Here is an 89,858-nt window from a genome sequence, read left to right on the forward strand (position 1 = left end):
TCCGACATCAGGTCTCGTGCCAAGCTGGTCTCCATTGCAGATACCAGCTTGAATCACGCCCACGCTGCGGTGTGAATCCCTTTTGTCAACAGAGCCTAGGACTTTTTGTCGCGGATTACCGGTTTATTTACGACTGGACGCTAGGCTGGTCTCGAATCGAGGTGGGCATGAACAGTTTGGTCAATCGCGCGATAGAGGAATTTCTACGTTCGACCTACGGAGAGGCGATGGTCCAGGCCATCACCGACGAGGCGGCGGTGTCGGTCGGACGCCTCGCGCCCGCGGGCGCGGGCTTTGCCACGGCCGGGCTGGACCGTGCGGCCTTCCGTCTGGCCAAGCCGCGCGCCGAGATGTTCGAGGATATGGGCGGATGGATGACGCGGATCGAGCCGATTCGCCGATTGCTCCGGTTCTCCGGGCGCGATTTCAGGGACTTCCTGCTCCGCCTGGATGAGTTGCCGGGCCGCGCCCATCTGGTCCTGCCGGACCTGATCGTCCCTCGTTTGCAGGTCGAGGCGACGGATCAGTCGGTCTGCCTGTCCATGCTGGAGCCGGACGAGGCGTGGCAGCATCTGCTGGTCGGCCTGATCCGGGGCATGGCCGACGATTACGGCGCCCTATGCCTGATCGCCGCGGACGGCTCCGCGATCCGCATCGACATCTGGGATGAGCAATTCGCCGAAGGTCGGATGTTCTGCCTGCAGAGTGATCTGCTATCCGATCAGGTTCTGTCTTGAGCGGCCCGGTTCTTGGCGCCTCTGCGCTGGCGCAACTCTTGCCGATGCATCTGTGGCTGGCCCGGGAAGGCGCGGTGCTGTCCATCGGCCCCACACTGGCCAAGCTGCTGCCCGACATGTCAGAGGGCCTGTCCGCGCGGCTGATGCCCGCACGGGAACAGCCGGGCAGCTGCGTTCTGTCGGCGATCGGCAGCGCGGTCGATCAGCGCACACGCCTGTTCCTGCGGCTGACGGATGCGCCGGACCTGGTTCTGCGTGGCCACGGCGTTCGGGCCGAGGATGGGTCGATGCTGCTGAACCTGGGGTTTGGCATTGGCCTGCACAAGGCGATCCAGTCCGCAGGCCTGACCGATGACGACTTTGCGCCGTCCGAGCTGGCGATGGAGCTGCTGTTCCTCCACGAGGCCAATCGCGGCGTCCTGACCGAGCTGTCGCGCTTCAACGACCAGCTTGCGCAATCGCGGGAGGTTGCCTTACTCCAGGCCCAGACCGATCCGCTGACCGGGCTGCACAATCGCCGCGGCCTGGAGATCGCCCTGTCCCTGTCATTGCGTTCGGTGGATCTGCCCGACGATGCGCCCCAGCCCTTTGCCTTGGTCCATCTGGATCTGGACCATTTCAAGCAGGTCAATGATCAGCTGGGCCATCAGGCGGGGGACGACCTGCTGCGTTCGGTCGGTGGGGTTCTGCGGTCGCATGTCCGCAAGGCCGACACCGCCGCCAGGATCGGAGGTGACGAGTTCGTGCTGATCCTGCGCGGCATGACGTCGCGCCCCGCCCTGCAGACCCTGTCCGAGCGTATCATCGCCGCGATCAACGCGCTGTCCCCGCCGGAGCTGGTGGGACTGTCCGTTTCGGCCAGCATGGGCGTGGTCATCTGGACACCTGGCGGGTCTGCGCGGGCCGATGATGTCCTGGCGCAGGCGGACCGGGCGCTTTACATGTCGAAGGGCTCGGGGCGCGGGCGTGTCACTCTCCTGTAAGGGGTGCGGTCGATGGCCGTGATCGGATCAACCGGCGATCATGGCGCGCAGCAGCGCCTCCTTTTGCGGAAAGACGGTGGCGGCATCGTGGTCCGACAGAATGCCCTGCCGGGCGGCCTGCCGCAGCGCCTGCGCCTGATCGGGGTTGTCCAGCACCCATGACAGGGCCTCGGCGACCTCTTCGGCATCGTCCATCTCCACGATCAGGCCGTTCTCCATATCCTCGACCAGCTCCCGCACCGGCGCGGTGTTGGACCCCACCACCAGACAGCCCATCGCAAGCGCCTCGGACAGGGACCAGGAGGTCACGAAGGGTTCGGTGAAATAGACATGCGCTGTCGAGGCCTGCAGCGTGCGGACATATTCCTCGCGCGGGCGCATGGCGTTCACGTGAATGCGGCGGTGATCAAGATCCAGCGTATCCATCATCCGCATCCACCAGCTGTCGCCGCGCGGCAATCGGGCGCCATATGAGACACTGTCATTGGCCAGGATCACGGTATCGAAATCCTGCCGCTGCTGCTGCAGGACCTGAATGGCGCGGAGGAATTGGGGAAAGCCGCGCAACGGTTCCATCCCGCGCGTCGCATAGGTGATGACAGGCCGGTCGGCGGGCAGCCGAAGCCAGTCGAAATCGATCCCGGCCCCCGCATCTGGCCGATGCAGCGCGCAGTCCACGCCGTCGGAATTCACCGTGATCTGGCGCCGCAGCGCGGGCGGAAAGCGGCTGGCCTGGAACCGGGTCGGGCACCAGTTGGCATCCGCCAGATCGAATTCGCCGGTGATCGGCAGGTTCCGCATCCGGTCCGCGATCAGCGTCTGGACATCCACCGGCTTTTCGGCCCGGCCCTTGTCCCAGTTCCGGTCGGTGTAATACCACTCGTGATAGGCGATATAGCGGCAATCGGGCCAGACCAGCTTGACCCCCAGGCCCACGCCCCAACCCGCATGGGCCATCACGATATCGGGCATGTAGCCCTCGGTGTGGCGCATCTGGAACATCATCTCTGTCGCGCCACGGCAGTTCTGAGCCGCGTGATCAAGGATATGACGAAAATCGCCATCGGGAATCGTCGTGTCGCGCAGACGGAAACGGCGTGTGCGGATCCCCTCGGACGTCGTGGCGGTATCGACCCCGCCATGCAGGAAGGTGACGTCCCAGCCCTGTGCCGCCAGCCATGCTCCCAGAAACTGGAACTGCCCCGCGCCGGACAGGTGGATGAACAGGATGCGCGGCGCGCTGGCCGGGATGCGTGCCGTCATTGGGCGATCCTGTCGCCGGACTTGGTGATCAGCTGCCAGCCCATCGCGCCGACAGGCCACAGCGCAGGGTGATCGGTCTGATTGACGATGTTCAACAGCCGGGCACGGGCGGCGGCCAGGTCCAGCCGCGCCTTTGCGGCGACATAAAGCGCCTGGCCCGCGCCATCATCCAACAGGTACAGCACCGGGAAACTGGCCTGCAGCAGGTCCTCCACCTCCGGCAAGGGGGTGGCGCATCGCACCATCATGACCCCGCCATCCCCCGAAAGGCGGCGCGCCGCATGGCGCATGGCCGTCCGGGCATCGGGCCCTTGCAGCCAGGCGGCGTCGCCGCGCAGGACGATTGCGTCGAAGCGCGGCCCGGCCGCCCCCTCGGCCGGTATCGGGTCGGCCAACCGGGCCGTGGCATGGGCGCGCCCCAGGTCCAGCGCCGCCACGGCGCCAAGCGGCCAGCCCCCGGTCTCGTGGTGCACCGTCAGTCCGGGCACCAGCGCCAGTGCCGCGACCGCCACGCCGAATTGCTCGGGCGCCAGGATCAGCACGTGGCGCATCGCCGACGTGGCGAACATCACCGCCAGAATCTGTCGGTCGGCAGCCTTGATCGGCAGTGACGGGTCCAGGCTGTCCAGCACGCACAGGGCCTGCCCGTCATCGCCATGGACCGCGACCCGGCGGTCGTCCAGCGCGCGAAGCGGACCGGCCCCGCCGTCCGTCGGATGCAGGCCGAGATTGATGCCCTCTGCGCGCGCGCGGGCGATGGCGTTGGTGGTCACGGCCCAGCAGCGGTGAAAGGGCGTGATCCAAGAAAAGGAGTGCTGATTGTCCAGCAGATCGATCGCCTGCTGCGCGCCGATCGCCAGCGGCCCGTCCAGCACCCGGCTGAAGGGCAGGCCGCCCGCCTGCCAGCCAGACAGCGTCACCGTGCGCGCGCGCCAGGTGTTTCGACGCATCGGCCCTGTCTGCGGCGAGGTTTCGCCTCGGTTCAGGACAACCTCCGACAGGCTGCTCAGCGACGGGTTCAGCAGGTGGATGACATCCGCGCCCTGCCGCATCGCCAGCGCGCGGACCGGTATGCCGATGGCGGGGGCGGACAGCACGCGGTCGCCGTCCGCCGCCAGCGCGTCGTCCAGGATGCGCAGCGCAACCCGGGTCAGCAGGTCGTCAGAGCGCGCCTCGTTCGGCCGCAGACCCAGACGCGGGTCGTTGAACATCAGCAGGGGCGTGGTCATGGGCTTTCCTCGGGCGAGGGGGGGGCGGCTGGCCCGGTATCGGCCTGCTCCTCGGACTTGATGCGGTCCACCATGACGGCGGCCAGGCGGGCTGCGGTCATGTCCTCGGTCACCGAAAAGCTGGTGATCATGGCGCCGAACCGGCGCTCGATATCCAGCCGCAGCTCCATCGCCATCAGCGAATCGATGCCATAGCGGTTGAAGGGGCGGTTCGGGTCGAACTGGTCAGGCGGCAGGCGCATGATGCCCGACAGGATGGTGCGCAGCTCTCCCTCGACCAGGGCCAGGGCGGCGGGCCAGTCCAGCCGGCGCAGCGTCTCGGCCAGCTGGCCGTCATCAGTCCCGCCCCCGCTGAGCGGTGGAACCAGCGCCGTGAACACCGACCCGCGCAATCCGGGCAGCAGCGGCGCCAGCCGCGCCCATTGGATCGGGGCCAGCACGTGGTCGCCGATCCGGGGGGCGCGCAGCGCGGTGCCCAATTCGGCCAGCAGATCATGGCTGCTGAGGAAGCCCACGCCGTCCATCTTGGACAGCTGCAGCGCCACGGCGGCATTGCGCGTCAGATAACCCGCATCGCTGACCGCGCCCCAGCCCAGGGTGCGCACCGGGTGCCCCTGGTCGCGCAGCTGCCGCCCCAGTTGCGCGATGGCGCAATTCGCGGCGCTGTAGCTGACCTGCCCCGGATTGCCCAGATAGGCCGCGATCGAGGAGAAGAACAGCACATGATCCGGGGCGATCTGCCCCCGCCGCAGTAGCCCGGCCAGGACCTGGGCTACGGCCAGCTTGGAATCGACCACCTGGCGCGCCTCGACCGGGTCCAGATCGCGGATCAGCCGGTCGCGCAACACCATCGCGGCGTGGATGACGCCGCCGACGCGCTGACCCTGCTGGACCAAGGCCTGCAGGAACGCCTCCATCGCCGCCGGGTCGGTGCCGTCGACCGCATGGACCGACAGCCGCGGCTCCGCCCGCGCCCACCGCCCGATGCGGCCCGCGCCCAGCCTCAGCTCTCCTGACCGCGACAGCAGGTGCACATGCCCCGCCCCCTGCGCCAGCAGCCAGCGCGCCAGCTGCAGGCCCAGCCCGCCGGTGCCGCCCAGAATGACCCAGGCATCGCGGACCTGCCGACCGGCGCGTGGCGCCTGCGGGCGGGGCGGAATGATGGCGATCTTGCCGGTGTGACGCGCGGCCAGCATGTGCCGGAACGCCTGCTCGGTCATCTGCGCGGGGAAGGGCGTCACCGGGATCGGGCGCAGGTGCCTTTGGGCAAAGCCCGCCCCGATCTGCTGCATGATCCGCGCCACGCGGTCGGGGTCGGCGGCCAGGCGCTGGTCCAGGTCCATCCCGAAATAGGTCAGGTTGCGCGCAAAGGGGCGCAGGTCCAGCTGCGTGCCCTCCAGATAGTCGCGCTTGCCCAGCTCGACGAACCGGCCAAAGGGGGCCAGGCATTCAACCGATCGCTGCATCGCCTCGCCCGACAGGCTGTTCAGGACGACATCGACGCCGCGCCCGGCGGTGGCCTGCTGCACGCCCTGGACAAAGGACAGATCGCGGCTGTTGAACACCGCCTCGGCGCCCTGTGCGCGGGCCAGCGCGCGTTTCTCCGGTGTGCCGGCGGTGGCCAGGACGCGGGCGCCCGCCATCCGCGCGATCTGGATCGCGGCCAGGCCCACCCCGCCCGCACCGCCATGGATCAGCACGACCTCTCCGGGTTGCAGGGCGGCCAGGTTGCGCAGCGCCTCCCATGCCGTGACGAAGGCCACGGGCAGGCCCGCCGCCGCGACCGGATCGACCCCCGCAGGCAGGGCCGAGACCGAGGCCGCGGGCACCACCAGATGCGTGGCAAAGGCCGACTGGCCAAAGCCCATCACCGTCGTTCCGGGCGTCAGGTCGCTGCCCGCGCCCGTGCGGCGGATGACCCCGGCATATTCCATGCCCATTCCCGCGCCCGATGCCCCGGCATCCAGGATGCGTTCGGACAGCAATCCGCGTGCCGACATGACGTCACGAAAGTTCAGGCCGGTGGCCAGAACCTCGACCTCGACCTCGCCCTGCCGGGGGGCGGTGCGGCGTGCGGGCTGCCAGGACAAGCTGTCCAGCCGTCCCGGATCACGTTGCGCCAGCTGCAGGGCCGGGGCGGCATCGGGACGCACGGACCCGGGCTCCACCCGATCCGCCCACACCCCGTCCGGCCCCGCATGCGCGGCGGTCTGCCCGGCAGTGGCGGCGATCAGCGCGGCCAGCCCCGAGCGGTCGGGCAGGGCCCCGGACAGGGTCAGCAGCCGGATCATCCCTGCGCCATATTCGTTCTGCGCCGTGACCATGATCGAGCGCAGCCCGGCCGCGAGAATCGCGAAATCTGCGTCCTGCTGTGGGTCGGTGGCGATCAGCAGGACCGGCGCGCCTTCGGCGCCCAGCACCGGCTTCAGTGCCATCATCGTTGCCACCAGCGCGTCGGCAACGCCTGCTCCGGGACGGTGCAGCAGCGTCATCGCCCGCAGGGCGGGCTTGGCAGGCGCGTCGCCCGCAAGACAGGCGGCCAGATCGCTGTCCTCGATCGGGCCGATGGGCAGCAGGGCGGGCAGGGGCGGGGCCTCGACCACGCCTGTGTCGGGCTGTCGCCAGGCGGCCAGGCGCAGCGGGATGCCACCATGATCCAGCATCGCGTGGGGCCAGTCCGCCCCGGCCGGATCAGCCGGATCGGCCAGCGAGGGCAGCACGCCCTCGGCATCCAGCGCCAGGACCAGACCGCCGGGGGCCAGGGCCACCAGCATCGCCTGCGCGGGGCGCGGGCCGACGACCAACATCAGATCGCAGCCTTGCGCAGCCGGTTCAGGGGTAACCAACGGCATCAGGTCAGGCGGCAGGACCTGAGTCAGCAGGCTCAGATCGGCCTCGGTCGCGGCCGTGATGCGCACGCCGTCCAGCCGCGGATCGCAGGCCAAGGCGCGCAGCACCGTTAGATCGGGCAGGCCCACGAGCAGTAGCGCGCGCCGCTGATCCGCGGGCCAGCGCCGCAACAGGTCGGACAGCAGCGCATCCGCCCGGTCCCACAGTGCCCGCCGCACCACACCATACAGCGCGGTGTCCCGCGGCGCGCTGCCCTGTGCCGCAATCATCACCGCGCGCAGATCATCGGCCAGCGCCGGATGCTGCGCCAGCGCATCGGACAGCGCATCGGGATCGCGCGCCACCCGCAGCAGCGCCGCGCCAAGCGGACCCGGACCGGCATCCCCCGCGGGCACCAGCCGCGCGATCAGGCGGGCGGGTTCGCTCCAACCACGCGGCAGGCGCACGGCCTGGCCGGGCAGGCGCAGCCTGACGCGCCGATCGGTCAGCCGCACGGGCGCGATGCGCGTGGCGGCGTCCAGGCTGATCATGGTGAATTCGGCATCATCGACCAGGGCCACGACCTGCCCCTGATCGTCGAACAGCGCGATCTGCGCCAGCAGGGACCGCCGGCGCTGTCGGGTCACGGTGACCTGGGCCTGGACCGGGATGCCTTCGGGGCGCAGCAGGTGCAGATGGCCCATCCGCGTGGGCAGCATGATCGCGCCGTCGCGCATCCGGGCCGCCACGTCGCGCGCGCCAGGGCGATCCCGCTCCAGCAGATCCTGGGCGATGGCGGCCAGGCCGTGAAAGGCCGCGTCCAGCGCCGTCGGGTCCAGCACGAAGCGCCGGGCGGCCATTGGGGCCGACAGGTCAACCGCGACCACGCCCGGACGCAGCGCCCGGACCGAGGACATGCGCCGGAAGGCCGGGCCGTAATCCAGCCCCCGCGCGGTCAGGAAATCGTACAGGTCGTCCGGCTCCAGCGCGGTGCCTCGCCGCGCGGGCGGACGCGGTGGCTGGCAGGCCAGGCCGCGACGCACCACGCCCCGCGCCACCGTCAGCCAGCTGGAGGCCGTCAGCCGTGGCCGCATCGACAGCGTCACCGCACCTGTCGCTCGGTCGATCTCGGTGCGCAGGCGGATGCCGTCCCCCTCGATCAGGGCGGGGGTCAGGATGTCGAAATGAACCAGCTGCAGCGGCTGGTCGGGCCACAGATCGGCGGCGGCACCCAGGGCCATCTCGACCAGGGTGGCACCGGCCAGAACGATATTGCCGCCGACCTTGTGATCGGCCACCCAGGCCGGATGCGTGGGCGTGACATCGGTGGTCCAGCAGGTGCCCTCGGTCTCGGCGCGGCGGCCGGCCAGGCGGCGGGCACCGGTCTCTCCCCAGGCATCCAGCCCGTCGGGGGTCAGCTCGGTCCGGTGATCCTGCTCGTCCCACGGGTAATCGGGCAGGGCGGGGTCGGGGCCGGTGCGGGGGCCACCCAGGGCATCGGCCCGGACCGGCACGCCCGCCACCCAGGCCCGCGCGGCCTGCTGGCGGGGATCGGCGCCATCCTCGGGTTGCTGCGGCATGAAATTATCCAGCGCCGCGCCGCCATAGCGGGCGATGTCGCGGACATTGCCCTGCAGGACCGGCGTGGGCGTCACCTCCACCACGTGGCAGGGGCCATCGGCGGCCAGGGCCTGCAGCGCATCGGCAAAGCGCACCGGGTCGCGGGCATTGCGCCACAGGTAATCCAGCGTGCATTCCGCGCCCCGCATCACCCTTCCCAGGGCCGAGGCGCCGACCCGCATCTGCGGCGGGGATAGCCGCAGGCCCGCCAGATCGGCCATGAACCGGTCCCGAAGCGGCTGGACCAGGGGCGAGTGATAGGGGATCTCGATCTTGAGGCGCACGATGGGCAGGCGCTTGCCCGCGACGGTCACCCGCGCCAGCCGCGCGATCGCCTCGGACGGGCCAGCTACGGTCACCGAGCGCGGGCTGTTCACCGCCGCGATGGCCAGATCGGGCACGTCCAGCCCGGCGATGGCGCGGGCCACATCGGCCTCGGCCGCCGCGACGACGGCCATGGTGCCCTGACCGCGCAGCGATTCGAAGGCCTGCGACCGGGTGACGATGATCCGTGCCGCGGCGTCCAGATCAAAGCAGCCCGCGACATGCAGGGCCGCGATCTCACCGACCGAATGGCCGATGACCGCGTCGCAATCCAGACCGGCGGCCAGCAGGCTGCGCGCCTGCGCGACCTGGAATCCGAACAGCAGGGGTTGGGCGACCAGCGGGCTGGCCAGCCGGTCCTGCAGATCGGGGGCGTGCATCAGCGCGACCAGGTCCGGCACCCCCGCGCCGTCCATGGCCTGTGCGACCGCGTCGAAGGCCGCACGGAACACCGGATCGTCGCGATAGGGCGCGACCCCCATGCCGGGCACCTGTGCGCCATTGCCCGGAAAGGCCAGGACGCCCCGCGCCCCCGCCAACCCGGCCACGTCGCGCAGCACCGCGCCCTTGCCTGGATCGGTCAGCCGGTCGGCGGCGTCATCGTCCAGCGGCAGGGCGAGGCGATGCGGCAGCGCCATCCGCCCGGCGGCGGCCGCCGCCAGCGCCGGACGCGCCTGCGGGTCGGTGTCGCGCAGCAGGACGGACCAAGCCTGCGCCAGCCGGTCCAGCGAGCTTTCCGATGCGGCAGAGATCATCAACCAGGGCTGTTCCGCCGTCCGCGGCAGCGCCACCGGATGGATGCGGGGCGGGGCGGGCCTGTTGTCGCACAGCATCGCCGCGACATTCGTGCCGCCAAAGCCGAACGAGTTCAGGCCCGCCACCAGCCGCCCGCCCTCCAGCGGGCGCAGCTGCGTGTTGACCGACAGGTTCAGCCCGTCAAAGTCGATGTTCGGATTGGGCGTGGTGAAATGCAGCGAGGCGGGCAGCGCGCGGTGTTCAAAGGCCAGCAGCGTCTTGGCCAGGCCCACCAGGCCCGCGGCGGGTTCGGCATGGCCAAAATTGGTCTTGGCCGAGCCGATCAGCAGCGGCTCCCGGCGCAGCTGCCCGATGGCCCCACCGATGGACCGCGCCTCGACCGGGTCGCCGACCTGCGTGCCCGTGCCATGCGCCTCGTAGAAGGACAGGTCGTCCGGGTCGAATCCGCTGCGGACCAGCACGTCGTCCAGCAGCGCCTCCTGGCGTGCGGAGGAGGGCACGGTCAGCTGCGACGACGCGCCGTCGGTGTTCACCCCGGTCGACACCAGGCGCGCGCGGCGCCGGGACATCATCCGGTCGGCCACGTCGGGATGCTGCAGCACAACGGCCACGCAGGCCTCGGACCGGACATAGCCGTCGGCATCGGCGTCAAAGGTGCGGCAGAGGCCCGTGGGCGACATCATCCGCGCCTGCGAAAAGCCGACGAACCCGCCCGGTGTCAGCAGTGCATGCACGCCACCCACGATGGCGGTGTCGATCTGGCCGGTGCGGATCGCCTCGGACGCCTGATGCAGGGCATAGAGAGACGAGGCGCAGGCCGCATCCAGCACATAGCTGGGCCCGCCGAAATCAAAGAAGGACGACACCCGATTCGCGATGATGCACAGCGTGTTGCCAAGCGAAAAGCTGGAGCCAGACCGCGCCGTGTCCGCGTAATACAGCGACAGGTTCTCGACGATGCTGGAGCCGACGAACACCCCGGTGCGCGGCCCGGCCAGGTCGCGGGGCGACAGGCCCGCATCGGCGATGGCCTCCCACACCGCCTGCAGCATCATCCGTTGCTGGGGGTCCATCGCCCCGGCCTCGCGCGGGCTGATGCCAAAGAACCCGGCATCGAAGGCATAGACGTCATCCACCTGACCCGAGGCCAGCGAATAGGTCTTGCCGCGCCGGGTCTGGATCGGGTCCAGATACAGCCCGGGGTCGAAATTCTGCGTGCGCAGCGTCCCTATGGTGCAGCGGCCTTGCGACAGAACCTCCCACATCCGCGCCGGGCCGCGCGCGCCCGGAACGCGGCAGCCCATGCCGCAGATCACGGGGCTTGCGGTGTCAGGCGACGCGGCCTGCGGGGGGAACTGGGTCATGATGCTGGCTCATCCGGGACTGCGCGTGAGGGGATCGGCGCGGGTCGCGTCACAGCCGCATGAAGTAATTGCCGCCCAGATGGGTTGCGCCATTCGCGCGCAGCACCATGTCGGTTTCCTGGATGGCCACGCCCGACACGACGTTGAACATGATGCCCTTGGACCCGCGCGGCGCCGACCAGCCGCGCACGGCCAGCATGATGCGCTGCCAGACATAGCTGCCGATCTCGGTCGAGCGGATGTCGCTGCGGATATAGACCGTGTGCATCACCGTCACCCAGGTCTTCTTGCTGCTCAGCATCGGCGCGAAATAGAAATAGGCAAAGGCCACGGCCTCGCCTTCGTATTCCACATAGACGGCGCCGTGATATCCGGTCTCGTCCTTCAGGTCGTTCACGACCTTTTCCAGCTGCGGCTGGTCGAAGGGCATATCGGAAAAGATGCTCTCCTTGTGCAGCTGGCGGGCCAGCGGCAGGATCTTTTCCAGATCGGCCACGTCCTTTCCGAACTGGATGTCGATCTTTTTCAGAACCGAAGGTGGGAGGGTTGTTTCTATGCTCATGTCCATAAGTTAGCCCACCCTGCTGATTTCAGCAAAGTGGGCTTTCCAAAAGGTTGTAAGGAATTTTACGCGTAAAGCGGGCGGTCGTTCTTGGCGTGACGCGCGGCCAGCGTGCGGCTTTCGCGACCCTTCAGGAAGGGGATCGCAGAGGCGGCGGGCGCGTCGGCCTCGACCAGCGCGTCGAAGTTCGGGAAGATCGCGCGCAGTTCGGTCAGCTGGTCCTGGGTCAGGAAGCTGATCGCCTGCTTGCCCGGATACAGGCTCTCGGCCTCGATGCCCTCGACCGACAGGATCTGGTGGTCTTCGAACATCAGGTGGAAATACTGCACGCTGCGGACGTCACCATCCACGTCGATGCCGTTCACGCCCACCAACTGCTTGACCGTGACCAGAACTTCGCTGCTGCCGAACATGCGCTCCGCGATGGACGAGCGGATCACGACGCGGTGCTGCGGCGAAAAGCTGACATCGCGGGTGGGCAGGCCGTTGCCGAACGCGCCTGCAGGGACGCGCACGGGCAGCAGCTTGGGGTTGCCGGCCAGGTCGATGGCGTCAAGACGGCGTTTGCCAATCCAGGACAGTGCCTTGGGCCCGTTGCGGGTCATCACCAGATCGCCTTCGCGCAGGGTCTCGATTGCGACCTGGCCCTTGGGCGTGTCGATCAGCGTGCCGGCGGTAAAGCAGACGGCGTTGATGGCTTCGAAGTTCGTGAAGTTGACCCGGTTCGCAATCGTGGTTCCGTTGGCCAGCGTTACCGTACCAAAGCTGACAGTGCCGCCCAGAACCTGAGGGTAGCCCAGAATATTGCCGATGTTGGAGCTGTTGAACACGTTCGTGACGCGGTCACCGGCATCGAAAACGCCATTGCCGTTCATGTCGATGGTGACATTGCCGGTGTTGAGCGTGACCGTCCAGTCGCCCTGCAGGTTCAGCGTGTCGATGCCCGCGCCACCGTCCAGGTTCAGGTGTGAGGCGCCGCTTTTCTGTGCCAGTTCGGCGTCGCTGACCGTCGCATCGGGGTTGCCACCCAGACGCACCAAGTCGTTGCCTGCGCCCATGTTTGCCGTCTGGCCGCCGGACAGCTCAAGGACCAACGTGTCGTTTCCGTCGCCCATGTTAAGATTGCTGAACGCGCTGCGATACAGGCTGACCGAGTCGTCGCCGTTTCCCATGTCGATGTTCTGCAGGGCGATTGTCGGGTTCGAGCCCGTGGGACGGATCCAGATCATGTTCTCGGCGACGAGGGTGTCGTTTCCGCCCCGCAGGTTCGCGTCGAACTGACGAGACGAGCTGCCGGAGGAGATAACGGTCGAACTTCCCGTGGACGGAGTAACCGTGACCGCGCCGTTGGTCCTTGGCGTGCCGTTCGCGTCAACAGCGTTCCTGATCGTGACACCGTTGGCGTTGTTGTTGCCGTTAAGTGTGGTCGTCATGGGGCGATCCTCGGGAAAAAATGATGATGTTGACGTTTCTTAATCCAGCGTTATGCCGTCACCGCGAAATTTGTCAACGAAAAGTTAACTGATGGCTCGTCGGGCGCCCGGGTCGCTGCGGCAATTAAATGCACATACAAATGGTGAAATTCTCTAAAATCCGCGCTTTTTCCTCATTTTTCTGTGCGTATTTGTGGAGTTCAGCAACAAAGGACCGCAGGCGGATGTCGTATTCCCGGGCAGAGAGGGGCCGGCGGTCCTTTAAATGCGGCAGAACTTGTAAAGTTCTGTTAACCATCTTGCGTAAAACCTAAACGACCTGCATGCGTGAGACCGCCTCCGCGGCAGGGCCGGAAGGCTGAGTCGACGTCGCAGGCGCCAGAGGTCGGATCAGGCGCGGGTGCGCAGCAGACCCATGATCTCTTTGGTGCGCTCCAGGATGGGCATCGCCACCGCCGCCGCGCGGTCCGAGCCCTGGGCCAGGATGGCGTCGATCTGGGCGGGGTCGGCCATGAATTCGGCCATGCGGCGGGTGATGGGCGACAGCGCCTCGACCGCGACCTCGGCCAGGGCGGGCTTGAAGGCGCCAAAGCCCTGACCCTCGAACCGGGCCAGGACCTGGTCGGGGGTCTCGTCCGTCAGGGCGGCATAGATGTTGACCAGGTTGCGGACCTCGGGGCGGTCCTTGAGGCCGTCCATCTGGCCGGGCAGGGGAACCGCGTCGGTCCGGGCCTTGCGGATCTTTTGCGCGATGGTGTCGGCATCGTCGGTCAGGTTGATCCGGCTGGCATCCGACGGATCGGATTTCGACATCTTGCGCGACCCGTCGCGCAGGGACATGACGCGGGTGGCCACGCCTTCGATCAGCGGTTCGGTGATCGGGAAATGATTGACCCCGTAATCATGATTGAACTTGGCCGCGATGTCGCGGGTCAGCTCCAGATGCTGCTTCTGATCCTCGCCCACAGGCACGGCGGTCGCCTGATAGGTCAGGATGTCGGCCGCCATCAGCGCCGGATAGGCCAGAAGGCCCAGGCTGACGTTTTCCGCATTCTTGCCGGCCTTGTCCTTGAACTGGGTCATCCGGTACATCCAGCCGACGCGGGCGACGGTGTTGAACAGCCAGGCCATTTCGGCATGGGCGCTGACCTGCGACTGGTTGAACAGGATCGACTGCGCCGGGTCCACGCCCGATGCCATGAAGGCCGCCGCCGCCTCGCGCGTGCGGGCGCGCAGCACCTGAGGGTCCTGCCAGACGGTGATCGCGTGCAGGTCGACGATGCAATAGATCGTCTCGGCATCCGGTCCCTGCAGGGCCGCGAACCGCTTGAGCGCGCCCAGATAGTTCCCGAGCGTCAGCCCGCCCGAGGGCTGGATCCCGGAGAAGATGCGCGGGCGGAACGGGGCGTTGATCGGGTCGGACATGTGCGGCCTGCCTTGGAATTTGCTGCCCGCTGGCTTAGCGGTTGGTCGGTGCCTTCGCAACCCAAGCCTTTCCAACCCCAAGGAACATCCATGCGCCCCGGCCTGACCGAATCCCCGCTGAACCCGCTGCCGCCCGTGATCTGGCTGCTGGCGCTGCCCGTGATCGCCTCCGAGGCGATCTTTGCCCTGGGGGGTGCGGGCCTGATCGGCGGTGCCCAGGGCATCGGCCTGCGGCTGTCGGCCATCGGCCTGACCGCCTTTCCGCCGGAACTGGCGCAGCGGGTCTGGACCCTGGGCGCGATCGATTGGGACCAGATGTATCGCGCGCTGTCCTTCAGCCTGGTGCATGTGTCGTTCATGCATGCGCTGTTCGTGGTGATCTTTACCCTGGCCCTGGGCAACATGGTCGCGCAGAATTTCCGGCCCTGGGCGGTGCTGGCGCTGTTCTTCGGGTCGGCCATCGGCGGGGCAGTGGTGTATGCCGCGATCATCCAGGCGATGGGCGCGCGGCCCGCGCCGCTGATCGGCGGCTATCCGGCGGTCTATGGGCTGGTGGGGGCCTTCACCTTCCTGCTGTGGACGCGGTTGGCGGCGATCAACGCGAACCGCATGCGGGCCTTTGTTCTGATCGGGATGCTGCTGTTGTTCCAGCTGGTCTTCGGGTTGCTGTTCGGCGGCGCGGGCCTGGGCTGGATCGCCGAGATCGCGGGCTTTGGCGTGGGCTTTGTGCTGTCCTTCGTGCTGGTCGATGGGGGCATCCCCCGCGCGCTGGCGCAGATCCGGCAGCGTTAACCGCGCCGGACCGCCGATTTCAGCTCGGACAGGCGATAGCCGCCGATGACGAAGGCCAGCGCGAAATAGAGCGCCGCGCCGCCAAAGACCAGGGTGGCAAGCGCCACCCCGCGCCCGGTGCCCGCGGCCTCCAGCCAGCCGCGGGTCAGCCACAGCGCCCCCGCCATCAGCACCGATGCCAGCAGGATGCGCGGGAACGCGCGGCGCAGGCGGGCATCGGCGCGCGCCGCCTGGCCCATCGCGCGGGTGCCCCACCACAGCTGCGCCACCATGATCCAGGCGGCGATGGTGGTGCCCAGGGCCGCCGCCAGAAAGCCCATGAACGGCATCAGCCCAAAGGCCGCGACCGCATTGACCACCATCGAGATGACCGCGAACCGGAACGGCGTTTTCGTATCCTCGCGCGCGAAATACAACGGTTGCAGGATCTTTTGCAGCACGAACGCGGGCAGGCCCAGGGCATAGACGACCAGCGCCGCCGCCGTCTGCTGCGTATCATAGGCGGTAAAGGCGCCGCGTTCGAACAGCGTCGCGACCATCGGCTGCGCGATGACGGCGATGGCGAATGCGGCGGGCAGGGTCAGGAACAGCCCGAATTCGGTCGCGCGGGAATAGGCGGACTGGCCGCCCGCGTGATCCTCGGCGCGGATGCGGCGGGCCAGTTCGGGCAACAGGACGACTGCGACCGCCGCGCCGACCACGCCCAGAGGCAGCTGGTACAGACGGTCGGAATAGGACAGCCAGGCGATCGCACCCTCGAACCGCGACCCGACCTGGCGGCCGACCAGCAGGTTGATCTGCACCACGCCGCCGGCGAAGGCCGCGGGCAGGGCCACCGCGATCAGGCGGCGCATGTCGGGCGTCAGCCGCGGGCGGCGCGGCCAGAACGTATAGCCCGTCCGCCGCGCGTCCCACCAGACCAGCGCCAGCTGCGCGATGCCCGTGACCGGCGTGGCCCAGGCCAGCGTAAGGCCCAGGTCCCAGCCCTGCCAACGTCCCAACATCATCGCCCCGATGAACAGCACGTTCAGCAGCACGGGCGCGGCGGCGGCCACCGTGAAGCGCCCGTTCGCGTTCAGCACGCCCGAGATCATCGAGGCCATCGAGATCAGCAGGATATAGGGGAAGGTGATCCGCCCATAGGTCACCGCCAGGTCGAACCGCTCGTCCCCCGCGAATCCCGACGCCATCAGCCAGACCAGCCCGGGCATGAAGATCATCGCCACCGCCGACAGCGCCAGCACCGTCAGGAACAGCCCCGAGAACGCCTCGCGCGCGAACCGCTGCGCGTCGTCAGGGTCCTGCAGTTTCTTGGAGAACATCGGGATGAAGGCGGTGTTGAACGCGCCCTCGGCAAAGAACCGGCGGAACATGTTGGGCAGCGACAGCGCGATCAGGAACGCCTCGGCCACGGCACCCGTGCCCAGCCACGCGGCCATCAGGATGTCGCGCACGAACCCCGATGCGCGGGAAATCAGCGTCCACAGCCCCACCGAGAGGAAGCCGCGCACCAGTCCGGATTTCTTCATGCCTGCTCGGCCTCGGCCCTTTTCACGCCATCGGCAATCGCCACGCGCAGTTTCTTTTCCAACCCGTCGCGTTTCGCGGGGCTGTGCAGCTTCAGGCCGAACATGTCCTTGACGTAGAAACTGTCGACCACCTGCGCCCCATAGGTCGCAATCACGGCGCTGACAATCTGGATATGGTTCGCGGCCAGCGTCCGCGTCAGGTCATACAGCAGGCCGGGGCGGTCGCGGGTATCGACCTCGATGATGGTATAAATGTCGCTGCCTTCGTTGTCGAAGGTGATGTGGGTCGGAAAGCGGAACTCTCGGTTGCGTTTCTTGGGCTTGTCGCGGCTGGCAAAGGCCTCACGCGCGACGATCTCTCCGGCCAGGGTGCGCAGGATGGTCTGGCGCAGCTTGGGCAGGCGGTCTTCGGCAAAGGGGTGGCCTTCGCTGTCCTGGACCCAGAACACCGCCGTCGCATAGCCGTCGCGCGTGGTATAGGTCCGCGCATCCACGACATTCGCCCCGGTCAGCGTCAGCGCGCCCGCCAGCCGCGAAAAGATCCCCGGATGGTCCGACAGCACAAAGGCTGCCCGCGTCGCGTCACGGTCGGGATCGGCGCGCAGGTCGATGCGGATCTCGTCCGCGCCCAGACCCGCCAGCAGGTCGGCAAACACCGCCTGCGTCTGCGTCTGCAGGCCCGACCAATAGGCGTCGTAATGGCGCCCCAGCTCGGCCCGGGTCTTGCGCGCGTCCCAGCCCTTGGCGATCAGCAGATGGCGCAGCGAGCGTTTTGCCTCGGTCTGGCGACGGTCGCGGTTCAGCTCCTCCAGCCCGTTCTCCAGCGCAGCGGCGGTCTCCTGGTGCAGCTGGCGCAGCAGCATCGCTTTCCAGTTGTTCCAGGTGCCGGGGCCCACGCCGCGGATGTCGCAGACGGTCAGCACCAGCAGCATGTCCAGGCGCTTGCGCGTCTTCACCGCCTTGGCGAAATCGCGCAAGGTGCGCGGGTCGCTGATGTCGCGTTTCTGCGCCACGTCCGACATCAGCAGATGGTGGCGCACCAGCCATTCGACCGTGTCGATGTCGTCCTGGGCAAAGCCCATCCGCGTGGCGATGCGCCGGGCGATGCGCGCGCCCAGGATCGAATGATCTTCGGGGCGGCCCTTGCCGATGTCGTGCAGCAGGGTCGCCAGATACAGCACGCGGCGGTTCACGCCCGCCTGGATGATCTCGGAGGATAGCGGCAGGTCCGCGGGGTGTTCTCCGCGCTCGATCTCGGCCAGGGCGGCGACGCATTGGATGGAGTGTTCGTCGACGGTATAGTGGTGATACAGGTTGAACTGCATCATCGCCACGACCGGTTCGAATTCCGGGATGAAGGCGGCCAGCACGCCCAGCTCGTTCATGCGGCGCAGCGCGCGTTCGGGGTTCCCGTGCCGCAGCAGCAGGTCCATGAAGATGCGGATCGCCTCGGGGTCGGACTGGACCTTGTCGTCGATCAGCGCCAGGTTCGCGGCGACGGTGCGCATGGCATCGGGATGGATCAGCACGCCGGTCCGCAGCGCCTCCTCGAACAGGCGCAGGATGTTCAGCGGGTCGGCCAGGAACGCCACCTCGGATTCATAGGACAGGCGGCCCTGCTGATCGACAAAGCCGGGGCGCATCTTGCGCCGCCTGCGAAAGATGCGGCCCAGAAACGGCGCCGTGCGGACGTGCCGCGTTTCCAGTTCGGTCAGGAACACGCGGGTCAACTCTCCCACGCGGGTGGCGTGGCGGAAATAGTCCTGCATGAAGTATTCGACCGCGCGGCGGGCGGTGGTGTCGTGATACCCCATGCGGCGCGCCACCTCGACCTGCATGTCAAAGGACAGCACGTCGGAGGGCCGCCCCGCGATCAGATGCAGGTGGCTGCGCACCGCCCACAGGAAATCCTCGGCCTGCCAGAAGGCCAGATGCTCGTCGCCGGTAAAGACGCCCAGATCGACCAGCTCGACCGCCCGGTCGACGCGGTGGATGTATTTCGCGATCCAGTAGAGGGTCTGCAGGTCGCGCAGGCCGCCCTTGCCCTCCTTGACGTTGGGCTCCAGGACATAGCGCTGGCCGCCCTGGCGGGTGTGGCGGGCGGCCCGCTCCTCCAGCTTGGCCTCGATGAATTCGGGGATGGTGCCCGCGAACAGCTCCGACCACAGACGGTCGCCCAGCTCCTGCGCCAGGGGCGCGTGGCCCGTGACCAGACGATGTTCCACCAGCGACGTGCGGATGGTTATGTCGGCGCTGCCAAGGCGCAGGCAGTCGTCGATGCTGCGGATCGAATGCCCGATCTTCAGCTTCAGATCCCACATCATGTACAGCATCGATTCCACGACGCTCTCGGTCCAGGCGGTGATCTTCCACGGCACCAGGAACAGCAGGTCCACATCCGAGGCAGGCGCCATCTCGGCCCTGCCATAGCCGCCGACGGCCAGCACCGCCAGCCGCTGCGTGTCGGACGCCGATTGCTGCGGATGCAAGCGCGTGGTGGCGACGTGGTGGACCGCGGTGACCAGCGCGTCGGTCAGCATGGCGATGGCACGCACCGTCTCGCGCGCCGCGCGGGGATGGGTGGCAAAGGCGGTCTCGATCGCGGACATGGTGACCGACCGGGTCAGGGTCAGCATCGCCACCGTCTGTGCGCGGATCTGGCGGGGGTCGGTGGTGTCGGCCAGCTGCCGGTCCAGACGGGCCAGCAGCTGATCGATGTCCAGATCGGTGCGGGCCGGGGCGGGCCCGGTCTGCGTGGCGGTTGTCGCGGCGGGCGTCATCGGATGTGCGATCCGGCCCCGGTCACGACCCCAGGCCGCGCGCATTGCGCGGCGCGGGGTCGACGACGACCAGCTGGCCACCGCGGATGGTGCCCACCGCTAGGCCGCGCTGGATGGTCCCGTCGCGCTGCAGGCGGAACACGCCGCCGACGCCCTGGAACCCGGCCCGCTGCGTCAGGCCCGTGGTGGTCAGCGCGTTGCGTTGGCCGTTGCGCGCAAGCGACGCGATGGCGGCCACCCCGTCATAGGCCAGCGAGGCCAGCTGGTGCGGCGCCTCTCCGTGGGTCTGGGCATAGCGCGCCTCGAACTGGCGCTGCAGGGTCTGATCGGGGATGGCGAACCAGCCCTCGGCCAGCTGCGGCAGCCGCAGGCGGTCGGCAGGTTGATCCCACCGCGTCAGCCCCATCATCTGCACGCCCGGGGACCGGACCCCTGCCGCGGCCAGCTGCTCTGTCATATAGGGCAGCACGGCCTGGTTGTTGGCGGTCATGAACACTGCATCCACGCGACCCGTCTTTGCGGCCTCGGCGATGCGGGGGACGACGCCGTTGATCCCGGAGACCGAGACCGGATGGTCGACCCGCCCCGCCAGACGCGCGCCGTTGCGGGCGACCGCGGTCTCGATCGCGCGGCCACCCAGCTGGCCCGCGATGTCGTTTTCGGCCACGACCATCAGGTTGCGCTTGCCCTGGGTCATGCCATAGCCCACCAGCCGGTCGGCCACGTTCTCAAAGCTGTTGCCCAGGATAAAGACGTTGCCGCCCGCGACCTGAGTGTTGTTGGAAAATGTCAGCACGTTGATGTTGCGCGCCATCATCGCGTTGCCCACGGCATTGGCGCCCTCGGCGAACAGCGGTCCCAGGATGATCTGCGCGCCCGCATCGGCCGCCGCATTGGCCTGGGCCACCGCGCTTTCCGTGGATGCGCCGCTGTCATAGATGCGCAGGTCGATCGCCGCGCCCTGCGCGTCCGTCGCGGCCATGCGGGCGGCGTTCTTGAGGCTGCGCGCCAGCCATTCCAGGTCCTGCGACCCGGTCCCCGCTGGCGCCAGCAGGGCCACGCGCACGGGCTGGGACGGGTCGATCAGCGGTCCGATCTCGGGGCCCGAGGCCTGGCTGGACCCGCCCACAGGCTCACAGGCGGCCAGGAACAGGGCGGACACGACTGTCGCGGTTTTCAGGATGGCACGGCGCAGACCCGAGCCAGGCCGGCTTGTGGCGGAGGCGGACATGTGAAACTTCCCTGCAATATGTTATGACGCGCGCGGATGGCCGCAGCCTAGGCGCTGCGCCCGCGATTGGCAATCAGCGCCGGCCCCCGAAGGCGCGCAACGGAGGCAGGATGAACGACCGCCGCGAGACCCCCAGACCTGCCCCCCAGGACGCCGAACCCGCCCGTCGCCTGACCGCGCATATCGAGGCCGCGCGGCTGGATCCGGGCCTCTATCTGGTGGCGACGCCCATCGGGGCGGCGCGCGACATTACCCTGCGCGCGCTGGACGTGCTGAACAGCGCCGACATGCTGGCGGCCGAAGATACGCGCGTGCTGCGCCACCTGCTGGACATTCACGGCGTGCCGCTGCGCGGACGGCGCATCCTGTCCTATCACGACCACAACGGCGACCGGGCGCGTCCCGCCCTGCTGGCCGCGCTGTCGGACGGCGCCAGCGTGGCCTATTGTTCCGACGCGGGCACGCCGCTGGTGGCCGATCCGGGGTATCGCCTGGCGCTGGACGCGGCAGAGGCCGGGGCCCGTGTCCATGCGCTGCCGGGGCCGTCCTCCGCGCTGGCGGCGCTGTCGCTGGCCGGGCTGCCAAGCGACCGGTTCCTGTTCCTGGGCTTTCCGCCGCCCACGCAATCCGCGCGCCAGGCCTGGCTGCGCCGGTGGATGGCGGTCGATTCGACGCTGATCCTGTTCGAAAGCCCGCGCCGCGTGTCCCGCACGCTGGAGGATCTGGCCCTGATCGACCCCGCCCGCATCACCGTCATCGCGCGCGAGCTGACAAAGAAGTTCGAGGAGGTCATCCGCGGCACCGCCGCCGATTTGTCCGCCGACCCGCGCATGGCCACACTGAAGGGCGAGGTGGTGATGGTTCTTGACCGTCCGTCCGCCGCCCCGATGGACGAGGACCGCGTGCGGGCCGTTCTGACCGCGCATATGCGCACCATGTCCGTCAAGGACGCCGCCCGAGAGGCCGCGCAGGAACTGGGCCTGCCGCGCCGCGACGTCTATCAGCTGGCGCTTGGACTGACGGACCGTGACTGAACCGGGCGGCATGCGCGCGGGCCGCGGCCGCACCGCCGACCTGTCCGGCCGCATGGCCGAGCAGGCCGTCCTGCGCCTGTATCTCCGGCGCGGCGCGCAGATGCTGGCCACGCGCTGGCGCGGGCAGGGGGCCGAGATCGACCTGATCGTGCAGGACGGCCCCGACCTGGTCTTTGTCGAGGTCAAGGCCTCGCGCAGCCATACGGAGGCCGCCCTGAACCTGCTGCCTGCGCAGATGCGCCGGATCACCCAAGCGGCGCTGGAATACTGCGACCGGAACGGCATCGGAGAGGTCCTGATGCGTTTCGACGTGGCGCTGGTCGATGCCACGGGCCGGGTCGAGCTGATCCCCAACGCCTTCGGCGCGGTCTGACGCAGTCTTGCATCCGGCCCTGCGGCGGGCCACAACATCACCGAAATTCAGGAGGGCCCCATGAGCCTCTACGTCGCCTTGCAGATGGACCCGATCGAGGATGTCTCGATCCACGCCGACAGCACCTTCCGCATCGGCTTGGAGGCCGAGGCCCGCGGCCACCGGCTGTTCCAGTACACCGTCGATCAGCTGCGCTATGACGAGGGTCGCATCGTCGTGCGCGGCCGCCCCGTCACCCTGCGCCGCGCCGAGGGCGACCACGTCACCTTCGGCGACTGGACCGAGGTCGAGGCCGGCGATTTCGACGTGATCTGGCTGCGCCAGGACCCGCCCTTCGACATGGGTTACGTCACCTCGACGCATCTGCTGGACCGGGTGCATCCCGAAACGCTGGTGGTCAACGACCCGTTCTGGGTCCGGAACTGCCCCGAAAAGCTGATGGTGCTTGATTTTCCCGACCTGACGCCGCCCACGATGATCGCCCGCGACCCCGCCGCCTTCAAAGCGTTCCGTGCGCGGCACGGAGAGATCATCGTCAAGCCGCTCTATGGCAATGGCGGGGCGGGGGTGTTCCACCTGAAACCCGGCGATCCGAACCTGTCGGCGCTGCTGGAAACCTTCGCGGGCATCAACCGTGAACCGATGATCGCGCAGAAATATCTGCCCGCGGTGGTCAAGGGCGACAAGCGCATCATCCTGGTCGACGGCGAACCCGTCGGCGCCATCAACCGCGTCCCGCAGGAGGGCGAGGCCCGGTCGAACATGCATGTGGGTGGGCGGGCCGAAAAGATCGGCCTGACTGAACGCGAATACGAGATCTGCACCCGCATCGCGCCCGTGCTGCGGGAAAAAGGCCTGATCTTCACCGGCATCGACGTCATCGACGGCTGGCTGACCGAGATCAACGTGACATCCCCCACCGGCATCCAGGAGTTGGAGCGGTTCGACGGCATCAATGCCGCCGAGGCCATCTGGGAGGCGATCGAGCGTCGCGTCGCGGCCCGCGCCTGACGGCAGTGTCGTCTGCACGACACAGCCGCCCCGTGATTCGGTTAAAAGTCAGACTTGCGGATCGGGGGCGCGGTTTGTGTTCCGTGTCACCAGTTGAGGCGCTTTCGGTTCGCGCCCCTCAATCCTTGGGGGCCTTTTGCGTTTTTATTGACTGTTTGTTGACACTCCGCCCGCTATAGTCGGGTGACGGGGTCATTAGGGCGATCAACAGATGCGAGGCCAGATTACCGGAAGCGAGGGACCAAGGCTGCGCGCCGGGCAGTCCGCGCAGGATTGGGCGGCGACCATCCGGCGCTTGGACCCGTTGCTGATCCGCGGCATCTCCGATGACGGTCTGACCGCCATGCTGTCGGAGACGCGCATCCAGCATCTGCGCCGCCCCAAGGATATCCTGCGCCAGGGAGAGCCTGCCGAATGGGGCTATCTGATCCTGGCGGGCCGGATCGAGGTCAGCTATCTGGACATCAACGGAAACCGCGTTCTGGCCCATCTGGCCAGCCCCGGAGAGGTCCTTGGCGAAGTCGAGCAGTTTTCTGGCCGGGCTTGCGCGGCCAGCTGCACCACCCTGGCCGACACCACGGTGATGCTGTTCGACGCGGCGCTGATCCTGCGCCATGTCCCCGCCGACCTGCTGCTGCGCAATTTCGCCGGGATCTTTCACGACCGCCTGACCCGCGACAACCGCCAGCACTCCGTCGCCATGTTCTACGGGGCCGAGGACCGCATCCGCATGCACCTGCTGTCCATGACCAGCCTTGAGGAGCCGTGCATCCGCCTCAGCCAATCCGAACTGGCGGGCTTTGCGGGATGTTCGCGCCAGACGGTGAACAAGACCCTGTCGCAGCTGCGCCATGAGGGCACCGTCGAGATGGGCCGCGGAGAGATCTGCGTGCTGAACCGCGCCCGCCTGCAGGGCACCCGCCCCGGAGGAGAGCAGATCGTGCTGGAGGACGGATTCTCCGCCGGTCCGATCGCCGTCCCGCCCACGGACCTCATGCCGAAAGCGTGACCGTGCCGGGCGCGCAAGGGGCTGAGAAACCGCGCGATCTGCGGTTATCTGTGCCCCAGCCCCACAGCGCCACCGGAGACCGCATGGCCCAAGACCCCCTTTCGCCCCCCGCTCCCGACCGCGCGGGCGACCGCTATGCCCGCGAGCTGGAGCGGCATCTGGACTGGCTGGACAGCTTTACCTCGACCGCGCTTGGCGTGCTGTCGGCGGCGTCGGGCATCTATACCTATCTGGGCGTTCGCACGCTGCTGGACGATCCGGGCCTGTGGACGACCTTTGCGGCGCTGGCCTATTCCATCGCGGTGTCGGTGGGCATCTTTGTCTTCTGGTCCTATCTGCTGCGGCTGCTGCCGGCGGTGCGGGGGGCCGCGTCGCGCATCGGGCTGATGCTGACCATGGCGCTTGGTTCGGTGGCGATCATCGCCATGTCGTCTTGGCTGAACGCGGCGGCGCTGGCCGGGACGGCGGCGGTCGAGACGCACATGGCGGCCACTGTGCAAAGCTATCAGACCTCGCTGGAGCGGGCGCATGCCAATGCGGTGGCGGGTCAGTCGCTGTCGCGCGACGTGGCCCGCGTCCGGCAAAGTTTCTCGGACCTCTCCGAGCAGGAGGCGGGCGGCACGCTGTCGGGGTTCTCGGGGCGCGGCGCGGTGTTCCGCGTGCTGACCCAGAAGGGGGCCGAACTGCAGGCGTTGGAGAATCAGCTGCTGGGCGCCGAGGCCCCGATCGAGCAGACCTTTGCGCAGGGCAATACCATCCTGTCGCGCATGCGCGGCACCTCGGTCGAGCCGGGGCCGCTGGCTGACCGGACGGTGCGTTTCTCGGGCGACGCGGTCGAGCTGGCGGGCCTGATCACCCAGCTGCGCCAGCTGAACCCCGCGCCGCTGGTCGGGCGCGCGGCGCAGGACCTGTCCGACGCGGTGGTCCTGCCCGAACTGGACGGCGCGACCGAGGCCACCCGCGCGGGCCAGTCCAGCACCATCAACGCCGTCCTGACCCTGGTCGAACAGCGCGCCCAGACCCTGGCCCAGGCCGCAGCCGAGGTGATGGCGCTGCCCGATGCGGACGACGCCCTCTATACGCCCATGTCGGCCGCGGATGCGGTCATCGCCTATGCGGGCAATTTCGTGCCGGCTTGGGCGGGGGCCATTTCCATCGACCTGCTGCCGGCGGTGCTGGTCTTCATCATTATGGTGGTCCAGGCCGCCATCCGCACCGGGCGCGGAGAGGGGCACAGCGACGACCGCATGACGGTGGGCGAACTCCGCGCGGCGCTGGCGGCCTCCGACCTACTGCGCCAGGTCGATGCGCTGTCCCATCAGCCGCCCCCACGCCCCGCCGACCCCGATCCTGACCGGCGCGAGGTCTAGCGGTGCGGCTGGTGTCATCCCCGGCCCGGGCGGTGCGGGCGGTGCTGATCTCTCAGGTGCTGCTTGGGGGCGCGATCGTGGGGCTGGATCTGTGGCGCGCGCCGGGGGCGGCTGCACCGGGCCTTTATGCGCCACCGTCGCAGGGGCCGAGCGTGCGGCCCTATCGCCCTGATCTGCGCCCATCCGACCCGGCGCAGCCCGGCGCGCCCGCCATGCGCCCCATGCCCGAGGCGCTGGAATTCGATCAAGCCGATGGCGCGATCACCGTGACCGGCCAGATCGCGCCCGGCGATGCCGACCGCTTTGTCGAATGGCTGGACCGCACCCGACCCGAGGCCACGCGGGTAGCGCTGGACAGTTCCGGCGGGTCGGTGTCCGACGCGCTGGCCATCGGGCGCACGATCCGGGGCGCTGGTTGGGCCACGCGCGTGGGCGACGGGGCGGTCTGCCTTTCGGCCTGCCCCTATATCCTGGCGGGGGGCACCGACCGGCAGGTGGCGCCGGGCGGCGTGGTCGGCGTGCATCAGCATTATTTCGGCCAGAACACCATCCTGCCCGCCTTCATGGCGGTCAGCGACCTGCAGCGCGCGCAGGCCGGGGTGATGGATTATCTGGTGCAGATGGGCGTCGACCTGCGCCTGATGCCGCTGGCCCTGCGCACCCCCCCGGCCGAGATCAACGTGCTGGAGCCCGAGCAGATGGCCGATCTGCGCCTGACCACCCCGGCCGAGGGCTGACCCCTAGCGCCAGTCGCCCCCCGGGCGATAGCGCGCCACCACGCGCGGGCCGTCCAGCGCCGACAGGCTCAGCCAGCCATTGTCGAACAGCGCCCTGAGATCCGGATGCCGCGCCAGGATCGCGCCCATTGCGGCGGGGTCCGCGTCGATCAGCACCGACAGGCGCAGCGCGTCATGGACGGGCCGCGTGCCGTCATGCACCGCCTGCCAGGGCAGGCCCGCGCGCAGGGTGCCGCCGTTCCCCTCGACCACGCCGATGCCGCCGGTGACGTTGTGGATCAGCTTGTCGCCGCCCCCGAACACCCGCGGCGCCAGGGTCGAGCCGTAATATTGCAGGCTGATCCAGCTGGCCACGACCACCGGCGCGGTCAGGATCAGCTCCAGCACGCCGTGATCGGGGTCACGCGCGCGGTCATAGCTGTGCAGGAAGGCGCGCCCCTGCAGGTCCAGCCCCCGCGTGACGGATCGCGGCGCGGCGATGAAGGCCGCGCAGCCCGCCAGCCCCCATTCGGGCCGCGTCTCGGCCCAGTCCCGGGCGCGGGCGGCGACGGTGGCGGGGTGCGCGCCGGGCAGGCGGGGGCTGCGTTCGGCCCGCGCCAGGGCGCCTGCCTGATCCAGCCAGTGCCGCGCCTGATCCAGGTCACCCGCATGGCCTGGCGTCGGGTCATCCGCGAACAGGGTCACCCAGTCGGTGGTGGTGTCATGCAGGCCCGCCACGAAAACGGTGTCGTCGGGAATGGGCAGGCCCCGCTCGGCCAGCCCCGCCCGCGTGTCCGCCATGTTCAGCAGCCCCGCCAGCAGCCGGGCCGAGACCGCGCCGCTGCGCCCCCCGCAGGCCCCGCAGTGATAGGCGCTGGCATGGGGGTTGTTCGTCACCTGTGCGCCATGCCCGACCAGCAGGACCAACCGCGCAAAGCCTTGGGTCAGGCCCATCGCCCGCAGGATGCCCGCCGCCAGATCGGCCTGCGCCTGCGGCCCCGGATCGGGCGACAGGACCGGGCGCGGCGCGGCCTTGGCCGCATGAACCTGGCCCAGGGCGCCCTTCAGCAGCTTGGCACCGTAGAGCGGCCCCGCCGCCTCGATGAAGGCGAAGGACGATACCGCCGCCTGCCGGAACCGGCCCCAGGCCCGGGTGGCGCGCGCGGCGATGCGGGCGGTCTGCTCGGCCTCCGGGGTGCCCTGGCTGGAGGCGGTCAGCCCCGCGTTCAGCAGCACCGGCAGATGCGCCTCGGCCAGGGTCGAGGCCGGGCCGTGATGCGCCACCGGCAGGCCGAAAAAGCCCGCGAACCCGATCGTCTCGATCCCCGGCCCCTGCGATTCCAGTGCGCGGCGCAGCACCTCGGAGCGCACGTCGATGCAGAAGGCCGCCTGCACCGCAGGCCGCGCGGGGGCGGGGGCGGCCGGGGACAGGCCCGCCGTCAGCCGCCGCAGATGCGCCCGTTCGGCCGCATCCTGCAGGATCGCGTCCAGCACGTCGTCGGGGGTGGGCTCGACCGGCTCGGCATGGGCGTGGGCGATGGCCTGCCATTCGGCGGCCAAGTCGGGGTGACGCGCCAGCAGCGCCTGATCCCAGATCAGCCGGATCGCCAGCAGGTCGGTCAGCGTGCGGTCCTGCCCACCCGCCATCTGCGCCTGCCAGGCCAGATAGCGCGCATGCTGCGCCCATCCGCCCAGGTCGATCAGCAGCCGGTGGCAGGCGGTGGTCGCGCCCTCGGGCGTCAGCGACAGATCGTGCAGCGCCGCCAGGATGGCGCGTTCGGCGGTGTCGGGGCTGGCCGCGACATGGGCGCAAAAGCCGCGCAGGCCCGCGATTTCCGGCGTCAGGTCATGGACCGCCCAATCCCGCCATGCGCGAAAGCAGTCCAGCCCCGGCGCGGGCGTCCACAGCGCCTGACCCTGATCGAACCGCCCCGCCGCCCACAGCCCCGTGCAGCGCGCGATCAGCGCGGGCCAGTCGATGCCCGTCCGCGCGGCGGCCAGATCGGCCACCGTGGGCAGGGCGCGGGGCGCAGGCGCGGGGGCGTACATCCGCGCCTTCAGCATCGCCAGATCGACGGGTTTCAGCGGATGCGGGCTGGCGATCAGCGCGCAGGCCAGGTCGTCATCGGTGATCGATCCGTCGGCGACTTGGGCCGCCAGCGCCGCGCGGGGCTGCGTCAGCGCGATGCCCGCGACGCGCGACAGGCGGGCCTGGGCGGTGGGCAGATCCTCGGTGGCCTGGCCCAGGAAGGGGTTCACGGCGACCGTCGCCTCCAGCGGAAAGGCCGGGGGGATGGCGCGGGCGGCGGCCATGGCCGCGTCCAGCAGGGCTGCGTCCAGATCGGGGGTGATGGCGGGATGGTTCAGGAACATGGCAACCTCGGATGTGAAAGGGGGTCAGGACCGGGCGGTGCGGAAACCGCCCGCCAGCCGGTCGAACAGCGCGTTCAGATAGAGGCCGTTGGCCAGGTGCACCCGCAGCGCCGCCGCCGCCGGGTGCCAGGCCCAGAGCGGGAACAGCGCCTGCGCCACCGCCACCAGCCCGAAGGAGGCCAGCGCCAGCACGATCAGCGCCCATTCCAGCGCACCGGGCACCGGCGGCTGCGGCAGCTGCCCGCCCCAGGCCAGCGCCGCGCCCAGGTGAAACCCGAAATAGCCCACCGCGCTGGCCAGCGCCGCCAGACCTGTGCGCCGCGTCAGCGCGACGGGGGCCGCATCGGCCAGCCCCTGCGCGATCAGATAGGCCACGCCCAGGATCAGGATCGCGCCAAGCGCCAGCCCCTGCGCCGATTTCGGCGCGCCCAGCTGCTGGAACACCAGCGCCACCCCCGCATAGATCAGCAGCGCCAGGCCAAAGGCGCGGGCCACGGCCCAGGTCCCCGGCACGGCCACGGGGCCGGGCTTGCGGTTGCGGGCCACATCCTCGACCGCCTGGCCCGAGGACAGGAAGGCATGTGCCTTGTACAGCGAATGGGCCACGATATGCAGCATCGCCAGCGCCCAGAGCCCCAGCCCGCATTGCAGCAGCAGGAACCCCATCTGCGCCACGGTGGACCAGGCCAGCGCCGTCTTGACTGCGCTTTGCGTCAGCATGACCGCCGCGCCGAACAGCGCCGTGAACCCGCCCAGCATGACCAGTGCCGCCATCGCGCCGGGGCTGGCCTGCATCAGATCGGCGGTGCGGATCAGCAGCAGCCCGCCGCCGTTCACGATGCCCGCATGCAGCAGGGCCGAGACCGGGGTCGGCGCCTCCACCACCTCGGTCAGCCAGCCGTGCAGCGGAAAGGCCGCCGTCTTGAGCGCCGCCGCCAGCACCAGCAGGGCCGCCGCCAGCGTCGGCACGCGCTCCGCCGCGGCGGCGATCGCGTCCAGATCGGTCGTACCGATCGCGCGCCAGATCACCGCGCAGGCCACCAGCGCCGCCAGATCGCCCGCCGCCCAGACCCGCGCGAATTTCGACGCGGCCCGCCGCGCGGCAGGCCGGTCCGCGCGAAACAGCAGCAGCTGGCGCAGGATCACGCCCGCCACCGCAAAGCCCGCTGTCATCAGGATCAGGCTGCCCGCCTGCACGATCACCATGACCGCCGCGAGACAGGCCAGAATGCCCGCCAGCGCGGCAGGCTGACCCGGCTCTGCCCGCAGATAGGTGCGGGAGTAACGCAGCACGACCCAGCCCACGAAGCCGACCAGCAGCCCCATGGTCACCCCCACCGCGTCCAGCCGCAGCGACAGCCCGGCGGCCAGATCCAGCCGCGCGGGACCGGTCAGGATCAGCTGCACCAGCCCCCCGGCCATCAAGGCCAGCGCGGCCAGGCCTGCCGCCTCAGCCAGGGCGGGGGGGGATTTGCGGCGAAGGATCAGGCTGGCGGCCAACAGCAGCGGTGGGGCCAGAAACGACAGGGGGAACAGCATCGGCACACCTTGGGGCGAATTTCGGTCACCGGCAGCGATACCCTATGGCGTAACTTTCAAAAATTACATATTTTAGGATCAAACGTTCTGTCTGATGGATGAATCATGAACCTGCACCACCTACGCCTGTTTCGCGCCGTCGCGATGGATGGCACGCTGACCGGGGCGGCGCGCAGCCTGAACCTGTCGCAATCGGCGCTGTCCACCCAGCTGCGCACGCTGGAGGCCGCGTTGGGGCACGACCTGTTCGACCGCCAGGGCCGCGGCCTGGCCCTGACCGAGGCCGGGCGCATCGCGCTGGACCATGCCGAGACGATCTTTCGCACCGCCGACGACCTGGCCGCCACGCTGCGCGAGACGGGCCGCGCACGCCGGGCGCTGCGGGTCGGGGCGCTGGCCACGCTGTCGCGCAACTTTCAGATGCAGTTCCTGCGCCCGCTGATCGGGCGCGCCGATGTCGAGGTGGTGCTTCGGTCCGGCGCGCAGGCCGATCTGCTGCGCGGGTTGGAGGCGATGGCGCTGGACGTGGTGCTGACCAACCACGCGCCCGCCCGCGATGCGGTCAGCCCCTGGCTGGTGCATCGGCTGGCCGAACAGCCGGTGGGCCTGATCGGGCGTAGCGATCTGGTGCCTGCGGGGATGGGGCTGCGCGATCTGCTGGGGGCGGTGCCGCTGGTGCTGCCGGTGCGGGACACGGCGCTGCGGGCGGGGTTCGATGCGCTGCTGGCGCGGCTGTCGGTGGTGCCGGGGATCGCGGCCGAAGCCGACGACATGGCCATGCTGCGCCTGCTGGCGCGCGAGGGGGCGGGGCTGGCGGTGATTCCGCCCATCGTTGTCCAGGACGAGTTGCAATCGGGCCTGCTGACCGAGGCCGCGCGGCTGGACAGCCTGACCGAGACCTTCTTTGCCGTCACCCAGCAGCGGCGGTTCCCAAACGCGCTGCTGGCCGCGCTGCTGGCGCCTGAGGCCTGAGCCTCAGCGCCGCCCCAGCAGCCGCGCGGCCAATGGCGCCAGCAGGATCACCAAGACGATCCGCAGGATGTGGTGGCTGACCACATAGGCCAGATCGGCCCCGGCAATGATGGCGATCACCACCATCTCGGCCTGGCCACCGGGCAGGAAGGCCAGGAAGGCGTCCAGCGCCGGGGCCAGCCCCAGCAGATAGACGATTTCCAGAAAGATCAGGCTGATGACCGCCAGGACCAGCGAATAGAGCAGCCCCGCCGTCACGTCGATGCGCAGCTCTCGTCCGGTGATGCCCACATATTTCACGCCCACCGCGATGCCGATGAAGAATTGCGCGGCCTGGATAATCTCAGCCGGGGGGCGGGTCTGGATGATGCCGGTCAGCGACAGCGCCGCGGTCAGGATCATCGGCCCCAGGATCGAGGCGCCGAACAGGCCCACCCGTTCGGCGATCTTCCAGCCCAAAAAACCCGCGGCCACCATCAGCGCGATCTGGTCCCAGGCCACCGACGAGATCGGCGCGCCCGGCGGCTGCGAGAGGTCCACCGACCAGTAGAGCGTCATGATCAGCGGCGCGACCGTGACGATGACCAGCACGCGGGTCGCGTGGATCAGCGACAGGGCGCGGATGTCGCCCCCGGCCTCCTCTCCAAAGACCAGCATGTCCTGCAGCCCGCCGGGCATGGCGGCATACCAGGCCGTCGGGTGGTCAAAACCGAAGCCTTTGCGAAATAGCGGATACCCCACCAGCGCGATCACCGCGATGAAGACCGGCACGATGGCCAGTGAGCCTGCGATGGCGGGCAGGCCGGTCAGAACCTCGGGCGTGATCGAGGCGCCCACGGCCACGCCCAGAAAGGTCCGCATGAACACGCCGAACTGGCCCGCGCCCTGCATCCGCACGCCGCACAGCGCGACGGCCAGACAGGCCAGCATCGGCCCCAGCAGCCAGGGCAGCGGCAGGCCCAGCATCAGGAACACCAGCGCGCCCACCAGGGCCGCGCCGAAGGCGGTCAGGCGTTTAGTCAATCGTAAGCTCTTCCAGAAGGGCCGCGTATTGGGCGCCGTGCATGTCGCGGTCGCTGGCCGCGCCTTGGATCACCGGGCGGGGCAGACTGAACTTGATCACGCGCAAATCGGGAATGTCGAACCGCTTCAGCGTCTCGGGCGCGGTGCGATACAGCGCGGCCACGCGGTCCGTGGACAGATCGCTGGTCAGGCGGTCATAGACGGCCGGATCGTCGCAGAAGACGTCGATGGTCACCCAGAACGGTCCGGCATTCTTGGACCGCACCTTGAGCACCAGATCGCCAAGCGTCGTCATGGGGTCACCTCGGTCACGGTCAGTCGGAACGCCGACATGGGGTCATCCAGCGCCATCACGTGGTTCAGCGCGAATTCATACAGCGGCCCGCGATCGGTCGTGGCGGGCGAATAGGGGAAGGCGAACGTCGGCAGCTCCTCGTCGTCAGTCAGCGGGTAATGCAGGACGAAGGGGTTGATCAGCTTGCCGATCTCGGCGGCCTCGGCTTGGGTCCGGGCGGTGACGATGCCCAGGACGCCGACCTCGACCGGGCTGCCGGTGCGGTTCTCCAGCGGGCCAAGCGCGCCATTCACGCCGATCAGGCGGAACTCCAGCCCGTAGTCGGCGGGGTCCAGGCCCATGCGCGTGGCGATCTCTGCCTGCAGAAAGCCGGTCAGGCGGTCGACCCAGGCCTGCGCGTTCTGCGCGTAATGGGCGTTGCGCAGGATCGCCAGGATAGTGGTCTGCCAGCCCGCGATGCGTGCGCCCTCCAGCTTGACCGTGTAGGGGCCGGGCACCCAGGACGACCCCTCGACCCGAACGCGGCGGTCGTCCAGCGCGGTGTATCGCGCCCCGGTCACGTCCAGATACCCGCCCGGTTCATAGAGCCGGAATGGGTCGGAATTCTCATAGAGCATATGCGCGGACACCGAATGCGGCGTGCAGCGCGCGCCATCGGCAAGCGGTTCGACCGTAAAGCCGTCGTGGTCGAAATCGACCATGATCACGCCTGAGGTCGGGTTCGTCGAACACAGCGCGCCGCATTCCGCGATCTTGGCGCCGTGCCAGACGCCGCCTGCCGCGTCCCCGCGCGACAGGGGCAGGGCGGCGATGGTGGCGGTGTCGGTCGTGCGGCCCGCGATGACGATATCGGCGCCGGTGGCCAGCGCGGCCTGGATCTGTTCCGCGCCCGCCAGCGCCACGATGTTGGTCAGATCGTCCAGCCGGATGTCGGGGGCGGGGGGCAGGGGGCTGATGCGACCGGCCTCCAGCGCCTCGGCCACGCGGGCGGTGGGCTGCTGGGAATAAAGGCGCGCCACGCGCAGGGTCTGGCCCAGTTCGCGGGCCAGCTCGACCGTGATGTCGAACATCCAGTCCACCGTGCTGTCGGTGCCGCAGGTGCCCGCGGTGCCGATGACCAAGGGCACGCCGGCCTGCGCGCGCGCCTGCATCAGGCTGCGCCATTCCGATTTCGTCGCCGCGCGCGAGTATTTCGACTGGCCCGCGCCAAGGCTGAAGGGCCCACTGTCAGTGGACCCTCCGTCGATGCAGATGATGTCGGGGGACAGGGCCACGCCGCGTTCCAGTGCCGCCCGGTCAAAGCCCAGGCCCAGAACGCCCGAGGGCACCAGAACGCGTGTGGTCATGTCAATCCTCGTTCAGGGTCGGGTCGTGGGGGACCGCAGGCTTCTTCAGGATTCGGCGCAGAAAGATCGGTGCGACAAAACCGACAATTGCCGCGATCAACAAGCCGATAGCGATGGGCGAGGACAGCAGATACCACCAGTCGCCGTTGGACAGCACCATGGCACGGCGCAGGTTGTCCTCCATCGCGTTGCCCAGCAGGATGCCCAGGATCACCGGAACCGTGGGAATGCCCAGCTTGCGCATGACATAACCCAGCACCCCGAAAGCCACCATCAGCAGCATGTCAAAGCTGGACCCGGTCAGCGAATAGATGCCCACAAAGGCGATCATCGTGACGCCCGGCAGCAGCACCCAGGCCGGCACCGACAGGATCTTGACGAAGACCTTGACCATGGGGACGTTCATCAGCAGCAGGACCACGTTGGCGATCAGCAGCGACGCGATCAGCGACCACACCACCTCGGGGCGTTCCGCGAACAGCAGCGGCCCCGGCGTGATGTTCAGCGTCAGCAGCAGCGCCAGCAGGACCGCCGTGGTGCCCGAACCCGGCACGCCAAGCGTCAGCATGGGCACCAGCGCACCGCCGGCGGCGGCGTTGTTGCCCGCCTCGGGGGCGGCGACGCCCTTGGGGTTGCCCTTGCCAAAGCTGGCCTTGTCGGCGCCCTTGGCGACCGATTTCTCGGCCATGTAGGCCAGAAACGATCCCAGGGACGCGCCCGCGCCAGGCAGGACGCCCGCGACAAAGCCGATGCCCGTGCCGCGCAGCATCGCGCCGCTGGTCTGCTTGAGCATCCGCCAGGGGACCAGGATCTTGCCCAGCTTGACGCCGATGGCGCTGTCCTTGCCGTGGCTTTCGATGAAGTGGAACACCTCGGCCACCGCGAACAGGCCGACGATGGCGACCAGGAAATCGACCCCGTCCATCAGGTGCAGTTCACCAAAGGTGAAGCGCGGCATGCCGGTGGTCTTGTCCATGCCGATCATGGCGATGCCAAGACCGATGGCGGCGGCCATCGCGGTCTTGGCCTGGTTCGACGATCCGATCCCGCCCAGGGTGCAGAAGGCCAGCATGTACAGCGCGAAATATTCCGCCGGGCCGAACTGATAGGCGACCCGCGCCAGATAGGGCGCAAAGATCATCAGGCCGATCGTGGCCAGCATGGCGCCCACGAAGGACGCCACGCCCGACACGACCAGCGCCTCGGAGGCTTTGCCCTGTTTCGCCATGGGATAGCCGTCCAGGGTGGTCATCATCGCAGGCTCGTCGCCCGGAATGTTCAGCAGGATCGAGCTGATCCGCCCGCCATACATCGCGCCGTAATAGACCGAGGTCAGCAGCACCAGCGCCGAGATCGCGTCCAGCCCCATCGAGAAGCTGATCGGGATCAGCAGCGCCACGCCGTTCGACGGCCCTAGGCCCGGCAGCGCGCCGATGATCGTGCCGACGAAGCAGCCGATGATCGCCAGCATCAGCGTATAAGGCGTCAGGGCGATGGAGAAACCCATCGCCAGATTGGCCAGTGTTTCCATGATCTTAGAACCCCATTCCGGCGGGAAGGCCACGCAGGCCCAGTCCCAGGATGACGCGGAAAAGCACGAACAGACCCACCGACAGGCCCAGGCCCGTGATCGCCGAACGAACCGGATTGCCGCCGATCTGCCAGCTGAGGATGCCCGCCACGATCGCCGTCGGGATCAGGAACCCAAGCTGAGAGATCGCCTGCGAATAGCCCATCAGCACCACCAGCGCGATGCCCAGCTGCAGGACCATCGGGCCCGCGGGCCAGTCCTCGTCGGGGTCCGGGCGCAGGATCATCACCAGCGAACACAGGATGACGACCGCCGCCACCAGATAGGGGAACACCCGCGGCCCGACGGGATCGGACATGAAGCTGGTCTGGATGCCGCGCGCACTGAGGATATACCCCAGTGCGACGATCAGCATGAACGCTCCGAAGAAACGGTCGCCCCGGGTCATTGCACCAGACCGATCTCGCGCGAGATGTCCTGGACGTCCGCGATGCTCTGGTTGACGAAGGCTTCGAACTCGTCGCCGAAGAGGGCGTAGGATTCCAGGCCGTTCTCGGCCATCACGGCCTGCCACTGCTCGGATTCGCCGACCTGGCGCAGCATGTCGACCCATTTGTCATAGTCTTCGTCGCTGACGTCCTTGGGGACATAGACGCCGCGCCAGTTCATCGACACGCTGTCGATGCCCTGCTCCTTGGCGGTGGGCACGTCGTCGAAACCGGCCACGCGCTCCTCGGACAGGACCGCGATGGGGCGCACGTCGCCCGAGCGGATAAAGCCGGTGATCTCGGACAGATCGCCCGTCATAGCCTGCGCGAAACCGCCGACGGTCTGGGTGATGGCATCCGCGCCGCCGTCCAGGCCGATATACTTGACCGAGCGCATGTCCTCGAACCCGGCCTCGTTCAGCAGCATCAGCACCTTGAGGTGGTCATAGCCGCCGACGGCGGATCCGCCCGCGAACGCCACGCTGGCCGGATCGGCCTTCACCGCCTCGACCAGATCGGTCAGGTTTTGGAACGGGCTGTCCTGCGCCACGACGATTACGCCGGGATCACCGCCGATCGAGCCGACCCACCGCACCTGGTCCGCCGTGGCGCCCGCAAAGGCGTTCTGTGCCAGGCGCGTGGTCGTGGACGACGACGCCGCGACGAAGACCTCGGGGTCGCTGCCGCGCTTGCTGACGACCTGGGTATAGGCCACGCCGCCACCGGCACCGGCCAGGTTGGTGACCTGCACCATGTTGGGCACCAGCCCCAGTTCGGTCATGATCCGGCCGATCTGGCGGCAGGTAAAGTCCCAGCCACCGCCGGGGTTGGCGGGTGCGATGCATTCGGCGGCGCTGGCCGGAATGGCAACGGTCATCAGCAGCGCAGCAGCGGCTGCACGGGTCCAGATTTTCATGGTGTCCTCCCAGACATGTCCCGCATTGGTCGCGGGCTTGCGGGGTCAACCATTTGGTGAAAAGCTGACACGAACCTGTCACCCGATGCCTGAAAGTTCAGCGGATGCGTTTTCTTCTGGTCGAAGACAGCGAGGATCTGGCCCGCGCCGTCGCCTCGCGGCTGGCGATGGAGGGGCATGGGGGTGGACCATGCCGCCACCCTGGCCGATGCGCGGCATTTTCTGGAAAGCGTCCCTTACGATCTGATCCTGCTGGATATTTCACTGCCCGATGGGGACGGGCGCGATTTCCTGGTGCGTGAACGGGCAGCGCGGCGGGACACCCCGGTGATCATGATGACGGCCAGCGCCTCGGTCAGCGACCGGGTCGGCACGCTGGATCAGGGTGCCGACGATTACATCACCAAGCCCTTCGATTTCGGCGAATTGCAGGCCCGGTGCCGGGCTGTGCTGCGCCGCCATGCGGGGGCGGCGGACAGCCGGCGCCATTTCGCGGGCTTTGTCTTCGATGCGTTGGCGGCCACCGTGACCGTAGGCCCCGAGACCCGAGAGCTGCGCGCCCGAGAGCTGCGCCTGCTGGAGATCCTGCTGTCGCGCTCCGGTCAGGCCTATTCCAAGGCGCATCCGATCGACCGGCTGTTCTCGTTCGACGAGGAGGTCAGCGACAACGCGATCGAGGTCTATGTCGGCCGCCTGCGCCGCAAGCTGGAGGGGTCGGGCGCACGGCTGGAGACGCTGCGCGGCGTCGGCTATCGGCTGATTCCCGAATGACGCCGCGCGTTTGGCGCCGCTGGCTGGAACCGGCGCGGCTGCGGTCGCTGCGGCACAGGCTGGTCTGGCAGTTCCTGGTCCTGTCCGCGCTGCTGGTGGCGGGGTTGTTCCTGACGGTGGGCTGGGTGGCCGAACGCGCGTCCCGAGCGTCGCAGGACGCGGTGCTGGGTGCCGCCGTCACCGCCATCGCCGAAGGCATCCGCAGCGTCGACGAGGGGCTGGAGATGGATCTGCCCTATGCGACCTTTTCCATGCTGGGCGCGATGGGGGACGAGCGGATCTTTTACGCCGTCACGGTTGGCGGGCAGGTCGTCACCGGATACGAGGGGCTGCCGCAGCCCCCGGTGGTGCCCGACGGGGTGGCGCCGGTCTTTTGGCGGGCCGACTATCAGGGGGCGGCGCTGCGGCTGGCCTCGGTCGCGCGGCCGATGCTGATCGATCAGCGGCTGTCGCAGGTCACGGTCAGCCTGGGCCAGACCCGCCAGGGCCAGGCCGCGATCGCGCGCGAGACCGCGCTTGGCGCGACCTGGGTGGCGCTGGCCTTTCTGGCGCTTGCGCTGCCGGTCGCGCTGTTGGCGGCGCAGGCGGTGCTGGCGCCGGTCCAGCGGCTGGCCGAGGTGGTGTCAGCGCGCGGGCCCCGCGACCTGTCGCCCGTCCGCCACCCCGCGCCCCGCGAACTGGCGCCGCTGCTGCGCGCGCTGAACGGGCTGATCGCGCGCCTGCGCGCCGCGCTGGAGCTGGCCGAGACCTTCATCTTCCGCGCACCGCATCCGCACGCCCCTGTCGCTGGTCCGCACCGAGGCCGAGCTGGCCCTGTCCGAGACGACCGACCCCGCCACCCGCGCCCGCCTGCGCCGCATGGTCCGCGCCATCAACGAAAGCAGCCGCTCGGCCAGCCAGATCCTGGACCATGCGATGGTGATGTATCGCAGCGACCAATTCGACGCGGGGCCGGTCGATCTGTCGGTGCTGACCGCATCCGTCCTGCGCGCCATCCGCCCCCTGGCCGAGATGCGCGACATCACGATCGTCGCGCGGGGGCTGGACAGCGCCTGCCCGGTGGTCGCAGATGAACGCATGCTGGAGATCGCGCTGCGCAACATCCTGGACAATGCGGTGAAATATTCCGATGCTGATGGCCGCATCACGCTGGATCTGGCGCGCCAGGGCCGCGAGGCCGTGCTGACCCTGGCCGATGAAGGGCGCGGGTTTCAGGGCGACCCAAGCCGCCTGCTGGACCGTTTCCACCGGGGGGCCAATGTGGGCGACGTGGCCGGGTCGGGCCTGGGCCTGACCATCGTGGCCGAGGTCGCCGCCGCCCATCGCGGCCGGTTCCGGCTGACCCCGCGCGACACGGGGGGAACATGCGCCGTCTTGTCCTTGCCGCTGGCCTGATCCTGGCGGGCCTGGCCCCCGCCCGCAGCTTCGAGATCGAGGCCGAGCGTCTGTTCGGCCCGCCCGACGGCGCGGTCATCCAGGTGCTGTCCACCACCGACACCCAGGCCTTTGCCCCGGTCCTGGCCGATTTCGCGGCCCGCCATCCCGGCCATGCGATCCGGTATGTGCAGGCCTCCTCGACCCAGATCCAGCAGGCCATCGCGCAGGAGGGGGCGCGGTTCGACATGGTCATCTCATCGGCGATGGACCTGCAGATGCGGCTGGTCAATGACGGCTATGCCGCGTCGGCCGCGCCCCATGCGCCGGACCTGCCGCCTTGGGCGCGGTGGCGCGACCAGCTGTGGGGGATCGCGCTGGAGCCGGTGGTGACGCTGGCCTCGCGCCAGGCCTTTGTCGATATTCCCGTCCCGCGCACCCGGCGCGACCTGATCGCGGCGCTGCGCGCCAATCCGGGGCGGTTCCAGGGGCGCGTGGCGACCTATGATCCGCGCATCGCGGGTGTGGGGTATTTCCTGCTGGCGCAGGACGACCAGGTGTCCGACGGGTTCTGGCGCCTGGCCGAGGTGATGGGGCGGCTGAACGCGCAGCTCTACTGCTGTTCGGGCGACATGTTCGACGATCTGCGCGCGGGTCGGCTGTCGGTGGTCTATAACGTGGTGGCCAGCTATGCCGCGCGCTATCGCCCCGACGATCCCGACCTGATCCAGATCGCCGATGAGGATTACACCCTGGCCATCGTGCGTTCGGCGTTTCTGCCGGTGGACGCGCCCGACCCAGTAGGGGGGCGGCTGCTGCTGTCCTATCTGCTGTCGCCCCCCGCGCAGGCGCTGATCGAGGCCGCCAGCGGCGTGTCGCTGACCCGCAGCGCCGCGACCGCGCCCAGCCTGCGGCCGATCCGACTGGATGCGGGGCTGCTGGTCTATTCCGACAGGCTGCGGCGCGGCGGATTGCTGGCCGAATGGCAGGCCGCGCTGATCCAGCCCAGCACGCCGCCCGCGCGGTGAAGCAAGGGCCCCGGATCGCGCCGGGGCCCTGTGGTCATGCTATTCCGCGGCCATCCGGTCGGCGGTGGGGTAATCGACATAGCCCTGCGCGCCGCCCGCATAAAAGGTCGACGGGTCCTGTTCGTTCAGGGGCAACCCGCGGCGGAACCGCTCGGGCAGGTCGGGTGTCGCGATGAAGTCGCGCCCGAAGGCCACGGCATCGGCCCGGCCCTCGGCCAGCAGGGCGGCGGCACTTTCGCGGGTCAGACCCTCGTTCGCGATGACCGGGCCGCCAAAGGCGTCGCGGATCGCGTCCAGCAGGCTGTCGGGGCCGATATGCTCGCGCAGGCACAGGAAGGCCACGCCGCGCGCGCGCATGTCGCGGGCCACCTGCGTGAACAGGGCGCGCGGGTCGCTGTCGCCCATGTCATGGCTGTCGCCGCGCGGCGCCAGATGAACGCCCACCCGGTCTGCGCCCCAGACGCCCACCACCGCATCGGTGATCTCGTTCAGGAACCGGACGCGGTTCTCGATGCTGCCGCCATACTGGTCCTGACGGGTGTTGCTGCGCTCCTGCAGGAACTGGTCGATCAGATAGCCGTTCGCGGCGTGGATCTCGACCCCGTCAAAGCCCGCATGGCGCGCGTTCTCGGCCGCCTGGCGATAGGCGTCGACGATGCCGGGGATCTCTTCGGTGGTCAGGGCGCGGGGCGTCACATAGGCGCGCTTGGGGCGCAGCAGGCTGACATGCCCGTCCGGCTGGATCGAGGACGGCGCCACGGGCAGCTGCCCGCCCAGCAGTTCGGGGTCCGAGATGCGGCCCACATGCCACAGCTGCAGATAGATCAGACCGCCACGCTCGTGCACCGCGCGCGTCACTTTGGACCAGCCCGCGATCTGGTCTTCGTTCCAGATGCCGGGCGTCGCCTCATAGCCCACGCCCATGGGCATGATGCTGGTCGCCTCGGACAGGATCAGGCCGGCGCCGGCGCGCTGGCTGTAATACTCGACCATCAGGTCGTTGGGCACGCGCACATCGCCCGCGCGCGACCGCGTCAGGGGCGCCATCACGATCCGGTTGCGCAGCGTCACCGCCCCCAGGGTCAGCGGTTCGAACATCGAGGACATCGCGTCCTCCTTTCCTTGATCTTGCTTGTGGGGCCTTGCGGTCCGGGAATTTCTGCGCGGGACCATCGCCCCGCCCGGCAGCAACTGTGCGCGCCGCGACCCGATTTCAAGACCGCCTGCCGCGTCGTCACAACGCCGTCACCGATGCGAAAAAACCTGTCCCGGCCTGCGGCGGCATCTTCCATGTGAGCGGTTCCGCGACTATCCAGGAACACATGGATATCATGTTGCTTACCACCTTCACCGCCGTGCTGTTCCTGCTGATCGCGGCGGCCGAGCCGCTGGCGGCCCGGCTGTCGCTGCCGTTCAGCGTGATGCTGGCGGCGGTGGGCATCCTGATCGGGGGCGGGGCGCTGTTCCTGTTGCGCACCAACCTGACCGATACGCTGAACCCGGTGGCTGAAAGCATCCTGTCGCTGCCCATCCGCTCCAGCGTGTTCCTCTATGTGTTCCTGCCGACGCTGATCTTTCAGGCCACGCTGGAGATGAACATCCGCCGGATGATGGATGACTGGGTGCCCATCATGACGCTGGCGGTGGTCGCGGTGGTCGCGGCGACGCTGACCATCGGCTATGCGCTGCACTGGGCGGGGGTGCCGCTGATGGTGGGCCTGTTGATCGGGGCGATCGTGTCCACAACCGACCCGTCCGCCGTGGTCACCATCTTTCGCAGCCTGTCGGCCCCCAAGCGCCTGTCGCGCATCGTCGAGGGCGAAAGCCTGCTGAACGATGCGGCCGCCATCGCGCTGTTCGGGCTGTTCCTGTCCTATGTCATGCTGGGCGTGCCGAACCCCAGCCTGGCCGAGGCATTGGGACAGTTCCCCGGCCTGATCGTCGGCGGTGTCGCCGCCGGTTGGGTGGTCGCGCGGGTCGCGCTGATGCTGATGGGGCTGTTCGGGCGGTTCGAGACGGCGCAGATCTCGGTCTCGGTCGCGGTGCCCTATCTGGCCTATATCGGGGCCGAACAGCTGCTGGGCGCGTCGGGCGTGATCGCTGTCGTGGTGGCGGGCCTGACGCTGAACCTGATGGGGCCGGGTCGCCTGACGCCGGCCTTCTGGGTGAACCTGCGCGAGGTCTGGGGCCTTCTGGCGCATTGGGCGGGGGCGCTGATCTTTATCCTGGCGGCGCTGCTGATCCCGCGCCTGCTGGGCGAGGTGCGGCTGAACGACCTGTATCTGATCGGGGTCGTGGTGATCGCGGCCTTTGTCGCCCGCGCGCTGATCCTGTTTCTGCTGCTGCCCCTGCTGACCAGCATGCGCCTGTCGCCCAAGATCCAGCACCCCTACCGCATGGCGATCATGTGGGGGGGGCTGCGCGGCGCGGTCACGCTGGCGCTGGCGCTGGCGGTCACCGAAAACCTGCGCGTCCCGGTCGAGACCAAGCGCGTCGTTGGGATCCTGGCCACGGGCTTTGCGCTGTTCACGCTGATCGTGCAGGGCACGACGCTGCGGTGGGTCATCGGCCTGCTGGGCCTGGACAAGCTGTCGCCGCTGGACCGGGCGCTGTCCAATCAGGTGGTCGCCGTCGCGCTGCAGACGGTGCGCGAGGGCGTGGCCTCGGTCACCGAAAATTACGACCTGACCCGAGAAACCGTCCGATCCGAGGCCAAGCGTTTCGCCGCCCGCCTGGACAGCGCGGTCGAGGCCGCCGAGGCCGACGACAATGCCCAGATCCTGGACCGCGACCGCATCACCTTGGGGCTGATCGCCCTGGCCGCGCATGAACGCGAGGTGATCGTCCAGCGGTTCCGCGAACGCGCGATCTCGGCGCGGCTGTCGGAGCAGGCGCTGTCCGACGCCGATCGCCTGATCGAGGGCGCGCGTCAGGGCGGACGCACGGGCTATCAGCGGGCGGCGCGCTCCAGCCTGCGCTATGGGCCGGCGTTCCGGTTCGCGGCCTTCCTGCGAAACAGGCTGGGCATCGCGGGACCGTTGGGCCGCATGACCGCCGACCGGTTCGAGATGCTGCTGGGCAAGCGGCTGATCCTGCGCGACCTGCACGGTTTCATCGACCGGCGCATCCGCCGCATCCACGGCCGTCGCGTGGCCGAGCTGCTGCACGAGCTGCTGCAGCGCCGCATCGAGGCGGTCGAGACCGCGCTGTCGGGCCTGCGCCTGCAATTCCCCGGCTATGCCGAGGAGCTGGAGCGCCGCTTTATCCGCCGCACCGCCCTGCGTCTGGAAGAGCGCGAATATAACGCCCTGCGCGATGACGGGCTGATCGGTGCCGAGGTTCACATCCAGCTGATGGACGACATCCGCCGCCGTCGCCAGCAGACCGAAAGCCGCCCCACGCTGGATCTGGCGCTGCGCAAGAACCAGGTGGTCCGGCAATTCCCGCTGTTTGGCGATCTGGACGATGCCGAGCTGAAGCGCTTGGGCCGCGAGATCCGCACCCGCTATGTCAATGCAGGCCATGTGATCACGCGCAAGGACACGCCCGCGCGGTCGGTGTTCTTCGTGGCTTCGGGCGCGGTGGAACAGGAGGTTGCGGGCCAGACCACGCGGCTTGGCCGCGGAGAGATGTTCGGCCAGATGGGCGTGCTGACCCGCCGCATCCGCCGCGCCGAGGTGCGCGCGATCACGCCGACCACGCTGCTGGTGCTGGACGAGGCGGGCTTTCGGCGGCTGCTGAAACGCTCGGCCGCGCTGCGGCGCGCGGTGCGCGACAGCGTCGTGGGCAAGACCGTCGCCGAAGAGGTGCTGCGCATGCCCGAACTGGCCCAGGACGCCCCGCCCGATCAGCGCACCCCGCCCACGCCTCCGGCCGCGCCGCCGATGCCCGCCGACCCCGCGCCGCTTGGCGATTCCGCACCAACCCGCTAGACCCACGCTGACGACCCCGACGACAAGGCCCCCTGCCATGGACATTCCCGCCCAGACCGCCACCCGCATCGCCCGCCAGATCGCCACCGAAATCGGCGCGAACCCCGCGCAGGTGACCGCCGCCGCCGACCTGCTGGACGGGGGCGCGACCGTTCCCTTTGTCGCGCGCTATCGCAAGGAGGTCACGGGCGGGCTGGACGACACCCAGCTGCGCACCCTGGCCGAGCGGCTGTCCTATCTGCGCGAGATGGAGGCGCGGCGGGCCTCGATCCTGGGGTCGATCCGCGATCAGGGCAAGCTGACCGACGATCTGGCCCGCGCCATCGGCACGGCCGAGACCAAGGCCGCGCTGGAGGACATCTATCTGCCCTTCAAGCCCAAACGCCGGACCAAGGCGATGATCGCGCGCGAGAACGGGCTGGAGCCGCTGTTGCGCGCCATCCAAGCCGATCCGTCGCGCGATCCGGCCGCGCTGGCCCCGGCCTATCTGTCCGAGGCCGTGGACAGCCCCAAGGCCGCCCTGGACGGCGCCCGCGACATCCTGGTCGAGGAGCTGTCGGAGAACGCCGAGGTCCTGGGCCCCCTGCGCGATTTCATGCGCCGAGACGCCCGCATCAGCGCCCGCGTGGTCCCCGGCAAGGAGGAGGCGGGCGCCAAGTTCAGCGACTATTTCGCCCATTCCGAAGGCTGGTCGGGCATTCCCGGCCACCGCGCTCTGGCCATCCTGCGCGCCGCCAAGGAAGAGGTCGTGACCATCGAGATCGCCCCCGAACCCGAGACCGGCACCGCGCGGGCCGAGGGGATCGTGGCCCGCGGTCTGGGCGCGGTGGGGCAGGGGCCGGGCGCCGAGTGGCTGCGCGGGGTCGCGGGCTGGGCGTGGCGGGTGCGGCTGTCGAACACGATGTATATCGACCTGCTGACCGAGTTGCGCGCCCGCTCCCATGCCGAGGCGATCCAGGTCTTTGCCCGCAACCTGCGCGACCTGCTGCTGGCGGCACCCGCCGGGCCGCGCGCGACCTTGGGGCTGGACCCCGGCATTCGGACCGGGTGCAAGATCGCGGTGGTGGACGGCACCGGCAAGCTGCTGGACACCGCGACCATCTATCCGTTCCAGCCCAAGAACGACCTTCGCGGGGCCGAGGCCACGCTGCTGGCGCTGATCGCGAAACATGGCGTCGACCTGATCGCCATCGGCAACGGCACCGCCAGCCGCGAAAGCGAGCGCCTTGTCGCCGATGTGCTGAAACGCCTGCCCAAGGGCGTCAAGGCGCCCACCAAGGTGATCGTCTCCGAGGCCGGGGCCTCGGTCTATTCCGCCTCCGAACTGGCCGCGAAGGAGTTCCCGGACCTGGATGTCAGCCTGCGCGGCGCGGTCAGCATCGCGCGGCGCCTGCAGGACCCGCTGGCCGAGCTGGTCAAGGTGCCGCCGCAATCGATCGGCGTGGGGCAGTATCAGCATGACGTGGATCAGCGCCAGCTGGCCAAGTCGCTGGAGGCCGTGGTCGAGGATGCCGTGAACGCCGTGGGCGTCGATCTGAACACGGCCTCGGCACCGCTTCTGGCGCATGTCGCAGGGCTGGGGCCGTCGCTGGCGCAGGCCATCGTCGCGCATCGCGATGCGCAGGGTGCGTTCCCGTCGCGCGCGGCGCTGAAAAAGGTCGCGGGCCTGGGCCCCAAGGCGTTCCAGCAATGCGCCGGTTTCCTACGCGTGCAGGGGCCCGAGCCGCTGGACGCATCGGCTGTCCACCCCGAGGCCTATGGCGTCGCGCGCAAGATCGTGGCCGCCTGCGGGCGCGATCTGCGGTCGCTGATGGGGGATGCCGGGGCGCTGAAGGCCGTGAACGCCCGCGACTTCGTCACAGATGATTTCGGCCTGCCCACTGTGCGCGACATCCTGGCCGAGCTGGAGAAACCCGGCCGCGACCCGCGCCCCGGTTTTGTCACCGCCAGCTTTGCCGAGGGGGTCGAGGACATCAAGGATCTGCGCCCCGGCATGTCGCTGGAGGGGACTGTGACCAATGTCGCGGCCTTTGGCGCTTTCGTCGATATCGGGGTGCATCAGGACGGGCTGGTCCATGTCAGCCAGCTGGCAGACCGGTTCGTTAAGGACCCGCATGAGGTGGTCAAGGCCGGCGACGTCGTCCGCGTCCGCGTGACCGAGGTTGACGTGCCGCGTAAGCGCATCGGCCTGACCATGCGCAAGGACAACGCCCCCACCGACCGCCCCGCCCGCGAACCCGCAAAGCCGGCGCCCCGTGCCACGCAGGCCGCGCCCAAGGGTGCGGGCGCCTTTGGCTCGGCCCTGGCCGATGCGCTGCGCAAGCGATAGGAGCGCGTGATGACCCCGCTGGACGACCCCGATCACCGCGCCTTTCTGATCCGCGATGCGCATCACGCGCTGGATTTCTTTGACGCCAGCATCCGGACGACGGGCGGCTTTCATGTGCTGGACCTGGATGGCACGCCCCTGCCGGGCACGGTGCAGGAGCTGCACACGACCACGCGACTGGTCCATTCCTATGCGCTGGCTCAGATGGCCGGGCGGCCTGACCGTGCGGGGATCGTGGATCAGGGCATGGACTGGCTGTGGCGCGCGCATCGTGACCGCGATCAGGGCGGCTATCTGTGGGCGCTGGACCGCACCGCGCCTGTGGAGGGGCCCAAGCTGGCCTATGGGCATGTGTTCGTGCTGCTGGCGGCCTCCAGCGCCAAGATGGCCGGGCACCCGGATGCCGACCGCCTGCTGAAGGATATCACGCAGGTGCTGGACCGCCATTACTGGGACGACGACGCGGGCCTGTTTCGCGATGAATTCACCCGCGACTGGCAGGTGTTTTCCAGCTATCGCGGCATGAATGCCAACATGCACGGGGTCGAGGCGCTGCTGGCCCATCATGAGGCCACGGGCGATCCCCGCCCCCTGGAGCGCGCGGGCCGCATCCTGGATTTCTTCATCGCGGGGCAGGCGGCGCACCACGGCTGGCGCATCCCCGAGCATTACGACGACCGCTGGCAGCCCGACCACGCCTATGCGGGCAACCCGATGTTCCGCCCCGCAGGCACCACACCCGGCCACAGCTTCGAGATGGCGCGCCTGCTGCTGCAATGGTGGGATCTGGCCGGGCGGCCCGGCGCGGACGCCCCCGCGCAGGCCCGCGCGCTGGTCGAGACGGCGCTGGCCGATGCCTGGCTGCCGGGTGGCGGTCTGGCCTATACCCTGCGCGAGGGTCGCGTGGACAACCCCGCCCGCTACTGGTGGCCGGTGACCGAGGCGATCGGCGCGCTGGCCGCCCTGATCAAGCTGGACCCGCAGCCGCAGGACGCCCTGTGGTATCGTCGCCTGTGGGATTTCGCCCAAAGCGCGTTGATCGACCAGCGTCAGGGCGGCTGGTTCCCCGAACTGGCCCCTGACGGCACGCCCGATGCCCGGCAGTTCGTGGGCAAGCCCGACATCTATCACGCGATCCAGGCCGATCTGCTGCCGCTGGTCCCGGGATTGTCGCGGGCGGCGCAGGCCCTGGCCGCCACGAAACCCTTGAAATGGAATGGCACGGCTGATTAACCTTTGTTTACGAGGCGCGAACGCGCTTGACGAGGCGGGGCCGGGCGGGACATCCGGAGTGCCTCGGTCGAAATGCCTGATTTGACAGGTCTGTTCAGTTCAAGGTTCACAGTCCACGATGTCCTCAATCGATCCCAATCTGCGCGCGCTTGACCTTCTTGCCGGGGCGGAAGGGGGCTTTGCCCTGTCGATTCTGGACGCCTCGCCGGATTGCATCAAGCTGCTGGATCTAGAGGGTCGGGTGATCTTCATGAACGGCAACGGCCTCTGCGCCATGGAGATCGACGATTTCACCGCGGTCGAACGCAGCCCCTGGCCGGCGCTGTGGCCCGCCGAGGCCGAGGCCCGGCTGATCGACGCGATGCAGGCCGCCCGGGAGGGGCGCGTGTCGCGGTTCGAGGCGTTCTGCCCGACCGCCAAGGGCACCCCGCGCTGGTGGCAGGTCACGGTGTCCCCGGTCGCGGATGACAGTGGCGCCGTGCGGCGCATCCTGGCCTCGTCGCGCGACGTGACCGAGATGGTCGAGGCCCGCCTGCAGCTGGAGCGAGAGGTCGCCCGCAAGGATGAGGCCATCGCCCGCCAGACCATCCTGATGGGAGAGATCGACCACCGGGTCAAGAACAGCTTTGCCGCCGTGATCGGCCTGCTGCGCATGCAGTCGCGCCTGCATGCCGGCGGCCCGGCCGAGGCGCAGCTGACCGATGCCGCCAACCGCATCTCGACCCTGGCGCGGGTGCATGACCAGCTGCACCTGGACCCGGCCAGCGGCGATGTCAGCCTGCGCGACTATATCGCTGCGCTGGCCACCGACCTGGCGCAGGCACTGAACGCGCCCATCGCGCTGGACGACCGCCTGCCGCCCGATCTGCGCGTGATGCCCGCCCAGGCCGCCGCCATCGGCCAGATTTTGGCCGAACTGATCGGCAACGCGGTCAAGCATGCGCGCCCGCCGGGGCGTCCGGGCCTGTGGCTGGGCCTGACGCAGCTGGGCGGCATGCTGTCGATGGCGCTGGCCGATGACGGGCCGGGCCTGCCCCCCGATTTCGACCCCGAACGGTCGCGCGGCCTGGGCATGCAGATCTGTCGCGTCTATGCCCAGCAGATGGGCGGCGCGCTGCATCACGGTCCCGCCGAACAGGGCGGTGCCGAGTTCCGCGTCACCCTGCAGCTGGATACCGCTGCGGCATCCTGACCGGGCGGGAACCGTCCGGCCCCTTCGGCGATTGACATCCCGAACGCGGGCGTCCACCGCTGCGCGCCTTGCCTGTGCCTGCCCCCACCCCCTTTCCCTGAACAGGAGCCGCCGATGCGGATGAAGATCGACGTGACGCTTGACTATGCGCTGGAACAGCCCGGACCCGCGCTGCTGCTGATCGAGGCGGCCGGCGTGCACGGCCAGATCCTGAATCGCGCCACGATCGACCTGGGCCAGCCGCAAAAGATGGCCCGCGTGCCCGCCGAGGAGGGCATCGGGGAACGTATCGTGATGTTCCTGGAGGAACGGCTGACCTGCCGCTATTCCGCTGAGGTTCACGTGCCCCGCACCCGCCCGAACCTGGATGCGCTGGAGGCCGTCGCGGTCGAGGACATGCCCGGCGACGCCCTGCGCTATCTGCTGCCGTCGCGCTATTGCCAGGCCGAGCGGTTCGGCCATTTCACCGCGTCCCGGTTCGAAGGGCTGACCGGCGGATCGCTGGTCGCCGCCATGCGGGACTGGGTCGAGCGTAACCTGGACTATGTCTCTGGCGCCAGCGACGCCAACACCACGGCGGCCGACACGTTCCTGGACCGGCGCGGCGTCTGCCGCGATTACGCGCATCTGCTGATCGCGCTGTGCCGCGCGCAACAGATCCCGGCGCGCATCGCCAGCGTCTATGCCCCCGAGGTCCAGCCGCAGGATTTCCACGCGGTCGTGCAGGTCTATCTGGGCGGAGAGTGGTATCTGGTCGATCCGACCGGCATGGCCCATGCCGACCAGATGGCGCTGGTCGCGGTGGGGCGCGATGCGGCGGATGTGGCGTTCCTGACCACGACCTCGGTCGCGGATCTGCGCACGCAGAGCGTCGAGGTCACAGCCCTCTAGGCCAGCGCGCCCAGGATCAGCAGCAGCCCCGCCAGCACCGTCGCCCGCCGGATCAGCGCGATGCCCCGCGCCAGATCGGCGGCCCCCGGATCAGGGGCGCCGCCGTTCAGCCAGGGCTCGGGCGCGACGCGGTTGCCATAGGTGCGGGGACCGGACAGGCGGATGCCTAGGGCGCCCGCCATCGCCCCCTCGGGCCAGCCCGCATTGGGCGACCGGTGCGTGCCGGCATCGCGCCAGGCCACCCGCAGCGCCGCCATCCCGCGCCGCCCGGCGGCCAGCGCGATCAGCCCCGCCGTCAGCCGCGCGGGGATCAGGTTCGCCACATCGTCCAGCCGCGCGGCGACCATGCCGAAGGCCTCGTGGCGTGGGGTGCGGTGGCCGATCATCGAATCCATCGTGTTGATCGCCTTATAGGCGGCGATGCCGGGCAGGCCGCCGACCGCCGCCCAGAACAGCGGCGCGATGACGCCGTCGCTGCTGTTCTCGGCCAGGCTCTCCAGGCTGGCGCGGGCGAGGTCGGGCGTGTCGGCCTGCGTCACGTCGCGCCCCACGATCATCGCCGTCGCCGCCCGCGCGCCCGCCAGATCGCCCGCAGCCAAGGGCACCGCCACCGCGCGCAGGTGCTGGTCCAGCGATCGCGCCGCGACCAGGGGCCATGCCAGCACCGCCGCCACCCACGGCCCCAGCCACGCCTGGATCAGCGCCGCCGGAATCAGCGCGGCCAGCACGACGACGATCACGGTCAGCGCGCCTTTGGCCCGCCGCGCGCGGCCCCGGTTCAGGCCCCGGTCCAGCGCCGCGATCAGCCGCCCGGCCCAGGTGACCGGATGCCCGATCCGGCGATAGACCGCATCGGGCCAGCCGATCAGCGCATCCAGGATCAACGCGATGGCCGCGATCATCGCCATGGCCTCAGTCCTCGGCGCGCAGGTTGACGGCGTCGACCGCCCAGGCATCGCCCGCCCGCCGCAGCACCGTGATCGACAGGGGCGCGACCGAAAAGGACAGCGCCGCCGCCCCCACCACCATCGACAGCGCCGCGCGCACCGTGCCCGCATGGGCGACGATCACCGTGTCGCGATCCAGCGCGTTCAGTACCGGGATGACGCGGGCCGCCATGTCGTCAAAGCTCTCTCCGCCGGGGGGGCGATGGCGGGCCAGCGCGCCCGGGGGCAGGGGCCCCAGATCGGGCAGCAGGGCGGGGTCCGTCCCCTCCCACGCGCCCAGGTCCTGTTCCCACAGTGCCGCCTCCAGCCGGTCGGGGGTCAGATCCAGCGCCGCCGCCGTCTGCCGACAGCGCAGCGCCGGGCTGGCGATCACCTGGCCCGGTGTCAGGCGGGCGCGCTGACGCGCCAGGGCGGGGGCGTCGCCGCAATCGGCGGGCACGTCGCGGCGGCCCGCCATCAGGCCGCCGGCAAGGCTGGGTGCGTGGCGCAGGATGGTCAGGCGCATGGGTCCGCTCCGTCTGGTCGGGTCCTCCTTTGGCCCGAGGGCGCGCGGGGGGCAAGCGCTGATGCTTGACGCGTCGTCGCATCGCGCGCAGCCTGCTTGACGGAGCGCGGTCGGCTGCGCTATGGAAATGAACAAGCGTTCAATAAACCGGGGAGGGGGGATCGCGATGTTCACACGAGGCATGGAATTCGATCTGGGCGAGGATGTGAACGCGCTGCGCGAGATGGTGCATCGGTGGGCGCAGGACCGCGTGGCCCCCCTGGCCGCCGAGACCGACCGCAGCAACGCCTTTCCCAACGACCTGTGGACCGAGATGGGCGAGCTGGGCCTGCTGGGCATCACCGTCCCGGAGGAGTTCGGCGGCGCGTGCATGGGCTATCTGGCGCATGTCATCGCGACTGAGGAGATCGCGCGGGCCAGTGCCTCGATCAGTCTGTCCTATGGGGCGCATTCGAACCTCTGCATGAACCAGATCAAGCTGAACGGCACGGACGAACAGCGCGCGAAATACCTGCCCGACCTGTGCAGCGGCCGCGCCGTGGGCGCCCTGGCCATGTCCGAGGAAAGTGCGGGCAGCGATGTCGTCAGCATGAAGCTGCGGGCGGAAAAGAAGAACGACCGCTATGTGCTGAACGGCAGCAAATACTGGATCACCAATGCGCCCGACGCGCAGGTTCTGGTGGTCTATGCCAAGACCGACCCCGAGGCCGGGTCGAAGGGCATCACGGCCTTCATCGTCGAACGCGGCATGGCGGGGTTCACCACCAGCCCGCATTTCGACAAGCTGGGGATGCGCGGATCGAATACGGGCGAGTTGATCTTTGACAATGTCGAGATCCCGTTCGGGAACGTCCTGGGCGAGGAGGGCCGGGGCGTTCGGGTGCTGATGTCGGGCCTGGACTACGAGAGGGTGGTCCTGTCCGGCATCGGCACCGGTATCATGGCGGCCTGCCTGGATCAGGTGATGCCCTACATGGCCGAGCGAAAGCAGTTCGGCCAGCCGATCGGGTCTTTCCAGCTGATGCAGGGCAAGATCGCCGACATGTATGTGGCCCTGAACACCGCCCGCGCCTATGTCTATGAGGTCGCGCGGGCCTGCGACAACGGGACCGTCACGCGGCAGGACGCGGCTGGCGCGGTCCTTTACGCCAGCGAACAGGCGATGGTGCAGGCGCATCAGGCCGTGCAGGCGATGGGCGGGGCCGGGTTCCTGAACGACAGCGTCGTCAGCCGCCTGTTCCGCGACGCCAAGCTGATGGAGATCGGCGCTGGCACCAGCGAGATCCGCCGCATGCTGATCGGGCGAGAGCTGATGGGGCTGGTCTGATGCGGGCCGCGCTGGCCCTGATCCTGCTGGCGGCCCCGGTTGCGGCGCAGGAGCCCCCGGCCTTTGACCCGGCCCCGCTGCTGGCTTGCGTGGAGGGGGGCGGTGACGACTGCGCGGGTCTGGCCGCCAATGCCTGCATGGAGGGTGAGGGCGGGTCCAGCACCGTCGGCATGGGGTTCTGCCTGGGCGCGGAACGCGACTGGTGGGATGCGCGCCTGAACGACCGCTATCAGCAGGTGATGGCCCGCGCCAAGGCGGCCGATGCCGAGCTGGAGGGTCTGGGCAGCGCCGCCGCCCCGCAGGCGCCCGCGCTGCGCGAGATGCAGCGCGCCTGGATCGCCTATTGCGACGCCGCCTGCACCTATGAGGCGACGCGGTGGGGTGGCGGCACCGGGGCAGGGCCCGCCGCCGCGCAATGCGCGCTGAACCTGACCGCGCGTCAGGCGACTTATCTGGACGGCTATCTGCGCGAAGGCCGCTGACTGAACGACATTGTCGGGAGAAGACCGCATGAAACTGACCTCTGCCGCGCTGCCGACCTCGGATCAGTTCCGCGCCAACCGTGCAGCCCATCTGGCGCTGTTGCAGACGGTCCGCGAGGCCGCCGACCTGGCCGCCGCCGGGGGCGGCCCCAAGGCGGTCGAGCGTCACGTCAGCCGGGGCAAGATGCCCCCGCGCGAACGCGTGGCGAACCTGCTGGACCCCGGCAGCCCGTTCCTGGAGATCGGTGCGGTGGCGGCGCATGGCCTCTATGACGGGGCAGCGCCCTGCGCCGGGGTGATTGCCGGGGTGGGGCGCGTGGAGGGTCAGGACGTGATGGTCGTGGCCAATGACGCGACGGTCAAGGGCGGCACCTATTACCCGATGACGGTCAAGAAACACCTGCGCGCGCAGGAGATCGCCGAGGAATGCGGCCTGCCCTGCATCTATCTGGTCGATAGCGGCGGTGCGAACCTGCCCAATCAGGACGAGGTGTTCCCCGACCGCGACCATTTCGGGCGCATCTTCTTCAACCAGGCGCGGATGAGCGCCAAGGGCATCCCGCAGATCGCCGTGGTGATGGGCTCCTGCACGGCGGGCGGTGCCTATGTGCCGGCCATGTCGGACGTGACCATCATCGTGCGCGGGCAGGGCACGATCTTTCTGGCGGGCCCGCCGCTGGTCAAGGCCGCCACCGGAGAGGTCGTGACCGCCGAGGATCTGGGCGGCGGCGACGTGCATACCCGCCTGTCCGGGGTGGCCGACTATCTGGCCGAGGATGACGCCCATGCGCTGGCCATGGCGCGGCGGGCGGTCGGGCACCGAACCCCCCGCCTATGACCCGGACGAGCTGTTCGGCGTGGTGCCCGCCGACCTGCGCACCCCCTATGACATCCGCGAGGTCATCGCGCGCATCGTCGACGGTAGCCGCTTTGACGAGTTCAAGGCCCGTTTTGGCGAGACGCTGGTGACGGGCTTCGCCCATGTCGAGGGCTGCCCCGTGGGCATTGTCGCCAACAATGGCGTGCTGTTCAGCGAGGCCGCGCAGAAGGGCGCCCATTTCATCGAGCTGTGCAGCGCCCGCAACATCCCGCTGGTGTTCCTGCAGAACATCACCGGCTTCATGGTCGGCCGCAAATACGAGAACGAGGGCATCGCGCGGCACGGCGCCAAGATGGTGACCGCCGTCGCCACCACCAACGTGCCCAAGATCACCATGCTGGTCGGCGGCAGCTTCGGCGCGGGCAATTACGGCATGGCGGGGCGCGCCTATTCGCCCCGTTTTCTGTGGACCTGGCCCAACAGCCGCATCAGCGTCATGGGCGGCGAACAGGCGGCGGGCGTGCTGGCCACCGTGCGGCGCGACGGGATCGAACGGCAGGGCGGCACCTGGTCCGCAGAGGAGGAGGCCGCGTTCAAGCGCCCCACGGTCGAGATGTTCGACCGGCAGTCCCACCCCCTCTATGCCTCGGCGCGGCTGTGGGATGACGGGATCATCGACCCGCGCAAATCGCGCGAGGTGCTGGCCCTGTCGCTGCGCGCCAGCCTGAATGCGCCCATCGAGCCGACGCGTTTCGGCCTGTTCCGGATGTGAGGGGAACGCCATGTTCGACAAAATCCTGATCGCCAACCGGGGCGAGATCGCCTGCCGCGTCATCGACACCTGCCGCCGCTTGGGCGTGGCGACGGTGGCGGTCTATTCCGACGCCGACCGGGCCGCGCGCCATGTGCAGATGGCCGATCAGGCCGTGCATCTGGGGGGCCCCGCGCCCGCCGACAGCTATCTGCGCGGCGACGCCATCATCGCGGCGGCGCAGGCCACGGGCGCGCAGGCGATCCATCCGGGCTATGGCTTTCTGTCCGAAAACCCGGATTTCGTGGATGCGGTCACGGCGGCGGGGCTGGTCTTCATCGGGCCTTCGGCGGCGGCGATCCGGGCGATGGGCCTCAAGGACGCGGCCAAGGCGCTGATGGAGCAGGCGGGCGTGCCGGTCGTGCCCGGTTATCACGGTGCGGAGCAGGACCCCGACCATCTGGCGGATCAGGCCGCGCAGATCGGCTATCCGGTGCTGATCAAGGCCGTGGCGGGCGGCGGCGGCAAGGGGATGCGGCGCGTGGACGACCCGGCCGCGTTCCGCGACGCGCTGGACAGCGCCCGGTCCGAGGCGCAGGGCGCCTTTGGCAACCCCGCCGTGCTGATCGAGAAATACATCCTGCAGCCGCGCCATATCGAGGTGCAGGTGTTCGGCGACGGCACCCGCGCGGTGCATTTGTATGAGCGTGACTGCTCCCTTCAGCGCCGCCACCAGAAGGTGATCGAGGAGGCCCCGGCCCCCGGCATGACCCCTGAGGTCCGCCGCGCCATGGGCGACGCCGCGGTCCGCGCGGCCGAGGCCATCGGCTATGCCGGGGCGGGCACGATCGAGTTCATCGTGGACGGTGCTGATGGCCTGCGCCCCGACGGGTTCTGGTTCATGGAGATGAACACCCGCCTGCAGGTCGAACATCCGGTGACCGAGGCGATCACCGGCATCGACTTGGTCGAATGGCAGCTGCGCGTGGCCAGCGGTGAAGCCCTGCCCGCGCGGCAGGACGAGATCTCTGTCACCGGCCACGCCTTCGAGGCGCGGCTTTACGCCGAGGACGTGCCAGCGGGGTTCCTGCCCGCGACCGGTACGCTTGCACATCTGCAGTTCCCCGGCCATGCCCGGATCGAGACCGGCGTGCGTCCCGGCGACACGATCAGCCCCTGGTACGACCCGATGATCGCCAAGGTCGTGACCCACGCCTCCACCCGCGCTATCGCGCTGCGCGCGCTTGAACAGGCTCTGGTCGATACCGAGGTCGCGGGCTCGGTCACCAACCTCGATTTCCTGATCGCGCTGACGCGCCATGCGGGCTTTCGCCGGGGCGAGGTCGATACCGGCCTGATCGGGCGCGATCTGGACGCGCTGGTCGCCGATGCGGGCGCCCAGGACCGGGCACGCGTGCTGGCCGTGATCGGGCTGGCGGGGCTGGCCGATCCGGCGGTGCAGGGCGGCGCGACGCTGTGGCAGCCGCTGCGCCGCACCATCGCGTGGGACGGCGGTCAGGCTGTGCTGGAGGTCCAGGGCCCCGGCGCGGCCCGCGTCACGCTGGAGCGCGCGCATCAGGTCCGCTGGCAGGGCGGGCGCTGGTGGGTCGATGGCGATCTGTGCCGCGAACGTATCGTGACCCATCCGGCGGGCGTCAGCGTCTTTGGCGGCGGCACCGTGCATCTGACCCCGCTGGACCCGCTGGCCCGCCGTGGCGCGGATGAGGGCGGCGACGGGCTGACCCGTTCTCCGATGCCGGGACAGGTGCGCTCGGTCCACGTGGAGGCTGGCCAGCAGGTCAAGGCCGGCGACCGCCTGGCCGTGCTGGAGGCGATGAAGATGGAGCACAGCCTGACCGCCCTGCGCGACGGCATCGTGGCCGAGGTCCTTGCCCGCCCCGGCGACCAGGTCGAGGCCGGCGCCCCCCTGATCCGCCTTGAGGCCACCGATGACTGAGCAGGTCGAGATCTTCGAGATGGGCCCCCGTGACGGGCTGCAGAACGAAAAGCGCCTGATCCCCACAGCGGACAAGATCGCGCTGGTCGACCTGCTCAGCCAGGCGGGCTTTGCCCATATCGAGGTCACCAGCTTCGTCCCCCCGGCCTGGGTGCCGCAGATGGCCGATGCGGCGCAGGTCATGGCGGGCATCACCCGCCGCGCGGGGACGCGCTATGCGGTGCTGACCCCGAACCTGCGCGGCTATCAGGCGGCGCGGGCGGCGGGCGCGGATATGGTCGCGGTGTTCGCCAGCGCCTCGGAAGGGTTCAGCCGCGCGAACCTGAACGCCTCCGTCGATGAGGCGCTGGCGCGGCTGGCGCCGGTCGCGGCGCAGGCGCTGGCCGACGGGGTGGCGCTGCGCGGCTATGTCAGCGTGGTGACCGACTGTCCCTTTGATGGGCCCACGCCGCCCTCTGCGGTGGCCCGCGTGGCCGCCGCGCTGCGCGACATGGGCTGCGACCAGATCAGCCTGGGCGACACGATCGGTCAGGGCCGCCCAGAGACCATCGACGCCATGCTGACCGCCGTCCTGGACGAACTCCCCCCCGAGCAGCTGGCCGGGCACTATCACGACACCGCCGGGCGCGCGCTGGCCAATGTCGATGCCAGCCTGGCGCGCGGTCTGCGGGTCTTTGACGCCGCCGTGGGGGGCTTGGGCGGATGCCCCTACGCGCCGGGCGCGGCAGGCAATGTCGCGACCGAGGCACTGGCCCGCCATCTGACCGCAAAGGGCTTTTCCCATGGCCTGGACATGGAGATCATCACCCGCGCCGCCGACCTGGCCCGCGCCCTGAGAGAGGCCCCCCATGCCTGAGACGATCCGCATCGACACAGACGCGCGCGGCGTGGCGACCCTGTGGCTGGCCCGCCCGGACAAGCATAACGCCCTGTCGCGCCAGATGATGGATGAGCTGACTCAGGCCGCTGCCGATCTGGGTGCCGACCCTGCCGTGCGCGTCGTGGTGCTGGCGGCGCAGGGGGCCAGCTTCTGCGCGGGCGGCGACCTGGGCTGGATGCGCCAGCAGATGGCGGCGGACGATGCCACCCGCCGCGACGGCGCGCGCGCGCTGGCCGGGATGCTGTCGGCGCTGAACCTGCTGCCCAAGCCGCTGATCGCGCGGGTCCAGGGCAACGCCTTCGGCGGCGGCGTCGGCATGATGGCCGTCAGCGACATCGCCATCGCCGCATCCTCCGCGACATTCGGCCTGACCGAAGTCCGCCTCGGCCTGATCCCCGCGACCATCGGTCCCTATGTGGTGGCGCGGATGGGCGAACCCGCGGCGCGGCGCGTATTCTTCTCGGCCCGCCTCTTCGACGCCCCTGAGGCCGTGGCCCTGAACCTGGCCGCCGCCGCCGTCGCCCCCGACGCGCTGGATGCCGCAATCGAGGCTCAGGTCGCCCCCTTCCTCCAGGCCGCCCCCGGTGCGGTCGCCGCCGCCAAGGCGCAATGCCGCGCCCTCGGCCCCCGCATCGACCAGGACGTGATCGAGGACAGCATCGACCGCCTGGTCGCCGTCTGGCAGGGCACTGAGGCCCCCGAAGGCATTGCCGCCTTTTTCGACAAGCGCAAACCGCGCTGGCAATCCCACGCCTGAGGCTTCTTCTTCACGCAAATATCCCGGGGGGCCGCGCGGAACGCGCGGCGGGGGCTGGCCCCCATCCGCCCTTGCCACCAAGGCAAACATCCGAATGAAAAAGGCCCGCCGCTGCACCAGCGACGGGCCTTCTGTCCAACAAAACTCAGACCCTGAGGATCACATGCCCTGATACAGCGGGAAACGGGCGCACAGCTCGGCTACCTCGGCACGGACCTTGGCTTCGACCTCGGCATTGCCCTCCTCGCCATGGGCGGCCAGGCCGTCCACGACCTCAACAATCCAGCGCGAGATCTGGCGGAACTCGGTCTCGCCGAAACCGCGGGTGGTGCCGGCGGGCGCACCCAGACGGATGCCCGAGGTGACAAAGGGCTTCTCGGGGTCGAAGGGCACGCCGTTCTTGTTGCAGGTGATGTGGGCGCGGCCCAGTGCGGCCTCGGTGGCCTTGCCGGTCACGCCCTTGGGGCGCAGGTCGGCCAGGCACAGGTGGTTGTCGGTGCCGCCCGACACAATGTCGATGCCGCCCTTCATCAGCTCATCCGCCATGGCGGCGGCGTTCTTGACGACCTGATGGGCATAGGTCTTGAACTCGGGGCGCAGTGCCTCGCCAAAGGCCACGGCCTTTGCGGCGATCACATGCATCAGCGGACCGCCCTGCAGACCGGGGAAGATCGCGCTGTTCATCTTCTTCGCCAGATCGGCGTCATTGGTCAGGATCATGCCGCCGCGCGGACCGCGCAGCGATTTGTGCGTGGTGGTGGTCACGACATGGGCGTGGGGAATGGGCGAGGCATGCGCGCCGCCCGCGACCAGACCCGAGATGTGGGACATGTCGACCAGCAGCCAGGCCCCGACCTCATCGGCGATCTTGCGGAAGGCGGCCCAGTCCCAGCTGCGGCTATAGGCGGTGCCGCCCGCGATGATCAGCTTGGGCTTGTGCTGGCGCGCGCTGGCGGCGATCGCCTCCATGTCCAGCTGGTGGGTCTGCGCGTCCACGCCATAGCTGACGACGTTGAACCACTTCCCCGACATGTTGACGGGCGATCCGTGGGTCAGGTGTCCGCCCGAATTCAGGTCCAGCCCCATGAAGGTGTCGCCGGGCTGCAGCAGGGCCAGGAACACGGCCTGGTTCATCTGGCTGCCGCTGTTGGCCTGGACGTTGGCGTATTCGCAGCCGAACAGCTCCTTGGCGCGTTCGATCGCCAGGGTCTCGGCGATGTCGACATACTGGCAGCCGCCGTAATAGCGCTTGCCCGGATAGCCTTCGGCATATTTGTTGGTCAGGACCGAGCCCTGCGCCTCCATCACGGCGCGGCTGACGATGTTTTCCGAGGCGATCAGCTCGATCTCGTCGCGCTGGCGACCCAGTTCCTGGGTGACGGCCTTGGCGATTTCGGGATCACGGCTGGCCAGGGTTTCGGTGAAGAAGCCGTTGTCGCGGGTGGGTGCGTTCATCGGTCTCGCGTCCTTTTGTGGCTGGGTCGGCTGAGGTTGGCCGGTTCTAACGCAACGTCGGCCCTGCGGAAAGTGACAAAACGACCCGGCCCGATGCGGTTGCGACCTGCCAAACGCGGGGCTTGTCATCGGCGCGGGGCCGCGTGAAGGTGCGGGTCGATCAGGGGGACAGACGGCCGATGACGTCCAACATGCATTTCACCGCCAGCCATGCCGAACCCGCGCAGGCGGCGCTGGCGGCGCTGACCGCGCGATACGGCCAGACGCCGCTGGAGCGTGCAGAGGTGGTCGTGGCCCTGGGCGGCGACGGCTTCATGCTGCAGACGCTGCATGCGACGCAGGGGCGGGGGCTGCCGGTCTATGGCATGAACCGCGGCACCGTGGGGTTCCTGATGAACGTCTACGCTGCCGATGACCTGCCCGCGCGGCTGGATGCGGCGGAACTGACGGTCATCAACCCGCTGCGCATGCGCGCCACCTGCGCCGACGGCACCTGCCACGAGGCCCTGGCCATCAACGAGGTCAGCCTGCTGCGCGAGGGCCCGCAGGCGGCCAAGCTGCGCATCCACGTCGACGGCCGCCTGCGCATGGAGGAGCTGGTCTGCGACGGCGCCCTGGTCGCCACGCCCGCAGGGTCCACGGCCTATAACTATTCGGCGCATGGCCCGATTTTGCCGATCAATTCCGAGGTGCTGGCCCTGACTGCCATCGCGCCCTTCCGCCCCCGTCGCTGGCGCGGCGCCCTGCTGCCCAAGGGGGCCGAGGTCCTGGTCGAGGTTCTGAACCCCGAACGCCGCCCCGTCATGGCCGATGCCGACAGCCGCTCGGTGCGCCATGTGACGCGGGTTCATATCCGCAGCGCGGATGACATCCGCCACCGGCTGCTGTTCGATCCGGGGCACGGGCTGGATGAACGGCTGCTGCGCGAACAGTTCGTCTGACGCTCAGCCCGCGCAGATCTGCTGCAGGGCCAGCCATTGCTCGTCCGTCAGCAGGCGGGCGGGGGTTGTGCCTGCGCGGATCGGGTCGGCCTCGATCAGTGGCAGCACGGTCGCGCCGGTGGGGTCCAGGCTGCGGGCATAGGGCTCGGTGGACAGGCCGCGTTCGGCAAAGGCCGGGGGCAGGGCAGCCAGATCGGGGCGCGGTGCCTCCTGGGTCAGCAGCGCCTCGCCATAGCCCTCCATCGCGGCGCGGGGCAGCGTTCCAAGCGTCATCAGCCGCAGCGACGCCATCAGCCCGGCATGACGCAGCGCGTTCAACGTGGTCTCAGGGCCGGTTTCGGCCATCGACGCCGCGATCAGGTGCCCGGCCGAGGCCTCGGGGCCCGGAGTGGCCGTCAGCAAGTCGGCCCCCAGCACATACAGATCGCCCGGCAACCGCCGCGCCCCGTTCAGTGGGCCGGGAACGACCTGGACCAGCGCATCCGAACCCAGCAGGCCCGGCGATATCCAGTTCAGCACCTGCTGCCCCGATGTGCGGCGACAGACCATGCCCGCACTGCGCTCCAGATCGCTCAGCACGGCCAGACCGATGGTGCGGGCTTGGGCGGGGGGCGCGATGCGCGCCGCATGCCGGATCAGCGAATCGGGCAGCCACAGGACCAGCCCGCCCAACATCGCCAGCACGCCAAGCGCCATCAGCACGCCCCTCAACCGGCCCGGCACTGCACGGTGGCTGGCGATGGCGCGCTGGACGCGCTCGATCGCCTCGATCATCAGGGGATCGTCGATCTCGACTGTCTCGTCGGCGGCACCGGCATGGGGGGTGTAAAGCGCGGGCAGCCGCCCCGGGTTCAGCCGCGCCACGGCGGGCAGCGACCAATGCGACAGGGGCCGGTCGGATTTCGGGTCCATCAGCGTCAGCGTCGCCTCGCCCACCGACACGATCACCTCGCGCAAGCGCGCATCCGGCGTCTCGCGCCAGCTGCCCTGCGCTTCGAGACGCTGGAATTCGGTCAGGGCTGTCATGGGCGGTGCGGTCCGGGGTCGTTTCGGCAATCTGCCAGACCATAGCGCCGCACCGCATTGCGTCAATGCGATGCGGACCGGTCAGTCGAGGGTTTCGGCGATCCGCATGCCCTTGTCGCGGGCCAGGACGCGCATCCGGTCCTGCAGCTTTTCGAAGGCGCGGACCTCGATCTGGCGGATGCGTTCGCGCGACACGCTGTAGCGGGCCGACAGATCCTCCAGCGTCATCGGATCGTCGCGCAGCCGCCGCTCCATCAGGATGTCCTTTTCGCGATCGTTCAGCGCGTCCATTGCATCGACCAGCATGCGGCGACGGGTGTGCAGCTCCTCGGATTCGGCATAGGCCTCGGCCTGGTTGGCGTCGGTATCCTCCAGCCAATCCTGCCACTGGGCCGAGGATTCCCCGTCACCCGACCCGACCTGCGCGTTCAGCGACGCATCGCCCCCCGACAGGCGGCGATTCATGTCGACGACCTCTTTCTCGGTCACGTTCAGCTCGGTCGCAATCTGGGCGACGTTCTCGGGGCGCAGATCGCCCTCTTCCAGCGCGCCGATCTTGGACTTGGCCTTGCGCAGATTGAAGAACAGCTTTTTCTGGGCGCTGGTGGTGCCCATCTTGACCAGGGACCAGGACCGCAGGATGTATTCCTGGATCGAGGCGCGGATCCACCACATCGCATAGGTCGCCAGACGGAAGCCGCGTTCCGGGTCGAACCGCTTGACGGCCTGCATCAGACCCACATTGGCCTCGCTGATGACCTCTGCCTGGGGCAGGCCATAGCCGCGATATCCCATCGCGATCTTGGCGGCCAGACGCAGGTGGCTGGTGACCATCTTGTGGGCCGCCTCGCTGTCCTCGTGGTCCACCCAGGCCTTGGCCAGCATGTATTCTTCTTCAGGTTCCAGCAGCGGAAACTTGCGGATCTCTTGCAGATAGCGGTTCAGACCCTGTTCCGGGCTGGGGGCGGGAAGATTTCCATAAGTCGCCATGATGTTCGCCTTTCGCAGAGATCCGGTAACGCAGCCCCGGGCAGTACGGTTCCGGGACAGGATGCCGCATCCGGGGGAACCTCGCTATGTGGGAACCCCTCACGTTTGCGTCAAGAGGCGGCGCGCAACCCATCCAGCAACGCCTGCATGTCCGGCGGCAGCGGGCTGTCGAACCCCATGGCCACGCCCGTCACCGGATGCACAAAGCCCAGATGCGCCGCATGCAGCGCCTGACGCGGAAAGGCCTGCACGGCCTCGGCCACCGCCCCCAAGGCGCGGGCCGAGGCGCGGCGCGACCCGCCATAGGTCTGATCGCCGATCAGTCCCAGCCCGCAATGCGCCATGTGCACGCGGATCTGATGGGTGCGCCCCGTTTCCAGCCGGCATTCGACCAGCATGGCGGCGGGCGGCGTGCCGAACCGTTCCAGCAGACGGGCGCGGGTGACCGCATGACGGCCCTTGTCGGCATAGACGGCCTGCTTCTGCCGGTCGCTTGGGTGGCGGGCCAGATGCGTGGCGATGCGCAGGACCAGCCCGTCCTCGAAGCTGACGCCCGGCGTGCCGCGCAGGCGCGGGTCGGCCGCGTCGATCACCCCATGCGCCAGCGCCAGATAGCGGCGGTTGGCGGTATGCGCCTCAAACTGGGCGGCCAGCCCGTGATGGGCGCGGTCGGATTTCGCCACGACCAGCAGCCCAGAGGTGTCCTTGTCGATGCGGTGCACGATGCCGGGGCGCTTTTCCCCGCCAATGCCCGACAGCGAATCGCCGCAATGCGCCAACAGCGCGTTGACCAGCGTACCCGACGGGCTGCCCGGAGCCGGATGAACGACCATGCCCGCGGGCTTGTCGATCACGATCAGGTCATCATCCTCATGCGCGATGACCAGGGGGATGGCCTCGGGGCGGGTCTCGACCGGTTCGGGGGGCGCCAGGGCGATGTGGTATTCCTGCCCCTCGGCCACGCGGGCCTTGCCGTCGCGGGCGGGGCCGTCGGGGCCGGTCACGGCGCCTTCGGCGATCAGCCGCGCCAGGCGGGACCGCGACAGGGCCGCATCCTCTGGCACCGCCATCGCAAGCGCCTTATCAAGTCGGTCGGGCGGATTGGCCGGAATGGTCACGGAAAGGATGGACATGGCGCAGGATGATACCGACTGGAAGGTGGCGGCGAAAGCCGTTCCGGAGCTGCGCTTTCTGAAAACGCTGGTCACCGGGCTGACGCTGGTCATGGGACTGGGAATGGTCGCGGTGGTGGCGATGCTGTGGATGCGCCTGAACCAGCCGGTGCTGCCCGAACTGCCCGCAGCGATCACGCTGCCGCAGGGGGTGCAGTCCCGCGCGGTGACCTTTGCCCAGAACCGCATCGTCGTGCTGACGACCGATGACCGGGTGCTGGTCTATGACCGCGCGGGGGCGCTGGTGGGGCAGATGGCGCTTCAGCCCTGAGGCTGGTCGCGCCCCGCATCCATCGCATCCAGCCGGGCCTTCAGCTCGGCATTCTCGGTGCGGGCCTTGATCGCCATCTCGCGCACGGCCTCGAACTCCTCGCGGGTGACGAAATCGCGATCGGCCAGCCAGCGGTCGATCCAGCCCTTCATGGCGGTCTCGGCCTCGGTGCGGGCGCCCTGGGCCACGCCCATGGCATTCGTCATCAGCTTGGACATATCGTCGAAGAAACGGTTCTGCGTGGTCATCTGGTGGCGTTCCTTGTCTTGCGTTGGGTCCTATATGGTCCGGGGCGCGTCCGGGTTCAATGTTGACACTGCGGCTTTGGCGACTAGCGTGCGCGACAAAACGCAGCCCCGAGGCCCCATGATCCCCTTTCCCGACATTTCCCCCGAGATCTTCACGATCAGCCTTGGCGGTTTCTCCCTGTCGCTGCGCTGGTATGCGCTGGCCTATCTGGCCGGTCTGATCCTGGGATGGCGGCTGATCGTGGCGATGATGCGCAGGCCCGCGCTGTGGGGCGGCACGCCGCCGACCGCGCCCGACCGGGTGGATGACCTGCTGACCTGGGTGATCCTGGGGGTGATCCTGGGCGGGCGCTTGGGCTTCGTGCTGTTCTACGAACCCGCCTATTATCTGGCGAATCCCGCGCAGATCCTGCAGGTCTGGCAGGGCGGGATGAGCTTTCACGGCGGTTTCTCGGGCGTCATCGTCGCGACCTGGGCCTGGGCGCGGCGGCAGGGCGTGCCGGTCCTGCGGCTGGCCGACGCGATGGCGGTCGTGGCGCCCATCGGCATCCTGTTCGGGCGGCTGGCCAACTTCATCAACGCCGAACTGTGGGGCCGCCCCACCGACCTGCCTTGGGGCGTGATCTTTCCGGGCCAGGCCGCGCAGGACTGTCCGGGCGTCGTGGGCGCCTGCGCGCGCCACCCCAGCCAGCTCTATGAGGCCGGGCTGGAGGGGCTGGTCCTGGGCCTGATCCTCTGGGCCGTGGTCCGGGCGGGGGGCTTGCGCCGTCCGGGGCTGGCATTCGGGATTTTCCTTGCAGGATATGGCCTTGCCCGCATGTTCGTCGAATTGTTCCGAGTGGCTGATGCGCAGTTCATCACGCCCGACAACCCGCTTGGCCATGTGCTGGGCGGCCCGGTCATCGGGCTGACCATGGGCCAGGCGCTGTCGCTGCCGATGGTGCTGATCGGGCTGGCACTGATCTGGCGGGCGCGGTCACGCGCGCCGCTGTCGGCATGACCCCGCTGGCCGGTGTGATCGCCGCGCGCATCCGCGCGGGGGGTCCGATCAGCCTGGCCGAATACATGCGAATCTGCCTGATGGACAGCCGCCACGGCTATTACGCGACCCGCGATCCCTTTGGCGCGACGGGCGATTTCACCACCGCGCCCGAAATCCACCAGATGTTCGGAGAGATCTGCGGACTGGCCCTGGCACAGGCCTGGATGGATCAGGGGGCGCCCACCCCGTTCCACTTGGTCGAGCCTGGGCCGGGGCGCGGCACGCTGATGGCCGACATGCTGCGCGCCACGGCGCGGGTGCCGGGCCTCCACGATGCGGCCCGCGTCGCGCTGATCGAGGCGTCGCCCCATCTGCGCCAAGTCCAGCAGGACCGCCTAGGCCATGTCCGGCATATCGCATTGATCGAGGATGTGCAGGACAATCCCCTGTTTTTGGTGGCAAACGAGTTCATCGACGCTTTGCCGATCCGCCAGTATCAGATGACGCCTGAAGGCTGGCGCGAGCGTCTGGTCGGGTTGCAGGGGGACACTTTGCAGATCGGACTTGGCCCCGTCGTTCCCCTGAACCGCCCCGGTCAGCCCGGCGACATCATTGAGGAGTGCCCTGAGGGCGCGGCATTCACCGAGGCCCTGGCGCGGCGGATCTCGGCGCAGGGCGGGGCGGCGATCATCGTCGATTACGGCGGCTGGAACGGGTACGGCGACACGTTTCAGGCCCTGCGAAACCACGCGCCCGAGGACCCCTTTGCCCAGCCCGGACTGGCCGATCTGACGGCGCATGTCGATTTCGCGGCGCTGACGGCGGCAGCCTTGCGCGGGGGGGCGGTCGTGTCGCGGCCGGTGCGGCAGGGCGACTGGCTCTGCGCGCTAGGGATCGAGGCGCGGGCACAGCGGTTGGCGCAGGCGGGCGATGCGGGCGCGATGGCTGCGCTTCGGCGCTTGACCGACCCGGCGGAAATGGGTCACCTGTTCAAGGCCATCGCCATCTGGCCCCAGGGCGCGCCGCCTGTGCCCGGATTTGTCCCGCTGGAGGCCCATGCAGACGACGCTTGAAATCCTGAACCACCCGCTGCTGTCCGATGTAAGGCACGGATTTTTCACGCGAAAGGGCGGGGCGTCGTCAGGGCTGTTCGCCGGTCTGAACTGCGGCCGCCGCTCCAGCGACCAGAGCGAGATGGTAATGGTCAACCGCGCCCGCGTGGCCGGTGCGATGGGCGTCACCGCCGGTCTGCTGGCGACCGTCAAGCAGGTGCATTCCGCCGATGTGGTCACGCTGCACGACGGGGATGACATTGAAAAAGTCAAGGAAATCAAGGCGGACGGTATCGTTACCACGCGGCGCGACGTGGCGGTGGCGGTGCTGACCGCCGATTGTCAGCCGGTGCTGCTCGCCGACCCTGCAGCGGGCGTGGTGGGGGCCTGTCACGCGGGTTGGCGCGGGGCGCTGGCCGGGGTGATCGAGGCCACCGTCGCGGCCATGCGTGATCTGGGAGCGGGGCAGATCCGGGCCGTGATCGGGCCCAGCATCAGCCAGCGCGCCTATGAGGTCAGCCCCGAATTCATGGATGAGTTCCTGTCGGACGACGTTGACAACGAACGGTTTTTCGCCGGCGGTCCGGCGGGGCGCCCGATGTTCGATCTGCCGGGATACGGGCTGATGCGGCTGCGCGGCGCGGGCGTCGAGGCCGAGTGGTCGCGCCATTGCACCTATTCCGACCCGGCGCGGTTCTTCAGCTATCGTCGCGCCACGCATGAGGGGCAGCCCGATTACGGGCGGCTGATCAGCGCCATCGCGCTGTAGCGCAACGGGCCGCGCGTTGCATCGGTGCCATTGGTGCAACTGTGCCAGCACAACGTCTGATTTCATGGGAAAAACCGTCGCACAGGGCGGGCACCGGGCAGACACCGTGCGTGCACAGACTGTACACCGCTTGCGCAGGCTGCGTTAGGCGGGCGTTAACCTTTGGCGCAACGGCGGAGGCGCGCGGCGGGCGGGCGCGGGCCGCAGGGCGCGGCGCAAGGCCATCTGCGCAATCGCGCCAAGCAGGGCTGCGATCTGGCCCAGGACCAGACCCAGCAGGGCGGCGGCGGTCAGGGCGGCATCGGTGACGCGGCGCATCAGGCGCAGGCTGTCGGATTTGCCCAGCACGGTCAGGGTGCGGCTGGTGCGGGGGCCTGCGGCCTCGGACAGGCGGGCCAGGGCGCGCAGATCGGCGGGGTCGCGGGCCAGGCGCAGGATCGGCAGCACCTCGGGGATCGAGCTTTGCGCGCCGATGCGGCGCAGATCGCCCGCGATGCCGCCCAGGGCAGCGGCGGGGTCGGGGCTGCGCGCGGCCACGGCCAGAGCGCGGGTCATGCCCGGAGACAGCGCATCGGCCCGGCGCGCGACGCGCAGCGTGGTGGCCGCCCCCTTGAGCGACAGGCTGTGCCCGGCGGTCAGCAGCGTGCCCGCCGTGGCCGCCAGCCCGACCGAGGCCAGCGCGGCCTCGACCCCGTCCGGGTCGCCCCCCGAGGCCCAGGCATGGCCTTGGCGGATCAGCGCCGCCGCGTCGCCCGCGGGCGACAGTTCGAACGGCAGGGTGCAGGCCGCGATCAGCGACAGGCTGGGGCAGGCGGTGATGTCGGTCATGCAGGTGCCGCAATCGGCCAGCGTCTCCATCAGGTCGGGGGACAGGGCGGCGTCCACCTGCGCGCGCAGATCGGCGGGCAGAGGCGTGGCCTGATCGGCGGCCAGATCGGACAGCAGCTGCAGCCTCTGGCGATCGTCCTGCGCCAGCGCGTCCCGCAGGCGCGGGATGATCCAGTCGGGCGTGGCGCGGGCGGCGACCGCGCGGGTCAGGGCCGCGCGGGCCTGATCCAGGCCGCGTTCGGCCAGAGGGGCGGCAAAGGGGTTCTGCGCCAGCATCCAACCCGCCGCCGCCACCGTGGCCAGCGACCACAGGACCAGCGTCAGGCGGGCGATGCGGCGCATGGCTCAGCCGGCTTCGCGGACGCGTTCCTCGACGATCTCGAAGGGGACGGCGGGCAGGTCCTTGGCGCCCCGGATCACCAGCGAGGTCTTAACCGAGGCCACGTTCGGCGCCGCCGTCAGGTTGTTGGTCAGGAAGCGCTGGAAGGTCGACAGGTCCGGCGAGATGCATTTCAGGATGAAGTCGATCTCTCCGTTCAGCATGTGGCATTCGCGCACCAGCGGCCATTCCTGGACCAGCGCCTCGAAGGCCGAGAGGTCGCGTTCCGATTGGCTGGCCAGGCGGACCATGGCAAAGACCTGCACCTCGAAGCCCAGCTCGCGCGCATCGATGTCGGCGTGATAGCCGCGGATATAGCCCAGCTCCTCCAGCGTGCGGACACGGCGCAGGCAGGGCGGCGCCGAGATGCCGACGCGGCGCGCCAGTTCGACATTCGTCATGCGGCCGTCGGCCTGCAGTTCGGCCAGGATCTTGCGGTCGATGTCGTCGAGTTTGGCGCCGGCCATGGTTGTCTTTCTTCTGTCAGGTCGTGGCGTTGCCGGAAACTACAATGCCGCCCCGTCCGGCGCAACAATCTTATCGAGATCGGGCAGGGGCGGGGATGCGTTGCAGTCCGGCGCGTGAGGGATTACCTCATGCACAAACCGCGAAAGGGGCGCAAGATGACCGAACGCAGCCATGTGAAACTTTTGATCGTGGGGTCGGGGCCTGCGGGCTATACCGCCGCCGTCTATGCAGCCCGCGCCATGCTGGAGCCGATGCTGATCCAGGGGATGCAGCCGGGCGGCCAGCTGACCATCACCACCGAGGTCGAGAACTGGCCCGGCGAGACCGAGATCCAGGGCCCCGAGCTGATGGTCAAGATGGAGGTCCATGCCCGCGCGATGGGTGCCGAGATCGTGACCGACCTGGTGACCACGCTGGACCTGCAGAGCCGTCCCTTCACCGCGACCTGCGACAGCGGGCGGGTGGTGACGGCGGATGCGGTGATCCTGGCGACCGGCGCGCAGGCGCGCTGGCTGGGCCTGCCGTCCGAGGAGAAGTTCAAGGGCTTCGGCGTCAGCGCCTGCGCGACCTGCGACGGGTTCTTCTATCGCAACCGCGAGGTGGTGGTGATCGGCGGCGGCAACACCGCCGTCGAGGAGGCGCTGTTCCTGACGCGCTTTGCCAGCAAGGTGACGCTGGTTCATCGTCGCGACAGCCTGCGGGCCGAAAAGATCCTGCAGAACCGTCTGTTCGCCCATCCCAAGGTCGAGGTGATCTGGAACGCCGAGTTGGCCGAGGTGTCGGGCGTCGAGACGCCGATGGGCGTGACCGGCGCCGTGTTGCGCGATCTGCGCGACGGGTCGCTGCGCGAGATCAAGGCCGACGGGGTGTTCGTCGCGATCGGCCATGCGCCCGCCAGCGAGCTGGTCAAGGATCAGCTGGAGATGCACAATGGCGGCTATGTCCGGGTCGAGCCGGGCAGCACGCGCACCTCGATTCCGGGCGTCTTTGCGGCGGGCGACCTGACCGACCATGTCTATCGCCAGGCGGTGACCAGCGCGGGCATGGGCTGCATGGCAGCGCTGGATGCCGAGCATTTCCTGGCGGCCCAAGGCGAGGTCACGACCGCCCCCGAGGGTCTGGTCGCGGCGATCTACTAACAGTTTAGCCAGTTTCGCCTTGCCCCATCGCCGGGGCATGGCGACAATCGGGGGCATGACACGGACCCTGACCCTTGATGCGCCGGTGCTGATGGTGCCCGGCCTGTTTCCGCCCGCGCTGTGTGCCGCGCTGATCGAACGCTATGATGCGGAGGGCGGCGAGGCGTCAGGTTTCATGGTGAACCAGGCTGGCCGGACGGTCGCGCGCCACGATCCGGCGCATAAGGTCCGGCGCGATCATGTGCTGCGCGACCCCGCGCTGGTGGGGGCGGTGCGGCAGCGGATCATTGACCGCGTGGTGCCCGCCATCCGGCAGGCCTATGCGTTCGAGGTGACGCGCAAGGAACGCTATCTGGTGGCGTGCTATCGCGCAGATGAGGGCGGGCATTTCCGCGCCCATCGCGACAACACCACGCCGGGGACGGCGCATCGCCGCTTTGCCGTCTCGGTCAATCTGAACGATGATTTCGAGGGGGGTGGGCTGAGTTTTCCCGAATTTTCGGAACGGCGGTTCCGGCCCGAGGCAGGCAGCGGGCTGATCTTCAGCTGCAGCCTGCTGCATCAGGCCGACCGGGTCACCGCCGGTCGGCGCTATGTCTATCTGCCGTTTCTTTATGATGAGGCAGCGGCCGACCTGCGCCAGAGGAATCTGGCGCAGGAGGCGCTGGCCTGATCAGCGACGCTCGCGCGAGCGTTCGCGCGAGGGCAGCTCGCCCGCATGGTCCAGCGCGCCCGAGGGGGCGGTGTTGCGGTCGGTATCCGCCATGCCCTTCTTGCCGGGATCGGCGTCCGGGTCGTTGGGGTGCAGGGCTGCGCCGTCCTCCATCATCGGGTTGGCCGCCGGGCCGTCGGCCTTGAGTTGCGCGGCCTTTTCGGCCAGATCCTTCTGGCTGGGCGCGTCTCCGGCCTCGCGGCTTTCGCGTTCGGCCATCGCGCGGTCCAGTGCAGCGGACAGATATTCCGATTTCGACCGCGTGCCCTCGTTGCCGCCAGCGGGGTTCACGCCCTTGGGCGCCGATTTGCCGCGCGCCTCGCGGCCCTGACGGGCGGCCATGTCGCGGGCGCGGTTGCGGCGCGTGCGCAGCAGGCCGATGAGGTCCGACAGCTCCTTGTCCGACAGCTGGCCCAGGGCGGGCTGGCGCGCCTGGTTGGCAAAGCCCAGCTCCTCCTGGGTCAGGGCGCGCTGTTCTTCGGGGCTGGCTTGGCTGTGATCGGTCATCGGACCCTCCGCTTCATGTCGTTTCATGGTCCCAACGTCAGCCGTGGTTCAGGGTTCCCCCTTGACGGCGCGACACAATCATCGGCTGCGTTAACCGTTTTCCCAGACTTGAATATCGCTTTCATCCCGGCTATGCGTCAGCCCAAGGCGCGCGGTCCCGACGGAACACGCGTGTTGTCTGTTTTGCGTAACCACGGGCCCGATCATGACCTTGTCGAACCACACCCCCATTCCCGAACTCTATGTCTCCGAGGTTGCGGCCGCCGCGCTCAAGGACGATGCCGGACAGATGCCCAGCTGGGATCTGACGCCGCGCCAGATCTGCGATCTGGAGCTGCTGATGAACGGCGGCTTCAACCCGCTGCGGGGGTTCCTGACCGAGGCTGATTACAACGGCGTCGTCAATGACATGCGCCTGGAATCGGGGGCGCTGTGGCCGATGCCCATCACGCTGGACGTGTCGGACAAGTTCGCCGAGGTGCTGGCCCCGGGCACCGACATCGCGCTGCGCGATCAGGAGGGCGTGATCCTGGCGATCATGTCGGTCACCGACAAGTGGGTGCCGAACAAGGCGGTCGAGGCCGAAAAGGTCTTTGGCGCCGACGATCTGGCCCATCCGGCCGTGAACTATCTGCACAATGTCGCGGGCCCGGTCTATCTGGGCGGGCCGGTCAAGGGTCTGGCCGCGCCCACGCATTACGATTTCCGCGCCCGCCGCAACACGCCCAACGAGCTGCGCGCGATGTTCAAGAAGCTGGGCTGGAGCCGCATCGTCGCCTTCCAGACCCGCAACCCGCTGCACCGGGCGCATCAGGAGCTGACCTTCCGCGCCGCGCGTGAGGCGCAGGCCAACCTGCTGATCCACCCGGTCGTGGGCATGACCAAGCCGGGCGACGTGGACCATTTCACCCGCGTGCGCTGCTATGAGGCGGTGCTGGACAAGTATCCGGCGGCCACGACCAATCTGTCGCTGCTGAACCTGGCGATGCGCATGGCGGGCCCGCGCGAGGCGGTCTGGCATGGGCTGATCCGCGCCAACCATGGCGTCACGCATTTCATCGTCGGCCGCGATCACGCCGGTCCGGGCAAGAACAGCCAGGGCCAGGATTTCTATGGCCCCTATGACGCGCAGACCCTGTTCACCCAGTACAAGGACGAGATCGGCGTCGAGATGGTCGATTTCAAGCACATGGTCTATGTGCAGGAAAAGGCGCAGTATTTCCCCGCCAACGAGGTCCCCGAGGGCACGACCGTCCTGGACATCAGCGGCACCGAGCTGCGCCGCCGCCTGCGCGAGGGGCTGGACATCCCGGAATGGTTCAGCTTTCCCGAGGTCGTCCAGCAGCTGCGCCGCACCTCGCCGCCGCGCGCCCAGCAGGGCTTTACCGTGTTCTTCACGGGCCTGTCGGGGTCGGGCAAGTCGACCGTCGCCAATGCGCTGATGGTCAAGCTGATGGAGATGGGTGGGCGACCCGTGTCGCTGCTGGACGGTGACGTGGTGCGCAAGCATTTGTCCTCCGAGCTGGGCTTTTCCAAGGAGCATCGCGACATCAACATCAAGCGCATCGGCTATGTCGCGTCCGAGATCACCAAGAACGGCGGCATCGCGATCTGCGCGCCCATCGCGCCCTATACCGCGACGCGCCGCGCCGTGCGCGAGATGGTCGAGGCCGGTGGCGCCTTTGTCGAGGTCCATGTGGCCACGCCGCTGGAAGAGTGCGAGCGCCGCGACCGCAAGGGCCTGTACAAGCTGGCCCGCGAAGGCAAGATCAAGGAGTTCACCGGGATTTCCGACCCCTATGAGGAGCCCACGAACCCCGAACTGCGCGTGGATACGACCGATATCGACGTGGACAGCGCCGCCCACCAGGTTCTGCTGAAGCTGGAGGGGATGGGCCTGATCGGCCTGACCTGATCCGTAGGGTGATGACTGACGCGGCCCCGGTGCAGACCGGGGCCGTTCTGCTGAGGGGGAGGGGGCCATGACGGATTGGCGGTCATCGCTGGAGGTCTGGGATCTGGAGGCGGGGGCGGCGCGGGTGATCCTGCGCACGCCGCGCCTGATCGAGGCGCCGAACTGGCATCCCGACGGCTGGTTCCTGGTCAATGGCGAGGGGCGGCTGTGGCGCGCCGATGCGGCGGGGCTGCTGCCGCTGGACACCGGCTGCGCCGAGCGGTGCAACAACGATCACGGCTTTTTGCCCGACGGGCGGGTGGTGTTTTCGGCGCATGACGGGACGGGCGCGGGGGTGCATGTCTGGGATGGGCGTCGGGTGCGGACCCTGCCTTTGACGCGGCCCAGCTGGTGGCATGGCGCGCAGGGCGACCGGCTGGTCTATGCCTGCGCGCGGGCCGATCGGGTGGTGCGGATCGCCACCTGCGATCTGGCGGGCGGGGACGAACGGGTGCTGACCCCCGGCGTGGCCCATCACGACGGGCCGGATTTCAGCCCCTGCGGGCGCTGGATCTGGTTCAATTCGGATGCGACCGGCCATGCGCAGATCTGGCGGATGCGCGCCGACGGGTCGGAGGCCGCGCCGGTCTTTCGCGACGATCACGTGAACTGGTTCCCGCATCCGTCGCCCTGCGGGCGGCATGTGGTCTGGCTGGCCTATGCGCCGGGGACCGAGGGGCATCCGCGCAACCGGGACGTGGCGCTGTGGATCATGGCGCCCGACGGGACGGGGCGGCGCAAGCTGTGCGATCTGTTCGGCGGGCAGGGCACGCTGAACGTGCCCTGCTGGTCGCCCGACGGGCGGGCCTTTGCCTATATGCGCTATGCCTAGTGAACGCTGACGGGACGCAGTTCGTTCTGGCGGGCCAGGGTGAAGGCCAGGTTGCGGTCCTGGACCAGTGCCAGGCGTTCGCCATCGGTGTCGTGGACGGCATAGAGCGTCTGGACATCGGGCATCTGCTCGCGGACGTCGCGGGGCAGGCTGTCCAGCGCGACGGGCCGGATATAGACGGTGCGCGCCCGGTCCTGGGCGCCGAAATCGAATTTGCTATCCATGGTGATCCCCTTGATTGCGGCTGATCGGAATGGTCTTGACGACCTGCTGCGGATTGACGCGACGCAGGTCGATATGCAGCAGGCCGTTCTCCATCGCGGCGGCGATGACCTCGACCCCGTCGGCCAGCACGAAGCTGCGCTGAAAGGCACGGGCCGCGATGCCGCGATGCAGGAAGACGCGGCTGTCACCGCCCTCGGGCTGGCGGCCGCGGATCACCAGCTGGCGATCCTCGGTGGTGATGGCCAGGTCGTCCTCGGCGAAACCGGCGACGGCCAGGGTGATGCGAAAGGCATCGGGGGGCAGGTGTTCGATATTGTAGGGCGGATAGCCCTCGGCCCCCTTGGCGGCCCGTTCCACCAGGCGTTCAAGCTGGTCGAAGCCCAGCAGATAGGGGTGCGCCCCCAGGGAAATCTTTGTCATCTCAGCCCTTTGCGTTGCAGCGACTGTGCAGGGCGGGCCCCTGATCGGCGACCTTCCCTGTTCCAAATATGGAAAGCCGCGCGCGTCTTTGCAAGATGCGCAAGCGCCGCTCAGGGGGTCGGGTCACAATCGGCCATGACCTCGCTGATCGCCCGGCGCGACCCCGCCAGAGGCAGGGTCAGCGTCACCTGGCCCGCGACGATGGTGACCTGACGTCCGGCCATCAACGCCTCCAGCAGCGCCGATTCCGGTTCGACCTGGGCGTAATGCGTGCCGTCGCGGGTCTCGAATGGCACGTCCAGCCGCTGCCCATCCACGGCAAAGCTCAGCGCACTGCCGCCTCCGCCCAGACCTGAGACCGAAATGCTGCCCCCTTCGGCGTCACAGCGAACGGCCATGCTGCGGCCGCGCCAGCGGATCTCGGCCGTGCCGAGGGTGGGATCGGCACGCCAGATCGGACCGGGCGGCTGCGCCAGAGCGGGCGCGGGCACCTGGGACGGCGTGGGCGGCGGGGCCGCTTCGGGCGCTGGCGCGGCGGCCATGCACAGTTGCGCCACGCAAAGATCATAGGCCGGGCTGCCCGCGGGGCCGTATTCGAACAGGCACTGGTTCACGCATTGGGTCAGCATGTCCTGGGACCAGGCGGGTCCTGTGGCCAGCGACAGGGTCAAGGCAAGGCGAAACATGGCGACCTCCGATCCGCGGAATCGGATTCACGATGCCGTGATCCGCGGATTTTTGCAATGGTTCCGGCAGGATGCAGACCATGTGTTAACACAGCGCCCACAACACGCTATAGTCCAGAACCACGGCATTCCTGACCCCGAGTCCGCCCGATGAACATGCAGCATTCGATGACCCATCATGAGATCGCCCAGGCCCGTCTGGAGGCGCTGCGCTGCGAGCATCGCGACCTGGACGAGGCGATCGCCGCCCTGCAGGGGCAGCAGCTGACCTCGTCCCTGGCCCTGCAGCGGCTGAAGAAGCAAAAGCTGTCCCTGAAGGACCGCATTGCCCGGCTGGAGGATGAGCTGACCCCCGACATCATCGCCTGATTGCGACCCGCGCGCGCCCGCGCTAGGACGGGCCTGACGGCAAAACGGGGATAGATGCGATGACCGAGGCGGTGGGAATCATCATGGGCAGCCAGTCCGACTGGCCCACCATGCGCGAGGCGGCAACCATCCTGGATGAGCTGGGCATCGCCTGGCACGCGCGCATCGTCAGCGCCCATCGCACGCCCGACCGGCTGTGGGATTACGGCCGCACAGCCGCCGATCGCGGGCTGCAGGTGATCATCGCGGGGGCGGGGGGTGCTGCCCATTTGCCGGGCATGATGGCCTCGAAGACGCGCATTCCGGTGATCGGCGTGCCGGTCCAGACCAAGGCGCTGTCCGGGGTCGATTCGCTGTACTCCATCGTGCAGATGCCCAAGGGCTATCCTGTCGCGACCATGGCGATCGGGGCGGCGGGGGCGGCCAATGCCGGGCTGATGGCCGCGGGCATCCTGGCGCTGAACGATCCGGCGCTGGCGCAGCGGCTGGACGACTGGCGCGCGGCACTGTCGGCCTCGATCCCCGAGGAGCCCGTCGATGACTGAGATCCGCACCATCGGCATCCTGGGCGGCGGCCAGCTGGGCCGCATGCTGTCGGCGGCGGCCAGCCGCCTCGGCCTGCGCTGCCACATCTATGAGCCGGGCGCGGCCCCTGCGGGCGACGTGGCCTGGCGCGTGACCACCGCCCCCTATGAGGACGAGGCCGCCCTGCGCGCCTTCGCCGACAGCGTGGACGTGATCACCTATGAGTTCGAGAACGTGCCGACCAGCGCGCTGGACCTGCTGGAAAGCCTGCGTCCCATCCGCCCCGGCAGGCGCGCGCTGGCCGTGTCCCAGGACCGGCTGACCGAGAAGACCTTCCTGACCGAGATCGGCCTGACCGTCGCCCCCTTTGCCGATGTCCCCGACCGGGACGCGCTGGATGCGGCCATCGCCCGGATCGGGCGACCCTCGATCCTCAAGACCCGGCGGATGGGCTATGACGGCAAGGGGCAGGTGCGCATCGGTGACGGCCCCGCCGACTGGACCGGCGCCCCGTCTGTGCTGGAGGGTTTCGTCACCTTCACCGCCGAGATCAGCGTGATCATCGCCCGCGGCACCGACGGCCAGGTCGCGGCCTATGACCCCGGCCTGAACGTCCATGAGGGGGGCATCCTGCGCACGACCACGATCCCCTGCGGCCAGCCGGCCCGCGTCACCACCGATGCGGTCCTGATCGCCGCGCGCATCGCCAACGCGCTGGATTACGTGGGCGTCATGGGGGTCGAGCTGTTCGTCACGCCCGACGGGCTGATCGTGAACGAGATCGCGCCCCGCGTGCACAATTCCGGCCACTGGACCCAGGCCGGCTGCGCCGTCGATCAGTTCGAACAGCATATCCGCGCCGTGGCGGGCCTGCCCCTGGGCGATGGCAAACGCCACGCGGATGTGGTGATGGAGAACCTGATCGGCGACGATATGGACCGCGTCCCCGCCCTGCTGGCGCAGCCCAGGACGCAGATCCACCTCTATGGCAAGGGCGAGGCGCGACCGGGCCGCAAGATGGGCCACGCGAACCGGATCACCGGATGATCCGCCTGGCGGTCCGTGCCGCAATCCTGCAGGCGGACCGTGTCCTGGTGGTGAATGCCTATCCGGGCCATGGGTCCGACCTGTGGTGCCTGCCCGGCGGAGGCGTCGATCCGCACGCCTCCCTGCCCGAGAATCTCTCCCGCGAGGTGCGCGAGGAGACCGGCCTGACCATCGCCGTGGGCGCACCCTTTCTGGTCAACGAATTCCACGACCCCGACCGCCGCTTTCACCAGGTCGAGATCCACTTCCGCGCCACGCTGACCGGACCCAACCACCTGACCCTCGCCGATCCCGAGGGCATCGTGAACCGCGCCCGATGGGTCACCCGCGCCGAACTGACCACACTCCGCCACAAGCCCGACAGCCTGGCCCAGGCCATCTGGTCCCCGGACATGGCAGGTTACGACGCGCTCGAACGCATCATCCCCTGACCGTCTTCTTCATGAAAATATCCCCCAGGGGGCCCGGGGGACGGGACGTCCCCCGGCGATCGCGGGACGCAATCACTCGGCGGCTTGCTTGACCGCCGTTTCCGATCCGACCTTCATGCGGAAGCCACGCTCCAGCTGATCGAAGGGCGCGACCGGATAATCGCCCGAGAAACACGCATCGCAATAGCGCGGCGCCTTGGGGTCGCGACCCGCGGCCTCTCCGGCCGCACGATAGAGCCCGTCCAGCGACACGAAGGACAGGCTGTCCACGCCGATCCAGTCGCGCATCTGCTCGGGCGTCATGTTCGCGGCCAGCAGCTTGTCGCGGTCCGGCGTGTCCACGCCATAGAAGCAGGGCCAGGCGGTCGGGGGCGATGCGATGCGGAAATGCACCTCGGCGGCGCCCGCGTCGATGATCATGTCCTTGATCTTGCGGCTGGTCGTGCCGCGCACCACGCTGTCATCGACCAGCACGACCCGCTTGCCCGCGATCAGCGCGCGGTTCACGTTCAGCTTCAGGCGCACGCCCATGTTGCGGATCTGGTCGGTCGGCTCGATGAAGGTCCGGCCCATATACTGGTTGCGGATGATCCCCATGCCATAGGGAATGCCCGATTCCTGGGCATAGCCGATGGCCGCGGGGGTGCCGCTGTCGGGGACGGGGCAGACCAGATCGGCCTCGACCGGGGCCTCGCGGGCCAGTTCGACGCCGATCTGGCGGCGCGTCTCATAGACCGACCGCCCGCCGATGATCGAATCGGGGCGCGAAAAATACACGTGCTCAAAGATGCAGAACCGCCCGGTGGAGGGACCGAAGGGGCGCGACGACTCGATCTGGCCCTTGGAGATGACGACCATCTCTCCGGGTTCGACCTCGCGCAGGAACTCGGCGCCGATGATGTCCAGCGCGCAGGTCTCGGAGGCCAGGACGTATCCGTCCTCGCCCACGCGGCCCAGCACCAGCGGGCGCACGCCCAGGGCGTCGCGCACGCCGATCAGCTTGGTCCGGGTCATCGCGATGACCGAGAACGCGCCCTCGACCCGGCGCAGCGCGTCTTTCATCCGTTCCGGGATGTTACGCTGGATGGACCGCGCCATCAGGTGGATGATGCATTCGCTGTCCGACGACGACTGAAAGATCGAGCCCCGCTCGATCAGCTCGCGGCGCAGGGCGGCGGCGTTGGTGATGTTGCCGTTATGGGCGATGGCGCAGCCGCCCATGTGAAATTCGCCGAAGAAGGGCTGGACGTCGCGGATCGCGGTGTTGGCCTTGGTCCCGGCGGTGGAATAGCGCACATGGCCGATGGCCAGCTGGCCGGGCAGGGTCGCCATCAGCTCGGGCTTGGTGAAGTTGTCGCGCACATAGCCAAAGCGGTGGGCGCTGTTGAAGCCGTAATCGGGATCGTGGGCGACGATGCCGCCCGCCTCCTGTCCGCGGTGCTGGAGGGCGTGCAGGCCGAGGGCCACGAAGTTCGAGGCGTCGACCACGCCGATGGCGCCGAAGATCCCGCACTCTTCGTGCAGACGGTCCGAATCGAACGGATGGGCGAGGAAGGGTTGCATCGCGCGGGCCTCGATATGTGGGGGCTGATATCGTCGTGCTGTCGGGGGGTATGTAGTCCCGACCACCGGCAAAGTCACGCCCCCGCGGGTCCGCGGGGGCGCTTTTTCGTCATGGTTCTGTCGCAAGGGGGCGGCCGGCGCCTCAGTTGGAGGCAGGCGCGGGGGCCGTGGTGGTGACCGGCGCACCGGTGGCGGCGCAGCCCATCACCATCTGTTCATAGCGGGTCACGATCCAGCCGGGCGCATCCGCCGGGATCTGGTCATCCATCTGCAGGCGCATGCGTTCGAACACCTGGGCCGAGCGCGAATTCTCGACCATGGCGACGTTCTGGGTGGTCATCACGCGGTCGTAGACGATGAAGGCGATGGCCACCAGCAGCACGCCCCGCGCCACGCCGAACAGAAAGCCGATGCCCTGATCGACCCCGCCCAGGGCCGAGCGCTGCACGACCGAGGAGAACAGCGGCGTCACGATCGAGAACACCACCAGCGCCAGCGCAAAGACCACCGCAAAGCCCGCGATGGTCGCCAGCTCGCAGCTGTCGCCCAGAAAGCGGTCCAGCACCGGCAGCTGCGCGATCATCGGGCGCACCGTGGGCGCGAACAGGAAGGCCAGCACGGCCGCCCCGATCCAGCCCAGGATGGCCAGCGATTCGCGCACGAAGCCGCGCGACCAGGCCAGAATGGCCGAAAGGATGATGACACCTGCCACCACCGCGTCAATGATCGTAAATCCGTCCATGTCCTGCCCTTTGCGCCGGTTCTGGTTCGTTATCAGGCGGTTCAGCCGGCGCCGAAGACATCGCCCACAAATCCCGTCAGGTCGGTGATGCGCCTGAGCGCCATGCCCGACCCGCCCTCGACCTTGGAGGCGTCGGGCAAAATCGCCTGTGAAAAACCAAGTTTCTGCGCCTCTTTCAACCTGTTTTCGGTCTGCGACACCGGTCGCAGGGCCCCCGACAGGCTGATTTCGCCGAAAAGCACCGCATCGGGGGGCAGGGCGCTGTCCTCGCGCGCCGACAGCAGCGCGCCCGCGATGGCCAGGTCGGCTGCGGGTTCGGCGACCTTCATGCCGCCCGCGACGTTCAGGAACACGTCCAGACCGGCGAAGGGGATGCCGCAGCGCGCCTCCAGCACCGCCAGGATGGTGCTGACGCGGCCGCTGTCCAGGCCCACCACCGTGCGGCGCGGGCTGGCCAGCGTGGAGGGCGCGACCAGGGCCTGAACCTCGGTCAGGACGGGGCGGGTGCCCTCGATGCCCGCAAAGACGGCGCTGCCCGCGATGGGCTGGCCGCGTTCGGACAGAAACAGCGCCGAGGGGTTGGCGACCTCGGCCAGGCCGCTGCCTGTCATCTCAAAGACGCCGATTTCCCCGGATGGGCCAAAGCGGTTCTTGACGCTGCGCAGGATGCGGAACTGGTGGCCGCGTTCGCCTTCGAAATAGAGCACGCAGTCGACCATATGCTCGACCACGCGGGGTCCGGCGATCTGGCCGTCCTTGGTGACATGGCCCACCAGGATCACCGCCACGCCGCGGCTTTTGGCGAATGTCACAAGCTCGTGCGCGGCGGCCCGGACCTGGGCCACGCTGCCCGGTGCGGCCTCGACCGTGTCGGACCAGAGCGTCTGGATCGAATCGATCACCGCCACGTCGGGGCGTTCGGCGTCCAGCGTGGTCAGGATGTTCCTGAGGTTCGTTTCCGCCCCAAGCCGCATCGGCGCGTCGGCCAGCCCCAGACGGACCGCGCGCATGCGGACCTGGGCGCTGGCCTCCTCTCCGCTGAAATAGATCGCCTGATAGTCGGCACGCGAAAAGGCCGCCGCCGCCTGCAGCAGGATCGTCGATTTGCCGATGCCCGGATCGCCGCCGACCAGAAGGGCCGAACCGGGGACCAACCCGCCGCCCAGCACGCGGTCCAGCTCATCTATGCCCGATAGAAAGCGCGGCGGTGGCGGTTCGCTGGTCGAGAGGCCCGAGAGGGGCACGGGCTTGCCCTTGGAGGCACCGAGGCCGCGGCCCGGACCCTGGGACAGGGGGGCCTCCTCGATGATGGTGTTCCAGGCGCCGCAGGCGTCGCAGCGCCCGGCCCATTTCTTGTGGGCGGCGCCGCAGGCGGTGCAGGTGAAGGCGGAGGTCTGTTTTGCCATGCACCCCATCTGGCACCCGGAACCGGGCGTCGCAAGTTGGATATTTGAATGAAGAAGAAGCCCTCACGCCTTTGTCGGCTTGAAATTCGGGGGGCGCGGGGGCAGGGTCCGGGCGGAAATTCAGGGGCTTGTGACCATGGCGATAGGCTTTTCGCGTTTCGAATTCATGATCGCCTGGCGGTATCTGCGGGCGCGCCGCGCCGAGGGTGGCGTCAGCGTCATGACTTGGATCAGCCTGATCGGCATCGCCCTGGGCGTGATGGCGCTGATCGCCACGCTGGCGGTGCGCGCCGGGTTCCGGGCCGAGTTCGTGGACACGATCCTGGGCGCCAATGCGCATACCACGGTCTATGTCAGCCCGCAGACGATCACCAATGAGTTCACCGACGACGTCTATGTCGTGCCGGGGCGGATCAGCGATTACGAGGGCATGGCCGCGCGCCTGGCCGAGGTTCCGGGCGTCACCCGCACGGCAGCGATCGTCAAGGGGCAGGTCATGGCCAGCGCCAACGATTCCTCCAACGTGGCCGAGGTGTTCGGCGTCGCCCGCGCCGATCTGGAGGCGATGCCGCGCATCGTGGACCCCGCGACCTCGATGGGCGATCTGGAGCGCTTCGACGAGGGCATCGCCATCGGGTCCGGTATCGCGCGTGAGCTGGGCGTGGGGGTGGGCGACCGCATCCGCCTGATCGCGCCGGAGGGCGCACGCACGGCCTTTGGCACCACGCCGCGGGTCAGCGCCTATGAGGTGACCTATGTCTTCAGCGCGGGGCGGTACGACATCGACCGCACGCGCATCTACATGCCGCTGGCCGAGGCGCAGTCCTATTTCAACCGCGAGGGGGTGGCCGACGAGATCGAGGTCTTTGTCGACGACCCCGAGCGCGTGGACGACTGGACGCTGGCGCTGATGCGGGCCGCCGGAGAGGGCGCGCAGACCTGGTCCTGGCGCGACAGTTCGGGGTCATTCCTGTCGGCCCTGGACATGGAGGATGACGTGATGTTCGTCATTCTGTCGGTGCTGGTCCTGATCGCGTCGATGAACATCACCAGCGGGCTGATCATGCTGGTCAAGAACAAGGGCCGCGATATTGGCATCCTGCGCACCATGGGCCTGACCGAGGGGTCGATCCTGCGGGTCTTTTTCCTGTGCGGGGCGTTTACCGGCATCATCGGCACGATCGCCGGGGTGGTGCTGGGCGTCGCCCTGGCGCTGAACGTGGACAATATCATGGCGGGTCTGAACGCGCTGACCGGCGGCGGGGCCTGGCAGCCCGAGGTGCGCGGCATCTATCGCCTGCCCGCCGATCTGCGGGCCTGGGATGTCGGGCGGGCCGTGGGGCTGTCGCTGTTTTTGTCCTTTGTCGTGACGATCTTTCCGGCGCGCAGGGCCGCGCGGATGAACCCGGTGGAGGCGCTGCGCTATGAGTGACGTGTTGCGGCTGGAGGGCGTGGGCAAGACCTATGGGCTGGGCGGGCCCGCGCCGGTGACGGTGCTGGACGGGCTGGACCTGAGCGTCGCGCGCGGCGAGGTCGTGGCGCTGGTCGCGCCATCCGGGGCGGGGAAATCGACGCTGCTGCATATCGCCGGTCTGCTGGACACGCCCGATGCGGGGCGGGTCTGGCTGGCGGGGCGCGACATGACAGGCCTGCCGGATCGCGCCCGGACCGAGGCACGGCGGCAGGAACTGGGCTTTGTCTATCAGTTCCACCACCTGCTGCCCGAATTCAGCGCCGCCGAGAACATCGTCCTGCCGCAGCTGGCCAATGGCGTGTCGGGGCGCGATGCACAGGCGCGGGCTGCCGACCTGCTGGGCCGCGTGGGGCTGGCGCATCGCGCGGATCACCGCCCCGCCCAGATGTCGGGCGGAGAGCAGCAGCGCGTGGCCTTCTGCCGCGCGCTGGCCAATGCGCCCGCCCTGCTGCTGGCGGATGAGCCGACGGGCAACCTGGACCCCGAGACATCGGACAAGGTGTTCGACGTGCTGATGGCGTTGGTGCGCGACACCGGGCTGTCGGCGCTGATCGCCACGCATAACCATGCGCTGGCGGCGCGGATGGACCGAATCGTTCGGTTGACCGCCGCCTGATCGTTGCGCCCGCGCGGCTGCGGGTGCATGCTGCGCCGATAAGCAACCGAAGGGGGCAGACGATGCGGGCAGTGATGATGGCGGGCGCGGCGGGGATCGCGCTGGCGGGGCTGATGGCGGCCTGTGCGCCCGAGGCGCAGCCGACCGGGGCCGCGCGCGATTACGCCGATTACTGCGCCGCCTGTCACGGCCCGACCGGGCGGGGCAACGGTCCCGCCGCGGTGGGCATGGTGCCCGCACCGGTCGATCTGACGATGCTGGCCGCGCAGAATGGCGGGGTGTTCCCCAAGACCCGCGTGATGGGACAGCTGGTCGGATACACGATGGGGCGCAGCGAATCGCACATGCCGATCTATGAGGTCCTGCGCGAGGGGCCGGTGGTCATGTATGACGACGGGTCGGGCCAGCGCGTGGCCACGCCCGCGCGGCTGGTGGCCCTGGCCGATTACCTTCAGACGCTGCAGCAATAGGGCCATGCGCGGGTTGCTGGGGGCGGCGCTGGCCTGCCTGCTGGCGCTGCCTGTGCAGGCCGAGGGGCTGGAGCGGTTCGGCACGACGATGAAATACGGGCTGCCGCTGGCGGCGGCGGTCTGCGCCGCCGATCAGGACCGGCTGGAGGATTTCGCGCTGCGCGGTCTGGTCCAGGCGGCGGTGGTCCTTGGCCTCAAGACGCTGTTCGACGGCACGCCCCTGGGCACGCGCCCGACCGGAGAGGGGCGGGGCTTCCCCTCGGGTCATGCGGCGGCGGCGGGGTTCGGGGCGGCGGATCTGGCGAGCAAATGCTGGGACGACCGGCCCGAACTGGGCGCTGCGGCCTATGGCGCGGCGGGGCTGACCGCCGTCAGCCGCGTGCAGGCGGGCGAACACACGCCCGATCAGGCGATGATGGGCGCGCTGATCGGGTTGGGTTTCGGGGCCGCCAGCTTTGGCATCGGATCGCAGGGCGCGTCGCTCAGCTGGGGCTTGCGGTTCTAGCGCAGGATCAGGCGCGGGCTGTCCGTGCGCCCACCCGCCTGCCCGATGACCGTCGCATCGTCAAAGCCGTGGCGGGCAAAGGCCGCGCGCACCGCCTCCAGCGCCTCGGGGGCGCAGGCGACCAGCAGGCCGCCGCTGGTCTGCGGATCGGTCAGCAGGGCGCGGTCGGCATCGGCAAACCCGTCCGGCAGGGCCACGCCATCGCCATAGCTGGCCCAGTTGCGCCCCGAGGCGCCCGTCACGTGACCCGCCGCGATCAGCGCGTCGATGCCGGGCAGGCGCGGCACGGCGGACCAGTCGATCACCAGATCGCAGCCCGATCCGCGCGCCATCTCCAACCCGTGGCCGCCCAGGCCAAAGCCGGTGACATCGGTCATGGCATGCACGCCCGGGATCGCCGCAAGGTCGGGGCCGGGGCGGTTCAGTTTCGTGGTGATGTCGATCATCCGGGCGTAACCCGCTGAATCCAAGTCGCCTTTCTTCAACGCGGCGGACATGACGCCGATACCCAGGGGCTTGCCCAGAACCAGCAGGTCGCCGGGCTGCGCCTCGGCGTTGCGTTTCAGCAGGGCGGGGTCGATCAGGCCCAGGGCCACCAGCCCATAGATCGGTTCGACCGAATCGATGGTGTGGCCGCCCGCGATGGGAATGCCCGCCTCGCGGCAGATCGAGGCGCCGCCGTCCAGGATGGCCGCGATGGTTTCGTGAGAGATGGCGTTGATCGGCATGCCGACCACGGCCAGCGCCAGGATCGGCGTGGCCCCCATCGCATAGACGTCGCTGATCGCGTTGGTGGCGGCAATGCGACCGAAATCATGCGGATCGTCCACCACCGGCATGAAGAAGTCGGTCGTGGCCACCAGCGCCTGGCGGTCGTTCAGCAGCCAGACCGCCGCATCGTCCGAGGTCTCGATGCCGACCAGCAGTTCGGGCGGGACGGGCAGGGCGGCGCTACCCCGCAGCAGGCCCGACAGCACGCCCGGCGCGATCTTGCAGCCGCAGCCGCCGCCATGGGCCAGCGATGTCAGGCGCGGTTCGGTCGGGCGGGCTTCGGTGGGGCTGGCTTGGGTCATGGCGATCTCCTGTCGGTGGGGGCAGCATAGCGCGGCGGCGGGGATGTTCCAGCGGGGGCGCACCGCTATCTGCTTGCAGGCGGGGTGCGCCACGACTAGAACGGCCCAAATTTTCAGGCCGCCGGACAGGTGGCCCTTCTTTCTATGAGGGTGATGATGCAGGTCAAGGAAACGCAGAACGACGGTCTGAAGCGCGGGTATCAGTTCACGCTGCCCGCAGCCGACCTGGCCGCCGCAGTCGATGCCAAGCTGAAGGAAGCTCAGCCCGAAGTCGAGATGAAGGGCTTTCGCAAGGGCAAGGTGCCCATGCCGATGCTGAAGAAGCAGTTCGGCCCGCGCATCCTGGGTGAGGCCATGCAGGACGCCATCGACGGCGCGCTGCGCGACCACCTGGAGCAGTCGGGCGACCGTCCCGCCACCCAGCCCAAGGTCGAGATGGAGGGTGGCGACACCTGGAAAGAGGGCGATGACGTCGTGGTCAACGTGACCTATGAGACGCTGCCCGCGATCCCCGAGGTCGACCTGACCACGCTGTCCCTGGAAAAGCTGACCGTCCCCGCCGAAGAGGCCGCCGTCACCGAGGCGCTGGAGAACCTGGCCAAGTCGGCGCAGTCCTTTGAGGACCGCAAGAAGGGCACCAAGGCCAAGTCGGGCGACCAGGTCACCATCGATTTCAAGGGCTTTGTCGACGGCGAGGCCTTCGAGGGCGGCGCGGCCGAGGATTACCCGCTTGTCCTGGGCTCGAACAGCTTCATCCCCGGTTTCGAGGATCAGCTGGTCGGCGTGAAGGCCGATGAGGACGTCAAGGTCGAGGTCAAGTTCCCCGAAGAATACGGCGCGCCCCACCTGGCCGGCAAGGATGCCACCTTCGAGTGCAAGATCAAGTCGGTGAAGGCCCCCAAGGAGGCCGAGATCGACGACGAGCTGGCCAAGAAGTTCGGCGCCGAGGATCTGGACGGTCTGAAGAAGCAGATCAGCGAGCGCCTGGAGGCCGAATATGCCGGCGCCGCGCGCGCGGTGATGAAGCGCGCCCTGCTGGATCAGCTGGATGCGGCGGTCAAGTTCGATCTGCCCGCGTCGCTGGTCGAGGCCGAGGCCGCGCAGATCGCGCATCAGCTGTGGCACGAGGAGAACCCCGAGGTTCAGGGCCACAACCATGACGCCATCGAGCCCACCGACGAGCACAAGTCCCTGGCCGAGCGCCGCGTGCGTCTTGGCCTGCTGCTGGCCGAGATCGGCCAGAAGGCCGAAGTGACCGTCACCGACCAGGAGATGACCCAGGCCGTCCTGCGCGCCGCCCGTCAGTATCCCGGCCAGGAGCGTCAGTTCTTTGAGTTCATCCAGTCGAACCAGGCCGCCCAGCAGCAGCTGCGCGCGCCGATCTTCGAGGACAAGGTCGTCGATCTGATCGCCGAAAAGGCCAAGGTCGAGGAAAAGACCGTGACCAAGGAAGAGCTGGAAAAGGCCGTCGAGGCGCTGGACGAGCTGTGATCCGGTTCCCATGACCGCGATCGGGCCGCATCTTCGGATGCGGCCCTTTTTCATGGCGCGGGCCTGCGTCAGGTGATCCCTTGATGCGGCGCGCGGGCGCGATTAGGTGAGGGCCATGACACGATCCCTGCATCTGATGAAGCTGTGCGTCGGCGCCGACGGCCCCGAGGACCTGGCCGCCTGGCAGACCCGTTTCGGCGCGGGCCCGGCGCTGCATGTCACACGCATGTGGCCCAAGCGCGAGGCCGAGCTGCTGGATGGCGGGTCGATCTACTGGGTGTTCAAGGGCGTCGTCCTGGCCCGCCAGCGCCTCCTGACGCTGGAGCGGGTCGAGGGCGCCGACGGCATCCTGCGCTGCGGCCTGGTACTGGACCGCGAGTTGGTGCGCGTCGCCGCCGTCCCGCGCCGTCCGTTCCAGGGCTGGCGCTATCTGCCTGGCCCCGAGGCGCCCCCCGACCTGCCCGCCGGCCGCGCCTCGGAGGAGCCGCTGCCCCCCGCCATCGCCGCCGCCCTGGCCGAGATGGGGTTGCGCTGAGGCTTGACGCTGCGGGGCGCACGGGCTATTTCCAGCGGCATCGCGGGTGTAGCTCAATGGTAGAGCAGAAGCTTCCCAAGCTTACGACGAGGGTTCGATTCCCTTCACCCGCTCCATAATCTTTCCCGGACTATCGGTCGGACACAGGTGCTGAGTTTCATCTGGTTTCAGATGGGCGCATCGTTTGGTCTGTGCCTGAGAGACGCAGTTTCGGGGGCATGTGCGACGAAGACCACGTCCGGATCAGCGATGAATCGCTCGGATATCGCTCCGCGGCCGCCTGTTGTTTCCTCCAGCGTGACGCCGCTTCACCAGAACAGGCGCTGTTGAGCGTTGATGCTTCCCGCCTGGCGCGTGTTGGGGGAATTTGACCGTCACCAAGGGTGGGGTCCGCAGAGAAAAACGCGGGTCAGTCCTCGATCAGCAGCCGCCCCATCCGTGACGGTGCCGGTGGCTTCCGCGAGGACAGCTTGTCGGACAGGATCCCCCGCGCAATCGGGCCGATGCTCAGCGGGTCCTGCCACAGCGACAGAAGTGCCCGGGCCCGGCCCATGCGCGCGCGGCGGTCCAGGAAGTCGCGCAGCAGAAAGCGCTGCCTCAGCTCCCCCGCATGAGACGCAAGGGCGGATCGCGCGTCGTCCGGTGACGCGCCGGCCTCCAGATGCGCCCGGGCCGCCGCATGCAGCGCGGCAAGATCCGCCGTGCGATGACGCGAGCTGAGGGAATCCGACCGCCACCGCGCCGCATACCCGACCTGGGTGGTCACGCGGAACAGCGCCCCCCGTTGAAGCATGCGCACATAGAGGTCGTAATCCTCACCCAGGCGCAACCCCTCATCATATCGCAACCCTGCGTCCTGCAGAAAGGACCGACGGATGATCGGCTTGAGAAAGCCCCATTCCCGGCGACTGCTTCCCCGCACTGTCCGGTTCGCGCGCACGAAGCCGACAAGGTCGATATCGATGATGTCCGGCGTGACCGGAGGGATCGGCGGCAGGGTGTCGGGACCGGCGCTTTCGGCGACAAAGAGGATGTTGTCGGCCATCATGTCCGCATCCGCGACCGCAAGAAGCCGCGAGAACCGGCCGGGCAGGACAAAGTCATCGGCATCCAGAATGGCGACAAAGTCACCCCGTGCCAAATCGATCGCCTGGTTGCGCGCGGCTGCCGGGCCACCGTTCACGGTCCGGCGAACGACCCTGAGGCGGTCATCGCCGCCCCCCGCGGCCATGGCCGTGGCGTGGGTCCCGTCCCCGGAGGCGTCGTCGATCACGATCACCTCGGCGGTCTCGGGCTGGGCCAGGGCTGTGCGGATCGCGTCTGCGATCGTAGCGGACGCGTCATAGGCGGTTATGATCACCGAGACGGAGGGCAGGGCTGTGTTCATGGCTGTTTCCGTTGCAAGCCCGGGCGGAAAAGTCCAGAGCGCAATGGACCCGCGGACCAGTATTGTGCAGCTGTTATCAGTTTCCCCCTTGGCCAAAAGGACGATGCCGTGACGGTGCGCATTGGTCACCCGGTCGGCGGTCGGTATCGCGGTCCCTTGACGGCCTGCCCGTGCGGCTCCGGCGCCGGGGGCAGGAGACCCTGCGGGCGCCCGGATCAGACGCGGGTCCAAACACCACGTTGTCTTTCAGGCGATGGACCCGCCAACCACTCACGGGCTCGCTTCATCGCGCAGGTGTCCGCCGCAGCACGGTGCGATCACGGCTCAGGGCACAGATGGGCGCGGTTGATCGTGAACACTTCATCGACCAGATACCGGGCATCGGCGGCGCGTGGGTCGGCGTTGTCTTGGTCGTCGTTACAATGTCATCTCCAGCCGCGTTGAGGTTGCTTGGCTCTTGTCCCTATCAACGCAGGTCAGGCGTTCGATCTCAGCGGTCCTGCATGCGGCACAGCGGTCCATGAGGGCGATGCGGATGTGGACCTCGGCAGTTTGGATGTCATGGTCTTGCGAGGCGATGCGCTTGCCGAAGGACTTCAGGCACGGCATTCTTGCCTCGATCCTGCTTGGAATGTGATGGCCAGACCGCTGCTTCCAGTTCGCCTGGCCAAAGCGCCTGATTGAACGGACTATGTCGTTGCGGGGAAAGACGCTGTCCGCCATCGGTCCGAGGTCAATGGCGCGCGTGCAGGGCATTCCTCTTTCCAACGGCGTCCGGTCTTGCGGATGCGCCGACGCGATCCAGATTGTCCGTGTGGCACCGTCGCCGGTCATGGTGCCGAATGGCTCATCCGGCGGGATCTGGCTCACAAGGTCAGGGGCCTCACGGCTCTATGTGTCACATCCCACGTGATTATATGGTCGCTTCCTGAACAGGTCCGGCCTTTCCCGCTGCCATCCTTCAGCGCGTCAATGGGCGTTCGGCCCTTCAGCACTGATTGCGGAAGCTGACCGTTGTAGAGCCGGACGTAGCGCAGGATGGTTTGTTCGAGATCCTCGCCGCTGCGGAAGCGGTGGCTTTGCAGGATGTCCTCGATCCGTCCGTTGAAGCGCTCGACCATGCCATTGGTCTGCGGGTG

At 68.8% G+C, this 89,858-nt stretch carries 77 protein-coding genes, 1 tRNA gene and 6 pseudogenes; 46 read left to right on the plus strand and 38 right to left on the minus strand.

Features of this window, described 5'->3' with window-relative positions; all coding sequences use genetic code 11:
* Positions 1–737 (plus strand): heme NO-binding domain-containing protein (locus ABS73_RS06305; protein ID WP_286693416.1); only part of this gene is annotated, 737 nt, incomplete at its 5' end.
* Entirely contained in the window at positions 734–1,720 is a 987-nt protein-coding gene (locus ABS73_RS06310) for a GGDEF domain-containing protein (protein WP_277018659.1), read from the plus strand. The genes ABS73_RS06305 and ABS73_RS06310, both read left to right, overlap by 4 nt.
* A 27-nt stretch (positions 1,721–1,747) precedes the next feature.
* Here ABS73_RS06310 and ABS73_RS06315 read toward each other — a convergent pair whose 3' ends face one another.
* The 6 genes from ABS73_RS06315 to trpS all read right to left on the minus strand — a co-directional run bounded on the left by ABS73_RS06315 (position 1,748) and on the right by trpS (position 14,525).
* Positions 1,748–2,983, minus strand: a complete 1,236-nt coding sequence (locus ABS73_RS06315) for a glycosyltransferase family 4 protein (protein WP_286693417.1) — start codon at positions 2,981–2,983, stop codon at positions 1,748–1,750.
* Positions 2,980–4,212 carry a peptide deformylase gene (locus tag ABS73_RS06320; RefSeq protein ID WP_277018655.1) on the minus strand — a complete coding sequence of 411 codons (1,233 nt, stop codon included), beginning with the start codon at positions 4,210–4,212 and terminating at the stop codon, positions 2,980–2,982. Before ABS73_RS06320 ends, ABS73_RS06315 begins: the two co-directional genes overlap by 4 nt.
* Positions 4,209–11,105, minus strand: coding sequence for a type I polyketide synthase (locus ABS73_RS06325; RefSeq protein ID WP_277018653.1), 6,897 nt, complete (start codon positions 11,103–11,105; stop codon positions 4,209–4,211). Before ABS73_RS06325 ends, ABS73_RS06320 begins: the two co-directional genes overlap by 4 nt.
* Positions 11,106–11,154: 49 nt before the next feature.
* A complete protein-coding gene (locus ABS73_RS06330) occupies positions 11,155–11,667 on the minus strand; it encodes a GNAT family N-acetyltransferase (RefSeq protein WP_277018651.1) in 513 nt (170 codons plus the stop codon).
* A gap of 65 nt (positions 11,668–11,732) precedes the next feature.
* Positions 11,733–13,100: a Hint domain-containing protein gene (locus tag ABS73_RS06335; protein ID WP_277018648.1), complete on the minus strand. Its 1,368-nt coding sequence runs from the start codon at positions 13,098–13,100 to the stop codon at positions 11,733–11,735.
* 390 nt (positions 13,101–13,490) lie between these two features.
* The gene (gene trpS, locus ABS73_RS06340; protein ID WP_277018646.1) at positions 13,491–14,525 is read right to left on the minus strand and encodes a tryptophan--tRNA ligase; all 1,035 of its coding nucleotides are present in this window, start codon (positions 14,523–14,525) and stop codon (positions 13,491–13,493) included.
* A 90-nt stretch (positions 14,526–14,615) separates the two neighbouring features.
* Between trpS and ABS73_RS06345 the strand changes: the two genes are divergently transcribed.
* Positions 14,616–15,317: a rhomboid family intramembrane serine protease gene (locus ABS73_RS06345; RefSeq protein WP_277018644.1), complete on the plus strand. Its 702-nt coding sequence runs from the start codon at positions 14,616–14,618 to the stop codon at positions 15,315–15,317.
* Here ABS73_RS06345 and murJ read toward each other — a convergent pair.
* From murJ to ABS73_RS06360, 3 genes are read right to left on the minus strand one after another with little or no spacing between them, the layout of a single operon-like run.
* Positions 15,314–16,846, minus strand: a complete 1,533-nt coding sequence (gene murJ / locus ABS73_RS06350; protein WP_277018642.1) for a murein biosynthesis integral membrane protein MurJ — start codon at positions 16,844–16,846, stop codon at positions 15,314–15,316. The genes ABS73_RS06345 and murJ overlap by 4 nt on opposite strands.
* Entirely contained in the window at positions 16,843–19,626 is a 2,784-nt protein-coding gene (locus tag ABS73_RS06355) for a [protein-PII] uridylyltransferase (protein ID WP_286693418.1), read from the minus strand. The genes murJ and ABS73_RS06355 overlap by 4 nt, the downstream gene beginning before the upstream one ends.
* 22 nt (positions 19,627–19,648) lie before the next feature.
* Positions 19,649–20,788, minus strand: a complete 1,140-nt coding sequence (locus ABS73_RS06360) for a penicillin-binding protein activator (RefSeq protein ID WP_277018637.1) — start codon at positions 20,786–20,788, stop codon at positions 19,649–19,651.
* Between the two features lie 179 nt (positions 20,789–20,967).
* Here ABS73_RS06360 and rsmI point away from each other — a divergent pair, with 179 nt between their 5' ends.
* The 6 genes from rsmI to ABS73_RS06390 all read left to right on the plus strand — a co-directional run bounded on the left by rsmI (position 20,968) and on the right by ABS73_RS06390 (position 26,391).
* The gene (gene rsmI / locus ABS73_RS06365) at positions 20,968–21,891 is read left to right on the plus strand and encodes a 16S rRNA (cytidine(1402)-2'-O)-methyltransferase (RefSeq protein ID WP_277018635.1); all 924 of its coding nucleotides are present in this window, start codon (positions 20,968–20,970) and stop codon (positions 21,889–21,891) included.
* Positions 21,884–22,264: a YraN family protein gene (locus tag ABS73_RS06370; protein WP_277018633.1), complete on the plus strand. Its 381-nt coding sequence runs from the start codon at positions 21,884–21,886 to the stop codon at positions 22,262–22,264. The genes rsmI and ABS73_RS06370 overlap by 8 nt, the downstream gene beginning before the upstream one ends.
* Before the next feature lie 60 nt (positions 22,265–22,324).
* Complete coding sequence (gene gshB, locus ABS73_RS06375) at positions 22,325–23,275, plus strand: glutathione synthase (RefSeq protein ID WP_277018630.1); 951 nt, start codon at positions 22,325–22,327, stop codon at positions 23,273–23,275.
* A 211-nt stretch (positions 23,276–23,486) separates the two neighbouring features.
* On the plus strand, positions 23,487–24,284 hold the full coding sequence (locus ABS73_RS06380; protein WP_277018628.1) for a Crp/Fnr family transcriptional regulator: 798 nt from the start codon (positions 23,487–23,489) through the stop codon (positions 24,282–24,284).
* 83 nt (positions 24,285–24,367) lie between these two features.
* Complete coding sequence (locus ABS73_RS06385; protein WP_277018627.1) at positions 24,368–25,654, plus strand: hypothetical protein; 1,287 nt, start codon at positions 24,368–24,370, stop codon at positions 25,652–25,654.
* Positions 25,655–25,665: 11 nt separating this feature from the next.
* On the plus strand, positions 25,666–26,391 hold the full coding sequence (locus ABS73_RS06390; RefSeq protein WP_277018625.1) for a COG3904 family protein: 726 nt from the start codon (positions 25,666–25,668) through the stop codon (positions 26,389–26,391).
* A gap of 3 nt (positions 26,392–26,394) precedes the next feature.
* Here the strand turns inward: ABS73_RS06390 and ABS73_RS06395 are convergent, their stop codons facing one another.
* Both ABS73_RS06395 and ABS73_RS06400 read right to left on the minus strand, forming a co-directional pair.
* Positions 26,395–28,743 carry a YbcC family protein gene (locus ABS73_RS06395; protein WP_277018622.1) on the minus strand — a complete coding sequence of 783 codons (2,349 nt, stop codon included), beginning with the start codon at positions 28,741–28,743 and terminating at the stop codon, positions 26,395–26,397.
* A 24-nt stretch (positions 28,744–28,767) separates the two neighbouring features.
* Positions 28,768–30,282 (minus strand): proton-conducting transporter transmembrane domain-containing protein, encoded by a 1,515-nt coding sequence (locus ABS73_RS06400; RefSeq protein ID WP_277018620.1) that lies wholly within the window; start codon positions 30,280–30,282, stop codon positions 28,768–28,770.
* Between the two features lie 105 nt (positions 30,283–30,387).
* On the opposite strand from ABS73_RS06400, the gene ABS73_RS06405 reads away from it, so the two are divergent.
* On the plus strand, positions 30,388–31,254 hold the full coding sequence (locus ABS73_RS06405; RefSeq protein WP_277018619.1) for a LysR family transcriptional regulator: 867 nt from the start codon (positions 30,388–30,390) through the stop codon (positions 31,252–31,254).
* A gap of 3 nt (positions 31,255–31,257) precedes the next feature.
* On the opposite strand, the gene ABS73_RS06410 is transcribed toward ABS73_RS06405, so the two are convergent.
* From ABS73_RS06410 to ABS73_RS06435, 6 genes are read right to left on the minus strand one after another with little or no spacing between them, the layout of a single operon-like run.
* Complete coding sequence (locus tag ABS73_RS06410) at positions 31,258–32,220, minus strand: AbrB family transcriptional regulator (RefSeq protein ID WP_277018664.1); 963 nt, start codon at positions 32,218–32,220, stop codon at positions 31,258–31,260.
* 49 nt (positions 32,221–32,269) lie between these two features.
* Positions 32,270–32,572, minus strand: a complete 303-nt coding sequence (locus ABS73_RS06415) for a DUF4387 family protein (protein WP_277018616.1) — start codon at positions 32,570–32,572, stop codon at positions 32,270–32,272.
* Entirely contained in the window at positions 32,569–33,918 is a 1,350-nt protein-coding gene (locus ABS73_RS06420) for an acyclic terpene utilization AtuA family protein (protein WP_277018614.1), read from the minus strand. Before ABS73_RS06420 ends, ABS73_RS06415 begins: the two co-directional genes overlap by 4 nt.
* Position 33,919: 1 nt before the next feature.
* Positions 33,920–35,449, minus strand: a complete 1,530-nt coding sequence (locus tag ABS73_RS06425; protein WP_277018612.1) for a tripartite tricarboxylate transporter permease — start codon at positions 35,447–35,449, stop codon at positions 33,920–33,922.
* Positions 35,450–35,453: 4 nt separating this feature from the next.
* The gene (locus ABS73_RS06430; RefSeq protein WP_277018610.1) at positions 35,454–35,864 is read right to left on the minus strand and encodes a tripartite tricarboxylate transporter TctB family protein; all 411 of its coding nucleotides are present in this window, start codon (positions 35,862–35,864) and stop codon (positions 35,454–35,456) included.
* Between the two features lie 29 nt (positions 35,865–35,893).
* Positions 35,894–36,853, minus strand: coding sequence for a Bug family tripartite tricarboxylate transporter substrate binding protein (locus tag ABS73_RS06435; RefSeq protein ID WP_277018608.1), 960 nt, complete (start codon positions 36,851–36,853; stop codon positions 35,894–35,896).
* Positions 36,854–36,957: 104 nt separating this feature from the next.
* On the opposite strand from ABS73_RS06435, the pseudogene ABS73_RS06440 reads away from it, so the two are divergent.
* The 5 genes and pseudogenes from ABS73_RS06440 to ABS73_RS06455 all read left to right on the plus strand — a co-directional run bounded on the left by ABS73_RS06440 (position 36,958) and on the right by ABS73_RS06455 (position 40,026).
* Positions 36,958–37,624: pseudogene (locus ABS73_RS06440) on the plus strand (response regulator transcription factor).
* Positions 37,621–38,340 (plus strand): annotated as a pseudogene (locus ABS73_RS16735) (sensor histidine kinase N-terminal domain-containing protein); the annotation flags it as partial. The pseudogenes ABS73_RS06440 and ABS73_RS16735, both read left to right, overlap by 4 nt.
* Positions 38,341–38,437: 97 nt before the next feature.
* Positions 38,438–38,500: pseudogene (locus ABS73_RS16740) on the plus strand (hypothetical protein); the annotation flags it as partial.
* A 126-nt stretch (positions 38,501–38,626) separates the two neighbouring features.
* Positions 38,627–39,019 (plus strand): sensor histidine kinase, encoded by a 393-nt coding sequence (locus ABS73_RS06450; RefSeq protein ID WP_502686047.1) that lies wholly within the window; start codon positions 38,627–38,629, stop codon positions 39,017–39,019.
* A complete protein-coding gene (locus ABS73_RS06455; protein ID WP_277018601.1) occupies positions 38,989–40,026 on the plus strand; it encodes an ABC transporter substrate-binding protein in 1,038 nt (345 codons plus the stop codon). The genes ABS73_RS06450 and ABS73_RS06455 overlap by 31 nt, the downstream gene beginning before the upstream one ends.
* 39 nt (positions 40,027–40,065) lie before the next feature.
* Here the strand turns inward: ABS73_RS06455 and ABS73_RS06460 are convergent, their stop codons facing one another.
* Positions 40,066–41,133 carry an alkene reductase gene (locus ABS73_RS06460; protein WP_277018599.1) on the minus strand — a complete coding sequence of 356 codons (1,068 nt, stop codon included), beginning with the start codon at positions 41,131–41,133 and terminating at the stop codon, positions 40,066–40,068.
* Between the two features lie 215 nt (positions 41,134–41,348).
* On the opposite strand from ABS73_RS06460, the gene ABS73_RS06465 reads away from it, so the two are divergent.
* The 5 genes from ABS73_RS06465 (at position 41,349) to ABS73_RS06485 (ending at position 49,603) form a co-directional block, all read left to right on the plus strand.
* Positions 41,349–43,958, plus strand: a complete 2,610-nt coding sequence (locus ABS73_RS06465; protein WP_277018597.1) for a cation:proton antiporter — start codon at positions 41,349–41,351, stop codon at positions 43,956–43,958.
* A gap of 37 nt (positions 43,959–43,995) precedes the next feature.
* Complete coding sequence (locus tag ABS73_RS06470; RefSeq protein WP_277018596.1) at positions 43,996–46,287, plus strand: Tex family protein; 2,292 nt, start codon at positions 43,996–43,998, stop codon at positions 46,285–46,287.
* A gap of 9 nt (positions 46,288–46,296) precedes the next feature.
* A complete protein-coding gene (locus ABS73_RS06475; protein ID WP_277018594.1) occupies positions 46,297–47,520 on the plus strand; it encodes an AGE family epimerase/isomerase in 1,224 nt (407 codons plus the stop codon).
* Positions 47,521–47,638: 118 nt separating this feature from the next.
* Positions 47,639–48,712, plus strand: coding sequence for a sensor histidine kinase (locus tag ABS73_RS06480; RefSeq protein WP_277018592.1), 1,074 nt, complete (start codon positions 47,639–47,641; stop codon positions 48,710–48,712).
* Positions 48,713–48,826: 114 nt separating this feature from the next.
* Positions 48,827–49,603, plus strand: coding sequence for a transglutaminase-like domain-containing protein (locus tag ABS73_RS06485; RefSeq protein ID WP_277018590.1), 777 nt, complete (start codon positions 48,827–48,829; stop codon positions 49,601–49,603).
* Here ABS73_RS06485 and cbiB read toward each other — a convergent pair.
* Together cbiB and ABS73_RS06495 are read right to left on the minus strand one after the other, a co-directional pair.
* On the minus strand, positions 49,600–50,511 hold the full coding sequence (gene cbiB, locus ABS73_RS06490; protein WP_277018587.1) for an adenosylcobinamide-phosphate synthase CbiB: 912 nt from the start codon (positions 50,509–50,511) through the stop codon (positions 49,600–49,602). The two genes, ABS73_RS06485 and cbiB, sit on opposite strands and share 4 nt — an antisense overlap.
* A 4-nt stretch (positions 50,512–50,515) precedes the next feature.
* On the minus strand, positions 50,516–51,055 hold the full coding sequence (locus ABS73_RS06495; RefSeq protein ID WP_277018584.1) for a histidine phosphatase family protein: 540 nt from the start codon (positions 51,053–51,055) through the stop codon (positions 50,516–50,518).
* A 166-nt stretch (positions 51,056–51,221) separates the two neighbouring features.
* On the opposite strand from ABS73_RS06495, the gene ABS73_RS06500 reads away from it, so the two are divergent.
* The 6 genes and pseudogenes from ABS73_RS06500 (at position 51,222) to ABS73_RS06525 (ending at position 58,029) form a co-directional block, all read left to right on the plus strand.
* Positions 51,222–52,382 (plus strand): isovaleryl-CoA dehydrogenase, encoded by a 1,161-nt coding sequence (locus ABS73_RS06500; protein ID WP_277018582.1) that lies wholly within the window; start codon positions 51,222–51,224, stop codon positions 52,380–52,382.
* The gene (locus ABS73_RS06505; protein WP_277018580.1) at positions 52,382–52,864 is read left to right on the plus strand and encodes a lysozyme inhibitor LprI family protein; all 483 of its coding nucleotides are present in this window, start codon (positions 52,382–52,384) and stop codon (positions 52,862–52,864) included. Before ABS73_RS06500 ends, ABS73_RS06505 begins: the two co-directional genes overlap by 1 nt.
* Positions 52,865–52,892: 28 nt before the next feature.
* Positions 52,893–54,456 (plus strand): annotated as a pseudogene (locus ABS73_RS06510) (carboxyl transferase domain-containing protein).
* A 10-nt stretch (positions 54,457–54,466) separates the two neighbouring features.
* Positions 54,467–56,392, plus strand: coding sequence for an acetyl/propionyl/methylcrotonyl-CoA carboxylase subunit alpha (locus ABS73_RS06515; protein WP_277019322.1), 1,926 nt, complete (start codon positions 54,467–54,469; stop codon positions 56,390–56,392).
* Positions 56,385–57,248: a hydroxymethylglutaryl-CoA lyase gene (locus ABS73_RS06520; protein ID WP_277019321.1), complete on the plus strand. Its 864-nt coding sequence runs from the start codon at positions 56,385–56,387 to the stop codon at positions 57,246–57,248. Before ABS73_RS06515 ends, ABS73_RS06520 begins: the two co-directional genes overlap by 8 nt.
* Complete coding sequence (locus ABS73_RS06525; RefSeq protein WP_277019319.1) at positions 57,241–58,029, plus strand: crotonase/enoyl-CoA hydratase family protein; 789 nt, start codon at positions 57,241–57,243, stop codon at positions 58,027–58,029. The genes ABS73_RS06520 and ABS73_RS06525 overlap by 8 nt, the downstream gene beginning before the upstream one ends.
* A gap of 159 nt (positions 58,030–58,188) precedes the next feature.
* Here the strand turns inward: ABS73_RS06525 and glyA are convergent, their stop codons facing one another.
* Entirely contained in the window at positions 58,189–59,484 is a 1,296-nt protein-coding gene (gene glyA / locus ABS73_RS06530) for a serine hydroxymethyltransferase (RefSeq protein WP_277019316.1), read from the minus strand.
* Between the two features lie 179 nt (positions 59,485–59,663).
* On the opposite strand from glyA, the gene ABS73_RS06535 reads away from it, so the two are divergent.
* On the plus strand, positions 59,664–60,425 hold the full coding sequence (locus ABS73_RS06535) for an NAD kinase (protein ID WP_277019314.1): 762 nt from the start codon (positions 59,664–59,666) through the stop codon (positions 60,423–60,425).
* 3 nt (positions 60,426–60,428) lie between these two features.
* Here the strand turns inward: ABS73_RS06535 and ABS73_RS06540 are convergent, their stop codons facing one another.
* From ABS73_RS06540 to ABS73_RS06550, 3 genes are all read right to left on the minus strand, one after another.
* The gene (locus ABS73_RS06540) at positions 60,429–61,451 is read right to left on the minus strand and encodes a hypothetical protein (RefSeq protein WP_277019312.1); all 1,023 of its coding nucleotides are present in this window, start codon (positions 61,449–61,451) and stop codon (positions 60,429–60,431) included.
* Positions 61,452–61,532: 81 nt separating this feature from the next.
* Positions 61,533–62,441 carry an RNA polymerase sigma factor RpoH gene (gene rpoH / locus ABS73_RS06545; RefSeq protein WP_136855229.1) on the minus strand — a complete coding sequence of 303 codons (909 nt, stop codon included), beginning with the start codon at positions 62,439–62,441 and terminating at the stop codon, positions 61,533–61,535.
* Positions 62,442–62,551: 110 nt separating this feature from the next.
* On the minus strand, positions 62,552–63,574 hold the full coding sequence (locus tag ABS73_RS06550) for an RluA family pseudouridine synthase (protein ID WP_277019308.1): 1,023 nt from the start codon (positions 63,572–63,574) through the stop codon (positions 62,552–62,554).
* Between ABS73_RS06550 and ABS73_RS06555 the strand changes: the two genes are divergently transcribed.
* The gene (locus ABS73_RS06555; protein ID WP_136855231.1) at positions 63,573–63,884 is read left to right on the plus strand and encodes a DUF6476 family protein; all 312 of its coding nucleotides are present in this window, start codon (positions 63,573–63,575) and stop codon (positions 63,882–63,884) included. The two genes, ABS73_RS06550 and ABS73_RS06555, sit on opposite strands and share 2 nt — an antisense overlap.
* On the opposite strand, the gene ABS73_RS06560 is transcribed toward ABS73_RS06555, so the two are convergent.
* Positions 63,875–64,132, minus strand: coding sequence for an accessory factor UbiK family protein (locus ABS73_RS06560; protein ID WP_136855232.1), 258 nt, complete (start codon positions 64,130–64,132; stop codon positions 63,875–63,877). The two genes, ABS73_RS06555 and ABS73_RS06560, sit on opposite strands and share 10 nt — an antisense overlap.
* Before the next feature lie 118 nt (positions 64,133–64,250).
* Here ABS73_RS06560 and lgt point away from each other — a divergent pair, with 118 nt between their 5' ends.
* Genes lgt through pgeF form a run of 3 tightly spaced genes read left to right on the plus strand, consistent with a single transcriptional unit; the run spans position 64,251 to position 66,935 of the window.
* The gene (gene lgt, locus ABS73_RS06565; protein WP_277019305.1) at positions 64,251–65,132 is read left to right on the plus strand and encodes a prolipoprotein diacylglyceryl transferase; all 882 of its coding nucleotides are present in this window, start codon (positions 64,251–64,253) and stop codon (positions 65,130–65,132) included.
* Positions 65,129–66,187: a class I SAM-dependent methyltransferase gene (locus ABS73_RS06570; RefSeq protein ID WP_277019303.1), complete on the plus strand. Its 1,059-nt coding sequence runs from the start codon at positions 65,129–65,131 to the stop codon at positions 66,185–66,187. The genes lgt and ABS73_RS06570 overlap by 4 nt, the downstream gene beginning before the upstream one ends.
* Complete coding sequence (pgeF, locus tag ABS73_RS06575; RefSeq protein ID WP_277019301.1) at positions 66,171–66,935, plus strand: peptidoglycan editing factor PgeF; 765 nt, start codon at positions 66,171–66,173, stop codon at positions 66,933–66,935. The genes ABS73_RS06570 and pgeF overlap by 17 nt, the downstream gene beginning before the upstream one ends.
* Before the next feature lie 144 nt (positions 66,936–67,079).
* On the opposite strand, the gene ABS73_RS06580 is transcribed toward pgeF, so the two are convergent.
* A complete protein-coding gene (locus ABS73_RS06580; RefSeq protein WP_277019300.1) occupies positions 67,080–68,105 on the minus strand; it encodes a hypothetical protein in 1,026 nt (341 codons plus the stop codon).
* A gap of 3 nt (positions 68,106–68,108) precedes the next feature.
* Positions 68,109–68,609, minus strand: a complete 501-nt coding sequence (locus ABS73_RS06585) for an Lrp/AsnC family transcriptional regulator (RefSeq protein WP_136855237.1) — start codon at positions 68,607–68,609, stop codon at positions 68,109–68,111.
* Between the two features lie 156 nt (positions 68,610–68,765).
* On the opposite strand from ABS73_RS06585, the gene trxB reads away from it, so the two are divergent.
* Positions 68,766–69,749: a thioredoxin-disulfide reductase gene (gene trxB / locus ABS73_RS06590; RefSeq protein ID WP_277019296.1), complete on the plus strand. Its 984-nt coding sequence runs from the start codon at positions 68,766–68,768 to the stop codon at positions 69,747–69,749.
* Between the two features lie 55 nt (positions 69,750–69,804).
* A complete protein-coding gene (locus ABS73_RS06595; RefSeq protein WP_277019295.1) occupies positions 69,805–70,422 on the plus strand; it encodes a 2OG-Fe(II) oxygenase family protein in 618 nt (205 codons plus the stop codon).
* Here ABS73_RS06595 and ABS73_RS06600 read toward each other — a convergent pair whose 3' ends face one another.
* A complete protein-coding gene (locus tag ABS73_RS06600; protein WP_277019293.1) occupies positions 70,423–70,968 on the minus strand; it encodes a hypothetical protein in 546 nt (181 codons plus the stop codon).
* A 205-nt stretch (positions 70,969–71,173) separates the two neighbouring features.
* On the opposite strand from ABS73_RS06600, the gene ABS73_RS06605 reads away from it, so the two are divergent.
* Positions 71,174–72,883: a bifunctional sulfate adenylyltransferase/adenylylsulfate kinase gene (locus ABS73_RS06605; RefSeq protein WP_277019291.1), complete on the plus strand. Its 1,710-nt coding sequence runs from the start codon at positions 71,174–71,176 to the stop codon at positions 72,881–72,883.
* A 67-nt stretch (positions 72,884–72,950) separates the two neighbouring features.
* Positions 72,951–73,754 carry a TolB family protein gene (locus tag ABS73_RS06610; protein ID WP_277019289.1) on the plus strand — a complete coding sequence of 268 codons (804 nt, stop codon included), beginning with the start codon at positions 72,951–72,953 and terminating at the stop codon, positions 73,752–73,754.
* On the opposite strand, the gene ABS73_RS06615 is transcribed toward ABS73_RS06610, so the two are convergent.
* From ABS73_RS06615 to ABS73_RS06625, 3 genes are all read right to left on the minus strand, one after another.
* Positions 73,751–73,978, minus strand: a complete 228-nt coding sequence (locus ABS73_RS06615; protein ID WP_136855243.1) for a DUF1150 family protein — start codon at positions 73,976–73,978, stop codon at positions 73,751–73,753. The genes ABS73_RS06610 and ABS73_RS06615 overlap by 4 nt on opposite strands.
* The gene (locus ABS73_RS06620; protein ID WP_277019287.1) at positions 73,971–74,399 is read right to left on the minus strand and encodes an Hsp20 family protein; all 429 of its coding nucleotides are present in this window, start codon (positions 74,397–74,399) and stop codon (positions 73,971–73,973) included. Before ABS73_RS06620 ends, ABS73_RS06615 begins: the two co-directional genes overlap by 8 nt.
* Positions 74,400–74,509: 110 nt before the next feature.
* The gene (locus ABS73_RS06625) at positions 74,510–75,085 is read right to left on the minus strand and encodes a hypothetical protein (protein WP_277019285.1); all 576 of its coding nucleotides are present in this window, start codon (positions 75,083–75,085) and stop codon (positions 74,510–74,512) included.
* A gap of 150 nt (positions 75,086–75,235) precedes the next feature.
* Here ABS73_RS06625 and ABS73_RS06630 point away from each other — a divergent pair, with 150 nt between their 5' ends.
* The 4 genes from ABS73_RS06630 to ABS73_RS06645 are packed head-to-tail and all read left to right on the plus strand — an operon-like array spanning position 75,236 to position 77,457.
* Complete coding sequence (locus ABS73_RS06630) at positions 75,236–75,454, plus strand: YdcH family protein (RefSeq protein WP_136855246.1); 219 nt, start codon at positions 75,236–75,238, stop codon at positions 75,452–75,454.
* Between the two features lie 59 nt (positions 75,455–75,513).
* Entirely contained in the window at positions 75,514–75,999 is a 486-nt protein-coding gene (gene purE / locus ABS73_RS06635; RefSeq protein WP_136855247.1) for a 5-(carboxyamino)imidazole ribonucleotide mutase, read from the plus strand.
* Positions 75,992–77,026, plus strand: a complete 1,035-nt coding sequence (locus ABS73_RS06640) for a 5-(carboxyamino)imidazole ribonucleotide synthase (RefSeq protein ID WP_277019282.1) — start codon at positions 75,992–75,994, stop codon at positions 77,024–77,026. Before purE ends, ABS73_RS06640 begins: the two co-directional genes overlap by 8 nt.
* On the plus strand, positions 77,023–77,457 hold the full coding sequence (locus ABS73_RS06645) for an NUDIX domain-containing protein (RefSeq protein WP_277019280.1): 435 nt from the start codon (positions 77,023–77,025) through the stop codon (positions 77,455–77,457). Before ABS73_RS06640 ends, ABS73_RS06645 begins: the two co-directional genes overlap by 4 nt.
* 72 nt (positions 77,458–77,529) lie before the next feature.
* On the opposite strand, the gene purF is transcribed toward ABS73_RS06645, so the two are convergent.
* From purF to radA, 3 genes are all read right to left on the minus strand, one after another.
* Positions 77,530–79,020: an amidophosphoribosyltransferase gene (gene purF / locus ABS73_RS06650; protein WP_136855250.1), complete on the minus strand. Its 1,491-nt coding sequence runs from the start codon at positions 79,018–79,020 to the stop codon at positions 77,530–77,532.
* 142 nt (positions 79,021–79,162) lie between these two features.
* Positions 79,163–79,762, minus strand: a complete 600-nt coding sequence (locus ABS73_RS06655) for a CvpA family protein (RefSeq protein ID WP_277019277.1) — start codon at positions 79,760–79,762, stop codon at positions 79,163–79,165.
* Positions 79,763–79,803: 41 nt separating this feature from the next.
* Positions 79,804–81,168, minus strand: a complete 1,365-nt coding sequence (gene radA, locus ABS73_RS06660; protein WP_277019275.1) for a DNA repair protein RadA — start codon at positions 81,166–81,168, stop codon at positions 79,804–79,806.
* A gap of 136 nt (positions 81,169–81,304) precedes the next feature.
* Here radA and ABS73_RS06665 point away from each other — a divergent pair, with 136 nt between their 5' ends.
* From ABS73_RS06665 to ABS73_RS06680, 4 genes are all read left to right on the plus strand, one after another.
* Positions 81,305–82,600, plus strand: coding sequence for a lipoprotein-releasing ABC transporter permease subunit (locus tag ABS73_RS06665; RefSeq protein WP_277019273.1), 1,296 nt, complete (start codon positions 81,305–81,307; stop codon positions 82,598–82,600).
* Positions 82,593–83,258, plus strand: coding sequence for an ABC transporter ATP-binding protein (locus tag ABS73_RS06670; protein ID WP_277019271.1), 666 nt, complete (start codon positions 82,593–82,595; stop codon positions 83,256–83,258). The genes ABS73_RS06665 and ABS73_RS06670 overlap by 8 nt, the downstream gene beginning before the upstream one ends.
* 62 nt (positions 83,259–83,320) lie before the next feature.
* Positions 83,321–83,728 (plus strand): cytochrome c family protein, encoded by a 408-nt coding sequence (locus tag ABS73_RS06675; protein ID WP_277019269.1) that lies wholly within the window; start codon positions 83,321–83,323, stop codon positions 83,726–83,728.
* Between the two features lie 4 nt (positions 83,729–83,732).
* Positions 83,733–84,233, plus strand: a complete 501-nt coding sequence (locus ABS73_RS06680) for a phosphatase PAP2 family protein (protein ID WP_277019267.1) — start codon at positions 83,733–83,735, stop codon at positions 84,231–84,233.
* On the opposite strand, the gene selD is transcribed toward ABS73_RS06680, so the two are convergent.
* The gene (gene selD, locus ABS73_RS06685; protein ID WP_277019265.1) at positions 84,230–85,306 is read right to left on the minus strand and encodes a selenide, water dikinase SelD; all 1,077 of its coding nucleotides are present in this window, start codon (positions 85,304–85,306) and stop codon (positions 84,230–84,232) included. The genes ABS73_RS06680 and selD overlap by 4 nt on opposite strands.
* Before the next feature lie 156 nt (positions 85,307–85,462).
* Between selD and tig the strand changes: the two genes are divergently transcribed.
* The 3 genes from tig to ABS73_RS06700 all read left to right on the plus strand — a co-directional run bounded on the left by tig (position 85,463) and on the right by ABS73_RS06700 (position 87,448).
* The gene (gene tig / locus ABS73_RS06690; protein ID WP_277019326.1) at positions 85,463–86,797 is read left to right on the plus strand and encodes a trigger factor; all 1,335 of its coding nucleotides are present in this window, start codon (positions 85,463–85,465) and stop codon (positions 86,795–86,797) included.
* Between the two features lie 115 nt (positions 86,798–86,912).
* Complete coding sequence (locus tag ABS73_RS06695) at positions 86,913–87,332, plus strand: DUF1489 family protein (protein ID WP_277019263.1); 420 nt, start codon at positions 86,913–86,915, stop codon at positions 87,330–87,332.
* Positions 87,333–87,374: 42 nt separating this feature from the next.
* Positions 87,375–87,448 (plus strand) — tRNA-Gly (locus ABS73_RS06700).
* A 293-nt stretch (positions 87,449–87,741) separates the two neighbouring features.
* Here the strand turns inward: ABS73_RS06700 and ABS73_RS06705 are convergent.
* The 3 genes and pseudogenes from ABS73_RS06705 to ABS73_RS06715 form a co-directional block, all read right to left on the minus strand.
* Entirely contained in the window at positions 87,742–88,719 is a 978-nt protein-coding gene (locus tag ABS73_RS06705; RefSeq protein WP_277019261.1) for a glycosyltransferase family 2 protein, read from the minus strand.
* 417 nt (positions 88,720–89,136) lie between these two features.
* Positions 89,137–89,598 (minus strand): annotated as a pseudogene (locus ABS73_RS06710) (transposase); the annotation flags it as partial.
* A 12-nt stretch (positions 89,599–89,610) separates the two neighbouring features.
* Positions 89,611–89,858 (minus strand): annotated as a pseudogene (locus ABS73_RS06715) (integrase core domain-containing protein); the annotation flags it as partial.

Source organism: Paracoccus sp. SCN 68-21, assembly GCF_001724535.1.
GTDB lineage: Bacteria > Pseudomonadota > Alphaproteobacteria > Rhodobacterales > Rhodobacteraceae > Paracoccus > Paracoccus hibiscisoli.

Excerpts from the sequence above, each read along its gene's own strand:
- ABS73_RS06315 (WP_286693417.1), bottom strand. The coding sequence starts at position 2,983 with ATGACGGCACGCATCCCGGCCAGCGCGCCGCGCATCCTGTTCATCCAC.
- ABS73_RS06320 (WP_277018655.1), bottom strand. The coding sequence starts at position 4,212 with ATGACCACGCCCCTGCTGATGTTCAACGACCCGCGTCTGGGTCTGCGG.
- ABS73_RS06325 (WP_277018653.1), bottom strand. The coding sequence starts at position 11,105 with ATGACCCAGTTCCCCCCGCAGGCCGCGTCGCCTGACACCGCAAGCCCC.
- ABS73_RS06330 (WP_277018651.1), bottom strand. The coding sequence starts at position 11,667 with ATGAGCATAGAAACAACCCTCCCACCTTCGGTTCTGAAAAAGATCGAC.
- ABS73_RS06335 (WP_277018648.1), bottom strand. The coding sequence starts at position 13,100 with ATGACGACCACACTTAACGGCAACAACAACGCCAACGGTGTCACGATC.
- trpS (WP_277018646.1), bottom strand. The coding sequence starts at position 14,525 with ATGTCCGACCCGATCAACGCCCCGTTCCGCCCGCGCATCTTCTCCGGG.
- ABS73_RS06345 (WP_277018644.1), top strand. The coding sequence starts at position 14,616 with ATGCGCCCCGGCCTGACCGAATCCCCGCTGAACCCGCTGCCGCCCGTG.
- murJ (WP_277018642.1), bottom strand. The coding sequence starts at position 16,846 with ATGAAGAAATCCGGACTGGTGCGCGGCTTCCTCTCGGTGGGGCTGTGG.
- ABS73_RS06355 (WP_286693418.1), bottom strand. The coding sequence starts at position 19,626 with ATGACGCCCGCCGCGACAACCGCCACGCAGACCGGGCCCGCCCCGGCC.
- rsmI (WP_277018635.1), top strand. The coding sequence starts at position 20,968 with ATGAACGACCGCCGCGAGACCCCCAGACCTGCCCCCCAGGACGCCGAA.
- gshB (WP_277018630.1), top strand. The coding sequence starts at position 22,325 with ATGAGCCTCTACGTCGCCTTGCAGATGGACCCGATCGAGGATGTCTCG.
- ABS73_RS06380 (WP_277018628.1), top strand. The coding sequence starts at position 23,487 with ATGCGAGGCCAGATTACCGGAAGCGAGGGACCAAGGCTGCGCGCCGGG.
- ABS73_RS06385 (WP_277018627.1), top strand. The coding sequence starts at position 24,368 with ATGGCCCAAGACCCCCTTTCGCCCCCCGCTCCCGACCGCGCGGGCGAC.
- ABS73_RS06395 (WP_277018622.1), bottom strand. The coding sequence starts at position 28,743 with ATGTTCCTGAACCATCCCGCCATCACCCCCGATCTGGACGCAGCCCTG.
- ABS73_RS06400 (WP_277018620.1), bottom strand. The coding sequence starts at position 30,282 with ATGCTGTTCCCCCTGTCGTTTCTGGCCCCACCGCTGCTGTTGGCCGCC.
- ABS73_RS06405 (WP_277018619.1), top strand. The coding sequence starts at position 30,388 with ATGAACCTGCACCACCTACGCCTGTTTCGCGCCGTCGCGATGGATGGC.
- ABS73_RS06410 (WP_277018664.1), bottom strand. The coding sequence starts at position 32,220 with ATGCTGGGCCTGCCGCTGCCCTGGCTGCTGGGGCCGATGCTGGCCTGT.
- ABS73_RS06415 (WP_277018616.1), bottom strand. The coding sequence starts at position 32,572 with ATGACGACGCTTGGCGATCTGGTGCTCAAGGTGCGGTCCAAGAATGCC.
- ABS73_RS06420 (WP_277018614.1), bottom strand. The coding sequence starts at position 33,918 with ATGACCACACGCGTTCTGGTGCCCTCGGGCGTTCTGGGCCTGGGCTTT.
- ABS73_RS06425 (WP_277018612.1), bottom strand. The coding sequence starts at position 35,449 with ATGGAAACACTGGCCAATCTGGCGATGGGTTTCTCCATCGCCCTGACG.
- ABS73_RS06430 (WP_277018610.1), bottom strand. The coding sequence starts at position 35,864 with ATGCTGATCGTCGCACTGGGGTATATCCTCAGTGCGCGCGGCATCCAG.
- ABS73_RS06435 (WP_277018608.1), bottom strand. The coding sequence starts at position 36,853 with ATGAAAATCTGGACCCGTGCAGCCGCTGCTGCGCTGCTGATGACCGTT.
- ABS73_RS06455 (WP_277018601.1), top strand. The coding sequence starts at position 38,989 with ATGCGCCGTCTTGTCCTTGCCGCTGGCCTGATCCTGGCGGGCCTGGCC.
- ABS73_RS06460 (WP_277018599.1), bottom strand. The coding sequence starts at position 41,133 with ATGTCCTCGATGTTCGAACCGCTGACCCTGGGGGCGGTGACGCTGCGC.
- ABS73_RS06465 (WP_277018597.1), top strand. The coding sequence starts at position 41,349 with ATGGATATCATGTTGCTTACCACCTTCACCGCCGTGCTGTTCCTGCTG.
- ABS73_RS06470 (WP_277018596.1), top strand. The coding sequence starts at position 43,996 with ATGGACATTCCCGCCCAGACCGCCACCCGCATCGCCCGCCAGATCGCC.
- ABS73_RS06475 (WP_277018594.1), top strand. The coding sequence starts at position 46,297 with ATGACCCCGCTGGACGACCCCGATCACCGCGCCTTTCTGATCCGCGAT.
- ABS73_RS06480 (WP_277018592.1), top strand. The coding sequence starts at position 47,639 with ATGTCCTCAATCGATCCCAATCTGCGCGCGCTTGACCTTCTTGCCGGG.
- ABS73_RS06485 (WP_277018590.1), top strand. The coding sequence starts at position 48,827 with ATGCGGATGAAGATCGACGTGACGCTTGACTATGCGCTGGAACAGCCC.
- cbiB (WP_277018587.1), bottom strand. The coding sequence starts at position 50,511 with ATGGCGATGATCGCGGCCATCGCGTTGATCCTGGATGCGCTGATCGGC.
- ABS73_RS06495 (WP_277018584.1), bottom strand. The coding sequence starts at position 51,055 with ATGCGCCTGACCATCCTGCGCCACGCACCCAGCCTTGCCGGCGGCCTG.
- ABS73_RS06500 (WP_277018582.1), top strand. The coding sequence starts at position 51,222 with ATGTTCACACGAGGCATGGAATTCGATCTGGGCGAGGATGTGAACGCG.
- ABS73_RS06505 (WP_277018580.1), top strand. The coding sequence starts at position 52,382 with ATGCGGGCCGCGCTGGCCCTGATCCTGCTGGCGGCCCCGGTTGCGGCG.
- ABS73_RS06515 (WP_277019322.1), top strand. The coding sequence starts at position 54,467 with ATGTTCGACAAAATCCTGATCGCCAACCGGGGCGAGATCGCCTGCCGC.
- ABS73_RS06520 (WP_277019321.1), top strand. The coding sequence starts at position 56,385 with ATGACTGAGCAGGTCGAGATCTTCGAGATGGGCCCCCGTGACGGGCTG.
- ABS73_RS06525 (WP_277019319.1), top strand. The coding sequence starts at position 57,241 with ATGCCTGAGACGATCCGCATCGACACAGACGCGCGCGGCGTGGCGACC.
- glyA (WP_277019316.1), bottom strand. The coding sequence starts at position 59,484 with ATGAACGCACCCACCCGCGACAACGGCTTCTTCACCGAAACCCTGGCC.
- ABS73_RS06535 (WP_277019314.1), top strand. The coding sequence starts at position 59,664 with ATGACGTCCAACATGCATTTCACCGCCAGCCATGCCGAACCCGCGCAG.
- ABS73_RS06540 (WP_277019312.1), bottom strand. The coding sequence starts at position 61,451 with ATGACAGCCCTGACCGAATTCCAGCGTCTCGAAGCGCAGGGCAGCTGG.
- rpoH (WP_136855229.1), bottom strand. The coding sequence starts at position 62,441 with ATGGCGACTTATGGAAATCTTCCCGCCCCCAGCCCGGAACAGGGTCTG.
- ABS73_RS06555 (WP_136855231.1), top strand. The coding sequence starts at position 63,573 with ATGGCGCAGGATGATACCGACTGGAAGGTGGCGGCGAAAGCCGTTCCG.
- ABS73_RS06550 (WP_277019308.1), bottom strand. The coding sequence starts at position 63,574 with ATGTCCATCCTTTCCGTGACCATTCCGGCCAATCCGCCCGACCGACTT.
- ABS73_RS06560 (WP_136855232.1), bottom strand. The coding sequence starts at position 64,132 with ATGACCACGCAGAACCGTTTCTTCGACGATATGTCCAAGCTGATGACG.
- lgt (WP_277019305.1), top strand. The coding sequence starts at position 64,251 with ATGATCCCCTTTCCCGACATTTCCCCCGAGATCTTCACGATCAGCCTT.
- ABS73_RS06570 (WP_277019303.1), top strand. The coding sequence starts at position 65,129 with ATGACCCCGCTGGCCGGTGTGATCGCCGCGCGCATCCGCGCGGGGGGT.
- pgeF (WP_277019301.1), top strand. The coding sequence starts at position 66,171 with ATGCAGACGACGCTTGAAATCCTGAACCACCCGCTGCTGTCCGATGTA.
- ABS73_RS06580 (WP_277019300.1), bottom strand. The coding sequence starts at position 68,105 with ATGCGCCGCATCGCCCGCCTGACGCTGGTCCTGTGGTCGCTGGCCACG.
- ABS73_RS06585 (WP_136855237.1), bottom strand. The coding sequence starts at position 68,609 with ATGGCCGGCGCCAAACTCGACGACATCGACCGCAAGATCCTGGCCGAA.
- trxB (WP_277019296.1), top strand. The coding sequence starts at position 68,766 with ATGACCGAACGCAGCCATGTGAAACTTTTGATCGTGGGGTCGGGGCCT.
- ABS73_RS06595 (WP_277019295.1), top strand. The coding sequence starts at position 69,805 with ATGACACGGACCCTGACCCTTGATGCGCCGGTGCTGATGGTGCCCGGC.
- ABS73_RS06600 (WP_277019293.1), bottom strand. The coding sequence starts at position 70,968 with ATGACCGATCACAGCCAAGCCAGCCCCGAAGAACAGCGCGCCCTGACC.
- ABS73_RS06605 (WP_277019291.1), top strand. The coding sequence starts at position 71,174 with ATGACCTTGTCGAACCACACCCCCATTCCCGAACTCTATGTCTCCGAG.
- ABS73_RS06610 (WP_277019289.1), top strand. The coding sequence starts at position 72,951 with ATGACGGATTGGCGGTCATCGCTGGAGGTCTGGGATCTGGAGGCGGGG.
- ABS73_RS06615 (WP_136855243.1), bottom strand. The coding sequence starts at position 73,978 with ATGGATAGCAAATTCGATTTCGGCGCCCAGGACCGGGCGCGCACCGTC.
- ABS73_RS06620 (WP_277019287.1), bottom strand. The coding sequence starts at position 74,399 with ATGACAAAGATTTCCCTGGGGGCGCACCCCTATCTGCTGGGCTTCGAC.
- ABS73_RS06625 (WP_277019285.1), bottom strand. The coding sequence starts at position 75,085 with ATGTTTCGCCTTGCCTTGACCCTGTCGCTGGCCACAGGACCCGCCTGG.
- ABS73_RS06630 (WP_136855246.1), top strand. The coding sequence starts at position 75,236 with ATGAACATGCAGCATTCGATGACCCATCATGAGATCGCCCAGGCCCGT.
- purE (WP_136855247.1), top strand. The coding sequence starts at position 75,514 with ATGACCGAGGCGGTGGGAATCATCATGGGCAGCCAGTCCGACTGGCCC.
- ABS73_RS06640 (WP_277019282.1), top strand. The coding sequence starts at position 75,992 with ATGACTGAGATCCGCACCATCGGCATCCTGGGCGGCGGCCAGCTGGGC.
- ABS73_RS06645 (WP_277019280.1), top strand. The coding sequence starts at position 77,023 with ATGATCCGCCTGGCGGTCCGTGCCGCAATCCTGCAGGCGGACCGTGTC.
- purF (WP_136855250.1), bottom strand. The coding sequence starts at position 79,020 with ATGCAACCCTTCCTCGCCCATCCGTTCGATTCGGACCGTCTGCACGAA.
- ABS73_RS06655 (WP_277019277.1), bottom strand. The coding sequence starts at position 79,762 with ATGGACGGATTTACGATCATTGACGCGGTGGTGGCAGGTGTCATCATC.
- radA (WP_277019275.1), bottom strand. The coding sequence starts at position 81,168 with ATGGCAAAACAGACCTCCGCCTTCACCTGCACCGCCTGCGGCGCCGCC.
- ABS73_RS06665 (WP_277019273.1), top strand. The coding sequence starts at position 81,305 with ATGGCGATAGGCTTTTCGCGTTTCGAATTCATGATCGCCTGGCGGTAT.
- ABS73_RS06670 (WP_277019271.1), top strand. The coding sequence starts at position 82,593 with ATGAGTGACGTGTTGCGGCTGGAGGGCGTGGGCAAGACCTATGGGCTG.
- ABS73_RS06675 (WP_277019269.1), top strand. The coding sequence starts at position 83,321 with ATGCGGGCAGTGATGATGGCGGGCGCGGCGGGGATCGCGCTGGCGGGG.
- ABS73_RS06680 (WP_277019267.1), top strand. The coding sequence starts at position 83,733 with ATGCGCGGGTTGCTGGGGGCGGCGCTGGCCTGCCTGCTGGCGCTGCCT.
- selD (WP_277019265.1), bottom strand. The coding sequence starts at position 85,306 with ATGACCCAAGCCAGCCCCACCGAAGCCCGCCCGACCGAACCGCGCCTG.
- tig (WP_277019326.1), top strand. The coding sequence starts at position 85,463 with ATGCAGGTCAAGGAAACGCAGAACGACGGTCTGAAGCGCGGGTATCAG.
- ABS73_RS06695 (WP_277019263.1), top strand. The coding sequence starts at position 86,913 with ATGACACGATCCCTGCATCTGATGAAGCTGTGCGTCGGCGCCGACGGC.
- ABS73_RS06705 (WP_277019261.1), bottom strand. The coding sequence starts at position 88,719 with ATGAACACAGCCCTGCCCTCCGTCTCGGTGATCATAACCGCCTATGAC.